This window comes from Luteimonas yindakuii (assembly GCF_004803715.2).
Lineage (GTDB): Bacteria > Pseudomonadota > Gammaproteobacteria > Xanthomonadales > Xanthomonadaceae > Luteimonas > Luteimonas yindakuii.
Window position 1 is genome coordinate 2666820 of sequence record NZ_CP039383.2, and the last position, 115343, is coordinate 2782162.

The 115343-nt window shown below is 69.6% G+C and carries 96 protein-coding genes, 4 pseudogenes and 1 riboswitch (2 of these 101 cut by a window edge); of the genes and pseudogenes, 50 read left to right on the forward strand and 50 right to left on the reverse strand.

Annotated features, from left to right (window positions below):
* From E5843_RS14635 to E5843_RS12450, 9 genes and pseudogenes are all read right to left on the reverse strand, one after another.
* Positions 1–7: the start of an HIT family protein gene (locus E5843_RS14635; RefSeq protein WP_141066044.1), read on the reverse strand. The gene continues 515 nt to the left of window position 1, outside the view; the window shows 7 of its 522 coding nt (coding positions 1–7); it begins with the start codon at positions 5–7; its stop codon lies off the left edge, out of view.
* Between the two features lie 855 nt (positions 8–862).
* Positions 863–1165 carry a putative quinol monooxygenase gene (locus E5843_RS12415; RefSeq protein ID WP_136412808.1) on the reverse strand — a complete coding sequence of 101 codons (303 nt, stop codon included), beginning with the start codon at positions 1163–1165 and terminating at the stop codon, positions 863–865.
* 210 nt (positions 1166–1375) lie between these two features.
* Positions 1376–1696 carry a hypothetical protein gene (locus E5843_RS12420; RefSeq protein ID WP_141066045.1) on the reverse strand — a complete coding sequence of 107 codons (321 nt, stop codon included), beginning with the start codon at positions 1694–1696 and terminating at the stop codon, positions 1376–1378.
* Between the two features lie 42 nt (positions 1697–1738).
* On the reverse strand, positions 1739–2392 hold the full coding sequence (locus E5843_RS12425) for a DUF998 domain-containing protein (protein ID WP_141066046.1): 654 nt from the start codon (positions 2390–2392) through the stop codon (positions 1739–1741).
* Between the two features lie 438 nt (positions 2393–2830).
* Positions 2831–3268: a VOC family protein gene (locus tag E5843_RS12430; RefSeq protein ID WP_136412810.1), complete on the reverse strand. Its 438-nt coding sequence runs from the start codon at positions 3266–3268 to the stop codon at positions 2831–2833.
* 489 nt (positions 3269–3757) lie between these two features.
* Positions 3758–4270: a hypothetical protein gene (locus E5843_RS12435; protein ID WP_136412811.1), complete on the reverse strand. Its 513-nt coding sequence runs from the start codon at positions 4268–4270 to the stop codon at positions 3758–3760.
* 251 nt (positions 4271–4521) lie between these two features.
* Positions 4522–5364: a TSCPD domain-containing protein gene (locus tag E5843_RS12440; protein WP_136412812.1), complete on the reverse strand. Its 843-nt coding sequence runs from the start codon at positions 5362–5364 to the stop codon at positions 4522–4524.
* Between the two features lie 89 nt (positions 5365–5453).
* Positions 5454–6098 (reverse strand): hypothetical protein, encoded by a 645-nt coding sequence (locus E5843_RS12445; RefSeq protein WP_136412813.1) that lies wholly within the window; start codon positions 6096–6098, stop codon positions 5454–5456.
* Between the two features lie 106 nt (positions 6099–6204).
* Positions 6205–8356, reverse strand: a pseudogene (locus E5843_RS12450) (adenosylcobalamin-dependent ribonucleoside-diphosphate reductase).
* A gap of 517 nt (positions 8357–8873) precedes the next feature.
* Here E5843_RS12450 and E5843_RS12455 point away from each other — a divergent pair.
* Entirely contained in the window at positions 8874–11051 is a 2178-nt protein-coding gene (locus E5843_RS12455) for a TonB-dependent receptor (RefSeq protein ID WP_141066047.1), read from the forward strand.
* Between the two features lie 9 nt (positions 11052–11060).
* On the opposite strand, the gene E5843_RS12460 is transcribed toward E5843_RS12455, so the two are convergent.
* On the reverse strand, positions 11061–12974 hold the full coding sequence (locus E5843_RS12460; protein WP_141066048.1) for a winged helix-turn-helix domain-containing protein: 1914 nt from the start codon (positions 12972–12974) through the stop codon (positions 11061–11063).
* A 115-nt stretch (positions 12975–13089) separates the two neighbouring features.
* Between E5843_RS12460 and E5843_RS12465 the strand changes: the two genes are divergently transcribed.
* The 9 genes from E5843_RS12465 to E5843_RS12505 all read left to right on the forward strand — a co-directional run bounded on the left by E5843_RS12465 (position 13090) and on the right by E5843_RS12505 (position 22172).
* Positions 13090–13599, forward strand: a complete 510-nt coding sequence (locus E5843_RS12465) for a hypothetical protein (protein WP_134674238.1) — start codon at positions 13090–13092, stop codon at positions 13597–13599.
* A gap of 78 nt (positions 13600–13677) precedes the next feature.
* Positions 13678–15669, forward strand: a complete 1992-nt coding sequence (locus E5843_RS12470) for an autotransporter domain-containing protein (protein ID WP_136412816.1) — start codon at positions 13678–13680, stop codon at positions 15667–15669.
* 237 nt (positions 15670–15906) lie between these two features.
* Positions 15907–17319, forward strand: a complete 1413-nt coding sequence (locus E5843_RS12475; protein WP_425478395.1) for a Do family serine endopeptidase — start codon at positions 15907–15909, stop codon at positions 17317–17319.
* Between the two features lie 42 nt (positions 17320–17361).
* Complete coding sequence (locus E5843_RS12480; protein ID WP_134674241.1) at positions 17362–17712, forward strand: hypothetical protein; 351 nt, start codon at positions 17362–17364, stop codon at positions 17710–17712.
* A 25-nt stretch (positions 17713–17737) separates the two neighbouring features.
* Positions 17738–18307, forward strand: coding sequence for a phage holin family protein (locus E5843_RS12485; protein ID WP_425480717.1), 570 nt, complete (start codon positions 17738–17740; stop codon positions 18305–18307).
* Positions 18304–18864 carry a protein sip-5 gene (locus tag E5843_RS12490; RefSeq protein ID WP_134674242.1) on the forward strand — a complete coding sequence of 187 codons (561 nt, stop codon included), beginning with the start codon at positions 18304–18306 and terminating at the stop codon, positions 18862–18864. The genes E5843_RS12485 and E5843_RS12490 overlap by 4 nt, the downstream gene beginning before the upstream one ends.
* Positions 18865–18870: 6 nt before the next feature.
* Positions 18871–19962: an AI-2E family transporter gene (locus tag E5843_RS12495; RefSeq protein ID WP_134674243.1), complete on the forward strand. Its 1092-nt coding sequence runs from the start codon at positions 18871–18873 to the stop codon at positions 19960–19962.
* A gap of 69 nt (positions 19963–20031) precedes the next feature.
* The gene (locus E5843_RS12500) at positions 20032–20757 is read left to right on the forward strand and encodes an HAD family hydrolase (protein ID WP_136412817.1); all 726 of its coding nucleotides are present in this window, start codon (positions 20032–20034) and stop codon (positions 20755–20757) included.
* Positions 20758–20795: 38 nt separating this feature from the next.
* Entirely contained in the window at positions 20796–22172 is a 1377-nt protein-coding gene (locus E5843_RS12505; protein ID WP_136412818.1) for a leucyl aminopeptidase family protein, read from the forward strand.
* A 276-nt stretch (positions 22173–22448) separates the two neighbouring features.
* Here the strand turns inward: E5843_RS12505 and E5843_RS12510 are convergent, their stop codons facing one another.
* The 3 genes from E5843_RS12510 to E5843_RS12520 all read right to left on the reverse strand — a co-directional run bounded on the left by E5843_RS12510 (position 22449) and on the right by E5843_RS12520 (position 24488).
* On the reverse strand, positions 22449–23171 hold the full coding sequence (locus tag E5843_RS12510) for a pirin family protein (protein ID WP_166816012.1): 723 nt from the start codon (positions 23169–23171) through the stop codon (positions 22449–22451).
* A 66-nt stretch (positions 23172–23237) separates the two neighbouring features.
* Entirely contained in the window at positions 23238–23837 is a 600-nt protein-coding gene (locus tag E5843_RS12515) for a YceI family protein (protein WP_136412820.1), read from the reverse strand.
* A gap of 66 nt (positions 23838–23903) precedes the next feature.
* Complete coding sequence (locus E5843_RS12520; RefSeq protein WP_136412821.1) at positions 23904–24488, reverse strand: malonic semialdehyde reductase; 585 nt, start codon at positions 24486–24488, stop codon at positions 23904–23906.
* 135 nt (positions 24489–24623) lie between these two features.
* Here E5843_RS12520 and E5843_RS12525 point away from each other — a divergent pair, with 135 nt between their 5' ends.
* Both E5843_RS12525 and btuB read left to right on the forward strand, forming a co-directional pair.
* A complete protein-coding gene (locus tag E5843_RS12525) occupies positions 24624–25577 on the forward strand; it encodes a mitochondrial fission ELM1 family protein (protein ID WP_136413105.1) in 954 nt (317 codons plus the stop codon).
* Between the two features lie 31 nt (positions 25578–25608).
* Positions 25609–25860, forward strand: a riboswitch (cobalamin riboswitch).
* A 167-nt stretch (positions 25861–26027) separates the two neighbouring features.
* On the forward strand, positions 26028–27890 hold the full coding sequence (btuB, locus tag E5843_RS12530) for a TonB-dependent vitamin B12 receptor (RefSeq protein WP_136412822.1): 1863 nt from the start codon (positions 26028–26030) through the stop codon (positions 27888–27890).
* Between the two features lie 143 nt (positions 27891–28033).
* Here the strand turns inward: btuB and E5843_RS12535 are convergent, their stop codons facing one another.
* Positions 28034–28714, reverse strand: a complete 681-nt coding sequence (locus E5843_RS12535; protein WP_244240778.1) for a phosphoglycolate phosphatase — start codon at positions 28712–28714, stop codon at positions 28034–28036.
* A 179-nt stretch (positions 28715–28893) separates the two neighbouring features.
* Here E5843_RS12535 and E5843_RS12540 point away from each other — a divergent pair, with 179 nt between their 5' ends.
* A complete protein-coding gene (locus tag E5843_RS12540) occupies positions 28894–29199 on the forward strand; it encodes a DUF2218 domain-containing protein (RefSeq protein ID WP_166816014.1) in 306 nt (101 codons plus the stop codon).
* A gap of 3 nt (positions 29200–29202) precedes the next feature.
* On the opposite strand, the gene dinB is transcribed toward E5843_RS12540, so the two are convergent.
* A complete protein-coding gene (gene dinB / locus E5843_RS12545) occupies positions 29203–30270 on the reverse strand; it encodes a DNA polymerase IV (RefSeq protein ID WP_141066049.1) in 1068 nt (355 codons plus the stop codon).
* Positions 30271–30485: 215 nt separating this feature from the next.
* Between dinB and E5843_RS14265 the strand changes: the two genes are divergently transcribed.
* Complete coding sequence (locus E5843_RS14265) at positions 30486–30635, forward strand: hypothetical protein (RefSeq protein WP_166432760.1); 150 nt, start codon at positions 30486–30488, stop codon at positions 30633–30635.
* 61 nt (positions 30636–30696) lie between these two features.
* On the opposite strand, the gene E5843_RS12555 is transcribed toward E5843_RS14265, so the two are convergent.
* Complete coding sequence (locus E5843_RS12555; RefSeq protein WP_136412825.1) at positions 30697–33405, reverse strand: bifunctional acetate--CoA ligase family protein/GNAT family N-acetyltransferase; 2709 nt, start codon at positions 33403–33405, stop codon at positions 30697–30699.
* Positions 33406–33661: 256 nt separating this feature from the next.
* Between E5843_RS12555 and E5843_RS12560 the strand changes: the two genes are divergently transcribed.
* Positions 33662–35980, forward strand: coding sequence for a hybrid sensor histidine kinase/response regulator (locus E5843_RS12560; protein ID WP_136412826.1), 2319 nt, complete (start codon positions 33662–33664; stop codon positions 35978–35980).
* Positions 35981–36001: 21 nt separating this feature from the next.
* Here the strand turns inward: E5843_RS12560 and glmS are convergent, their stop codons facing one another.
* On the reverse strand, positions 36002–37831 hold the full coding sequence (gene glmS, locus E5843_RS12565; protein ID WP_136412827.1) for a glutamine--fructose-6-phosphate transaminase (isomerizing): 1830 nt from the start codon (positions 37829–37831) through the stop codon (positions 36002–36004).
* A gap of 124 nt (positions 37832–37955) precedes the next feature.
* Here glmS and E5843_RS12570 point away from each other — a divergent pair, with 124 nt between their 5' ends.
* The gene (locus tag E5843_RS12570; protein WP_244240779.1) at positions 37956–39227 is read left to right on the forward strand and encodes an aspartyl/asparaginyl beta-hydroxylase domain-containing protein; all 1272 of its coding nucleotides are present in this window, start codon (positions 37956–37958) and stop codon (positions 39225–39227) included.
* Here E5843_RS12570 and E5843_RS12575 read toward each other — a convergent pair.
* Positions 39203–40732, reverse strand: coding sequence for a tetratricopeptide repeat-containing sulfotransferase family protein (locus tag E5843_RS12575; RefSeq protein ID WP_141066050.1), 1530 nt, complete (start codon positions 40730–40732; stop codon positions 39203–39205). The two genes, E5843_RS12570 and E5843_RS12575, sit on opposite strands and share 25 nt — an antisense overlap.
* Positions 40733–40802: 70 nt before the next feature.
* Here E5843_RS12575 and E5843_RS14175 point away from each other — a divergent pair, with 70 nt between their 5' ends.
* Both E5843_RS14175 and E5843_RS12580 read left to right on the forward strand, forming a co-directional pair.
* Positions 40803–41279, forward strand: a complete 477-nt coding sequence (locus tag E5843_RS14175) for a hypothetical protein (RefSeq protein ID WP_166816016.1) — start codon at positions 40803–40805, stop codon at positions 41277–41279.
* A 20-nt stretch (positions 41280–41299) separates the two neighbouring features.
* Positions 41300–43129, forward strand: coding sequence for a putative 2OG-Fe(II) oxygenase (locus tag E5843_RS12580; RefSeq protein ID WP_166816018.1), 1830 nt, complete (start codon positions 41300–41302; stop codon positions 43127–43129).
* Between the two features lie 10 nt (positions 43130–43139).
* Here E5843_RS12580 and E5843_RS12585 read toward each other — a convergent pair whose 3' ends face one another.
* Positions 43140–44717 (reverse strand): tetratricopeptide repeat-containing sulfotransferase family protein, encoded by a 1578-nt coding sequence (locus E5843_RS12585; protein WP_244240780.1) that lies wholly within the window; start codon positions 44715–44717, stop codon positions 43140–43142.
* A 142-nt stretch (positions 44718–44859) separates the two neighbouring features.
* On the reverse strand, positions 44860–47724 hold the full coding sequence (locus tag E5843_RS12590) for a TonB-dependent receptor domain-containing protein (protein ID WP_141066052.1): 2865 nt from the start codon (positions 47722–47724) through the stop codon (positions 44860–44862).
* Positions 47725–48047: 323 nt separating this feature from the next.
* Here E5843_RS12590 and E5843_RS12595 point away from each other — a divergent pair, with 323 nt between their 5' ends.
* The 9 genes and pseudogenes from E5843_RS12595 (at position 48048) to E5843_RS12635 (ending at position 58251) form a co-directional block, all read left to right on the forward strand.
* The gene (locus tag E5843_RS12595; protein WP_134674262.1) at positions 48048–49337 is read left to right on the forward strand and encodes an efflux RND transporter periplasmic adaptor subunit; all 1290 of its coding nucleotides are present in this window, start codon (positions 48048–48050) and stop codon (positions 49335–49337) included.
* Between the two features lies 1 nt (position 49338).
* Positions 49339–49566 (forward strand): hypothetical protein, encoded by a 228-nt coding sequence (locus tag E5843_RS12600; RefSeq protein WP_134674263.1) that lies wholly within the window; start codon positions 49339–49341, stop codon positions 49564–49566.
* Positions 49567–49596: 30 nt separating this feature from the next.
* Positions 49597–50314: pseudogene (locus tag E5843_RS12605) on the forward strand (ABC transporter ATP-binding protein).
* A gap of 90 nt (positions 50315–50404) precedes the next feature.
* The gene (locus tag E5843_RS12610) at positions 50405–51712 is read left to right on the forward strand and encodes an ABC transporter permease (protein ID WP_136412834.1); all 1308 of its coding nucleotides are present in this window, start codon (positions 50405–50407) and stop codon (positions 51710–51712) included.
* A 26-nt stretch (positions 51713–51738) separates the two neighbouring features.
* On the forward strand, positions 51739–52968 hold the full coding sequence (locus E5843_RS12615) for an ABC transporter permease (protein ID WP_141066053.1): 1230 nt from the start codon (positions 51739–51741) through the stop codon (positions 52966–52968).
* Positions 52968–54302: an ABC transporter permease gene (locus E5843_RS12620; protein ID WP_136412835.1), complete on the forward strand. Its 1335-nt coding sequence runs from the start codon at positions 52968–52970 to the stop codon at positions 54300–54302. Before E5843_RS12615 ends, E5843_RS12620 begins: the two co-directional genes overlap by 1 nt.
* A gap of 7 nt (positions 54303–54309) precedes the next feature.
* A complete protein-coding gene (locus E5843_RS12625; RefSeq protein ID WP_136412836.1) occupies positions 54310–55551 on the forward strand; it encodes an ABC transporter permease in 1242 nt (413 codons plus the stop codon).
* A 58-nt stretch (positions 55552–55609) separates the two neighbouring features.
* Positions 55610–56944: a sigma-54-dependent transcriptional regulator gene (locus tag E5843_RS12630; RefSeq protein WP_136412837.1), complete on the forward strand. Its 1335-nt coding sequence runs from the start codon at positions 55610–55612 to the stop codon at positions 56942–56944.
* A 20-nt stretch (positions 56945–56964) separates the two neighbouring features.
* Complete coding sequence (locus E5843_RS12635) at positions 56965–58251, forward strand: sensor histidine kinase (RefSeq protein ID WP_136412838.1); 1287 nt, start codon at positions 56965–56967, stop codon at positions 58249–58251.
* A 163-nt stretch (positions 58252–58414) separates the two neighbouring features.
* Here the strand turns inward: E5843_RS12635 and glmU are convergent, their stop codons facing one another.
* On the reverse strand, positions 58415–59782 hold the full coding sequence (gene glmU, locus E5843_RS12640; protein WP_136412839.1) for a bifunctional UDP-N-acetylglucosamine diphosphorylase/glucosamine-1-phosphate N-acetyltransferase GlmU: 1368 nt from the start codon (positions 59780–59782) through the stop codon (positions 58415–58417).
* Between the two features lie 167 nt (positions 59783–59949).
* Here glmU and E5843_RS12645 point away from each other — a divergent pair, with 167 nt between their 5' ends.
* Positions 59950–60261, forward strand: coding sequence for a GtrA family protein (locus E5843_RS12645; protein WP_244240888.1), 312 nt, complete (start codon positions 59950–59952; stop codon positions 60259–60261).
* A gap of 72 nt (positions 60262–60333) precedes the next feature.
* On the opposite strand, the pseudogene E5843_RS14440 reads toward E5843_RS12645, so the two are convergent.
* From E5843_RS14440 to E5843_RS12695, 10 genes and pseudogenes are all read right to left on the reverse strand, one after another.
* Positions 60334–61518 (reverse strand): annotated as a pseudogene (locus tag E5843_RS14440) (DmpA family aminopeptidase); the annotation flags it as partial.
* Positions 61519–61682: 164 nt separating this feature from the next.
* Entirely contained in the window at positions 61683–62108 is a 426-nt protein-coding gene (locus E5843_RS12655; protein ID WP_134674272.1) for a F0F1 ATP synthase subunit epsilon, read from the reverse strand.
* Positions 62109–62138: 30 nt separating this feature from the next.
* A complete protein-coding gene (gene atpD / locus E5843_RS12660) occupies positions 62139–63545 on the reverse strand; it encodes a F0F1 ATP synthase subunit beta (protein WP_134674273.1) in 1407 nt (468 codons plus the stop codon).
* A 147-nt stretch (positions 63546–63692) separates the two neighbouring features.
* Positions 63693–64556 (reverse strand): F0F1 ATP synthase subunit gamma, encoded by an 864-nt coding sequence (gene atpG, locus E5843_RS12665; protein WP_136412840.1) that lies wholly within the window; start codon positions 64554–64556, stop codon positions 63693–63695.
* A gap of 106 nt (positions 64557–64662) precedes the next feature.
* Positions 64663–66213: a F0F1 ATP synthase subunit alpha gene (gene atpA, locus E5843_RS12670; protein ID WP_136412841.1), complete on the reverse strand. Its 1551-nt coding sequence runs from the start codon at positions 66211–66213 to the stop codon at positions 64663–64665.
* A gap of 86 nt (positions 66214–66299) precedes the next feature.
* On the reverse strand, positions 66300–66827 hold the full coding sequence (locus E5843_RS12675; RefSeq protein WP_136412842.1) for a F0F1 ATP synthase subunit delta: 528 nt from the start codon (positions 66825–66827) through the stop codon (positions 66300–66302).
* A 2-nt stretch (positions 66828–66829) separates the two neighbouring features.
* A complete protein-coding gene (locus E5843_RS12680; RefSeq protein ID WP_134674277.1) occupies positions 66830–67300 on the reverse strand; it encodes a F0F1 ATP synthase subunit B in 471 nt (156 codons plus the stop codon).
* A 104-nt stretch (positions 67301–67404) separates the two neighbouring features.
* Positions 67405–67695, reverse strand: coding sequence for a F0F1 ATP synthase subunit C (gene atpE, locus E5843_RS12685; RefSeq protein ID WP_129136848.1), 291 nt, complete (start codon positions 67693–67695; stop codon positions 67405–67407).
* Between the two features lie 73 nt (positions 67696–67768).
* Positions 67769–68587 (reverse strand): F0F1 ATP synthase subunit A, encoded by an 819-nt coding sequence (gene atpB, locus E5843_RS12690; protein WP_134674278.1) that lies wholly within the window; start codon positions 68585–68587, stop codon positions 67769–67771.
* A 37-nt stretch (positions 68588–68624) separates the two neighbouring features.
* The gene (locus tag E5843_RS12695; RefSeq protein WP_136412843.1) at positions 68625–68990 is read right to left on the reverse strand and encodes an ATP synthase subunit I; all 366 of its coding nucleotides are present in this window, start codon (positions 68988–68990) and stop codon (positions 68625–68627) included.
* A gap of 513 nt (positions 68991–69503) precedes the next feature.
* Here E5843_RS12695 and E5843_RS12700 point away from each other — a divergent pair.
* A complete protein-coding gene (locus tag E5843_RS12700) occupies positions 69504–70448 on the forward strand; it encodes a hypothetical protein (RefSeq protein WP_134674280.1) in 945 nt (314 codons plus the stop codon).
* A 179-nt stretch (positions 70449–70627) separates the two neighbouring features.
* Here the strand turns inward: E5843_RS12700 and lpdA are convergent, their stop codons facing one another.
* Complete coding sequence (gene lpdA, locus E5843_RS12705) at positions 70628–72547, reverse strand: dihydrolipoyl dehydrogenase (RefSeq protein ID WP_141066054.1); 1920 nt, start codon at positions 72545–72547, stop codon at positions 70628–70630.
* Positions 72548–72563: 16 nt separating this feature from the next.
* On the reverse strand, positions 72564–74303 hold the full coding sequence (gene aceF / locus E5843_RS12710; RefSeq protein WP_136412844.1) for a dihydrolipoyllysine-residue acetyltransferase: 1740 nt from the start codon (positions 74301–74303) through the stop codon (positions 72564–72566).
* A gap of 266 nt (positions 74304–74569) precedes the next feature.
* Here aceF and E5843_RS12715 point away from each other — a divergent pair, with 266 nt between their 5' ends.
* A complete protein-coding gene (locus E5843_RS12715) occupies positions 74570–75196 on the forward strand; it encodes an OmpW/AlkL family protein (protein WP_136412845.1) in 627 nt (208 codons plus the stop codon).
* Between the two features lie 74 nt (positions 75197–75270).
* Here E5843_RS12715 and E5843_RS12720 read toward each other — a convergent pair whose 3' ends face one another.
* Positions 75271–75831: a DUF1453 domain-containing protein gene (locus E5843_RS12720; RefSeq protein ID WP_136412846.1), complete on the reverse strand. Its 561-nt coding sequence runs from the start codon at positions 75829–75831 to the stop codon at positions 75271–75273.
* Between the two features lie 39 nt (positions 75832–75870).
* Positions 75871–76803, reverse strand: a complete 933-nt coding sequence (locus E5843_RS12725; protein ID WP_425480718.1) for a DMT family transporter — start codon at positions 76801–76803, stop codon at positions 75871–75873.
* 82 nt (positions 76804–76885) lie between these two features.
* Here E5843_RS12725 and E5843_RS12730 point away from each other — a divergent pair, with 82 nt between their 5' ends.
* From E5843_RS12730 to E5843_RS12745, 4 genes are all read left to right on the forward strand, one after another.
* On the forward strand, positions 76886–77494 hold the full coding sequence (locus E5843_RS12730) for a DUF1415 domain-containing protein (RefSeq protein ID WP_141066055.1): 609 nt from the start codon (positions 76886–76888) through the stop codon (positions 77492–77494).
* A gap of 668 nt (positions 77495–78162) precedes the next feature.
* A complete protein-coding gene (locus E5843_RS12735; protein ID WP_134674286.1) occupies positions 78163–79203 on the forward strand; it encodes a cation diffusion facilitator family transporter in 1041 nt (346 codons plus the stop codon).
* The gene (locus E5843_RS12740) at positions 79200–79493 is read left to right on the forward strand and encodes an ArsR/SmtB family transcription factor (RefSeq protein WP_425478399.1); all 294 of its coding nucleotides are present in this window, start codon (positions 79200–79202) and stop codon (positions 79491–79493) included. Before E5843_RS12735 ends, E5843_RS12740 begins: the two co-directional genes overlap by 4 nt.
* A gap of 85 nt (positions 79494–79578) precedes the next feature.
* Positions 79579–80385 carry an SDR family oxidoreductase gene (locus E5843_RS12745; protein WP_134674288.1) on the forward strand — a complete coding sequence of 269 codons (807 nt, stop codon included), beginning with the start codon at positions 79579–79581 and terminating at the stop codon, positions 80383–80385.
* 34 nt (positions 80386–80419) lie between these two features.
* On the opposite strand, the gene E5843_RS12750 is transcribed toward E5843_RS12745, so the two are convergent.
* From E5843_RS12750 to E5843_RS12760, 3 genes are read right to left on the reverse strand one after another with little or no spacing between them, the layout of a single operon-like run.
* Positions 80420–81133, reverse strand: coding sequence for an HAD family hydrolase (locus tag E5843_RS12750; protein ID WP_134674289.1), 714 nt, complete (start codon positions 81131–81133; stop codon positions 80420–80422).
* On the reverse strand, positions 81133–81837 hold the full coding sequence (locus E5843_RS12755) for a pseudouridine synthase (protein WP_134674290.1): 705 nt from the start codon (positions 81835–81837) through the stop codon (positions 81133–81135). Before E5843_RS12755 ends, E5843_RS12750 begins: the two co-directional genes overlap by 1 nt.
* A complete protein-coding gene (locus tag E5843_RS12760; RefSeq protein ID WP_134674746.1) occupies positions 81834–82832 on the reverse strand; it encodes a class I SAM-dependent methyltransferase in 999 nt (332 codons plus the stop codon). The genes E5843_RS12755 and E5843_RS12760 overlap by 4 nt, the downstream gene beginning before the upstream one ends.
* Before the next feature lie 175 nt (positions 82833–83007).
* On the opposite strand from E5843_RS12760, the gene E5843_RS12765 reads away from it, so the two are divergent.
* Positions 83008–83268 carry a hypothetical protein gene (locus E5843_RS12765; protein ID WP_134674291.1) on the forward strand — a complete coding sequence of 87 codons (261 nt, stop codon included), beginning with the start codon at positions 83008–83010 and terminating at the stop codon, positions 83266–83268.
* Between the two features lie 82 nt (positions 83269–83350).
* Here the strand turns inward: E5843_RS12765 and E5843_RS12770 are convergent, their stop codons facing one another.
* Together E5843_RS12770 and E5843_RS12775 are read right to left on the reverse strand one after the other, a co-directional pair.
* Positions 83351–85849 (reverse strand): ABC transporter permease, encoded by a 2499-nt coding sequence (locus E5843_RS12770; RefSeq protein ID WP_141066056.1) that lies wholly within the window; start codon positions 85847–85849, stop codon positions 83351–83353.
* Complete coding sequence (locus tag E5843_RS12775) at positions 85846–86559, reverse strand: ABC transporter ATP-binding protein (RefSeq protein WP_134674293.1); 714 nt, start codon at positions 86557–86559, stop codon at positions 85846–85848. Before E5843_RS12775 ends, E5843_RS12770 begins: the two co-directional genes overlap by 4 nt.
* Before the next feature lie 190 nt (positions 86560–86749).
* On the opposite strand from E5843_RS12775, the gene E5843_RS12780 reads away from it, so the two are divergent.
* From E5843_RS12780 to E5843_RS14445, 7 genes are all read left to right on the forward strand, one after another.
* Positions 86750–87451 carry an arylesterase gene (locus E5843_RS12780; RefSeq protein WP_244240781.1) on the forward strand — a complete coding sequence of 234 codons (702 nt, stop codon included), beginning with the start codon at positions 86750–86752 and terminating at the stop codon, positions 87449–87451.
* Between the two features lie 106 nt (positions 87452–87557).
* Positions 87558–88130: a DUF3016 domain-containing protein gene (locus tag E5843_RS12785; protein ID WP_244240782.1), complete on the forward strand. Its 573-nt coding sequence runs from the start codon at positions 87558–87560 to the stop codon at positions 88128–88130.
* A 6-nt stretch (positions 88131–88136) separates the two neighbouring features.
* Positions 88137–88421: a DUF4031 domain-containing protein gene (locus E5843_RS12790; RefSeq protein ID WP_136412847.1), complete on the forward strand. Its 285-nt coding sequence runs from the start codon at positions 88137–88139 to the stop codon at positions 88419–88421.
* Positions 88422–88665: 244 nt separating this feature from the next.
* Positions 88666–89079 (forward strand): BON domain-containing protein, encoded by a 414-nt coding sequence (locus E5843_RS12795; RefSeq protein WP_136412848.1) that lies wholly within the window; start codon positions 88666–88668, stop codon positions 89077–89079.
* Between the two features lie 209 nt (positions 89080–89288).
* Positions 89289–90008 carry a cytochrome c oxidase subunit II gene (coxB, locus tag E5843_RS12800; RefSeq protein WP_136412849.1) on the forward strand — a complete coding sequence of 240 codons (720 nt, stop codon included), beginning with the start codon at positions 89289–89291 and terminating at the stop codon, positions 90006–90008.
* Complete coding sequence (gene ctaD, locus E5843_RS12805; RefSeq protein ID WP_141066057.1) at positions 90005–92536, forward strand: cytochrome c oxidase subunit I; 2532 nt, start codon at positions 90005–90007, stop codon at positions 92534–92536. Before coxB ends, ctaD begins: the two co-directional genes overlap by 4 nt.
* Positions 92536–93438: a DUF2231 domain-containing protein gene (locus tag E5843_RS14445; RefSeq protein ID WP_244240783.1), complete on the forward strand. Its 903-nt coding sequence runs from the start codon at positions 92536–92538 to the stop codon at positions 93436–93438. Before ctaD ends, E5843_RS14445 begins: the two co-directional genes overlap by 1 nt.
* A gap of 614 nt (positions 93439–94052) precedes the next feature.
* Here the strand turns inward: E5843_RS14445 and E5843_RS12815 are convergent.
* Positions 94053–94517, reverse strand: a complete 465-nt coding sequence (locus tag E5843_RS12815) for a CopD family protein (RefSeq protein ID WP_136412850.1) — start codon at positions 94515–94517, stop codon at positions 94053–94055.
* A 257-nt stretch (positions 94518–94774) separates the two neighbouring features.
* On the opposite strand from E5843_RS12815, the gene E5843_RS12820 reads away from it, so the two are divergent.
* Together E5843_RS12820 and E5843_RS12825 are read left to right on the forward strand one after the other, a co-directional pair.
* A complete protein-coding gene (locus E5843_RS12820) occupies positions 94775–95665 on the forward strand; it encodes a cytochrome c oxidase assembly protein (protein WP_136412851.1) in 891 nt (296 codons plus the stop codon).
* Positions 95666–95818: 153 nt separating this feature from the next.
* On the forward strand, positions 95819–96562 hold the full coding sequence (locus tag E5843_RS12825; protein ID WP_136412852.1) for a hypothetical protein: 744 nt from the start codon (positions 95819–95821) through the stop codon (positions 96560–96562).
* Positions 96563–96639: 77 nt separating this feature from the next.
* Here E5843_RS12825 and E5843_RS12830 read toward each other — a convergent pair whose 3' ends face one another.
* From E5843_RS12830 to E5843_RS12840, 3 genes are all read right to left on the reverse strand, one after another.
* On the reverse strand, positions 96640–97131 hold the full coding sequence (locus E5843_RS12830) for a PepSY domain-containing protein (RefSeq protein WP_166816020.1): 492 nt from the start codon (positions 97129–97131) through the stop codon (positions 96640–96642).
* Between the two features lie 124 nt (positions 97132–97255).
* The gene (locus E5843_RS12835) at positions 97256–98662 is read right to left on the reverse strand and encodes a UdgX family uracil-DNA binding protein (RefSeq protein WP_136413110.1); all 1407 of its coding nucleotides are present in this window, start codon (positions 98660–98662) and stop codon (positions 97256–97258) included.
* 47 nt (positions 98663–98709) lie between these two features.
* Positions 98710–99954, reverse strand: coding sequence for a putative DNA modification/repair radical SAM protein (locus E5843_RS12840; RefSeq protein ID WP_134674302.1), 1245 nt, complete (start codon positions 99952–99954; stop codon positions 98710–98712).
* 259 nt (positions 99955–100213) lie between these two features.
* Here E5843_RS12840 and E5843_RS12845 point away from each other — a divergent pair, with 259 nt between their 5' ends.
* Positions 100214–100411 carry a hypothetical protein gene (locus tag E5843_RS12845; protein WP_134674303.1) on the forward strand — a complete coding sequence of 66 codons (198 nt, stop codon included), beginning with the start codon at positions 100214–100216 and terminating at the stop codon, positions 100409–100411.
* Positions 100412–100495: 84 nt separating this feature from the next.
* Positions 100496–102550 carry a M3 family metallopeptidase gene (locus E5843_RS12850; RefSeq protein ID WP_136412854.1) on the forward strand — a complete coding sequence of 685 codons (2055 nt, stop codon included), beginning with the start codon at positions 100496–100498 and terminating at the stop codon, positions 102548–102550.
* Here E5843_RS12850 and E5843_RS12855 read toward each other — a convergent pair.
* Positions 102547–103518 (reverse strand): helix-turn-helix domain-containing protein, encoded by a 972-nt coding sequence (locus E5843_RS12855; RefSeq protein WP_166816022.1) that lies wholly within the window; start codon positions 103516–103518, stop codon positions 102547–102549. The two genes, E5843_RS12850 and E5843_RS12855, sit on opposite strands and share 4 nt — an antisense overlap.
* Positions 103519–103810: 292 nt before the next feature.
* Between E5843_RS12855 and E5843_RS12860 the strand changes: the two genes are divergently transcribed.
* Complete coding sequence (locus E5843_RS12860; RefSeq protein ID WP_166816023.1) at positions 103811–105634, forward strand: tetratricopeptide repeat-containing sulfotransferase family protein; 1824 nt, start codon at positions 103811–103813, stop codon at positions 105632–105634.
* Here E5843_RS12860 and E5843_RS12865 read toward each other — a convergent pair.
* Together E5843_RS12865 and E5843_RS12870 are read right to left on the reverse strand one after the other, a co-directional pair.
* Complete coding sequence (locus tag E5843_RS12865; RefSeq protein ID WP_244240784.1) at positions 105619–106239, reverse strand: 2OG-Fe(II) oxygenase; 621 nt, start codon at positions 106237–106239, stop codon at positions 105619–105621. The two genes, E5843_RS12860 and E5843_RS12865, sit on opposite strands and share 16 nt — an antisense overlap.
* Positions 106240–106276: 37 nt before the next feature.
* Positions 106277–109216 carry a TonB-dependent receptor domain-containing protein gene (locus tag E5843_RS12870; protein ID WP_141066060.1) on the reverse strand — a complete coding sequence of 980 codons (2940 nt, stop codon included), beginning with the start codon at positions 109214–109216 and terminating at the stop codon, positions 106277–106279.
* Positions 109217–109448: 232 nt separating this feature from the next.
* Between E5843_RS12870 and E5843_RS12875 the strand changes: the two genes are divergently transcribed.
* The gene (locus E5843_RS12875) at positions 109449–109820 is read left to right on the forward strand and encodes an EF-hand domain-containing protein (RefSeq protein ID WP_136412861.1); all 372 of its coding nucleotides are present in this window, start codon (positions 109449–109451) and stop codon (positions 109818–109820) included.
* Between the two features lie 88 nt (positions 109821–109908).
* Here the strand turns inward: E5843_RS12875 and E5843_RS12880 are convergent.
* Positions 109909–110433 (reverse strand): annotated as a pseudogene (locus E5843_RS12880) (DUF2242 domain-containing protein); the annotation flags it as partial.
* Positions 110434–110583: 150 nt separating this feature from the next.
* Between E5843_RS12880 and E5843_RS12885 the strand changes: the two are divergent.
* Positions 110584–111360, forward strand: a complete 777-nt coding sequence (locus E5843_RS12885) for a hypothetical protein (protein ID WP_134674310.1) — start codon at positions 110584–110586, stop codon at positions 111358–111360.
* An 86-nt stretch (positions 111361–111446) separates the two neighbouring features.
* Here E5843_RS12885 and E5843_RS12890 read toward each other — a convergent pair whose 3' ends face one another.
* Both E5843_RS12890 and E5843_RS12895 read right to left on the reverse strand, forming a co-directional pair.
* Positions 111447–112658 carry an MFS transporter gene (locus tag E5843_RS12890; protein ID WP_141066061.1) on the reverse strand — a complete coding sequence of 404 codons (1212 nt, stop codon included), beginning with the start codon at positions 112656–112658 and terminating at the stop codon, positions 111447–111449.
* 124 nt (positions 112659–112782) lie between these two features.
* Positions 112783–114675 (reverse strand): PAS domain-containing hybrid sensor histidine kinase/response regulator, encoded by a 1893-nt coding sequence (locus tag E5843_RS12895; protein ID WP_166816025.1) that lies wholly within the window; start codon positions 114673–114675, stop codon positions 112783–112785.
* A 227-nt stretch (positions 114676–114902) separates the two neighbouring features.
* Here E5843_RS12895 and E5843_RS12900 point away from each other — a divergent pair, with 227 nt between their 5' ends.
* On the forward strand, positions 114903–115343 hold the beginning of the coding sequence (locus tag E5843_RS12900; RefSeq protein WP_208542753.1) for a serine hydrolase domain-containing protein. It continues 801 nt past the right edge of the window; 441 of the gene's 1242 nt are visible here — the first part of the coding sequence; its start codon is at positions 114903–114905; the stop codon falls past the right edge of the window.

Here is a 115343-nt window from a genome sequence, read left to right on the forward strand (position 1 = left end):
CTGCCATGTGATTTGCGCCCCGATGTGGCGTCGGCTTGAACGACTCGTTAGGCCGCCGCACGCCGAGCTTGCGCCCGACCTTGCGATAGAACCCCTGAGCCCGACAGTACAACAAGTCTGGCCGAGCAGCCTGAGACCGGCACTTGTCGGGATCGAAGCCAAAACCAGCAACTCGCGCGACCAAGAACTCTCACATCGTCCTGTCCGAAGCCGACCCGGGAGGTCAATTCTTGCGGAGAGTCGCGCCTGTCCGAAGCCGAAGTGTTGCAGAGCTGACGGCTGTTGCCTGCACCGCGCGTGCGAGGTGCAAACGCTGCGGATAAGCGAAGAGTCATGGATTGCCTGGAGCCCGGCCACAACAGCGCGGGACACAAGGCCTAACACCCAAGTTAAGCCGAGCCGCGAAGCGGCTTCGGCTTGAACGCATTGTTAGGCCGCAGCTTGCGGTATGCCAGCGATGCTAGGAACGCGCCGAGAAGCCAAGCAGCAAGCGTCTTTGCACCGACAGCAAGCAGGCCCGCTGGTGCCATTGCGAGAAGCGTGGTGCCAAAAAAAGACGCTAGGGCCCAGGGAGCATTGGCTCGAAGAATATGCACGGTGATGAGATGAACCGCTAACGCTACCAACGTTGCCCTGCCCCTAGCCCAAGAACGACCAAGACCTCCCAAGCCGCCAATGAAGCCCACGACGGCATTACGAACGCGTTGGTGTATCCGAGCGCGCGTAGCGATAAGAAGTAGGTGGCGATGCCCGACACTGCGCCGGCGAGAATGCTCTTGAGTGGTCCTTGCATGACTCTCTCCCTGGGGCCTAACACTTGAGTTAAGCCGACCCGGGAAGCGGGTTCGGCTTGAACGCATTGTTAGGCGGCTCCAGCGATACCATGTCCGCCCACCGGTGAGGTCTCGATATGCTGGTCAAAGCCCGCAATCAATGGCTTGCCCTGTGCAATGGCAGCTTGGACCGAAGGCAGCGACAACGAGGCCTTGTGGCTAGCTTGGCTGTCCCAGACCTCAGTTATCCAGATCGCGTCAGGGTCCGCAGGGTCTTGTGCGACGACATAACTCAGACACCCAGGCATTCCCGACACACCGTCCAGAAGAATCGAGATCAGTGCGTCGCGCTGACCAGGAACTGCTCTCACCTTTCCGATCAAACCATACATCGTCGTTCCTCCAGATCGAGAAGCGGTCGCGGGCATGGCAAGCGTCGCAATCCCGACCGTTGTAACTGTAAGAAACTGTCGTCTATTGAGCGCCATCATGAGCCGCCTAACACCCAAGTTAGGCCGAGACGCGTAGTAGAGCGAAGCACATGGCAAGCTGTATCTGCCATGTGCTTTGCGGAACGAAGCGGCTTCGGCTTGAACGCATTGTTAGGCGCGCCCCGCCGGTGTGCCAGGCGCGAACTCCTTAACGCCAGCCGCAGCGAGCTGTGCCCGCGCCTCCGGGTCCTCCGCAACAACGCGGCGAAGCGTGTGAAATACGTAGGTGCGGCACAGACCTGGCCAAGCGACAAGCATGTAGAGAGCCCCGGCAACCAGCCAGTCCGGACGGGTCAGGGGCTTCCAGCCGCTGAAGTGTGCGACAGCGGTGTAACCCAGAACACCCAACAGAACCCAGCGGAACCACGCCCAGAAGCGGGTGCCCCACAGTACGTTCTTGAAGTGGCGAATTTCCGAGTCTGTAAGTTTCACTTCACGCCTCCTTGCGGTGCAGTAGTGCGCCTAACACTTGAGTTAAGCCGCGCCGCGAAGCGGCGTCGGCTTGGACGAATTGTTAGGCGGCACCGAGGAGCTGTTGGCCCGCCACAGCGCCCAGCCTACCAGCGCAACCCACAGGAAGAAGCACAAGAAGGTGATGCGCTGACCGATGCTGGCCATGCCAGCGAAGCGCAGAAACCCAGTAGCGATTGACGCGATTACGAGGGCGAGCGACGGCGTTGCTGCCCAATGCCATGAGTTGACCTTCCGGAACAGTGAAGGCAGCCAGAAGCCTGCTACTAAGAACGCGATGTAGCAGCCAAAGCTGCCTACCGAGTGCAGGAGCGTCGTAGTGGATTTGAAGTCCGTCATGTTGGCGGGAAACGCGCCGGACAGTGCCATCAGGAGGCCTGCGGCCACCAATGCCATTGCTGGGGCAGTGGCCGGAAGCCCGCGGCCTACGAACTCGCGCCGGAGCCCGATGCCCAAGAGTGCTATAGCGAGGCCGGGCAGGATGTAACCGAGAACGTTCCAAGCCCAGAGGTTGGGCGCATCCAAGCTGCCCAGCTCACTAATAGCCTGGTCGGTGTGTACGTAGTCCGGCCGCATAGCCGACATTACTAAATAGACGGTCAAGAACCATGCCGGAGTGGCTATTGCGACAAGGCCAATCTTCTTTTGAGACATCATGTGTGGTGCGGTCCCTGTGCCGCCTAACGCCTAAGTTAAGCCGAGACGCGCAGTGGAGCAAAGCACATGGCAAGCTGTACCTGCCATGTGCTTTGCGTAACGAAGCGGCTTCGGCTTGAACGCATTGTTAGGCCGCGGCATGTGAAGTTGGGTCAATGCTTCTCTCCCGAGAACGAGTTCCCCCACGCAGCGAAGAACGGCACGAAGACCCAGTACACGAAAGGGACCACTAGTGCTATTGCGACGCCCTTCCCAATCCAGGGTGCATACTCGGGATAACGCCCAGACAAGAACTCGCTAGCAGTCCCCCCTGCGTAGGAAAGGACCACAGCGACCGCTAGTGCTCTCACGATCTTGAATGCGCGTGCGCGAGTCATTTGAGCGGCCTAACGCCTGAATCAAGCCGCGCCGCGAAGCGGTGTCGGCTTGAATGAATTGTTAGGACCCACTTGCGGCACCCGCATCTGACGGCCCCTTGAGCTCAATCACGTTGCCATCTGGGTCCGGAAAGTACAGCGACAGCCCGTCGCCCTCTGCGCCAAAGTTGATCTCGGCACCACCAAGTGGCGCAACTCCGTGGTTACTCAGATGTGCAACAAGATCGAGCTCGTTGAATGGCTCAATGCGCAAGCACAAGTGATCTACGTTCCTTGCTTCCTTCCCAGGTGCAGCACCACCGCGAGATCCAAGCTTTCCATCCACGCTCACGAGATCAATCATCGAAGCGCCTGCCCGCAGATGGACGAGCCCAAGGTGCTCACGTTGCCTGACAACGTCGCACCCAAGCACGGAGCGATAGAACTCAACGCTTCCGCTCAAGTCACTGACCCGAAGGACCACATGATCGATTCGCTGTACGGAGAATGGATTTTTCATTGACGACTCCGTGAACCTTTTTTGGGGCCTAACACCTAAGTTAAGCCGACCCGCGCAGTGAAGTGGACCAGGTGGCAAGCTTTACCTGCCGCCTGGGCCGCGTAACGAAGCGGGTTCGGCTTGAACGCATTGTTAGGCCGCACCGCGACGCTTCTCCACGAGCGCTAAGCGACCGGTGATCGCGTACCGGCCAAATAGGTAGATCCCGTAGATTGACGCAACTGCCAAGGCCACCGACCACCAATCACTCGGCCCTTCCGAGAAGAGTCGGAGGACAGCTGAGCCCAGTGCAAGGATTCCTCCGAAGGCCAGTAACGCAGATACGATTCTCATCACGGTCCCCGAATCAACGCTCTCATTCTCATGCCTCATGTGAACCCCCGTGCGGCCTAACACCAGAATTAAGCCGTGCCGCGAAGCGGCATCGGCTTGAATGAATTGTTAGGCGCGGCGTTCTGTCGATCCGGCGCTCCCGCCCGTACGCTTGTGTCACTTCAGCCGAACGACTCTCACCGCCACATCCATTCCCTCTACGCGCATCTCATGATGATTTCCGCGTGGGATAAGTAGCACCGCGGGACTGTACTTGTACTTGTACTTATAGCGGCCATCGATCTGCTGCCATATCTGACCGTTCCTGAGCTTGAAGATGGTCTCCCCCTCCCAGCCATTGAACTCACCATCGATTTTTGACTCGACAATTCCGTCATTTGAGAGGCTTGACGCAGATTGGGTCGCAGCTGTTCCAATTGCTTCTACCGACAGCATCTTTCCATCAATCCCTAGCTTGCCCAGGCTAGGGCAGATAATTACCGTCGGGTAGTACTCGTAAAGGTACTCGTACTCGTATTTAACCTCCCACAGAGTTCCATCCGAGAGCTTAAAGACCTCACCATCATTGCCCATAAAGGGACTCGGGCTGATGATCGAGTCCTCATAGCAGCTCTGCGCCGCAACGCTACTCGATGCGAGCAGAGCAGAAATTAGTACGAATCCACGCATCGCGACCCCCTGTCGTATAGCGCCTAACACCTATTCGAAGACAAATCGGGATCTAATCCCCGCGTATAAACCTGAGCCTTCCCCGCTCCGATCCGCACTTCCTGCAACAGAATCAACGCCTTGGGATCGGCACCGGTGTCTAATCCTGGTGCATAACCCCGGGATCGCAAAACACCATCGGTCAAGAAAATGGGGCCGGTCCACTTCTGAACTACGGCCCCATTTATGGCTCCTCATCGTTGCCAGCTAGATCATCCGCACTTCGAGTAGCCACAGTTCAGACACGTCGCACAGCCGTCCATGATCACCACGGCCTTGGTGCTGCACTTGTGGCACATGGTGGCCGTGGGCGGGAAGCTGGCGCCGTCGCCGGTTACGGCGATGTCTTCGGGGTGGTCGCTGGAACCAAAAGCGCCCTCATCCGCCCTGCGGGCACCTTCTCCCGCTGGGGCGGGAGAAGGGTTCAACGCGGCGGGTGCGGTGGGGCTTACGTCAGCGTTTTTTTTTGAGCGGTCTTCGTACTGCTTGCGCTTCTCGGCGATCAGCGCGCGGGCGGCGTCGCTTATTTCGGGGTCGTGGATCATCCCGATCGACTTCAGGTGTTCCTCGACGATCGAGCCGAGTTCGGCCACCAGCGACGGCATGTAGACGCCGCCGGCCTTGAAGTAGCCGCCGCGGGGGTCGAACACGGCCTTCATCTCTTCCACCAGGAAGGTCACGTCGCCGCCCTTGCGGAACACCGCGCTCATGATGCGGGTGAGCGCGACGATCCACTGGAAGTGCTCCATCGACTTCGAGTTGACGAAGATCTCGAACGGGCGGCGCTGCTCGTGCTCGGTGCCGGCGTTGAGCACGATGTCGTTGAGGGTCACGTACATGGCGTGCTCGACCAGCGGCGACTTGATCTTGTAGGTGCTGCCGATCAGCACGTCGGGGCGCTCGATGCGCTCGTGCATCTGGATCACGTCGGCGCTGGGGCGCTCGCTGCTGTCGGCGGTGGCGCTGGCCTGCGCGGCGGCGGCCGCTTCCTTCGCCTTGTCCTCGGGAAGGACGACGGCGTAACCCTTGATTTTCTTTTCGATCCTGACGGCCATGGTTGTTCCCGTATTGCGGTGTTCTGGATTGGATGGAGGCCCTCGCCCTTGCCCCTCTCCGCACGCGCGGGAGGGGCGAGGCGAGGACGCTAGCGGGGCGCCTTGCGGGCGGCCTTCTTCGCGCTCTTCTTTGCAGGCGCGGTGCGCACTGCGGTTTTCTTCGCCACCACCCGCGTGGCGGCCTTCTTCGCGACCTTGCCGGTGGCGGCCTTGCGGGTCGCCACCTTCTTCGTTGCAGCCTTCTTCGCCGCCACCTTCTTCGTGGCGACCCTGCCGGTGGTCTTCGCCACCGCCTTGCCGGTGGCGCGGCCGACCACGCGGCCTTCGGCCTGCCTGGCGGCAGCGGCCGCGGCGTTGCGGGCCACCAGCTTCTTTGCCGCCACTTCGGCGGTCAGCGGCCGCGCGGCGGCACGCTTCGCGGCGCTACCGGCGCCGCTGGCAACGGCCTTCTTCGCCGGGGTGGCGGACTTCACGGTGGCGCCACCCTTGCGCGCGACGCGGGCGCGCCTGATGCCCTCGGCCTCGTCCGCCGCGTTGTCCTTGGCGGCGAGTTTCTGCCTGGCCGATGCGACCTTGCGGCCCACCTTGCTGCCGACCTTCTTCGCGGTGTCCTTGACGCGCTTGACCGCCTGCCGCGCGGTGGTGACCACGCTGCTGCCGACATCCTGGGCCTTGTCGGCCACGGTCTCGGCGGCATCGAGGATCGTCGCGGTCACTCCATTTCCATTGCTCATCGGGGTTTCCTCGTCTGTTGCGCGGACGGTGCCGGCGCGGCGGATTACGGGATTGCCTTCACGTGCTGTCGTGCGGAGCGACCGGCGCGGCGGACCGCGCCATCAATCAGAACTTTCCGTAATAGCCTTCCTTGAGTGCGTCGAACAGGTTGGCGGCGGTGTGGGTCTCGCCGTCGTATTCGATCTGCTCGTTGCCCTTCACCTCCACCACGGAACCGTCCTCGAGCTCGAAGCGGTAGGTGGTGTTCTCCAGGTCCTTTTCCTTCACCAGCACGCCCTGGAAGGCGGCCGGGTTGAAGCGGAACGTGGTGCAGCCCTTGAGGCCCTGCTGGTAGGCATAGGTGTAGATGTCCTTGAAGTCCTCGTACGGGTAATCCGTGGGGACGTTCGCGGTCTTGGAGATCGAGCTGTCCACCCACTTCTGCGCGGCGGCCTGCACGTCCACGTGTTCCTTGGGCGAGATGTCGTCGGCGGAGATGAAGTAGTCGGGCAATTGCGCTTCAGCGTTCTCCGCGAACGGCATCGCATTCGGATTCACCAGCTCGCGGTAGGCCAGCAACTCGAAGGAGAACACGTCCACCTTCTCCTTCGACTTCTTGCCCTCGCGGATCACGTTGCGGCTGTAGTGGTGCGCGAACGACGGCTCGATGCCATTGGAGGCGTTGTTGGCGAGGCTCAAGCTGATGGTGCCGGTGGGGGCGATCGAGCTGTGGTGGGTGAAGCGCGCACCGGTCTCGGCCAGCTGCTCGACGAGCTCCGGCGCAACCGTGGCCACCTGCTGCATGTAGCGGCTGTAGCGCGCGTGCAGCACCTTGCCTTCGATCTCCTGGCCGATCTTCCAGCCGTCGGCCGCCATCTCCGGACGCTTGCGCAGCATTTCCTTCGTAATGGTGAAGCGCTCTTCCATGATCGGCGCCGGGCCCTTTTCCTGCGCCAGCGTCAGGCCGGTTTCCCAGCCGGCGATCGCCATGTCGCGGGCGATGCGCTCGGTGAACTCGCAGCTTTCCTTGGAGCCGTACTTCATCTGCAGCATGGTCACCGTGCTGCCGAGGCCGAGGAAGCCCATGCCGTGGCGGCGCTTGCGCATGATCTCGTTGCGCTGCTCTTCCAGCGGCAGGCCGTTGACCTCGACCACGTTGTCGAGCATGCGGGTGAACACGCGCACGACTTCCTTGTATTCCTCCCAGTCGAAGCGCGCCTGGTCGGTGAACGGATCGCGCACGAACTTGGTGAGGTTGATCGAGCCCAGCAGGCAGGCGCCGTACGGCGGCAACGGCTGCTCGCCACAGGGATTGGTGGCGCGGATGTTCTCGCACCACCAGTTGTTGTTCATCTCGTTGACCTTGTCGATCAGGATGAAGCCCGGCTCGGCGTAGTCGTACGTCGAGACCATGATCATGTCCCACAGGTGGCGGGCACGGACCTTGCCGTACACCTTGCAGGCGACCAGGCCGTCGTCGCGCACGACGTAGCCTTCGGTCTGCGGCCACTCGCGCCAGATCACCTGGTCGGCGTTGGCGAGGTCGACCTCGTGCTCTTCCTTCAGCGACAGCGGGAACACCAGCGGCCAGTCGGCATCGGTGTCCACCGCCTGCATGAAGCCGTCGGTGACCAGCAGCGAGAGGTTGAACTGGCGCAGGCGGCCGTCCTCGCGCTTGGCGCGGATGAAGTCGCGCACGTCGGGATGGCTGACATCGAAGGTGCCCATCTGCGCGCCGCGACGACCACCGGCCGAGGACACGGTGAAGCACATCTTGTCGTAGATATCCATGAAGGACATCGGGCCCGAGGTGTAGGCACCGGCGCCGGCGACGAACGCGCCGCGCGGGCGCAGGGTCGAGAACTCGTAGCCGATGCCGCAGCCGGCCTTGAGCGTCAGCCCGGCCTCGTGGACCTTCTGCAGGATGCCGTCCATCGAATCGCCGATGGTGCCGGACACGGTGCAGTTGATCGTGCTGGTCGCGGGCTTGTGGTCGAGCGCGCCGGCGTTGGAGGTGATGCGGCCGGCCGGGATCGCCCCGCGGCGCAGCGCCCACAGGAAACGCTCGTTCCAGTACTTGCGCTTCTCCGCGTTCGGCTCGGCATCGGCCAGGGGCGCGGGCGACGCGCTGGTAGGTGCCGTCGATGTCGGCATCGACCGGCTCGCCCTGCTTGGTCTTGAGGCGGTACTTCTTGTCCCAGATGTCCGCCGACGCGGGCTGCATCGGGATCTCCATGGCCGTGTCGTTCCTGACCGCCTCGAGGCGCACCGTACTCATGCCTGACCTGTCTCCTGTGGTGGCCGACGGAGTGTTTCCGCCGTCGTGTTTTTTCATGATGGGGTGTCCAGCGCCGGCGCAAGGGCGCGCCGACGGCCGGACCGCGCTGCGTGGTCACGCATCGCGATCGTGTCTGTGGTTTCCGCGTGGCCGAGGGCCGATTACCTGCACTTCCGCCTCCCCGTCAGGCGTTGCATGCCGACCTTGCCGATCCACCAGCACTTGGGATGAGGACTTCACCCGGACCCCAAGATGTAGTGGACAACGCGGCCCAAGCTACGCGTGGCCGGGAGTGAAGTCAACGCCTTGACGGGGTCTCCGACGTGCGGTTTGCGGGGTCCGGAAACGCCCGGATCAAGGGCATCCCCGGCCGGTTGCGGAGCGGCCTGAACAGGCCTCGGGCGCATGCTGGCGCGGTGCGTGGCGGCATCGGTTTCCGGATCGCAGCGACACGGGCGTGGCAGCCGCGGATGGCCTTCCACGGCCGCAGCCGGGTGCATTCCGCGTACAGCCCGGCATGCGCCGCGGAACCCTCGCCTGCGTGCTTGTCGCCTGGCCCGTGGCCGCCGCCCACGCGGCCCCGCCGATCCCGCCCGCCGCCGCGGATCGCGCCATCGCCCCCACCGCGGTCCAGCTCGATCGGGTGCTGGTGACCGCGCGCCGGCGGCCGGAACCGCTGCACGACGTGCCGCAGGCGATCACCGCGATCAGCGGCGACGAACTGGAATCGCGCGGCGCGACCGACATCGCCGCGCTGGACATGGTCACCCCCAACCTGACCATCCATCCCGCGCGCGCCTTCAACGGCAGCGTCACCGCGCACATCCGCGGCATCGGCCAGTTCGACCCGATCTGGGGCGCGGAACCCGGCGTGGGCATCTACATCGACGACGTGCACCTGGCGCGCCCGCAGGGCGCCCTGCTCGACGTGCTGGATGTGGAGCGCGTGGAGGTGCTGCGCGGTCCTCAGGGCACGTTGTACGGGCGCAACACCATCGGCGGCGCGATCAGGCTGGTCACCCGCGAGCCCTCGCCGGCATTCGGTGGAAAGGTCATGCTGACCGCCGGCGATCACGGACGCCGCGACGGCAGGCTGGCACTGGACCTGCCACTGGCCGACACCGTCCGCACGCGCATCGCGCTGGCCGGCTACGACCGCGACGGCTACGGCCGCAACCTGTTCAACGGCGCCGAAACCAGCGCGCGCGATGCCGCGGTCGCCCGCGGGAGCGCGCTGTGGACGCCGCGCGACGACGTCGAGGTGCGCCTGTCCTGGGACCGCTACCGCGACCGCTCCGGCGCACCGGGCGGGCGCCGGCTGGCGGTGCCGCCGCCGCGCGTCGACCCTGACCAGATCCCGCTCGATCCCGGGCGCCACGACGTGCGCAGCGGCGCGCCGGAGCGCCTCGACCTGGACAGCGAGGGTGCCTCGCTGGCGATCGACTGGGCCCTGCACGCGCAGTGGCGACTGCGCTCGATCAGCGCGTGGCGTCACGGCGATTCCCGCGCGGTGCTGGATATGGACAGCCTGCCGCGCACCATCTTCACCCTGCGCCGCGACTTCGACGAGCGACAGCGCTCGCAGGAATTCCAGCTGCACGGCGGTGGTGCGGACTGGCACCTGGTCGCCGGCCTGCACCTGTTCGATGGCACCGAGGCCGGCAGCGGGCGCACCGTGTTCCAGCCCGGGGTTTTCTACGGCGCACGCGGCTCGATCCGCACGCGCAGCGCGGCCGTCTACGCAAGCATCGTCCGCGACCTGGCGCCGGCCTGGCAGCTCGATGCCGGCCTGCGCCATACCGTGGAGCGCAAGACCGCCACCGCCTACAACGGCTACTACCCCGACGACCAGGCAACGGTGCCGTTCCAGCTGTCGGCCGACTTCACCGACCGCGCGACGTTCAACGCCCCGACGCCCCGGCTGGCGTTGTCGTGGCGTGCCAGCGAGCGCACCACGCTGTATGCGCAGGCCAGCCGCGGCTTCAAGGCCGGCAGCTACAACGTGCGCGCCGAAGCCACCAGGTTTCCCGGGTCGGTCCGGCCGATCGACGCCGAGACCGTCAACGCCTACGAAGCGGGTATCAAGGCGGCATGGCTGGACGGCCGACTGGACATGGGCGCGGTGCTGTTCCACAACGACTACCGCGACATCCAGCTGGCGGTGCTGATCCCGGTCGGCGAGTCGAGCTTCCCCGACTACCGCAACGCCGGCCGCGGCACCACCCGCGGCGCGGAGTTCGAGTGGCAGGCACGGATCCATCCGTGGCTGCGCTGGAGCGGCCACCTGGGCTACCTCCACGCGCGCTACGACGAATACATCGACGGCGGCACCGACGTGGCCGACGGCCGCCACTTCCCCAACGCGCCGCGGTGGACCGCCGGCACGTCGCTGGTCGCCAACGTTCCGCTGCGCAACGCCGGCTGGCTGCTCGGGCGCATCGACGGCCGCTACCAGAGCGAGACCCGGCCGACCACCGACCTCGACCCACGGCTGCGCCAGGGGGGCTATGCGCTGTGGAACGCCTCGCTGGCCTGGACCTCGCCGCAGCAGCGCTGGGAGCTGGCGCTGCGCGTGGACAACCTCGCCGACACCGGCTACCGCACCACCGGCTTCGCCTATCCGAACGGCGTGGTCATCGGCTATTACGGTCCGCCGCGGACCTGTTCGATGACGCTGGCGTATTCGTTCCAGTGAGCGGGCGTTCTACGGTGCGTCGGCGCTGGACCCGGGAACGCCGCTGTCGGTAAAGCCCATCCGCTGCACCAGCGCCCGGTAGCGCGGCTCCTCCCGCAGATTGCGCCAGCGCGCCGGCTCGTCGGCCTTGAGGAACACCATCCGCACGTCGCGTTCGCGCCAGGCGCGCTCGAGCAGGTCGAGCGCGGTGGCGGTATCGCCGAGCGCGTTGTGCAGCGTGGCCAGCGTCGAGGCTGGCCAGTAGCCCTCGCGGTCGCGCGCTTCCATCGTGCGCAGGATGCGCAGCGCCAGCTCGCGGTCGCCGGCGCGTGCCGCGACCATGCCGCGGGTCACCAGTGCGTGGCTGCAGTCACCGCACAGCTTGCGTGCGCGTTCGAGATCGGCGATCCCGCGCGCAGGATCGCCCGCGGCGGCACGGCTGGCGCCACGCATCAGTAGCGCCAGCCAGTAGTCCGGGTCGAGTTCCAGCGCGCGGTCCATATAGGCCGCGGCTTCGCCCGGCGGCGCCACGAACCAGCCGCCGATCGCATGGATGACCGGTGACAGCGGATCCAGCGCCATCGCCTCGCGCGCCAGCACGGCCGCCTCGTCGGCGCGGCCGGTATTGCTGAGCAGATGGGCCAGGCCGAAATGCGCGTCGGCCAGGCCGGGGTTGAGCTCGATCGCGCGCCGGAACGCCGCTTCCGCCGCGGCCCAGTCCCAGTCGTACCAGAACGCGATCCATGCGCGTGCCAGGTGCGCTTCCGGCAGGCGCGGATCCAGCGCCAGCGCGCGCTCGGCCAGCGCCCGTGCGCGCGGAAACACCTGCGCCGGGTCGACATCGGCGGTCGCCACCAGCGTGCGCCAGGCCTGCGACATGCCGGCATACGCGCGTGCGCAGCCGGGATCGCGCTCGAGCACGCGGCCGAACTCCTCCAGCGCCTGCCTCGCACGCAGCGCCGACGGCCGGCTGAGGCGGTACTGGCCGGCGATGTAGTGGCGATAGGCCTCGACGTCGTCGCCGTCGCAGGGGCTGCGGTGCGCGGGCGCGGCAACGCTGACCTCGAGCGCGTCGGCCAGCGCGTCGGCGATGCGGTCCTGCAGCACGAAGACGCGGCCGCTGCGCGCATCGAAGCTGCCCGACCAGCGCGTGCTGCCATCGGCCGCCAGCAGCCGCGCATTGACCTTGACCGCGTCGCCACGACGCTGGGCGGTGCCCTCGACCACGTAGTCCACGCCAAGCTGGCGCGCGGCCTCGAGCGGATCCTGCGCCACGCCGGCAAAGCGCTGGCTCGACGACAGCGGCCGCACGCGCAATCCCGGCGAACCGCTGAAGCGGGTGATCAGGGTGTCGGCCATGCCGAGTTCCAGCAGCTCGTCGCGTGTCTCGACGGGCAGCGAGCGGAATGGCAGCACGGCGAGGCTCAGCGGCGGCGCGGACGCGCTTGCAGCTGCAACGGACGACTCGGCGGTTGGCTGCCGTTCGGTCCACCACCAGGCCAGCGCGGTCACCGCCATCAGCAGTGGAATGCCGGCAAGCAGCAGCGGCCGCCATCGGGCCGCGGCCACCGGTGCGACTGCGTGAGCGGGCGGGGTTTCGCCTTCCGCGCCGACCTCGACGTCGGCGACGAAGCGGTAGCCGCGCCCGGGCACGGTGACGATATAGCGGTGGTCCTGGCCATCGGTGCCGAACGCGCGGCGCAGCGCGCCGATGGCCTGGGCGAGGTTGTTCTCCTCCACCACGCGCCCGGCCCAGACCGTGGACAGCAGCTCGTCGCGGCCGACCACGCGCCCGCGGTGTTCGACCAGCACCACCAGCACGTCGAAGGCCTTGGCGGTCAGCACCACGGCGGCGCCATCGCGCTGCAGCTCACGGGTCTGCGTATCGAGCCGGAACGGCCCGAACCGGTAATGGCGCGCGTGGGCGTCCTGCGTCGGCGTCATCGGGGGAGCTGATTCAACAGGTTTCAGCCTGTTTCAGCGGATTCTGCAAGCGTGAACGGCCATCGCGGGCGTTGCATGGCGGCCGGGCAATCCGCCCGCCTGCAAGGAGTCCGCCATGAACCGCCTTCCCGTCCTGACGCTGGCCCTGGGCCTGATCGCCGCCAGCGCACCCGCCCCGGCCAGCGACGCACTGCTGAACCTGCCGGCCAACCGCCTCACCGGCCTGTGGACCACCGACATCTATGTCAGCCCGGCCGCCTGCACCCCCGGCGGGCCGAAGCCGCCACTGGTCGGGCACAACACGATGGTGTTCAACCTCGGCGGCACTCTGGTCGAGAACCCCGAGGTCAGCCCGGCCGGCATCCCCGGCGCGCCGCAGCTGCGCACGTTCGGGCTCGGCAAATGGTCGTACGACATGCGCACCCGCCAGTACCGCGCGCAGGTCCGCTTCGACTGGTACGCCAGCGCCACCGGTGCCTACATGGGCTACCAGGTGATCGAGCGGACGATCCTGCTGAGCAACGACCGCAACACCGCCTACGGCCCGGTGACCGCCACCCGCCACGCCGCCGACGGCAGCGTGATCGCCCGCCTGTGTGGCGAGGGGATCTCGACCCGGCTGTAGCACGCCGCTGCCACCACCTCGCGCCACGGGCGCGGCCACCCCGACGCCCGCTGGCGCAGTCCATTCGAGGACGCCGCCATGTTCGACACCCGCCCCCATCCCGCCACCGTCTGCCTTGCCGCGCTGATGCTGTCCGCCTGCGGCAGTGGTGGCGGCACGGTGCCAAGCCTCCCGCCTGCAGCGCCGCCACCGGCTGCGCCACCTCCACCGCCGGCGGGCGCATTCAACCCCTGTCCAATGCCTGTCACGTCGAACTGCAATGTCACCCTGGCCAGTGGCGAATCGCAGGATCTGCCCGTCACGCAAAGCGGGCACGCCTTGAACCTGCGTGGCGACGGCCAGCTCACTCTGCTTCCCGGCAACTACCGGTTCGACGACGGCGTCCGCATCGAAGGCGGCCTGCTACAGATGAGCTATCGCACGATCCTGCAAGCCAACGTCCGGGTCGAGCCGCAGGGCGTACTGCGCACTTCGAGCGGCAACCAGATCGTGGGTGACGTGGAAAACCACGGTAACGCCGAGGTGTGGGGAACCATCGACGGCGACTTCCTCAACCGTGGGACGGTCGTTCTCGGTGAAATCGTGTCTGGCGATCTCCACAACGACAACCGCCTCGAGGTTTTGGGGGCCACCTACGGCAATGCCCTGCTGATCGGTGGGGACCTTTCCCAGTCGAATGTCGGCGTGTTCGCATTCGCGCTTGCCCCGGCGGGCTGGGATTCTCCGCAACCGCTCCGCGTCGATGGTCGGGCCACTCTCGCGGGCACGCTGGAGCTTCGGGTGCATGACGATGCGTGGGCGCCCTATCCGCTTCCCGCAACGGGCGGGCATCACCTCATCCATGCCAGGGGCGGTGTGTCCGGCAGGTTCGCCGAGTGGACGTCGCCCGGCCTGGCGATCAGCGGCTCGCCGCGTTACGGCGCCAATGATGTGTGGTTCGACCTCGTTCGCATCTCGCTGCCGGCCGCTGCGGCCGCCCAGGGCCTGCAGGGCCGGATCACCCAGGCCAGTGCCGTCAACGTCGAGCGCGCGCTGGCACGCGTCGATGGCTACGCGCTTGCACCGCCCGCATCGCTGGATGACGGCCAGCGGCGGATGCTGGCCTCGGCCGCCTCGGTGCTGTGGTTGCGTGATCCGTCGCGGGCCCGGCGCAGCCTGGACAGCCTTGCCGGCCATGCCCACCCAGCGATGTCCGGCGCGCTGCATCGCCACGCCGCGCACGCTGCGGCCCGGCTCGATGCGCGGCTTGCAGGCCAACGGTTCGAGGCAGGCCCCCGGCACTGGACGCAGGACATCCGCCAGCACGCCGCCGGCCAGCAACTCGAAGGGCTGGCCAGCGGCATCGACCAGTGGCTGTCGCCGCGCCTGCTGGTGGGTGGCAGCGTCAGCAGCGGCCGGATGTCGTTCGATGTCGACGAGCTCGGTGGCCACGGTTCCGGCGATGCACCCGCGGCCGGTGTGCACGCGCACTACCGCGGCCGCGGCTGGCACGCGACCGGCGCGGTCGGCGTCGCGCAGACCCGCCTGCAGCTGCAGCGTCCGATCGAACTCGGTGCGGCAGGCATCCATGTGGTGCGCACACGGCGCGATTTCGTGCACACCCACCTGCATGGCGAACTCGGCCGCGACCTGCCCTTCGCGGGCGGCCAACTGGTGCCGTTCGTCGCGCTCGACCATGGCATCGTGCGCGGCAACGGCTTCGCCGAGCACGGCGACACCGGCTTCGAACTGATGGCCGGCCCATCGCGGCAAGCGCGGCTGACGACAACCGTTGGCGTGCGCTTTGCCCGCGACTGGCGCACGGGCGCCCGCCCGCTGCGGCTGGAACTGGACGCGCGCCATCGCCGCGACCTCGACCGTGAGGACCCGATCCATGCCGCCTTCCGCGGCGCGCCGGACGTCGGGTTCGCGCTGCCGGGCGCGCACGACAGCGCGGACACCACGCTGCGCGTGGGCCTTGCCGGCAGCCTCGGCCGGAACACGCACTGGTGGCTGGACGGCAGCCAGGGCGTGCACGGCGCGCATCGCGACAGCGCGCTCGCGATCGGTCTCCGGCATGCCTTGCGATGAGCCCGTGCGAGCACCCGGAGTGGCCACCTGCCGGTGCGTCCTCACGCACCGGTTACGGTAACTTGGGCACGTTGGCGTCGCAGTCAGGTCAGGGGTGCGGTTGTACCTCCATGCAGCGGGCGCCACACCCGATGTTTCCTGGCCACCCCGTCGTTCCCGCACCGGCCGCCAGCGCGCGGCCGATGCCGGAAGCGACCCATCCCGCACATGCCGATGAAGAGTTCGACCCGAATCCTGATGTCATTGATCGCCGCTGCCGCGTTCGGCGGGATGGCCGCCACGGTGCTGACCGACCTGCCACGGCAGGCGCGTGCGGCCGAGCCGGCCGTGCCCGCGCCGTTGCCTGCGGGCGTGGCGGCCTCCGGCCTGCCGTCGATCGATGGACAGCCGCTGCCGTCGCTGGCGCCGATGCTCGAGCGAGTGATCCCGGCGGTGGTCGGCGTGCACAACACGCGGCGCGTGCAGGTCAGCCCGTTCGGCAACGATCCGTTCTTCCGCCGCATGTTCCCGGAAATGAGCCAGGAGCGGCTCGACCAGTCGCTGGGTTCGGGCGTGGTGGTGGACGCGCAGCGCGGCCTGGTGCTGACCAACCACCACGTGATCGAGGGCGCCGACGAGGTCTCGGTGACGCTGTCCGACGGACGGACGCTGCCGGCCGAGTTCCTCGGTTCCGACCCGGAAACCGACATCGCGCTGATGCGGGTGGAATCCGCCGACCTCACCGCGATCCCGCTGGCCGACAGCAGCACGCTGCGTGTCGGTGATTTCGTCGTCGCCGTGGGCAATCCGTTCGGCTTCAGCCAGACGGTGACCTCGGGCATCGTCTCCGCGGTGGGGCGCAGCAACGTGCCCGGCATCGGCTTCCAGAACTTCATCCAGACCGATGCCTCGATCAACCCGGGCAACTCCGGTGGCGCGCTGGTCAACCTGCGCGGCGAGCTGGTCGGCATCAACACCGCCAGCTTCAACGTGCGCGGCAGCATGGCCGGCAATATCGGCATCGGTTTCGCGATCCCGTCGAATCTTGCCGGCAGCGTGATGCGCCAGCTGGAGAACAGCGGCACCGTGCGCCGCGGCACGCTGGGTGTCGATACGCAGACCGTCGATGCGCGTATCGCCCAGGGGCTGGGCATCGCCGAGGCCCGCGGCGCGGTGGTCACCCGCGTGCACGAGGGCGCGGCCGGTGCGCGCGCCGGGCTGCGCACCGGCGACGTGATCGTCGGTGCCAACGGCCAGCGCGTCGACAATGCCGAGGCGCTGCGCAATATCCAGGGCCTGCAGCCGGTGGATGCGCCGATGACGCTGTCGGTGCTGCGCGACGGCCGCACCGTCGAAATCTCCACCCGCCTCACCGAGCTGCCGCGCGACGGTGCGTCCTACGACCCGCGCCTGGCCGGCGCCACGCTGTCCGACCTTCCCGAAGCACTGCGCCGGCAGACCGACCGCATCAGCGGCGTGCTGGTGGAGCGCGTCGAACCCGGCAGCGCGGCTGCCCGCAACGGCCTGCGTGCCGGCGACCTGATCCGCGCGGCCACCGGTGGCCAGTTCCACGATCTGTCCGGCTTCCGCGCCACCCTCGCCGGCCAGCCCGATGCGCTGGTGCTGCTGGTGGTCCGCGGCGGCCGCCAGTACCAGCTGCGCCTGCAGTAGGTGTTCCGCCCCCACCCTTTCACCCCCCAACGGAGAACCACCATGAGCACCACCCCGACCAATACCCTCAAGCAGGACCTCGGTGACTGCGGCGGCTCGCTGAAGCAGGCCGCCACCGACGCCGGCAGCGCGCTGCGCAACGCCGCCGCCGCCGCCGCGGAGGAGCTCAAGACCGGCCAGGCCAACCTGAAGGCCGACCTGTCCGACGGCGCCTCGGCCGGCATGTCCGCGCTCAGCGGCCTCAACGAGGCCGGCCGCGAGCAGGTCGACGAACTGCTCGACAAGGGCAAGGACCTGGTCGACAGCGCTGCCGACCTGATCCGCGAGCGTCCGCTGGCGTCGTTCGGCGTTGCCTTCGCTGCCGGCTGGCTGATCGCCAAGCTCGGCCGCTGAGTCCGGCCGGCCACGGGGAACACCGGTGAAACCTGAAGACCACGCACCCCAGGGCGATCCCGACGGCGCCGTGCCCGACACGGGCAAGGCGCCGCATCTGGATGAAAGCGTCCGCCGCATCGGCAAGTCCGGTCGTGACACCGCCAGGTCGGCGCTGGATACCGGGCGTGCGCTGCGGCGGCTGATCTCGGCCGACTTCGCGCTTGCACGCAGCGCCACCGGGCGTGCAATGGCCTGGGTGGCCATCGCGGTGGTGTTCGGCGCGTCCGCATGGCTGTTGCTGATGGGCGCGCTGATCGTGCTGCTGCAGCGCATCGACGGGATTTCCTGGCTTGGCTCGTTCTCGATCACCGCGCTGGTCAGCCTGGTGGTGACCGGCGTGGCCGGTTGGCGGGCCTCGGTGTTCTTCGACTACGCGGGCATGCATGCCAGCCGCCGGCAGTTGCAGCGGCTGGGGCTGTTCAGCGAGGACGACGAGGACGACGACCAGTCCTCCGCCGACAAAGGCACCAGGCCGCCGATGCCCTCGGAGGCGGCAGGCCCGCAGGGCGACGGACTGGCCGGCCCGAAGCCGGCCGGGATGGAGGCGCCATGAATTTCGAACAGCTGAAAAAGCGCGTCGAACGCAGCGAACAGGTGGTCGACGGCCGCATGCTGCAGACCCGGCTGTCGTGGAGCGGGCTGCAGACCAACTGGAAGGAAGGCTGGACGCCGCCGCGCATCCTCATCGTCGGTGCGCTGCTGGGCTTTATCAGCGGCAAGGCGCAACCGGCGCGGACGCTGCGGCATGTCGGGCAATACGCCAACCCGAAGATGATGCAGCTGGTGACCTCGGTGGCCGGGCTCGTGGCGTCGGTGCAGTCGACCTTCGCCGCCAGCAAGGCCAAGACCGCCGCGGACACCGCCGACGAAGCCGCGACCACGGCCGACGTGGCGGCGACGACCGCGGATGTCGCGGTGGGCACGGCCACCGGTGCCGCGGTCGGTGGCACCGGCGCCACGCCTGCCGCGCGTGCGGCGGCGGCACGTGCCGCCGCGGAGGCGGCCGCGCTGGAGGCCGGCCGGCCGCGCAGCGACCGCAGCCGGCCCGACCCGCAGTGGGACCGCCAGCCATCGCCGGCCGAGGCCGCCACCGACCTGTCCGAACGCTAGCCGGGCATGGTTGCCAGCATCGAGGCTACCGACGGCGAACTGCCGCCTCCGCCCGCGCCACGTCCCCGTGCGCCGGCATCGATGGTGGTGCTGGCGACACTGGCGGTACTTGCCGCCGCCTGGGCGGCGCAGGGGTTGATCCTGCCGATCCTGCTGGCGATGTTCTTCGCCATGGTCGGCAATCCGATCCTGCGCGGGCTGCGACGGCTGTACGTACCGCGCTTCGTCGGCGCGCTGGTGGTGCTGCTGGGTGGCCTGGCGGCGACCGGCATGCTGGCGTGGCAACTGGCGGGCCCGGTGCGCGGCTGGATCGAGGAGGCACCGCGCCAGCTGCGCTCGCTGACCCCGCGCCTGCAGCAGATGGCCAAGCCGGTGCAGTCGGCCAGTGCGGCCGCGGAATCGATCGCGAAGGTGGCCGATGTCGGCCCGAAGCAGCGCGTGCAACTGGTCGAGATCAAGAGCGGCGGCACGCTGCAGTGGCTGGCGGCCACGCCGCGCATGCTGGCGTCGGTGCTGGCGGTGGTGCTGCTGACGTTCTTCTTCATGGTGTACGGCGAGCGCCTGCAGCGGCATGCGATCGCGATCCTGCCCGACCGCCAGCGCAAGAAGCTCACGGTCGACATCATGACCTCGATCGAGCACGAGGTATCGCGCTACATCCTCACCATCAGCATCATCAACACGCTGCTCGGCATGGCGCTGGCCGGCTGCCTGTGGGCGCTGGGCGTGCGCGGTCCCGAGGCGCTGATGTGGGGCACGATCGTGGCGCTGCTGAACTTCGCGCCCTATGTCGGCGCCTTCATCGGCGTGTTCCTGATGCTGCTGATGGGCTTCGTCAACTTCGACACCATCGGCGCGTCGCTGTTGCCGGCGGCGGTCTACCTCGGCCTGCACACCCTCGAGGGGCAGCTGATCACCCCGATCGTGCTGGGCCGGCGGATGGCGCTGTCGCCGCTGATCCTGATCATCGCGCTAATGGTGTTCGGCTTCCTGTTCGGCATCATCGGCCTGCTGCTCGCGGTGCCGCTGCTGGTCTGCGCGAAGATCGCGCTGGTGCGGGTGGAAGGCATGGACCGCTGGGCGCGCCTGCTGGAATAACACCGCCCGGGACGGTGCGTGCCGCTCCGCACGGGTGCCGGTCAGCGGCACCGGCCTACAATGGCCGCCATGGCTTTCGCTGTCCGCGCCATCACCCTCGACCTCGACGACACCGTGTGGCCGTTTGCCCCGATCGGCGAGCGCATCGAACGCGTGCTCGACGACTGGCTGCGCACGCACAGCCCGGAAACAGCGCAACGCTGGCCGCCCGATGCGATGCGCGCGATGCGCGAACGCGTGTGGCGCAACAATCCGCAGCTGGCGCACGACCTGTCCGCGCTGCGGCGGATGACGCTTGAGATCGCGCTGCGCGACAGCGGCGCCGACATGGCCCTGCTGGAGCCGGCGTACGAGGCCTTCTACACCGCGCGCAACGAGGTCGAACACTATCCCGACAGCCTCGATGCGCTCGCGCGCATCAGCGCGCGCGTGCCGGTGGCGGCGCTGACCAACGGCAATGCCGACCTCACCCGCATCGGCATCGATGCGCACTTCGTGTTCCAGCTCGGCTCGCGCGAGCACGGCAAGGCCAAGCCGTCGCCATGCATCTTCCACGCCGCCTGCGCACGGCTGGACTGCGCGCATGGGGAAGTGCTGCACGTGGGCGACCATGTCGATGCCGACGTCGCCGGCGCGTTCCGTGCCGGCCTGCGCACCTGCTGGATCAACCGCGACGGCCGCCGCTGGACCAACCGCCAGCTGCGGCCCGACCTCGAATTCGACAGCCTCGCCGGCCTCGCCGACTGGCTGGAGACCCACGACATCCGCGCCCCCGCCATGGCCGGGCCGGGCTGAGCCCGATACCCCGCACGCTGCTGTTCCCAGGAGTCCGCATGACATCGACCACCCCCGCCCTGCCCGCCGGCCTGATCGCCGCCGCCGATGCCGCACGGCCGCGCCCGCTGCATGTGGTGCAACGGGCGGATGTCGACAGCTGGCGCGGCGGCCAGGATGCGCGCACGCAGGCCTGGCTCGACGGCCACGGCTTCGATGGCAGCGGCTGGATCGCGCTGCCCGGCGACGACGGCCTGGCCGGCGCGCTGTGGGTGGTGGCCGACGCTCACGATCCCTACGCCTGGGCGCAGGCGCCGGCGGTGCTGCCGCCGGGCGACTGGCGCGTGGAAGGCGCTGACGACGCGCGCAGTGCCTGCGTGCTCGGCTGGGGTCTCGGCGCGTACCGCTACACCCGTTACTGCAGTGGCGGCCGTGCGCCCGCGCGGCTGGTGCTGGAAGGCCGGCACGCCACGACGCTGGACCTCATCGCCGCATGCAACCGCGTGCGCGACCTGGTCAACACGCCGACCGAGGACATGGGCCCGGAGCAGCTGGAGCAGGTGGCACGCGACATTGCGACCACGCACGGTGCGGGCTTCGACAGCATCGCCGGCGACGAGCTGCTGGCGCGGAACTTCCCGGCGATCCACGCCGTCGGCCGCGCCTCCCACCGCGCGCCGCGCCTGTTGCAGCTGACCTGGGGCGATGCCGCGCATCCGCAGCTGGTGCTGGTCGGCAAGGGCGTGTGCTTCGACACCGGCGGCCTCGACATCAAGCCGGCCGACGGCATGCGCAACATGAAGAAGGACATGGGCGGCGCCGCGCATGCGCTGGCCATGGCCGAGCTGATCATGGCGCGCGCGCTGCCGGTGCGGCTGACGCTGCTGATCCCGGCGGTGGAGAACGCGATCGGTCCGAATGCGCTGCGTCCGGGCGAGGTGATCGCCACCCGCAAGGGCCTCAGCGTGGAGATCGACAACACCGACGCCGAAGGCCGCCTGGTGCTGTGCGATGCACTGGCGCTGGCCGGCGAGCAGTCGCCGGACCTGATCATCGACTTCGCCACCCTCACCGGCGCCGCGCGCATCGCCCTCGGCCCCGACCTGCCGGCGCTGTACAGCAACGACGACGACGTGGCCGGCGCGTGGCTGGAGCAGGGCCTCGCCCACCACGACCCGGTGTGGCGGATGCCGCTGTGGCGGCCCTACCTGCGCTATCTCCACAGCCGCATCGCCGACATGGCGAATGCCGGTTCGCGCATGGCCGGCTCGGTCACCGCGGCGCTGTATCTCGAGCGCTTCGTGCCGGAAGGCCAGCCGTGGGCGCACCTCGACGTCTATTCCTGGAACGACGGGGACCGCCCCGGCAAGCCCGCCGGCGGCGAAGCGCAGGGCCTGCGCGCGGCCTGGGCGATGCTGGAAGCGCGCTACCGCTGAGGCGTACGGGTGCGGCCGGGCGACGCGCGGCGGTACACCACAGCCGTGCACCGGCGGGATGCCCTCATCCGCTCCTGCGGGGCACCCCCGACCAGAAGCGCCTCGGGGGCAGGCTCTTCTCCCGCCTGCGGGAGACAACGCGGCAGGAGTGCCGCGTTGCACGGCGAAGCCGCCCGTAGGGCGAGCGCCATGGATGGCGCGAGTGCACGTGGCGCGAAGCGCCGGATGAGGGCAGCTTTGCCGGCAGTGCAGTGGTCGGCCCGACCGCCGACTGCATCAGCCCGGCAGTTCCACCCGCAGAAGTTCCGCCGGCCGTTGCGACGCGAAGATCGTTGCATGCGGATCGTCCTCGCGATCCCACGCCAGCGCATCGCCCGCTTCCAGCGCCTGCTCGCCGATCTTGACGTTGCCGTAGAGCACCTGCAGCCACACCCGGCGCCCGGGTCGCACACCAACCGCTAATCCCTCACCCGGCCGCACCCGCGCCACCGAGACCTGCGCGTCCAGACGCAGCGGTAGCGCGCCGTCGGTGGTGTCGCCCGCATCGGCATCGCCGGCGGCCAGCATCTGCCAACGCCCGTCGCGGGCAGTGCCGTCGAACCATCCCTCCAGCCGCCGCGGCGCGGTGTTGAGCACCGCCGGCTGCAGCCACAGGCGCACGAGGTCGACCGGATGTTCCGCGGACGGATTGCGCTCGACCTGCTCGATCCCGTGGCCTGCATCGAGCAGCTGCACGCAGCCGCCGGGGACTTCGCCGGAGGCGTCGCCATCGGACCATGCCAGCACGCCACAACGCACCCAGGTCAGGACCTGCATGTTGGCCCGTCGCTGCGGCGGCAGCGCCGTGTCCGCAGCGATGCATTCCTCGGTCAGCACGCGCAGTGCGCCGAAGCCCATGCGCTTGCGATCGACAAAGCCCGCGGACGAGAAGCTGTGCACGCTGTCGATGCCGGCCTGCTGCAGGCGACCGCGGGTCTGAGCGGGAAACAACACGGGCATGGGGACCTCCGCAAACGACGACGCCCCCGGATCCGGGGGCGTCGCCATGTTACCGCTGCTGCGGTATCAGTCGGCCGCGGCGCTGGCCTCGGTGGTGATGTGCAGTTCGATCTCGTCAGCCACGTTCGGCACGTACATGCCGAGGCCGAAGTCGCTGCGCTTGATGGTCGCCTTCGCGTCGAAGCCGGCGGTCGGCTTCTTGCTCATCGGATGCGCGCCGATGGTGTTGATGGTGGTGTCGAGCACGACCTCGCGGGTGATGTCCTTGATGGTGAGGTCGCCGGTGACCTTCAGCTTTCCGTCGCCTGCGGCTTCCACCGAGGTGCTGCGGAAGGTGGCCTGCGGAAACTTCTCGGCGTCGAAGAAATCGTCGCTGCGCAGGTGGTCGTTGAACGCGGACACGTTGGACTCCAGACCCGACAGCGGCAGGGTGACCTCGACGCTGGAAGCGGACACGTTGTCGGCGTCGTGGACGATCCTGCCCTCGGCATCGCCGAACAGGATCACCGGGTTGGAGAAGCCGAAGTGGCTCCACTTCGCGACCACGGTGGTGTGGGCGGGATCCATGGTGTAGGTGACCGGTGCGGCGAAGGCGGCACCGGCGGTCAATGCCAGCGCGGCAACCAGCGCACTGCGTTGCAGGAACCTGCGGGAAGGCATGTGCATGACGGAACTCCTTGTGGCGGTTGAGTGCTTGCGCCGGATCGGTCGATCCGGCCGGCATGGACCGGATCAGGCGATCCGGCAGGCCTCGTCGAACGACAGCCGCGGCGAACGGCCGAAGATGCTGGCCCGATCGCCATGGCCGAGGTTGATGAGGATGTTGCTGCGGATGCTGGTACCGGCGAAGAACAGCTCGTCGACCATCGCGGCGTCGAAGCCGGTCATCGGGCCGGTGTCGAGGCCGAGCGCGCGCGCGGCGAGGATCAGGTAGCCCGCCTGCAGGGTGCCGTTGCGCAGTGCGTGGTCGCGCCGGTTCTCCTGCGGGCCGTCGAACCAGCTCTTCGCATCGGTGTGCGGGAACAGGTAGGGCAGCTTCTCGTGGAAGTCGAGGTCATGGCCGACGATCACCACCACCGGCGCCGACATGGTCTTTTCACGGTTGCCTTCCGACAGCGCCGGCGCAAGCTTCTGCTTGGCTTCCTCGGAGCGCACGAACACGAAGCGTGCCGGACACTGGTTGGCACTGGTCGGCCCCCACTTCACCAGCTCGTACAGCCGCTGCAGCGTGGCGTCGTCGATCTCGCCGCTGAAGCGGTTGTAGGTGCGTGCAGTGCGGAAGAGCTGGTCCAGGGCAGTCGCGTCGAGCGGCTTCATCGTGCGTGGGTCCTTTGCGGCGGTGCCGCGCGTATGAACAGGCCCGCAGTGTAGAGTCCCGGCGCCCGGGCCGCAGGTCGTGCTCCGCAACGAAAGGTCGTGCCAGTGGAACGAAACACGCAGTTGCAGGGCGATATGCAACCAGCACGGGTGTGGACGCTGAGCGACGGCCACGCCGGCAACCTGCGGCAGGCGGCGGCGCTCGCCGGTGCGCTCGGTCTCGAGGCGCATGACTGGCAACTGGATGCCCGCATGCCGTGGCGCCTGGCGGCGCCGCGTGCCCTGCCGGGTGCGCGAGGAGCATTCGGGGCGACGTTCGCGCATGCGCTGGCGCAGCCACCGCGGCTTGCGATCGGTTGCGGAAGGCAGGGCGCTCTGGCCACCCGCCTCGCCGGCGCGGCCGGTGCACGCACGGTGCAGATCCTCGATCCACGGATCGATCCGCACCATTGGGATCTCGTGGTCGCGCCCGGACACGACGGCCTGCGCGGCGACAACGTGCTCACCCTGCTGGGCAGCCTGCATCCTGTCGACGACGCATGGCTGGCCGCCGCGCATGCGTCCCACCCGGCGCTGGCCGCGCTACCCGGCCCGCGCACCGCGCTGCTCCTGGGCGGGCCCAGCCGGCATGTGGAATTCGACCTGGCCGCGTTCGAGCGGCTGGCGGCGACGCTGCTGCCACGCATCACCGCCGAGGGTGGCAGCCTGCTGGCCACGGTGTCGCGGCGCACACCACTCGACGTCCTCACCGCCCTGCGCGCACGCGCCGCCGACCTGCCCGGCATGTGCTGGACCGGGCCCGGTGATGGCGCCAATCCGTATGCCGGCCTGCTGGCCTGGGCCGACCGCATCGTCTGCAGCGCGGACTCGGTGAACATGCTGTCGGAAGCCGGCGCCACCCGGGTGCCGGTGTTCGTCGCCGAGCCGGAACGCGTGCGCGGGCGGCCGCGGCGGTTCATCGATGCGTTGCTGGCGCGCGGACGCGTGCGGGCGCTGGATGCGGCGCTGGCGCCGTTCGACGTCGAGCCGCTGCGCGAGACCGCGCGCATCGCCGCCCTGGTGCGCGAGCGCCTCGACCTGCGCGATTGAGCGGCCACCGCCGGCGGGCGATCGCGTGGCGTACAATCGCCGCGCTTCAGGTGACCCGGCATTGGCCGGGTTGAACACGCCAGTGTTCAACGGGAAGCCGGTGACGCACGCGGATCATTCCGCGGCCATTCCGGCGCTGCCCCCGCAACGGTAAGCGAGTCGAGGCGTCGCATCCGCCACTGTGGTTACCGCGCAAGCGGCCCATGGGAAGGCGCGGCGCCGGGGCCGGTCCACGACCGGTCCACTCGCGAGCCCGGAGACCGGCCTGGAGCGGGCCCCGGCCCGAGCGGTTTGCCGATGCGGTGGGCATCGAGGCTGCGCGATGCGCCCGTGCGCATCCGTGCCTCGTGCGTTCTCCTCTGTGTGCATCCGTGCGGGTCGATCGCGGCAGCCGCATCCAGCGCCTGCCTCCACTCGACACGCGTGCGAGGGTGCACGCGAGGAGTTTCCATGCACGTCCGACCATTGTTCCTGGCCATCGCGGCCGCCCTGCCACTGCTGCCGCACGCAGCCCACGCCGTCACTGCCGCCGTCGACCTCGACGAAGTGGTGGTCACCGGCACCCGCACGCCGATCCGCCTCGTCGACAGCATCGCCCCGGTGCAGGTGATCAACCGCGACGACATCGAACGCAGCCAGGCCAGCTCGCTGCCGGACCTGCTGCGCGGGCGCGCCGGCATCGACCTGGTCAACCAGGGCGGCCCCGGCAAGCTCACCACGATCTCCATGCGCGGCACCGAATCCGACCATGTGCTGGTGCTGGTGGACGGCGTGCGCATGGGGACCGCGACTGCCGGCCTGGTGATGTTCCAGGACCTGCCGCTGGAGCAGATCGATCGCATCGAGATCGTGCGCGGCCCGCGTTCGAGCCTGTACGGCTCGGAGGCGCTGGGCGGGGTGATCCAGATCTTCACCCGTCGCGACCAGGGTGCCGCCACGCCGCGCTTCAGCGCCGGCTTCGGCAGCCACAACCTGCGCCAGGCCAGTGCCGGCATCGGCGCCGGTGGCGAACGCGGCTGGTATGGCGTGGACGTTGCCTGGCAGCGCACCGACGGCATCGATGCCTGCCGCGGTTCGGCGACGCTGTTCGCCGGCTGCTTCGCCGACGAGCCCGACCGCGACGGCTACCGCAACCGCTCGCTCAACCTGCGCGGCGGGATCGACCTCGGCCGCGACCTCGCGCTGGAAGCCAGCCTGCTGCGCGCGGCGTCCGAGAACGAGTACGACGGCACCGTGTTCGGCGGCAACGAGTCCGAGAACCTGCAGCAGGCCATGGGTTCGAAGCTCACCTGGACGGTCTCGCCGCGGCTGCTCCTGACCGCACAGGCCGGACGCTCGTACGACAGGTCGGACAACTACTTCGTCGACGACGCCACCCCGCGCAGATTGCTGAGCGAGTTCGACACCCGCCGCGACACCGCCTCGCTGCAGGCCGATGTCGACCTCGCCGCGGGCCGCATGCTGTCGGTCGGCGTGGACTGGCAGGACGATCGGGTCGACAGCACCACCGACTACGACGTGGCCACGCGCGACAACCTCGGCGTGTTCGCCGGTTTCCACGGCACGTTCGGCACGCATCGCCTGCAGGCCAGCGTGCGCCATGACGACAACCAGCAGTACGGCACCCACACCACCGGCAGCCTCGGCTGGGGCCTGGCGCTTGGCCACGGGCTGCGGCTGACCGCCGGCTACGCAACGGGCTTCCGCGCGCCCAGTTTCAACGAGCTGTACTTCCCGATCTCCGGCAACCCGGCGCTGGGGCCGGAAACGTCGAAGAGCCTCAACGCCGGCATCGCCCAGGCCGGCGACGGTTGGCACTGGGCGCTGGATGCCTACCAGAACGAGGTCGACGATCTGATCGGCTACGACAGCGGCTTCAACCTGATCCAGGCCGATACTGCGCGTATCCGCGGGGCCGAACTCACGGCCGGCGTGGACCTGGCGGGCTGGGACGTCGGCGTGCAGCTGAGCCATGTCGACCCGCGCAACCGCAGCGAGGGACCCAACCGCGACAACCTGCTCACCCGCCGCGCACGCAACAGCGGCCGGGTCGACGTGGACCGTGAATTCGGGGCGTTCCGTCTCGGTGCCACTCTCAACGGCGCCGGCCACCGCTACGACGATGCCGCCAACCGGGTGCGGCTGGGCGGCTTCGCCACCACCGACCTGCGCGTGGAATACGCGTTTGCTCCCGCGTGGCGCGTGCAGGCGCGGCTGGCCAACGTGTTCGACCGCCGCTACGAGACCATCCGCTGGTACAACCAGCCCGGCCGCGAGTTCGTGGTGACCCTGCGCTACGCGCCGGTGCGCTGACGCGCGGCCCCCGTCGCCCTCACCCCTGCCCCGACAGGGGCGGGTGAGGGCGCTCTTCGCGTGAGGCTTTCTTCGCACGGCAGGCCCAACCCGGAGCGGCCAGTGGCTTTGTCCGGGCTGCTGGCTCACTGCCGACCGAAGCGTCACTCCAGCCCGAGCAGTTCCCCGAAGCGGTCGATCACCGCAAGCGCCCCCGCCGCATGCAGGTCGAAACTGCGCGGGTAGCCGTAGCTGACCAGCACCACCGGCATGCCGGCCGCGCGCGCGGCGGCGAAGTCGGTTTCGGAGTCGCCAACCATCAGGCAACGCGCGGGTTCCACATCCAGCTGCGCGGCCAGGTGCAGCAGCGGGCGCGGGTCCGGCTTGCGCCAGGCCAGGCTGTCGCCACCGACGACACCCTCGAAATAGCCATCGATGCCCATCGCCGCCAGCAGCGGCGGCACGAAGCGCGACGGCTTGTTGGTGCAAACCGCCATCCGCACGCCGCGGTCGCGCAATGTCTGCAGGGTGTCGACGACGCCGTCATACAGCCGCGGATCCAGCAGCAGGCAGGCCTCGTAATGGACCATGAAGCGTGCGTACACGGCATCGGCCTCGAGGGTGCTGCCGGCATCGCGCAGCGCGCTGGTGATCAGCTGGTGCGCGCCTTCGCCGATCCAGCCGAGGATGCGCGCCTCCGGCACGCGCGGCAGGCCGAGCTCGACCAGCATGCGGTTGACCGCTTCGGCGATGTCCGACGCACTGTCGACAAGGGTGCCGTCGAGGTCGAACAGGACGGCGGAGAACGGAAACGTCATGGCGGTCTGCAGCTGCGGGCGGGCCATTCTCGCATCCGCACGCAGCGACGTCCGCGCACCGCGAGGCGGCATCGGGTGCACGACGCGCCACGCCGATGTCGCGCGGCTGCGTTGCCGGCGCGGCGGAACACAGCTTCGTGTGCGGCGGCGTCCGCCTGCGCCGCCAGCGCGCTATGGTGCTGACCCTGCAGTACCGGAGCCGACGCATGTCCCCGATCACCACCACCGCCGTCATCGCATCGCCGGATCCCGCGCGCCTGTTGCGTACGCTGTGCAACCACTGGCGGCACAAGTTCGAGATCCACCGCGACCATGACGGCCACGCGCACATACCGTTCACCGCCGACGGCGGCGCGGATTTCGATGTCGACGGCGATGGCCTGCGCATCCGCCTGCAGCATGCCGATGCCGACGAGCGCGCGCGCCTGCAGCGGGTGATCGAGAACCACCTGCGCCGCTTCGACCGCGACGAGTCGCTCGCCTTCGACTGGTCGCCGGCGACCGGCGCCTGAGCTTCAGGCGACGCCGAACAGCTCGCGCTGGCCGGGCAGCTCCTCGCGCTCGCGAAAGCCCGACAGGCCCACGCCCACCAGCCGGTAACGCGTTTCCGCCGGCAGGTCGACGCGACCGCGCAGCGCGCTCGCGATGGCCGCCAGCTCCTGTGCCGAGCGCGGCGGCGTATCCGGCGTGAGGCTGCGGGTGAGGATGCGGAACTGCGCGGTCTTGAGCTTGAGCACCACGGTGCGGCCCACCCGTTCGGTGCGCGTGGTCGCGGTCCAGGTCTTGTCGGCGAGTTCGTGGATGCGCGGTGCCAGCGCATCGAGTGGCAGGTCCTCGGCGAAGGTATCTTCCGACGAGATCGACTGCACCGGCTGGTCGGGTTCCACCGGGCGCTCGTCGATGCCATGCGCGCGCTCGTGCAGGCGTCGGCCCCAGGCACCGAAGCGGCGCACCAGTTGTTCCAGCGGGACCATGCGCAGGTCGCCCACCGTGGCGACGCCGAGTTCGGCGAGCCTGCCCTGCATCACTTTGCCGACGCCGGGAATGCGCCCCACCGGCAGGTCGGTGAGGAAGGCGGTGACCTGTGACGGCCGCACCACGAACAGGCCGTCGGGCTTGTTCCAGTCCGATGCGATCTTGGCGATGAACTTGTTCGGTGCCACCCCGGCCGATGCAGTCAGCGCGGTTTCCTCGCGGATCTGCGCGCGGATGCGCTCCGCGGTCGCGGTGGCGCTGGGCGCGGCGATCTTCGGCGCGGTGACGTCGAGATAGGCCTCGTCCAGGGACAGCGGTTCGACCAGGTCGGTGTGCTGGTGGAAGATCGCCCGCACCTGCTTCGACACCGCCTTGTAGCGGCTGAAATCCGGTGGCACGAATACCGCATCGGGGCACAACCGCTCCGCCCGCAGCGCGGGCATCGCCGAGCGCACGCCGTAGCGGCGCGCCTCGTAGGAGGCCGCGCAGACGACCGAGCGCATCCCGCGCCAGGCCACCACCACCGGGCGACTGCGCAATGTCGGGTCGTCGCGCTGCTCGACCGAGGCGTAGAAGGCATCCATGTCGATGTGGAGGATCTTGCGCACGTGGCCATTATCCGCCGCGCGTCCGCGACATGCGCCGCAATGCCGCGTTCGCCACGGGTGACCTGCGTTGACCTGCCGCTGACGCGCGCAGGGCGAGGATCGACCGGTACCGGACCTGCGCTGCACCACGGCGATCCGGATCGCGTCGCGGGGGTCCCCCGGCGCATCGACCCACCCAACGCGGCCAGCCCCGGGCGCCGCCGGAGACCACCACCATGAGCCACCACACCCCACAGCCGCGCCCCGACGCCGACGAGCAGCAGCGCCAGGACCACGCCGACGAGAACCAGGACGAGGCGCTGGAGGAAACCTTCCCGGCCAGCGACCCGGTGTCGCCATTCGTGCCGGCCAAGGTGCCGGAGTAACGGTCAGCGGGAACGCGGCGGTGGTGGCCGGAAACCGGCTGCCACCGCCGCGGATATGACCTCAGCTGCCGGGTGGCAGCGGGCCGATCGGCAGCACCACGCGCACCAGGGTGGTGTCATCGGGATCGGGCCTGACCTGGAAGCCGAGCTGGCGGCACATCGCGATCATGGTGCGGTTCTCGCGCAGCACCTGGCCCTCGACCACGCGCAGCCCCAGCCAGTGCGCGTAGTCGATCATCAGCCGCATCAGCCGCCAGCCGATGCCCTGGCCCTTGAGGTCGGAACGCACCAGGATGCCGTATTCGCCGCGGTCGAAATCGGCATCCGCCAGCAGCCGCACCGCACCCAGCATCTCGTCGGTCTCCGGCTCGATCATCACCAGCGCGATCGCGCGGGCGTAGTCGAGCTGGGTCAGCCGGGCGATGAACTCATGGCTGAAATGGCGCACCGCGCTGAAGAAGCGCAGGCGCAGGTCCTCGCTGGTCACGTGGGTGAAGAACGCGCGGAACAGCGCCTCGTCCTCCGGCCGCACCGGTCGCACGAACACCTCGCGGCCGTCGGCGAGCGCGATGGTGCGCTCCCATTCCTTCGGATACGGCCGCACCGCGAAGCGCGGATGCCCGGGCCCCTTGTGCAGCGGCACCGTCGGCGCGATGCGCACGCGCGCATCCACCGCCACCACGCCATCGCGATCGGCCAGCAACGGGTTGATGTCGAGCTCGCCCACCTGCGGCAGGTCGGCGGCCAGCTGCGCCAGCTTCACCAGCACCAGGGCGACCGCATCGGTATCGGCGGCAGGCACGTCGCGATAGGCCTTGAGGATGCGCGAGACGCGGGTGCGGCCGATCAGCTCGTGGGCGAGGCGCAGGTCGAGCGGCGGCAGCGCCAGTGACTTGTCGTCGATCACCTCGACCGCGGTGCCGCCGCGACCGAACACGATCACCGGACCGAAGGTCGCATCGTCGGCGATGCCGCAGATCAGCTCGCGCGCCTTCTGCCGCACCACCATCGGCTGCACCGTAACGCCGTCGATACGGGCGTCCGGACGCGCCTCGCGCGCACGTTGCAGGATGCCGGCGGCCGCGTCGCGCACCGCCTCGGCACTGACCAGGCCGAGGCGCACGCCATCGACGTCGGACTTGTGCTGGATGTCGGGCGACAGGATCTTCACCACCACCGCCTGGCCCCGCGCCAGCAGCGCTTCCGCGGCGTTGGCGGCGGCCTCGGCATCGGCGGCGTACACCACCGGAGTGATCGGGATGTCGTAGGCGGCGAACAGCCGCGCCACCTGCAGCGGATCCAGCCATTCGCTGCCGGCCGCCACCGCCTCGGCGATGACGGCCTGTGCCGCGGCGGTGTCGGGCGCGAAATCCTCCGGCAGGCTGGGCGGGGTTTCCTTCAGCGCGTCCTGCGCTTCCTGATTGCGCACCAGGTACATGAAGCCGCGTACCGCTTCCGCCTCGGTGGCGTAGGTGGGGACGTTGGCGGCATCCAGCGTGTCGATGGCGTCCTGCTCCTTGCCCAGCCACACCGCGAACACCGGCTTTTCGGCCGCCCGGCCACGACGACGACCGAGCACGTCGACCACCGCATCCGCAGCCTCGGAAGCCGATGACAACGCGGTCGGCACGTTCATCGTCAGCACCGCGTCGGTGCCGGGGTCGGCCAGCATCGCTTCCAGCGCCGCGGTGTAACGGGCGCCGTCGGCGTCGCCGACGATGTCGACCGGATTGGCGCGCGACCAGGTGCCCGGCAACACGTCATCGAGGCGGGCGATGGTCTGCTCCGACAGCGTCGCCACGGTGCCGCCGAGGTCCGACAGCGTGTCCACCGCCAGCACGCCGACACCGCCACCGTTGGTCAGCACGCCCAAGCGCCGGCCCGGCGTGCCGCGCACGTGGCGCAGCGTCTCCGCGGCGGCGAACAGTTCGTCGAGCGAATGCACGCGCAGCAGCCCGGCGCGGCGGAACGCGGCGTCGTAGACCGCATCGGAACCGGCGAGTGCACCGGTGTGGGTCGCGGCAGCACGCGCACCGGCAGCGTGGCGGCCGGACTTCACCACCACCACCGGCTTCGCGCGTGCGGCGGCGCGTGCCGCGGACATGAACTTGCGCGCATTCCGGATCGATTCGACGTACAGCAGGATCGCGCGGGTGCGCTGGTCGAGCGCGAAATGGTCGAGCAGGTCGCCGAAATCGACATCGAGTGCATCGCCCATCGACACCACGGCGGAGAACCCCACCGAACGCGCCAGCCCCCACTCGACCATGCCCACCGCGATCGCGCCGGACTGCGACACCAGCGCGAGGTCGCCGGCTGCGGCCGGGTGCGCGGCGAAGCTTGCGTTGAGGCGCGCGTGCGGCGACATCACGCCGAGGCAGTTGGGGCCGATCACGCGCAGCCCGGATGGGCGGGCGGCATGGGCCAGTTCCTCGGCGAGCGACCCGGGTCCCTGCCCGAGCCCGGCGGTGATCACCACCGCCGCCCTCACTCCGGCCGCGGCAGCGTCCGCGACCACGCGCGGCACCATCGCCGCCGGTGTTGTCACCACCACCAGTTCGGGTACCCAGCCGAGGGCACCGATGCTTGCGGCGGTCGCGATGCCGTCGATCTCGCCGTGGCGCGGGTTGACCACGCCGAGCGGACCGGGGAAGCCCGCTTCGCGCAGGTTGCGCAGCACGATGCGCCCGACCGAGCGCTCGCGCGGGCTGGCGCCGACGACGGCAACCGATTGGGGGGAAAAGACGGAACCCAGTCCGTAAGTGCTCATGCAGGTCCGTTGGTGATGGCCCGGGCCGACGATACACCGCCGCGCCGTGCGCATTGAACGCGCACCGGCGGCGCGATGCCGCGCACGCTGCACGCTTGCATCGCCTTCGTCCGGTGGGCCGGAGCCGGAGGCATGGATGCGCGACCCCGGGATCCTGCTCGACGCGCTGCGCGGCGCAAGCCGGTTCGACGCCAGGCGTGAGCAGCTCCGCACGCGCGCTCGCGTACCCTGACCGCCCCCGGATACCGCGCACGCCATGGCTCCGCACGATCTGCTCCGCGCCTTCGACGCCCTGCCCGGCCATCTCGCCGTGCTGCGCGCGGTTCCCGGCTTCCCGGTGGTCGCGATGAGCCGGACCCTGCAGGCGATGTCGACGGCGCCCGCGCAAGTGCTTGGACGGCCGTTGTTCGAGCTGTTTCCGGAAGCACCACAGGCACCGGGCAGCGCCGCCATCCTGCAGGCCGCGTTCGAGCACGTGATCAGGACCCGCCGGCCGGAACGCCATGAGCAGCGCTTCGACCTTGCCGACCCCGCGTCCGGGCGGTTCGAGGAGCGCTACTGGTCGATGGTCAACACGCCGATCCTCGATGACGCCGGCGCGGTCGAATACATCCTCCACCAGGCCGAGGACGCCGCGACCGAGCGCCGCCACGGCTCGATGGCCATCCTCGATGCGATGACCGAAGGGGTGTTCACCCTCGACCGGCAGTGGCGTTTCGGTTACGTGAATCCCGAGGCGCATCGCATCCTCCGCGCGGAACCCGGCTCGCTGGCGGGCGCGGTGATCTGGAAGCGCTTCCCCGGCTCCGGGAACTCGGCCTTCAGCGAGCACTACCGGCAGACGATGCACGGACGGGTCGCCACGCGGTTCACGGCGTTCTATCCCGGACTGGAAGGCTGGTACGAAGTCACCGTCTACCCGGCACCGGAAGGCATCTCGGTGTACTTTCGCGACGTCACCGCGCGCGTGCTCGCCGAACAGGACCGCGAGCGGCTGGCGGCGGAGTCGAAACACCAGCGCCGCATCTACGAGACCGCGCTCGACAACACGCCGGACTTCGTCTACGTCTTCGGCACCGACCACCGGGCGATCTACGCCAACCAGGCGCTGCTCAGGGTCTGGGGTGTCGACGACGTGCGCGGCAAGACCTGGCTCGACCTGGGGTACGAGCCGTGGCATGCGGATATGCACGACCGCGAGCTCGCCGAGGTGATCGCGACGCGGGCGCCGATCCGCGGGGAGATCCCGTTCACCGGCACCAATGGCCGGCGCATCTACGACTACATCTTCGCGCCGGTGTTCGACGCCGCCGGCGACATCGTGGCGGTCGCCGGCACCACCCGCGACATCACCGAACGCCAGGCTGCCGAACGGATCATCCGCGAGCATGCACAGCGCCTCGCCGAAGCCGACCGCGCCAAGGACGATTTCCTCGCCACGTTGTCGCACGAACTGCGCAACCCGCTGGCGCCGATCCGCTACGGGCTGGAAATCCTGCGCGCGAGCACCGAGCCGGGCGGGCAGCAGGCGCGCATCCACTCGATGATGGAACGGCAGGTCGACCACCTGGTGCGCCTGGTCGACGACCTCATGGAGGTGTCGCGGATCACCCGCGGCAAGGTGTCGCTGCAGGTCGAGCCGGTCACGCTCGCCGACGTCGTGGACAGCGCGGTCGAGGCCTCGCGGCCGGCGATCGAGGCCGGGCAACACGGACTGACCCTCGACCTGCCCGCCACGCCGGTGGTCGTGCACGGTGACCGCGTGCGACTGGCGCAGATCCTCGGCAACCTCCTCAACAACGCCGCGCGGTATTCCGCGCCCGGCGGCCACGTCGTGCTGCGTGCGCGTGTGGCCGACGGCGCCGTGATCCTGTCGGTCGAGGATTCCGGGGTAGGCATGGAAGCGGAGGAAATTCCGCGGCTGTTCGAGATGTTCAGCCGTGGCGAGCGCACGCGTGCTTCCCACCAGGGCGGGCTCGGCATCGGCCTGGCACTTGCGCGCCGCTTGGCCGTGCTGCATGGCGGCTCGCTCGACGCCGTCAGCGACGGTCCGGGCAAGGGCAGCACCTTCACCTTGCGGCTGCCCCTGCATGGCACGGACGCGGCGCCGTCATCCTGGTCCGACGACATCGATACGACGCGCCTGCTGCTGCGCGTGCTGGTGGCGGATGACGAAGCGGATGTCGGCGGCAGCCTCGCCGAAGCGTTGCGGCTGTCCGGGGCGGAGGTCCATCTCGTCGACAACGGCAGCGACGCGCTGCGCGAGTTCGACCGCATCGAACCGGACGTCGCGATCCTCGACATCGGCATGCCGCATGTCACCGGTTACGACGTCGCCCGCACGCTGCGCGAGCGCGGCGTGCGCACGCCGCTCATCGCGCTGACCGGCTGGGGCCAGGCCGAGGACCGCGAGCGCGCGTTCGCCGCCGGCTTCGACCACCACCTGGTGAAGCCGGTGGCGATGCCGATGCTGGTCGACCTGCTGGCCTCGATCGAGCACGCGACGCGTGCCACCGGCGTCGCGCAGGCCGCACCGGAGCCGGCGGCGACCCTCGTCCACGACACGCCCGGGTGACCGCGGCCGGGCGCGCCGCGCCTACTCGACGGTGACGCTCTTGGCGAGGTTGCGCGGCTTGTCGACGTCGGTGCCGCGCGCCAGCGCGGTGTGGTACGCCAGCAGCTGCACCGGGATGGTGTGCACGATCGGGCTCAGCACGCCGACGTGGCGCGGGGTGCGGATCACGTGCACGCCTTCGCTGGGGCCGAAGTTGCTGTCGGCATCGGTGAACACGAACAGCTCGCCACCGCGTGCGCGCACTTCCTGCATGTTCGACTTCACCTTCTCCAGCAGGCCGTCCTTGGGCGCGATCACCACCACCGGCATGTCCGCATCCACCAGCGCCAGCGGCCCGTGCTTGAGCTCGCCGGCCGGATAGGCCTCGGCGTGGATGTAGGAGATTTCCTTGATCTTCAATGCGCCCTCGAGCGCGATCGGGTAATGCACGCCGCGGCCGAGGAACAGCGCGTTGTCCTTCAGCGCGAAGCGCTCGGCCCAGCCGATGATCTGCGGCTCCAGGTTCAGCGCGTGCTGCACGCTGCCCGGCAGGTGGCGCAATGATTCGATATAGCCCGCCTCGTCTTCCGCCGACAGCTGGCCGTTGAGCTTCGCCAGCGTCACCGCCAGTGCGAACAGGCCGACCAGCTGGGTGGTGAACGCCTTGGTCGAGGCCACGCCGATCTCGGCACCGGCGCGGGTATAGAACACCAGCCGGCTGGCGCGCGGGATCGCGCTTTCGGGCACGTTGCAGATCGACAGCGTGCGCTCGTGGCCGAGCGACTTCGCGTACTTCAGCGCTTCCATGGTGTCGAGCGTTTCGCCCGACTGCGAGATGGTGACGATGAGGTGCTTCGGATTCGCCACCGCCTTGCGGTAACGGTATTCGCTGGCGATCTCGACGCTGCATGGCAGCCCGGCGATGGCCTCGATCCAGTAACGCGCCACCGAGCCGGCGTAGTAGCTGGTGCCGCAGGCGAGGATCTGCACGCCTTCGACACCGGCGAACACGTCGGCGGCATCGGCGCCGAACAGGGTCGGCTCGAACGCGGCGGCGTCGATGATCGCCTCCATGGTGTCGGCGACCGCGCGCGGCTGCTCGTGGATCTCCTTCTGCATGAAGTGGCGGTGCGGCCCGAGCTCCAGCGAGGCCAGCGACACGTCGGACAGATGCTCGTCGCGCTGCACCGGCGCGCCGTCGCCGTCGAAGACCGCGACGCCATCGCGGGTGACGCGCGCGGTATCGCCCTCCTCGAGGAACAGCACCCGCCGGGTGGCCTGGATGATCGCCGACACGTCGGAGGCGATGAAGTTCTCTCCGTCGCCCAGGCCCACCAGCAGCGGGCAGCCCATGCGCGCGCAGACCATGGTGTCGGGCGCGTCGCGGCTGATCACCGCCAGTGCATAGGCGCCGTCGAGCTCGCGGGTGGCCGCCTGCACCGCCGCCAGCAGCTCCAGGCCCTGTCCCAGGTGATGGTGGATCAGGTGCGCGATGACCTCGGTGTCGGTCTGCGATTCGAAGCTGTAGCCCAGCGCCGTCAGCCGCTCCCGCTGTTCTTCGTGGTTCTCGATGATGCCGTTGTGCACCAGCGCGACGCCGTGGCTGACGTGCGGATGGGCATTGGATTCGGTGACGCCGCCATGGGTGGCCCAGCGCGTGTGGCCGATGCCGAGCGTGGCGCTGAAGCCCTCGGCCTCCGCGGCACCGGCCATTTCGGCCACGCGGCCGGTGCGGCGCACGCGACGCATCTGCCCTTCGGTCAGCACCGCGATGCCGGCGGAATCGTAGCCGCGGTATTCCAGCCGCTTCAGGCCCTCGACGAGGACCGGCACGACATCACGAGCGGCGATGGCACCGACGATTCCACACATGGAGAGGCTCCGGACAGGGGTCGCCCATTGTAGGACAGCGCCGCTCCGGGACTGCTGCACGATGGCTGTCCATTCCGTGCCGTGCATGCCTAGAATCGGGCGCACGCCACGGCCGGGGAGCCATGTGAGCGAACAACTGCAAGCCCTGATCGCCGCCGCCGGCAGCGCGGCCAATGCCCGCCGCTGGCAGGAGGCCGAGCGCCTGTGGTCGCAGGTGCGCACGCTCGACCCGGGCAACGTGCAGGCGCTTTTCAGCCTTGGCGTGCATGCCCACCAGCGCGGCGACGCGCGCGGCGCACTGGAACTGCTGGAGGCCGCCCGCGCGGCCGCGCCGCGGGATCCGATGCTGGTGCTGACCCTCGCCGTGGTCCATCGCGACCTCGGCGACACCGCGCAGGAGTGGGCGTCGATCCATGCCGCGCTGGCGCTGGACGCCTATTTCCTGCCGGCGCTGCTGGCCAAGGCGGAGTTCCTCGAACGCGAGCACCGGGCCCGCGCCGCGGCCGCGGTGTTCCGCGATGCGCTGAAGGTCGCGCCGCCGGAGCCGCAATGGCCGCCGGCGCTGCGTCGTCGCCTGGCCCACGCCCGCGATGCGATCGCGCGCGACACCGCCGAGCTCGAGGCCTTCCTCGCCCATGCGGTGGCGGGGCCACGGCAGGCGGTGGCCCCTGCCGCCGGCGGGCGGTGGGACGAAGCGGTGTCGATCCTCGCCGGGCGCACGCGGCCGTACCCGTCCGAGTGCAACCAGCTGCACGTGCCGCGGCTGCCCGCGCAGCCGTTCCATGATCGCGACCTGTTCCCATGGATCCCCGCGCTCGAGGCCCGTACCGACGCAATCCGCGCCGAGCTCGAAGCGCTGGTGGCCGGGCACGCCGACAGTTTCGAGCCCTATATCGCCTTCCGTGCCGACCAGCCGGTCAACCAGTGGCAGGCGTTGAACCACTCGCGCGACTGGAGCTCCTTCCACCTGTGGGCACACGGCGAACCGGTGGCGGAGAACATCGCACGGTGCCCGGCCACGGCGGAGGCGCTGGCCGCGGTGGATGCAGTGTCGATCGCCGGCCTGTGCCCGAACGCGATGTTCTCCGCACTCGCGCCGCACACGCATATCCCGCCGCATACCGGCGAGACCAATGCCCGGCTGGTGGCGCACCTGCCGCTGGTGGTGCCGCCGGACTGCAGCTTCCGCGTCGGCTACGACCGCCGCGGCTGGACGCCGGGCGAGGTGTTCGTGTTCGACGACACCATCGAACACGAGGCGCGCAACGACAGCGACCAGCTGCGCGTGGTGCTGATCTTCGATGTATGGAATCCGCTGCTGTCGCTGGAGGAACGGGCGATGGTGGAAACGCTCGCGCGCGCGATGCGCGATTACCGCAGCGCCGGCGACGCCTGATCGGTCGCATCGTCCGGCAGCTCCATGCCGGCTGCGCGCAACATGGCCTCCAGCGGACGCAGCTGATCCCGGTAGCGGCGCCAACGCCCCGACGCATCGGCATACAGCGGCTTGCGGACCTGCCACGCACTGGCGGTCTTGACCGTGTTGTCGAGCTCGTGGAACTGCAGGCACTCCGCATGCCAGGGCAGGCCCAGCCGGGCGAGCAGTACGCGCAGCACAGGCTCCGGCGCGGCGATGAATGCGTCGTAATCGAACTCCAGCACATCGTCCGGATACAGCGCCCGCCAGTGCGCGACCAGCTCACGCTGTCGCAGCACGTGGTGGCCGATCGACTGAAGGTCGGCGGCCCAGGGAAAGGCGCGCGGATTGAGGTGCTGCATCAGCACCGACAGCGCGATATCGCGTGGGTCGCGCACGGTGTGGATGATCCTGGCCTGCGGGAACAGCTGCTTGGCCAGGCCGACCAGCAGCACGTTGTCCGGCCGCTTGTCCGTCACCATCCTGCATGCGGCAGTCCGCGGCGGCAGGCGCGCCATCAGCGCACGGTGGTAGCCGGCGGCAAGCGCATCGCGGCGATCGTCATCCAGGTCCGCGATGGCGGCGGGGAACGGCGCCAACGCGGTTGCCGCCATGCGCGGCAGCAGGTCGAGCTCGCCGGCGGCGGCGATGTCGGGATGGGCAGCGAGGACCTGTTCGAGCAGGGTCGAGCCGGAGCGGAACATGCCGCAGATGAACACCGGTGCCGGCTGCGGTTGCACCGGGCGATGTGGCGCGGGCCGCGGGAATGCGTCGATCAACAGGCGCGTGCGCGCCTCCGCGGCGTGCGGGTCGTAAACGGGATGACCGGCATGCGCCAGCACCTTGCCCGCACCGAAGGCGGCGAAAGCCGCGGTGGCGTCGCCCAGCGCATCCAGCGCGCGCCCGCGGGCGAAGCACAGGTTGGCGCGCAGCGCAGCGGGCACGCGCACGTCTTCCGCCGCGCGCCGCAGCCGCTCCAGCAACGGATCCCCTGCATTGACCGGCGGCTGCAGCGACGCCAACCGCGCCAGCGCTTCGGCCGCGGCGGCATCGCCATCGCCGCGATCGAGCAACTGCAGGTAGGCGGCGATCGCCTCGTCGCGCCGGCCACGCTCCTCGCACAGGTTGCCGAGGTTGAGCAATGCATGCGGATGCGCCGGCGACAGTTCCAGCGCGCGTCGCAGTTCGGCCTCGGCCGCATCGTCGCGACGCAGGTGGTCGGCGTGGATCGCCGCACGGTTGACATGCGCCATCGCCGGATCCGCCACACCGTATCGCAGTGACTGCCCGTAGGCCTCGATCGCCGCCTCGAACTCGCCGACATGGCGCAGCGCATAGCCGAGGTTGAACCAGCCATCGGCATCTGCCGGCTCTTGCTCCAGCAGGCGACGGCATGCCGCGATCGCCGCCGGCCAGTCGCGCGCGGCCAGTCGTTCGTGTGCATGGCGGCGTAGTGCCGCCACGCCGGTGTCTCCTTCCCGCATGTGCGCTCCCCACCCCGCGCCGACGCATACTCTATGACAGCGCCACACCGACCACGCCGGAGATCGCGCAATGCCGAGTCGTTCCGTCCGCCTGTTGCCGTTGCTGCTTGCATGCGCATGGCCTGTCGTCGCACCCGCCCAGGACACCGCCGATACCGGCCACGTCTGTGCGTCCACGGTGGAACCCGCGCAGCGGCTGGCCTGCTACGACCGGGCCTTCCCGCCGCCGCCCGCGGTGCAGCAGGCCGCCGCTGCACGCGCGGTCGATGCCTTCGGACTGCCGCGTGCCGCCACGCCGATGCGCAATCCGCAGCAGTCCGCGGAGGACGCCGATCCGACCGCGATCGACGCGCGCGTCAGCGGCGTCGACCACGCGGGTGGCCGCCGGACGGTCACCCTCGACAACGGCCAGCGCTGGTCGGTGGAGGGTGGCGTCGCCGGACCGTTGGTGGCGGGGGATGTGGTGACGATCCGCAAGGGCGCGCTTGGCAGCCATCTGCTGCGCACCCCCGGCGGCGTCAGCCTGCGCGCGCGGCGCGTGCGCTAGGCATGGCGTCGCCTGTCGCCATGCGGGCCCTGACCCGCGCGCAGGCGCAGCGCTTCCTCGAGGCACAACGGCTGTTGCAACAGGGCGATGTCGCAGGTGCCAGCCGGATCGCACGCACGCTCGCGGCCGAGGTACCGGACGCCGCCGACGCACAGCAGCTGTTGGCGATGTGTCTCGCCGGCCAGGGCGATGCCGCCGGTGCGCAGGCGGCGTTCGCACGCGCACTGGCGCTGGCACCTCACAGCGAAGTGGTCGCGCTCAATTACTGTGCATGGCTGCGCCGCGGCGGCCGCGCGCGCGAGGCGCTGCACGTTATCGATTCCGCACCGGCGACCGCGCAGACGCGGCTGCAGGCGGGATCGATCCGTCTACAGCTTGGCGAGGCGGAGGCCGCCCGCACGGCGTTCTCGCAGGCGCTCGACCTGCAGCCGGAGCTGGTGCAGGCCTGGCACGGGCTGGCCAGCGCACTGCAGGCCCAGGGCGAGCTCAAAGCAGCCGACGATGCATTGCAGCGCGCGATCGCACTGGCGCCGGGCTATGCGCCGGCGTGGGTCAATCGTGGCGCGGTGCTGCGCATGCTCGGCCGCCTCGACGCCGCGACGGACTGCCTGCACCAGGCGCAGGCACTCGGGCAGGACACACCGGAGGTGCGCAATGCACTGCTCGGGCTGCTGCAGGACCGCGGCCAGCCGGCGCAGGCGCTGGCGGCTGCACGCGAGCTGGTGGCCACGGCGCCGGACTTCGTGCCCGCGCACGAATCGCTCGGCCACCTGCTGTGGGAACACGGCGATGTGCTGGCGCCCGGCGAGGATCCCTTCGCAGGCTTCCGCAGTGCCGCGGCTGCACGGCGCGGCCATCTGCCGCTGCAGTTCGCCTACGCACGCGCATTGCTGGAAGCCGGCCACGCACAGGCCGCCCTGGACTGGCTGCAGCCGCTGCGAGCCGGCGTCGACGAGCCCGCGCTCGACTGGCTGCTGGCCGACGCTCTCGACCGACTCGGCCGGCTGGCCGAGGCCGGGGCGCTGTATGCCCGGGTCGCCCGTCGCCTCGGCGACCACCATGCCGGGTTCCTCAATGCGCGTGCCCGCCACGCCTTTCGCAGTGGCGATCTGGCGCTCGCACGCGATTGCGCCGAGCGCGCGGTGCGCCGCGATCCCCGCAACCAGGAAGCCTGGAGCCTGCTCGGCACCGCGTGGCGGCTGGCGGGTGATCCGCGCGAGGAATGGCTGTTCGGTTACGAGCATCTGGTTGGCGTGGTCGACATCGACACCCCGCCCGGGTACGACAGCCTCGCCGCGTTCCTGCAGGCGCTTGATGCGCGGCTGGCGCGCCTGCACCTCGCCTCGCGCGAGCCGCGGGCGCAGAGCGTGCGCGGTGGCACGCAGACGCCGGGTCGGCTGTTCGGCCGCGACGACCCGCTGATCGGTGCCGCGGAACAGGTGTTGCGCGATGCCGTCGAACGCTGGCTTGCAGGCCTGCCGCACGACGCGGACCACCCGTTCCTGTCGCGGCTGCGCCGCAGCGTGCGCTTCGTCGGCTCATGGTCGGTGCGGCTGCGCGACGCCGGACACCATGCGAACCATATCCACGACGAGGGTTGGCTCAGTTCCGCGTTCTACGTGGCGTTGCCGCCGACGGTGCGCGAGGCCTCCAGTGACGGCCATGCCGGCTGGCTGCAGCTCGGACAACCGATGGACAGCCTCGGCCTCGACCTGCCGCCGCGCCGACTGATCCAGCCGCAAGCCGGCCGGCTGGCGCTGTTTCCGTCCTATGTCTGGCACGGCACCCTGCCGTTCGCCGACCCGCAGCCTCGGGTCACCATCGCCTTCGACATGCAGCCGACAGGCTGAGGCAACGCGATCAGTCCACGCGGATCCCGCCGCTGGCCAGGCGCTCGACCAGCGGCGCGAGGCGATGCAGGTGCCGCCGCGAGCTGCCCACCGAACGTGCATGCACCGGCTCGCGCACCTGCGCCGCGCTCGCGGTGGTGAACGTGGCTGCGGCCGGTGCCGTGCCATACGCGGCGTCCGGATCCCACGGCAGGCCGCACCACTCGAGCACGCGCCGGGCCTGCCCGTCGGGATCGGCCACCACGTCCTCGTAGCGCACGTCGAGGATCGCGCCGGGCATCACCGCATGCCAGTGCGCCATCGTCTGCCGGTACGCAAGGTAGTAGCGCGCGAGCTCGTCGAGATCGTAGGAACAGTGGTAGGCGTTGAAGAACAGCGTCTTGTAGACCGCGTAGCAGCTGTCGAGCGGGTCGCGCTCGAGATGGATGATCCGCGCATTCGGCAGTGCCCTGCGGATCAACCCGCAGTACATGTAGTTGACCGGCAGCTTGTCGATGAAGCGCGGCGCGTCGGCCGCTTCCGCCACGCCACGCGTGTACTCGCGGCCAAGCGCCCCGAAGTCGATCCGCAGCGATGCCTCGGCCGCGGACAGCTCCGGATGCCTCACCTGTACTGCGCGCGTGTGCGTCGCGATCAGCTGGCCCAGATCCAGTGGCTCGCCAGCCGACTTCACCTGTCCGCCCTGCACCAGGATGCGCTCGACCAGGGTGGTGCCGGTGCGCGGCATGCCGACGATGAAGATCGGTCCCGGTTGGTCCGGATCCGCTGGCGGAGCCTGCGTCGTTTCCGCGCTGTAGGCGGCACGGATGGCGGCCTGCGCATCGCACTCGGCCTGGATGTCGTACTGCAGCGTCTGCCGTTGCAGGCGTGCGCCGGTGTCCAGCGCGTCGAAAGCGTCGGCATGCTCGCCGAGGTCTTCGAGTTCCTTGGCCAGCGCATACCACGCCGCGGCCGTCCACTCCGGCCGGCCAAGCCCGGCCGCGATGCGGCCACGCAATGCGTCGACGTGGTTGCGCTCCACAGTCTGCCGCCGCAGCGTGCTGCGCAGGTACAGCGCGTGCCCGGCCTGCGGCGCCAGTGCCAGCATCCGGTCGAGATGGGTTTCGGCCTCGTCGAAGTCGCCGGTGAAGAACTGCGCGACCGCGAGGTCGTACAGCAGGCCGGGTTGCGCGCCCAGCAGTACCAGCGCCTGCCGGTACGGGGCGATCGCGTCACCGGGACGGTTGCAGTTGGTGATGATGCTGGCGGCCTGCCACAGGCTGCGGCCATCGCCGCGCGCCTGTGCGGAGGTGACAACTTCGGTCGCCAGCGCGCGCGCATCGTGACGGTGGCGCAGATGCAGGTAGAGGCCGGCCAGCTTGATACGCAGCGCATCGTCGCCACCGCTGGCGGCAATCGCCCGCAGCATCGGCTCGACCGCATCTTCGAACGCGCCGCGGGCGACGGCGACTTCGCCGACGAAGACCAGCGCGTGCACGTCGTCGGGCAAAGCAAGCTGCAGTTCGGCGGCCAACCGCGCAGCGTCGTCGATGCGCCCCTGGCGCAGCAGCTCGTAGCCCTGCTCCACGCGTGTGCGCGTGTGTTCCATCACTGTCATCGAACCCGCCTCCCCGCGGTTGTCGTGCCATCGAGTCTAGCCGCAAGGACTGCGTGTGTAGCCGGGGAAGCGTGCAAAAAAAAGCGGCGGGCCGAAGCCCGCCGCCCTGGTCGAACATCGTGACGTGCAGCGTTTAGAAATCGAACGCGAGGCTGGTGAACAGGTAACGGCCGGCCTGGTCGTAGCCACCCAGCGAGTTGGCGTTGGTCGGCGCCAGGCCGCCACCCACCATCGGCGGCTCCTTGTCGGCGATGTTGTTCACGCCAAGCGTCCAGGTGATGTTGTCGCTGACCTGCAGCGAGCCCGAGAGGTCGAAGTAGTTGAACGCCTTCAACTTGCCGGGGCCGCTCAGGAAGTAGTCGCCGCTGAGGTCGGTGCCATCGATGTCGCGGTAGTCCATCTCGCCGATATAGCGCCAGCGCATGCCGATGGTGAAGCGGTCCAGGGCATAGCGGACGTTGGCGATGTGCCGCCACTCGGGTGTTGCGCAGACGGCGTTGACCAGGCCGTCGCAGGCGTAGTCAGCGGAGCTGTCCCCCGGCACCGGCTGGAACGAACGCTCGAGGATGTGACTGCCGACGAACGAGGTGCTGACCCGGCCGGGACCCGCCTGGAAGCTGTACGAACCGGTCAGGTCGATGCCGCGGTACTTGCGGCTGCCGAAGTTGCCGTTGGTGTTGATCACCAGGCCCGAGCTGTTCGGATCGCTGCCGCGGAACAGGTCACCCGTATTGGCATTGCGGCGGATCAGGTCGCACATCGCGTCCTGGCCGTTGGCGCAGAGGTTGATGATCGTGCGCGCACCGATGGTGCCGATCACGTTCTCGAGCTCGATGTCGTAGTAGTCGACGCTGAGCTCGAGGTTCTCGATCGGACTTGCGGCGAAGCCCACGGTCCAGGTGCTGGCGATTTCCGGATCCAGGCTCGGGTTGCCGCCGATGAACTGGTTGTTCTGCCCGGCGGGGTTGGCGGCCACGTTCCCGTACTGGGCCGCCGACACGCCCGTGCGTGCGCACTCGGCTGCGGTGAACTCCGGGGTCGGGCCGGCACACGGGTCGTCACCCACCCACAGCGCGATCTGCTGGTCGGCGAACAGCTCGCCCACGTTGGCACCACGGATGGCGCGGTTGAAGCCGGCGCGAAAGCGGTACTGGTTGTCCATGAAGCCGGCGCCCAGGCCGACCTTCCAGGTGTTGACGTTGCCCGAGGTGCTGTAGTCGGTGTAGCGGTAGCCGAGCTGCAGGTCGACGCTGTTGAAGCCACCCCGATCCGACAGCAGCGGCACGTTGGCCTCCGCAAACACCTCGTCGACGTCGTAGCCGCCGGTGAGGTTCGTGGTCGGACCACCCAGGCCGGTGAAGTTGCCGGTCTGCATGTTGGCGTCGGCGGTGCGGGTGAAGCGCTCGTCGCGCTTCTCGAAACCGATGACCGCACTGACCGGGTTGTTGGCACCGGGGATGCCGAAGCCGAGGTCACCGGTGGCGTAGGCGTTGAACACCTTCATGTCGGTGGTGTAGTTGACGATGCCCACGCCCTGCAGCGCTTCGGCCTGTTCCGGCGTCACGCTGTCGGTCCAGACCTCGTACGGCACGCAGCCATCGAACGCACCGGAGGGGCAGCCCAGCAGCGCATCGCGCACGCGGGTGGTGATGAAGTCGTTGCGGTTCTGCTCCTTCACCGAGGTGCGCGCGTACTGCAGCGAGGCATCCCAGGTCCAGCCCGAACTGAACAACGCACCGGTGGCGCCGGCGGCGATGCTGTAGTTGGTCGATTCGTTGTCGGTGATGCGCGGGCCGCCCTCGACGTTGCGCTTGGCCACGTAGACGGTGAATTCGTCATCGGTGATGCCGACGTCGGCGCACATGGTGCCGATGACGTCGGTGGCACAGTTGACGGTGATGTCGGTGAAGAACGCACCCGACGGCGCGATCTGCGTGCCGCTGCGGCGGTTGACGAACATCGTCTCCAGATACGGCTGGAAGTATTCGTTGATTTCGTACTTGACGCTGCTGCCGGCGGTGAAGCGGGTATCAGGGCGCTGGTAGTAGTTGATGGGTGCGTAGTTGTAGACGTTGGGGCCATCGGGCAGGAACCAGCCCGATGCCGACGGCGCAACGTAGGTGTACAGGCCGGAGCCCGGCGCCACAATGTAGAAGTTCGCCGGATCCGCGGTAGGCGAACCGCCGCACGCGGTACCGGCGCCGTTGAGGGCGCAGGCGGAGTAATCGCGCTGGCCCTGCAGCAGAGCGTTGCCCTTGCGCCACGTCGCCCAGGCCATCGCATGGCCGCCGTCGCCGAATGCGCCGCCGATGGCGACGTCGACGTTGCGCGTGGTGCCATCCAGGCCCGAGCCGCCGGTCGGGTAGTCGAAGCCCGCATCGTCCATCAGGCCCTGGATGTAGCCGTTGTCGTTGTCGTGCTGGTAGCCGGAATAGCCGACATTGACGCTGACGCCCTCGAACTCGTCATCGAGGATGAAGTTCACCACGCCGGCGATGGCATCCGAGCCGTACACGGCCGAGGCGCCACCGGTCAGCACGTCGACGCGCTGCAGCAGCCGGGCCGGGACGATGCTGATGTCCGCGGTCTCGAGCAGGCCCTTCGGAATGCGGCGGCCGTTGACCAGGGCCAGCGTGCGGTTGGGCCCCATGCCGCGCAGGTCGACGGTGGCGTAGCCGGTGGAACCGTTGTTGATGAAGTTGTCGAAATCGAGCGCGAGCTGCGGGTACTGGTTGACCAGGTCCTCGACGGTGGTGGCGCCGGAGTACTGGAACTCCTCGCGCGAGATTTCCGCCACCGGGCTCGAGGCCGTCATGGTCTGGCTGCGGATGCGGGTACCGGTGACGGTGATGCCGTCCAGGGTGGTGGCGCTGGGTGCTGCGTCCTGCGACGCCCCCTGGCCCTGTGCGAATGCAGTGCCGGTGCCGGCAATGCCCACTGCGCTGGCTGCGAGCGCGAACACGATCGCCTCCCGCAGCTTGTTGGTCTTCAAACTCATCTCTCTCTCCGAAGTGATAAGGACCTGCCGCGACTGCTGTTCGACTTCCCCCTGTACCAATCCGGCATATCCAACCGCCTGAATCGGCAAAGTGAACCGATACTAAGCGGACTTGAAGTTGAAATAAACATATGTTTAACGGGCGTTGATCACGTCCCAAGTGCCATGTGAACGGGGCCCTGGCACCGCGGTCCGCGGACACCCGGACGTCCGCCCAGGGCGAACGGACAACGTCTCCGGGCCATAAATCCTTTTAGTTTCAGCAGCTTGGCCGTTGGCACGGGATCTGCTTCACCGGAGGCAACCACTGCTCCGGTCCGCACATGTCCCGTCCCACGCCCATCCGCGACACCTCCGCCCAGGACGCACCCCGTCAGGCCAGGGGCCAGGTGCCGGTCCTGCGCCGCTGGCTCTGGCCCGCCGTTGGCGGGGTCGCGGTGCTCGCCGTGGCCGGGTGGGTGGTGGCGGCCTGGAGCGATGGCGCACGCTCCTACGACGCGTCGCGCCTGCGCATCGCCGAGGTCACCCGCGGCGACCTGGTGCGCGACCTCAGCGCCGAAGGCCGGGTGATCGCCGCCAACAGCCCCACCCTGTACGCGATCGCCGCCGGCACGGTGACCCTCAAGGTGGTCGCCGGTGACCGCGTCGAGGCCGGCCAGGTGCTGGCGGAGATCGACAGCCCGGAACTGCGCAGCCGGCTGGTGCAGGAGGAGTCGACGCTGGCCAGCCTGCAGGCCGAGGCCGACCGCGCCACCCTCGATGCGCGCATCGCGCGCGCCGAGGCGCGCAAGCTGCTCGACCAGGCACAGATCGACCGCACCGCCGCCGAGCGCGACCTGCAGCGCTACCAGCGCGCGTTCGATGCCGGGGTCGTGGCCCAGGTCGAACTGGCGAAGGCCGAGGACACCCTGAAGAAGACCGACATCGGCCTGGCCTCGGCGCGCGAGGATGCCGGCCTGCAGGGCCAGGGCGCGGGCCTGGATGCACGCAACCGGCATCTGCTGGCCGATCGCCAGCGCGCGGTGGTCGGCGAGGCGCGCCGCCAGGTGGAGGCGCTCACTTTGCGCGCGCCGTTCGACGGCCAGGTCGGCCAGGTCCAGGTCGCCCAGCACACCAATGTCGCCGCCAATGCGCCGGTGCTGGGCGTGGTCGACCTGTCGGTGTTCGAAGTGGAGATCCGGGTGCCGGAAAGCTTCGCCCGCGACCTCGCGATCGGCATCCCCGCCGAGATCCGCTCCGGCAGCGAGATCTATGCGGCGGAAGTCTCGGCGGTGTCGCCGGAAGTGGTGAATGGCGAGGTGTCGGCGCGCGTGCGCTTCAGCGACGGACAGCCGCCGGGCCTGCGCCAGAACCAGCGCCTGACCGCACGCATCGTGCTCGACACCCGCCCCGACGTGGTGATGGTCGAGCGCGGCCCGTTCCTCGACCAGCTCGGTGGCCGCCATGCCTATGTCGTGCAGGGCGGTGCCGCGGTGCGACGCCCGATCCAGGCCGGCGTCAGCAGCCTGGGTGCGGTCGAGATCGTGTCCGGCCTGGAACCCGGCGAACGCGTCGTGGTCGCCGGCAGCGAACTGTTCGACAACGCCGAACGCATCCGTCTATCCGGAGAGTGACATGAGCGCATACGCCCCCGACCTGCCGCAGTCCCCGACCGCCTCCTTCCCGTTCGCCGTGCGCTGGAACCCGTGCCAGCTGGCCGAAGCGGTGCCGCCGCGCCTGCACCAGCTCGACCTGCTGGCCGGCATCGACGGCCTCGCGCACCACCCGCGCACCCTGCGCGAGGGCACGCGCCGCTACGCACCGGCGCCGCTCGCACCCACCGCCTTCCGCATCCACGCCTGACCGGCCGTCCGCCCCTTCCGGAGTGTTCCCATGCTGCACATGCAAGCCGTATCCAAGGTCTACCGCACCGAGCTCGTCGAGACCCATGCCCTGCGCGCGCTCGACCTGCACGTGCGCGAAGGCGAGTTCGTCGCGGTGACCGGGCCATCGGGCTCCGGCAAGACCACCTTCCTCAACATCGCCGGCCTGCTGGAGAGCTTCACCGGTGGCGAGTACCACCTCGACGGCGTCGACGTGAAGGGGCTCAACGACAACGCGCGCTCGCGCCTGCGCAACGAGAAGATCGGCTTCATCTTCCAGGGCTTCAACCTGATCCCCGACCTCAACCTGTTCGACAACGTCGACGTGCCGCTGCGCTACCGCGGCATGTCCGCGTCGGAGCGCAGGCTGCGCATCGAGGATGCGCTGGGCATGGTCGGGCTGGGCTCGCGGATGAAGCACTACCCGGCGGAATTGTCGGGCGGCCAGCAGCAGCGCGTGGCGATCGCGCGTGCGCTGGCCGGCAGCCCGCGGCTGCTGCTGGCCGACGAACCCACCGGCAACCTCGACTCGCAGATGGCGCGCAGCGTGATGGAACTGATGGAGGACATCCACCAGCAGGGCACCACCATCGTGATGGTCACCCACGACCCGGAACTTGGCCGCGCGCGCGCAGCGCAACGTGCACATCGTCGATGGCATGGCCACCGACCTCGTCACCGAACCGGGCCTGGTGCGGCGCGAACCCGCCGTAGCCAACGCGATGTAGCCGCGGCCCCCGGGCCGCGAACAACCCGATCCATTCCACCAGGCCGCAACACGCCCAGCAGGCGCTGCGACCGTCCACGGGACCTCCACCATGTTCGGCTACTACTTCAACCTCGCGCTGCGCAGCTTCCGCCGCAACCGCGCGCTGACCGCGCTGATGGTGCTGGCGATCGCGCTGGGCATCGGCGCCAGCGTGACCACGCTGACCGTGTTCCGCGTGCTGTCCGGCGACCCGATCCCGCAGAAGAGCGACCAGCTGTACTACGTGCGCATGGACCCGGCGACGATGGACGGGTTCACACCCGGCGAGGATCCGGACGAGCAGATGACCCGGTTCGACGCGGAGGCCTTGCTGCGCGAGGCCCGCGGCGACCGCCAGGCGCTGATGTCCGCCGGCTCGGTGGCGGTGGAGCCCGACGCCGAAGGCCTGGCGCCGTTCGTGCTGCAGGCGCGCTACACCTCGGCGGACTTCTTCGCGATGTTCGATACGCCGTTCCGCCATGGCAGTGGCTGGCAACGCGGCGACGACGAGTCGCGCGCGCGGGTGGCGGTGATCTCGCGGGCGATGGCCGAGCGGCTGTTCGGCGACACCGATCCCACCGGTCGCAGCCTGCGCATGGGTCGCACCGATTTCCGCGTCGTCGGCGTGCTCGACCACTGGCGGCCGACGCCGCGCTTCTACGACATGAGCTCCGGCGAGTTCACCGAGAGCGAAGACGTGTACCTGCCGTTCTCGACCTCACGCGACCTGCGCCTCCCCACCCAGGGCAACATGAACTGCTGGGCCGAGCCCACCGGCGAGGAGGGCTCCACCGGCCCCGATGCCCCCTGCACCTGGATGCAGTACTGGGTGGAACTCGACACTCCCGCCAAGGCCGCCACGTACCGCGCCTACCTCGACAACTACACCTCGCAGCAGCGCGCGGCGGGTCGCTTCGAACGTCCCGACAACAACGCGCTGACCCCGGTGATGGCATGGCTGGAAGAACGCGAGGTGGTGCCCTCCGACGTCCGCCTGCAGGTGTGGCTGGCGTTCGGGTTCCTCGCCGTGTGCCTGCTCAACACGGTCGGCCTGCTGCTGGCCAAGTTCATGCGTCGCGGCGGCGAGATCGGCGTGCGCCGTGCGCTGGGCGCCAGCCGCCGCTCGATCTTCATGCAATGCCTGGTCGAAGCGGGCACGGTCGGGCTGGCCGGCGGCGCGCTCGGCATGCTGCTGGCGCTGCTCGGCCTGTGGGCCGTGCGCAGGCAACCGGCCGACTACGCCGAGCTGGCACGCATGGACCCGACCATGCTGCTGGTGACCTTTGCGATGGCCATCGCCGCCAGCCTGCTGGCAGGCGTGCTGCCGGCCTGGCGCGCGATGCAGGTGACGCCCGCCATCCAGCTCAAATCCCAGTAACGCTCCGCACGCCAAGGGACTCCGCCATGGAACTCCGTCCGATCCTCTCCACCCTGTCGCGGCACAAGACCGCCGCCGCGCTGATCGTGTTCGAGATCGCGCTGTCCTGCGCGATCGTCTGCAACGCGCTGTTCCTGATCGCCGGCCGGCTCGAGCGCATCGACCGTCCGACCGGCGCCGACGAGCAGCACGTGGTCACCGTGCAGGCACGCGGCCTGGCCAGGGACGAGAACGCGAACGCGCTGACGCAGACCGACCTCGCCGCGCTGCGTGCGATCCCCGGCGTGGCCAACGCCACGATCAGCGTGCAGATGCCGTTCGGCAATTCGAACTGGAACAGCAGCGTGCGCATGACCGCCGAGCAGCGCGGTGAAACCATGAGCGTGTCCAACTACATCGCCGACGAGCATTTGATCGACACGCTGGGCCTGAAGCTGGTGGCGGGGCGCAACTTCACCCGCGACGAGGTCGGCGACTTCGGCCGCATGCGCACCGAAGGCAAGGTGCACTTCCCGGCGGTGATCCTCGGCCAAGCCACCGCCGACCGGCTGTTCCCCGCCGGGGATGCACTGGGCAAGGGACTCTACATCTGGGGCGAGGAACCGAGCCGGGTGATCGGCATCGTCGAACGCCTGGCGAAGCCGAACGACTTCGGTTCGGCGGCGAGCTACGAGGAGTCGGTGATCCTGCCCGGGCAGGTGCCGTACTCCAGTGGCGCCTACCTGGTGCGCGTGCAGGATCCGTCGCAGCGGCAGGCGGTGCTGGAGCAGGCGCAGAAGGCGCTGCTGGCGCAGGGCCCGACCCGCATCGTCGATGCCGAGCAGGCGCGCACGCTGGAGAGCATGCGCGACCGCTACTACCGCCAGGACCGCGCGATGGCGTGGATGCTGGTGGCGGTGATCGTGGCGCTGCTGGTGGTGACCGCGCTGGGCATCGTCGGCCTGGCCAGTTTCTGGGTGCAGCAGCGCAGCCGGCAGATCGGCATCCGCCGTGCGCTGGGCGCCACCCGCGGGCAGATCCTGCGCTACTTCCAGACCGAGAATTTCCTGCTGGCGACCATCGGCATCGCCATCGGCATGCTGCTGGCCTACGCGCTCAACCAGTTGCTGATGCAGCGCTACGAACTGCCGCGGTTGCCGCTGTTCTACCTGCCGATCGGCGCCGTGGCGCTGTGGCTGCTGGGCCAGATTGCCGTGTACGGCCCCGCACGGCGCGCCGCCCTCGTGCCGCCGGCCGTCGCCACGCGCGGCGCCTGATGGCCGCGCGCTACGCGGTCGAGCTCGGTCTGCGCGGGTTGCTGCGCCATCCGCGCACGATGGTGCTCACCGTGGTCCTGCTCGGCCTCGGCCTGGCCGCGGTGATGAGCATGCTGACCCTGCTGGCGATGTTGTCGGCCGATCCACTGCCCGGCATCAGCGGGCGCCTGCACCTGGCCTGGGTGGACTCGCGCGCCGCACCCACCAGTGCCTCGGCGGCCGAGCCCGATGCGGATGCGCCGCCGTTCCTGTGGAAGCTCGCCGACGCGCAGGCCCTGATGGCGCTGCAGCCGGCCGTGCGGCAGGCCGCGCTGGTGTCGACGCCGGTCACCGTACAGCCGGACGATGCGGACACCAGCAACACCGCCACCGCGGTGCTGGCGCTGGGGCCGATGCCGTCGATGTTCGGTGTGCCGCTGCAGCGCGGCCGCTACTGGACCGCGGCCGAGGAACAGGACCGGGTGCCGGTAGCGGTGATCGGAGATGCCACCGCACGCGCCTTGTTCGGCGAGGCGGACGCGGTGGGCCGCGACCTGCGCATCGGCAGCACGATGTTCCGCGTGATCGGCGTGGTGGGGCCGTGGGCCCCACGGCCGCGCTTCCATTTCCTGCAGGCCGGCCAGGCCGTATGGAGCGAACGCTCGGAATCGCTGTTCGTGCCGCTGCACGCCGCGCTGGATGCCGGCGTCGCGCCGGTGGCCACGCGCGACTGCGATGGCCGCGGCGTCGGTGGCTTCGGCTTCGACACCATCGACCTCGACGCCTGTCGCTGGCTGGCGCTGTGGGCGGAGCTGCCCGATGCGGCCACGCGCGACGCCTATGCCGACGCACTGGCCGGCTATGCGCGATCGCGCCATGCCGCCGGCGTGTTCGAGCGCCCCGCGGCCAGCCGGCTCGACAGCGTGCCGGCGTGGCTGGCCGCCAACCGCGTGGTTCCCGACACCGTGCGGCTGTACCTGTGGCTCGCCGTGGGCCTGCTGGCGCTGTGCATGGTCAACGTCGCCGGCCTGCTGGCCGCACGGTTCCTGCGTCGCGGCAGCGAGCTCGGTGTGCGTCGCGTGCTGGGTGCGCCGCGGCGGTCGGTGCTGTTGCAGTGCCTGGTCGAGGCGGTCGCGGCCGGCACCCTGGGTGGCGTGCTGGCATGGCCGCTGACCCTGTTCGGGCTGTGGGTCATCCGCTTGCAGGACCACGGGTATACCGACCTCGCCCGATTCGAGCCGGGGCTGTTCGCGCTGCTGCTGGCGCTGGCCATCGGCACCGGCCTGCTGGTCGGCCTGGTGCCCGCATTACGCGCGGCACGGATCGAACCCGTGCTGCAGATCAAGAGTCCCTGAGGTGGGCATGCGACTTCCCCTGCGCCCGATCGTCTCGGCCCTGCGCCGCCGCCCGCTGATGCCGTGGCTGGTCGCCATCCAGGTGGCCGTGGCGGTGGCGATCCTCGCCAATGCGGTGTTCCTGCTGCAGCGGCAGGTCACGCCGCTGCTGGCCGATGACGGCATCGCCCGCGACCGCCTGCTGCTGGTGGACCAGATGGTCGCCCGCCAGGGCAGCTGGAACGGCGCCCAGATCGATGCGGTCACCGCGCTGATCCGCGGCATTGCCGGCGTCGAGGCCGCCGCGCCCGCGCTGGGTCTGCCGATGAAGCAGTCGATGACCTTCACCCTGGCGCTGCGTGGCCCGGGTGGCGAGAGCGTGGTCTCGAGCGGTTTCGCCGGCGAAGGCCTGCGCGAGGCGCTCGGCCCGCAACTCGTGCAGGGCCGCGACTTCGAACCCGGCGAGGGCTTCCGCATCGACCTCGCCGCGGGCGGCATCGACATCCCGTCCGGCACGCCGGTCATCCTGACCGAAGCGCTGGCGCGGCTGTGGTTCCCCGATGGCGACGCGCTGGGTGGGCGGCTGGAACAGACCGACGGCGGACGCGACCTGGTGGTGGTGGGCGTGGTCCGCCGGTTGCTGCGCTACCAGCTCGACGAGCTCGACGACGGCCGTGCGCAGCATTCGATCCTGCTGCCGGCGCGGATCGTCTCGGTGCCGGTGCTCAACTACGCGGTGCGGGTCGATCCGCAACGCCGCGATGCGGTTGCCGGCGACCTCGCGAAGGCACTGGAAGGCGAGTACGGCGCGCTGATGCTGGCGGGAGTGACGGTACGCGTGGACAGTTACGAGGCATTGCGCGATGCCGCGTTCCGCCCGCGACGCGCGGCGGCGTGGCTGTTCGGCACCGTGATCGCGGTGATCCTGGCGGTGACCGGGATCGGCATCGGCGGCCTGTCCGCGTACTGGGTGGAGACGCGGCTGCGGCCGATCGGCATCCGCCGTGCGCTCGGTGCCAGCCGCGGCGACATCATCCGCCACTGCCTCGCGGAGAACGCACTGGTGGTCGGCGCTGGCCTGGTGCCCGGGCTGGTGGCCGCGTATGCGATAAACCAGTGGCTGATGCAGGCCCATGCGATGGCCCGCCTGCCGCTGGCCTACCTGCCGCTGGCCGCGGCGCTGCTGTGGCTGCTCGGCCTGTACGCCGCTGCCGGCCCGGCGCGTCGTGCGGCCCGCGTGCCGCCGGCCATCGCCACCCGCAGCGCCTGAGCGCAGGCCACCGCGCATGCCGATAAGCTCTGACGTCCCTTCGCCGACCGCCTCCGCGATGTCCACCGTCCTGATCATCGACGACAACCCGGCCGTGGCGATCGCGCTCGACGTGCTGTTCTCGCTGCACGACATCCGCACCGTGCATGCCGATTCGCCGGAAGCGGGGCTGGCGGTGCTCGACACCGACGCGATCGACCTGGTGATCCAGGACATGAACTTCCGCGCCGACACCACGTCCGGCGACGAGGGCGTGGCGCTGTTCGCGCAGATCCACGCGCGCTATCCGCAACTGCCGGTGGTGCTGCTGACCGCGTGGACGCACCTGGAATCGGCGGTGGAACTGATCAGGGCCGGCGCCGCCGATTACGTCGCCAAGCCCTGGGACGACCACAAGCTGGTCACCACCGTCGGCAACCTGCTGGAACTGTCGGCCAGCCGCCGCGAGCTGGGGCGGCGGCGCGCGCGCGAGCAGCGCGAGCGGCACGCGCTCGAACAGGGCCACGACCTCTGCGGCGTGGTCTGGGCCGATGCCGCCACCGAACGCGTGCTCACGCTGGCGGTGCAGGTGGCACGCTCGGAACTGCCCGTGCTGGTCAGCGGGCCCAACGGCGTCGGCAAGGAGAAGATCGCGCAGATCATCCACGCCAACTCGGCGGTGCGTGACGGTCCGTTCGTCGCGCTCAACTGCGGCGCGCTGCCGGCGGAGCTGATCGAGGCGGAACTGTTCGGCGCCGATGCCGGTGCCTACACCGGTGCCAACCGCGCCCGCGAAGGCAAGTTCGAGGCTGCCGATGGCGGCACGCTGTTCCTCGACGAGATCGGCAACCTGCCGCTGGCGGGGCAGATGAAGCTGCTGCGGGTGCTGGAAACCGGGCGCTTCGAGCGTCTGGGTTCCAACCGCGAACGACAGGTGCGCGTGCGCGTGGTCAGCGCGACCAATGCCGACCTGCCGGCGCTGATCGCGAACGGCCACTTCCGCGAAGACCTCTACTACCGCCTCAACGCGATCGAGCTGAAGCTGCCGCCGCTGACGGAGCGGCCGGACGACATCCTGCCGCTGGCGCAGCACTTCCTGCCACCGGGCAAGCGCCTGCAACGCGACGCCGAGCAGGTGCTGCTGCGACACCGCTGGCCGGGCAATGTGCGCGAGCTGCGCAACGTGGTGCAGCGTGCGGCGCTGCTGTCGGCGGGCAACGCCATCGGCGCCGCCGCGCTGGGCCTGCCCGACACCGCGCCCGCTGCGGGCAGCGCGGTCGACCCGGATCGCAGGCAGATCGAGGCGGCGATCAGCCGCGCCGGCGGCGTGCTCGCCCAGGCGGCGGCCGAACTCGGGCTGTCGCGGCAGGCGCTGTACCGGCGCATGGACAAGCTCGGCCTGCGACCCGACTGATGCATCCGCTGCGGCTGCCGATGAGCGTCCGCCTGACCGCAGTGGCGGCGTTGTTCGCCATCGCCACCGCACTGCTCGGCAGCTGGCTGACCCGCTGGCTGCTGCCGTGGGCGGCGGTGCTCGTGGCGGCCGGTGCGCTGCTGCCGCTGCTGGTCTGGCGGGTGCGGCGCCTGCTCGATCCCGTGCGCGCGCTGTTCCGCGCGCTGGCCGGCGCGGTCACCGCCTATCGCGACGGCGACTACAGCTTCGGCATCCGCTGGGACGGCCGCGGCGAACTGGCCGAACTGGTCGAAGCGCACAACCGCTTGGGCGACGTGCTGCGCGAGCAGCGCAACTCCCTGGTCCAGCGCGAACTGCTGCTCGACACCATGGTGCAGAACACGCCGGTGGCGATGGTGCTGCTCGACGGCGTGCGCCGCGTGGTGTTCGGCAACCTCGCCGCACGCAAGCTGCTGGGTGGGGGCAGGCGGCTGGAAGGCCAGGACTTCGATGCCGTCATCGACGAAGCCCCGGTCGCGCTGCGCGAGGCGCTGGCACGTGGCGGCGATGGCATGTTCAGTGTCGGCGACGACGACGACCAGGAAGACATCTACCACCTGTCGCGGCGCCTGTTCCGCCTCAACGGCCGCCGCCACGAACTCGTGCTGCTGCGCCTGCTCACCGCGGAACTGCGCCGGCAGGAAGTGCAGACCTGGAAGAAGGTGATCCGGGTGATCAGCCACGAGCTCAACAACTCGCTGGCGCCGATCGCGTCCCTCGCCCACTCCGGCGCGGAGCTGTTGCGTCGCGGCCAGGTCGAACGCGTGCCGGCCGCGCTGGCGACGATCGAGGAGCGGGCCCGGCACCTGGAAGGTTTCATCCGCGACTACGCGCGCTTCGCCAAGCTGCCGGCGCCGCGCCTGGACACCGTGGAGTGGGAGCGTTTCATCGAGCGCCTGCGCGACCAGGTGGCCTTCGGCTTCGACGGCAACCGCGACGGCAGCGCGCGCTTCGATACCGCGCAGATGGAGCAATGCCTGATCAACCTTCTGCGCAACGCGCACGAGTCCGGCTCATCGGCCCAGGACGTGCGGCTGGCGGTGCGCCGGCTGCCCGACGCCTGGCGCATCGAGGTGCTCGACCGCGGCAGCGGCATGAACGACGCGGTGCTGGCGAACGCGCTGCTGCCGTTCTATTCCACCAAGCGCAACGGCACCGGCCTCGGCCTCGCCCTGGCCCGCGAGATCTGCGAGGCGCACGGCGGCCGCATCGCGCTGCAGAACCGCGACGGCGGCGGCCTCGCCGTCAGCCTCACGCTGCCCCAGTAGAGAAACGCGGCCTTTGGCCGCTTCCACCGTCCCTCTCCCGCCTGCGGGAGAGGGGGGACCACCTGCAAAGCAGGTGGTGGGGTGAGGGGAAACACTTGCGAGTGGTCCTCATCCGCCCCTGCGGGGCACCTTCTCCCCAGACGGGAGAAGGGTCAGCCACCTACTACTTCTTCGGCCGTACCCACCCTTCGATCACGGTCTGCCGCGCACGCGCGACTGCGAGCTTCTCATCGGGCACGTCGACCGTGATCACCGAACCGGCCGCCGTGGTGGCGCCGGCGCCGATGCGGACCGGCGCCACCAGCGAGGCATTGGAGCCGACGAACGCGCCATCGCCGATCACGGTGCGGTGCTTGTTCACGCCGTCGTAGTTGCAGGTGATGGTGCCGGCACCGATGTTCGCGCCGGCGCCGATCTCCGCATCGCCGAGATAGGTGAGGTGGTTGGCCTTGCTCGCCACGCCGACGGTGGTGTTCTTGGTCTCGACGAAGTTGCCGATATGCGCACCATCGGCAAGCACGGTGCCGGGCCGCAGGCGCGCGAACGGCCCGATGGTGGCGGCGCCCTCTGCGCGCACGCCGTCGAGGTCGCAGTGCGCGCGCACCGCGGTGCCGCCGCCCAGCGCCACGTCCTTCAAGCGGCAGAACGGGCCGATGCGCACGCCATCGCCCAGCTCGACGCGACCTTCCAGGATCACGTCGACATCGAATTCCACATCCGCGCCGACCACCACCTCGCCGCGGATGTCCACGCGTGCCGGATCGGCGAAACGTGCGCCCTGCCCGCACAGCACACGCACCGCCCGTTGCTGGAATGCACGTTCGAGCTGTGCCAGCTGCCAGGGATCGTTCGCGCCTTCGGCCTCCACCGGGTCGTCGACCATCACGATGTCGGCGGCGGCGAATTCGTCGGCCGCCATCGCGAAGATGTCGGTGAGGTAGTACTCGCCCTGCGCGTTGTCGTTGGACAGCGCGCCCAGCCAGCGTTTCAGCGCGGTGGCCTCGGCGGCGACGATGCCGGTGTTGACCAGGCGGATGCGGCGCTGCTCCTCGTCGGCGTCCTTGTGCTCGACGATGGCCGCCACGTGGCCCTCGGAATCGCGCACCACGCGACCGTAACCACGCGGGTCGTCGAGCTCGGCCACCAGTACCGCCAGCCGCGCGCTGCGCTCGCCGGTCAACAGGCGCTGCAGCGTGGCGGCGGTGATCAGCGGCACGTCGCCGTACAGCACCACCACCTCGGCGCCATCGGGCACCTCGCCCAGCGCCTGCTGCACCGCATGGCCGGTGCCCAGACGCTCGCGCTGCTCGGCCCACAGCAGGTCGTCCTGGTCGCCGAAGGCCGCGCGTACCTGGTCGCCACCGTGCCCGTAGACGACATGGATCGCCGCCGGCGCAAGCTCGCGCGCGGTGGCGATCACGTGCGCCAGCATCGGCTGCCCGGCGATCTTCTGCAGCACCTTCGGCAGCGCCGAGCGCATGCGCTTGCCTTCACCGGCTGCGAGGATGACGACGTGGAGTGGAGCGGTCATGGAATCGCCTGTGGACGGGATCGCGGCATTCTAACGGGCGCCGCTGGTAGCATTCGCGCCGTGCCGTCCGGGCACGGTCACCAACGGGTCCTGCGTTGAGCATCGTCCGCCAGTCGCGCAGCTACCTGATGATCGGCGGCCTGCAATGGGCGCTGGACTGGGCGGTCATGGTCGCGCTCAGCCACGCCGGCCTGCCGGTGCGCCAGGCCAATGTGATCGGCCGCATCTGCGGTGCGCTCTGCGGCTTCTGGATGAACGGTCGCTTCACCTTCGCCTGCGAGGACACCACCGTGGGCCGCATCCAGCTGCAGCGCTTCCTGGTGATGTGGATCGCCACCACCGTGGTCAGCACCTGGGCCATCGGGCATATCGACGACTACCTCGGGCTGAAGTGGGCCTGGCTGGCCAAACCGCTGGTGGAGATCGCGCTCGGGGTGATCGGCTTCGTCATCTCGCGCCACTGGATCTACAAGCGCTGACGCCCCGCCGGCATCGCGCAGCAGCGGCAGCAGGCGTTCCAGCGGCAGCGCCGGCACGTCGCCTCGATGGCCCCGCATCCCGTGGGCGCGGAACATCGAGTTGAGGGTGGCCTCCTCGGTGGCTTCGGCCACCGCGACGAACAGCGGGCTCATCGCCTCGTTGCCGAGCGTGGCGGCGCCCACGGTCGCCTGGCCGCGGATGCGGCGCATCGCCGGCGCGGTGGAAAATGCGATCACGTAGTCGCCCGAACCGTTCGACATCGAGGCACCGGTGCGGGCCAGGCCGACGATCGCGCGCCGTGCGAGGCGTTCGAGCTGGCGCGCATCGAGCGGTGCGTCGGTGGCGACCACGATCATGATGCTGCCGTCGCCAGCTGCCGGCGGCGCGTCCACCGTCGCCTCTCCCCTGCGTGGCCACCAGTGCGCCGGATCCGGCAACCGTGGCCCGACCCGCACGCCGGCGACGGTGAGGGTGCCGCCGTAATTGCTCTGCACCAGCACGCCGACCACATGCGTGTTGCCGGTGCCGGCGACCACGCGCGAACTGGTGCCGATGCCGCCCTTCCAGCCGAAGGCGATCGTGCCGGTACCGGCGCCGATCGCCCCTTCCTCGACGTTGGTGGTCGAAGCCCCTGCGAGCGCGGCCTGCACATGCGCCGCCTGCAGCGGGCGTGCGCGGATGTCGTTGAGATAGCCGTCGTTGGTCTCGCCGACCACCGGGTTGAGTGAGCGGACCTCCTCCATGCCCGGTCGCGCCAGCTGCCAATCGACGAGCGCGTTGGCGGCGGTCCACACGCCCAGTGTGCCGGTCAGCAGGATCGGCGTCTCCAGTTCGCCGAGCTCGCGCACCTGGCTGATGCCCAACAGCTTGCCGTAGCCGTTGGCGACGTGGATCGCCGCCGGCACGCGCTCGGCATACGGGTCGCCCGGGTGCGGCAGGATCGCGGTGACACCGGTGCGCACGCCCTCGCCCTCGACCACGGTGGCGTGGCCGACGGCGACGCCCGCAACGTCGATGATCGCGTTGCGCGGCCCCGTGGGCAGGGCACCGATGACGAGGCCGAGGTCACGCGCGCGCGGGCGCTCCGGAGTCGCAGCCGTGGGCCCTGCGGCGAGCACCGGACCAGCGGCGGCCATCAGCAACGCGCACACGGCAGCGGCGCAGGCGTAATTCTTCATGTCGGGCTCCCACGGGACTGTCGCGACCGTAGGCCGGACCGGGCGGCCGGGCAAGCGCACGTTGCGCATTCCACACATTGCGCCCCGCCGCTGCGTGCGGGAGCGTGCGCCGGGGGAATACTCCCGCCGTGCCGGTCGACAGCACCGAGTGGAACCCGCGCGGGAATGCGCCGCCACAAACGGAAAAAGCCGCCCGCAGGCGGCTTTCCCGATACGCCCGGGCAGGCGCCCGGAGCGGATCCTCAGTGCTTGAGGTTCTTGCGCAGGCGCTCCAGCGCCTGCAGCTGCGCGGTGACCTCGGCGAGCTTCTGCTGCGCTTCGGCGATTTCCATCGCCTCGCCGCGGCCGGCGAGCACGCGCTCGGCTTCTTCCTTCGCCTTCTTCACCGCCGCCTCGTCGATCTCGTCGGCGCGTACCGCGGTATCGGCGAGGATCGTGACCACCTGCGGCTGCACTTCGAGCAGGCCACCGGAGATCGCGAAGTCGAGCTTCTCGCCGTTGGCCTGGGTGATCACGACCTTGCCCGGCTTCAGGCGGGTGATCAGCGGCGCGTGGCGCGGCGCGATGCCGAGCTCGCCCATCTCCCCGGTCGCCACGATCAGGGTGGCCTCGCCGTGGAAGATCTCCGCCTCGGCGCTGACGATGTCGCAACGGATGGTCGTGGTCATGGGCTAATGCTCTTCTTCAGGACGCGTGGATCAGGCCTTCTCGGTCATCTTCTTGGCCTTCTCGACGGCCTCGTCGATGCTGCCGACCATGTAGAACGCCTGCTCCGGCAGGTGGTCGTACTCGCCGTCCACGATGCCCTTGAAGCCGCGGATGGTTTCCTTCAGCGGCACGTACTTGCCCGGCGAGCCGGTGAAGACTTCCGCCACGTGGAAGGGCTGCGAGAAGAAGCGCTCGATCTTGCGCGCGCGCGACACGGCCTGCTTGTCCTCTTCCGACAGCTCGTCCATGCCAAGGATCGCGATGATGTCCTTGAGCTCCTTGTACTTCTGCAGCGTCGACTGCACGCGGCGCGCGGTGTCGTAGTGCTCGCTGCCGATCACGTTCGGGTCCAGCTGGCGGCTGGTGGAGTCGAGCGGATCGACCGCCGGGTAGATACCCAGCGAGGCGATGTTTCGCGACAGCACGACGGTGGCGTCGAGATGGGCGAAGGTGGTCGCCGGCGACGGGTCGGTCAGGTCGTCCGCGGGCACGTACACGGCTTGGATCGAGGTGATCGAACCGGACTTGGTCGAGGTGATGCGCTCCTGCAGCACGCCCATTTCCTCGGCCAGCGTGGGCTGGTAGCCCACCGCCGACGGCATGCGGCCGAGCAGCGCCGACACTTCGGTACCGGCCAGGGTGTAGCGGTAGATGTTGTCGACGAACAGCAGCACGTCCTTGCCCTTGCCGGACTCGTCCTTCTCGTCGCGGAAGTACTCGGCCATGGTCAGGCCGGTCAGCGCGACGCGCAGGCGGTTGCCCGGCGGCTCGTTCATCTGGCCGTAGACCATCGCCACCTTGTCGAGGACGTTGGAGTCCTTCATCTCGTGGTAGAAGTCGTTGCCCTCGCGGGTACGCTCGCCCACGCCGGCGAACACCGACAGGCCTTCGTGCGCCTTGGCGATGTTGTTGATGAGTTCCATCATGTTGACGGTCTTGCCGACGCCCGCGCCGCCGAACAGGCCGACCTTGCCGCCCTTGGCGAACGGACACATCAGGTCGATGACCTTGATGCCGGTTTCCAGCAGCTCGGTGGACGAAGACTGGTCCTCGTACGACGGCGCCGCACGGTGGATTTCCCAGTGCGCGGTGGCGTCGACCGGGCCGGCCTCGTCGATCGGGCGGCCCAGCACGTCCATGATGCGGCCCAGCGTGCCGGCGCCGACCGGCACCACGATGCCGGTGCCGGTGTTGGTGGCGACGAGGTTGCGCTTCAGGCCATCGGTCGAGCCGAGCGCAATGGCGCGCACGATGCCGTCGCCGAGCTGCTGCTGGACTTCCAGCGTGATCTCGGTGCCGTCGACCTTCAGTGCGTCGTACACCTTCGGCACTTCGTTGCGCGGGAATTCCACGTCGACGACGGCGCCGATGATCTGAACGATCTTGCCCTGACTCATGTTGTCGCTCCGGTTAACTTTGTTCTGTTTGGAAGGCTCGCGCCGTCCGGATAGGTTTCGTGATTGGTGATTCGCAGTTCGTGATTCGGAAAGGCGCGGCTCGCTGCTCCTCGAATCACGAATCACGAATCACGAATTACGCCGTCGTCATACGGCGGCGGCGCCGCCCACGATCTCGGAGATTTCCTGGGTGATCGCAGCCTGGCGTGCCTTGTTGTAGACCAGGTTCAGCGTCTCGATCAGCTTGTTCGCGTTGTCGCTCGCGGCCTTCATCGCCACCATGCGCGCGGCATGCTCGGACGCCACGTTCTCCATCACCGCCTGGTACACCAGCGATTCGATGTAGCGCATCAGCACGTGCTCGAGCACCGACTCGGCGTCCGGCTCGTAGATGTAGTCCCAGTCGTGCTTGACGATGGTCTCGTCCGACGCCGGCAGCGGCAGCAGCTGGTCGAACGCCGCGCGCTGGGTCATCGTGTTGACGAAGTCGTTGTAGGCCAGGAACACGCGGTCCAGCGAACCCTCGGTGTAGCCATCGAGCATGACCTTGATCACGCCGATCAGCTGCTCGACTTCCGGGTTGTCACCCAGGTGGGTGACGCTGGCCAGCATGCGCACCTTGAGGCGGCGGAAGAACACCGTCGCCTTCTGGCCGATGGTGACCACGTCGACCTCGACGCCCTTCTCCTGCCACTGGCGCATTTCCACCAGCAGCTTGCGGAACAGGTTGTTGTTGAGGCCGCCGGCCAGGCCGCGGTCGGACGAGACGATGATGTAGCCCACCCGCTTCGGCGCCGGGCGCTCGATGAGGTAGGGGTGCTGGAACTCCGAATTCGCCTGCGCCAGGTGGCCGATCAACTGCTTCATCGCCCGTGCGTACGGGCGCGATGCCTTCATCCGGTCCTGCGCCTTGCGGATCTTGGAGGCCGAGACCATTTCCAGCGCACGCGTCACCTTGCGGGTGTTCTGCACGCTCTTGATCTTGGTCTTGATTTCTCTGCCGCCAGCCATTGCTCGCTCCGCTGCGGTGATCCGGTCGGGGAAGCCCGGTTGCCCGGAACGCTTCCCCTCGCCTCACCTGTGTCGAATCACCAAACCATCAGACAAGCCAACCGGTTCAGAACGAACCGGTCTGCTTGAAGTCCGCGATGCCCTTCTTGAACGCCGCTTCGATCTCGTCGTTCCACGCACCCGAGCCGTTGATCTTCTCGATCAGCGCGCCCTCGGTGTTGTCGAAGTGGGCGTGCAGGCCCGCCTCGAACGCGAGGATCCTGTTGACCGGCACGTCGTCGAGGAAGCCTTCGTTGACGGCGTAGATCGACAGCGCCTGGTGCGCGATCGACATCGGCAGGTACTGCTTCTGCTTCATCAGCTCGGTGACGCGCTGGCCGCGCTCGAGCTGCCTGCGGGTGGCGTCATCGAGGTCGGAGGCGAACTGCGCGAACGCCGCCAGCTCGCGGTACTGCGCCAGCGCGATGCGGATGCCGCCCGACAGCTTCTTGATGATCTTGGTCTGTGCCGCACCACCGACGCGCGACACCGAGATGCCGGCGTTCACGGCCGGGCGGATGCCGGCGTTGAAGAGGTCGGTCTCGAGGAAGATCTGGCCGTCGGTGATCGAGATCACGTTGGTCGGCACGAACGCCGAGACGTCGCCGGCCTGGGTCTCGATGATCGGCAGCGCGGTGAGCGAGCCGGTCTGGCCCTTCACTTCGCCGTTGGTGAACTTCTCGACGTAGTCCTCGGACACGCGCGCGGCGCGCTCGAGCAGGCGGCTGTGCAGGTAGAACACGTCACCCGGATAGGCTTCGCGGCCCGGCGGGCGGCGCAGCAGCAGCGAGATCTGGCGGTAGGCCACGGCCTGCTTGGACAGGTCGTCGTACACGATCAGCGCGTCCTGGCCGCGGTCCATGAAGTACTCGCCCATGGTGCAGCCGGAGTAGGCGCTGATGTACTGCATCGCCGCCGACTCGGACGCGGTGGCGGCGACCACGATCGTGTGCGCCAGCGCGCCGTTCTCTTCCAGCTTGCGCACGATGTTGGCGACCGTCGAGGCCTTCTGGCCGATCGCCACGTACACGCACTTGATGCCCGTGCCCTTCTGGTTGATCACCGCGTCGATGGCCATCGCGGTCTTGCCGGTCTGGCGGTCGCCGATGATCAGCTCGCGCTGGCCGCGGCCGATCGGGATCATGGCGTCGACGGACTTGTAGCCGGTCTGCACAGGCTGGTCGACCGACTTGCGCCAGATCACGCCCGGGGCGACGCGCTCGACCGGCGCGCTCAGCGACGCGGTGATCGGGCCCTTGCCGTCGATCGGCTCGCCGAGTGCGTTGACCACGCGGCCCAGCAGCTCCGGACCGACCGGCACTTCGAGGATGCGGCCGGTGGTCTTGGCCACGTCGCCCTCGCGCAGGTGCTCGTAGTCACCCAGCACCACGGCGCCGACCGAGTCGCGCTCGAGGTTGAGGGCGAGCGCGAACGTGTCGTTCGGCAGCTCGATCATTTCGCCCTGCATCACGTCGGCCAGGCCGTAGATGCGCACGATGCCGTCGGACACGGAGGTGACCGTGCCTTCGTTGCGCGCCTCGGCGGCCAGCTTGACCTTCTCGATGCGGCTCTTGATCAGTTCGCTGATTTCAGAGGGGTTGAGCTGGGTGCTTGCCATTTCCGGTTCCTCGGCGCGCCGGATTCGACGACGCGCGGTAGATGAAACTGTGGTGGGCGCGGCCGCGTGTAGGCGTCCGCTCCTGTTTACTGGCTCAGCGCCGACTGCAGGCGTGCGAGCTTGCCGCGCAGGGAGCCGTCGATGACGACATCGCCGGCGCTGATCACCGCGCCACCGATCAATGCGTCGTCGACCGCGACCTCCAGCTGCACCTCGCGCCCGAAACGACGCGCAAGCGCCGTGCGGATCGCGTCGAGCTCGGCCACCGGCAACTCCGTCGCCGACGTCACCGTCGCGCGCACCACCTGTTCGGCGTCCGCGCGCAGGTCCTCGTAGAGGCCGGCGATCTCGGGCAGCAGCGCAAGGCGGCTGTTGCGGGCGAGCAGTGCGAGGAAATCGCGGAAGCCTTCCTGCGCACCCTCGGGTGCCAGCAGTGCCACCGCGTCCTCACGGGCCAGCCCGGGATGGCCGAGCAGCGGCTGCGCCTGCGGATCCACCGCCACGCGCGCGGCGAACGCGAGCGCGTCCGACCAGGCCGCGAGCGCACCGGCGTCGCGGGCGAGGCCGAATGCGGCGCGCGCATAGGGACGTGCGAGGGTGATCTCCTGGCTCACGCTCAGATCTCCGCGGCCAGTTCGTCGAGCAGGGCCTTGTGGGCGTTGGCGTCGATCTCGCGGCGCAGGAGCTTCTCGGCGCCGGTGACCGCCAGCATCGACACATGGCGACGCAGGTCCTCGCGGGCACGGTTGGCCGATGCCTCGATCTCCGCGTCGACCATCGCCTTGTGGCGCGCGGCCTCGGCCTGCGCCTCGGTGCGTGCCTGCTCCACGATCTGGTTGGCGCGCTGGTGGGCCTGGTCGATGATCTCGTTGGCCTTGGTGCGCGCCGTCTTGAGCTCGTCGTTGACCTGTTCCTGCGCCTGCGCCAGCGCACGCTGGCTGTTGTCGGCGGCGGCGAGGCCTTCGGCGATCTTCTGCTGGCGCTCCTCGATGGCCTTGAGCAACGGCGGCCAGACGAAGGTCGCGATCAGCCAGATCAGGCCGGCAAAGGCCAGTGCCTGGGCGATCAGGGTCAGATTGATGTTCATGGGTGTGCCACTGCCTGTCGTGATGGTCCGGGCATGCCGGGCATGCCAGCTGTCATCCGGGAAGCGGGCGGCCGATCACGGCTGCCCGCTTCCGCGCGGCTGGATCAGCCGCCCAGCTGGGCGGCGACCGGGCCGATGAACGGCGAGGCGAACGCGAACAGCAGGCCGACGGCGACCGAGATGATGAACGCGGCGTCGATCAGGCCGGCGGTGATGAACATGCGGACCTGCAGGACCGGGATCAGCTCCGGCTGGCGCGCGGCCGACTCGAGGAACTTGCCGGCCATGATGGCCAGACCCAGACCTGCGCCCAGCGCGGCCAGGCCGATCATGATGCCGATGGCCAGAGCGGTCGAAGCCTGGATCTGGGCGAACGAGGTCAGAGCGATTTCCATGGTTTTCTCCGGAACGGATGTTGCGAGGGTTGGATGTTGAGGGTGTAGCGGGAAACGGGACGCGTGCCTGCCGTCAGTGGGCGTCCTCGGCGAGGCTGAGGTAGACGATCGACAGCATCATGAAGATGAAGGCCTGCAGCGGGATCACCAGGATGTGGAAGATCATCCAGCCGAGGCCGAACACCGTGCCGCCGAGCAGACCCAGCAGGCCTGCACCGCCGAGGACCCAGATCAGCAGGAACACGATCTCGCCACCGAACATGTTGCCGAACAGTCGCATCGCCAGCGAAATGGGCTTGGACACCCACTCGACGATGTTGAGGATGAGGTTGAACGGCATCATCCACTTGCCGAACGGCGCGGTCAGGAATTCCTTGGTGAAGCCGCCCAGGCCCTTCGAGCGCAGGGCGAAGAACAGCATCAGGAAGAACACGCTGATCGACAGGCCGAGCGTCGCGTTGACGTCGGCGGTCGGCACCGGCTTCCAGTAGTTCACGCCCAGCCAGCCCAGCGGCACGGCGAAGAAATCCGCCGGGATGAACTTCAGCATGTTCATCAGCAGGATCCAGAAGAACAGGGTGATCGCGATCGGCGTCACCAGCTTGCTGGACCCGTGGTAGGTATCGCGCGCCTGGCGGTCGACGAACTCGAGCAGGATCTCGACGAACGCCTGCCACTTGCCCGGCACGCCCGCGGTGGCCTTGCGGGTGGCGATCCAGAACAGGAAGGTGACGATCAGGCCCATCGTGACCGAGGTCAGGATGGTGTCGAGGTTGATCGACCAGAAGCCATCGGTCGCGGTCGACCCACGCACGCCGCCATCCTCGCTGTAGACGAGGTTCTGGAGATGGTGCTGGATGTAGCTGGTGGGGGTTTCCGCCTCGCCGGCCATGTGCCTGTCCGCCTCTGACTGTCTGTACGTGTTCGAATCAACGACTGGCCATGGCCAGCATCTGTGTCACCAGTGCCACGATCACGCCGACGCCGACCGCGACGGGGGGCAGACCGCCCACACCCACCGCCAGCACCAGCACCGCCAGCACGACCGCCCACTTCGCCAGCGCGCCGACCAGGACGCGCGCGAGCGCGCCACCTGCCGGTGCAGCTCCGCCACCCAGCGCGATCGCACTGTGCAGCCAGCCACCCACCGCGACCGAACCGCCCCCCGCCAGCGCTGCCAGCGCCCAATGCCAATCCTTGACCAGGAAAGCCAGCGCGGTCAGCGCCACCGCGACCGCCTGCCAGGCGAGTGCGCGCTGCGCCAGCCGCCGACCCGCAGCGAAGGAAGTCAACACATGGGGGTCCTGTGACGATGGACGATCCCGGGCCGATGAAACCGCCCGGCGAAGCCGCAGAAGTATAACAGTCGCCGGCTTTGCGGGACAACCGGCGGAGGTCCCGCAGCAGCGGGCGCGTACGCCGGGCGGCGGGCGTCCGGGCACCCCGCGCCGGGCCACGCGCATTCACAAAATTCTTTCCGGTTTCCGGGAACTCCGTGTCGAACATGCAGTCCGACCTCCTGCGCGGTCTGCCTCTTCCTCGTCGATCCAGCAGACCCCATCGAAGCCCCGGCCCGTCCGGGGCTTCTCCTTTTCCGGCACCGGCGCCTCGTCACGGCATCGAACGTCGCTGCCGCATGCGCGCTGCCGCGTCGGCCGCCCGGGCCCCTCATCCGTTGCTCCGAAGCCTCCATACGCCACCGTCTTCACGGAAGGAAGACCCGCAGGGCGGGGACACTGCGCCCCCCGCGTCGCCGCCCCCCCCTTTTCGCGGCGCGCGTCCGTCTTCCACGCATAACGAGAACCAGGATGCCCGCACCCACCCCACGCCTGCTTGCCATCTCCCTGCTCGCCACCGTCGTGGGCGTTGCCGCCGCTCCGGCGCACGCCCAGGACTCCGAACGCAGCGACCGCCTCACCCTGCGCCTGAGCGCGTTCAATCCCGAGGCGCAGCTGCGCTTCACCGGTGACGGCGTCGCCACCAACGGCACCGACACCGAGGACTTCTTCGCATCGGAGACCTTCGACGTCGGGAGCAAGTGGCGTCCGCGCGGCGCGTTCGACTTCCGGATGAGCGACCGCCAGTCGCTGGTCGGCAACTACTACGACTACGAGCGCACCAATGCCTGGGGCTTCGACGGCGACTGGCTGAACCCGGGTGGCCTGCTGGAAGGAATCGACCTGCCCGACGACATTCCCACCGACCCGGTGCAGGTGCCGGCGGTCGACCTGTCCGGCAAGGTCAAGTTCTCGCTTGCCAGCCTCAACTACGAGTACTCGGTCGTGTCCACCGAGGCCTTCGAATGGGGCCTGGGGCTGGGCGTCACCTATGCCCAGCTGGAAGCCCGTGCCAACGGCAGCTGGACGGCGACCGACGAGATCGACGCCGGCGATGCCGAGTACCAGTGGAAGAAGTCCGGCTGGTCGCCGGGCCTGCATACGCGCTTGACCTGGCGGCCGACGGACCAATGGCGGGTCGGCGTGGAAGGCCAGTACCTCGACACCGAGTGGGGCGATTTCCTCGACGAGCGCGGCCACTTCGAACGCGCCGGCCTGGTGGTCGAATACCTGATCAACGACCGTATCGGCGTACATGTCGGCTACGACTGGTTCCGGCTGAAGCTCAAGGACGACTACAGCGCGCGCTTCGAAGGCGCTGCGGACATGGACATCGACCCCGTGGATGTCAACGGACAGCTTGGCGGCCAGCTCAAGGTGCACGGCCCGATGGCCGGCGTGACGTTCCGCTTCTGACCGCAGCAGTGATGGCGAAGGCCCCGGCACATGCCGGGGCTTTCGCGTTCTACGGATCCGTCGCCGAGCTGCACGTCGTGCGCGTTCGACCGCCTGCAGCCGAATCACACACCCTCTCCCGCATGCGGGAGTGGGTGCCTCGCAGCGGCGGGTGAGAGCCGCCCTGGGCGACCAGCCGCCTACTTGCGCTTGGGCAGGTACAGGTCGGTGATGGTGCCGTCGTAGACCTCGGCGGCCATGGCCACCGACTCGCTCAGCGTCGGATGCGGATGGATGGTGTGGGCGATGTCGGCGACTTCCGCGCCCATCTCGATCGCCAGTGCAGCTTCGGCGATCAGCTCGCCGGCGTGCACGCCGACAATACCGGCGCCGAGGATGCGGTGGGTCGCCTCGTCGAACACCAGCTTGGTGAAGCCCTCCGTGCGATCGAGGCCGATCGCGCGGCCGCTGGCGGCCCACGGGAACCTGCCGACACCGACCTTCAGGCCCTTGGCCCTGGCCTCGTTCTCGGTGACCCCGACCCAGGCGATTTCCGGATCGGTGTAGGCCACCGATGGGATCACCCGCGCGACCCACTCCCGGCTCTTATCGGGATCTCCTTCGCCCGCCGCGACTTCCGCCGCCAGCTTGCCCTCGTGCGTCGCCTTGTGGGCCAGCATCGGCTGGCCGACGAGATCGCCGATGGCGAAGATATGCGGCACGTTGGTGCGCATCTGCCGATCGACCTCGATAAAGCCGCGCCCGGTAACGTCGATCCCGGCCTTGTCCGCACCGATCCTGCCGCCGTTCGGGCTGCGCCCGACCGCCACCAGCACGCGGTCGAACGCGTTGGCGTCCGGCATGTTCTCGCCATCGAAGGTCACCTCGATCGCCTGCTCGCCGGCCTTCGCCTCGACCACCTTCGTCTTCAGGTGCACCGACACGCCCTGCTTCTTCAGGCGGTCGGCCAGCGGCTTGACCAGGTCGCGATCCGCGCCGGGCATCAGCTGGTCGGCAAGCTCCACCACCGTCACCTCGGCGCCCAGCGCGCGGTACACCGTGGCCATTTCCAGTCCGATGATGCCGCCGCCCACCACCAGCAGCCGCTGCGGCACTTCGGCCAGTTCCAGCGCGCCGGTGGAATCCATGATCCGCGGGTCGTCCCACGGGAAGCCCGGCAACTTCAGCGCCTGCGAACCGGCAGCGATGATGCATTGCTCGAAGCGGATGAGCTGCGTGTTGCCGTCGGCGCCGGCAACTTCGATCTCGTTCGCCGACACGAAGCTGCCGGTGCCGGCCACCACACGCACCTTGCGCTGCTTCGCCATGCCGGCCAGGCCCTTGGTGAGCTGGCCGACCACCTTGTCCTTGTAGCCACGCAACCTGCCGAGCGTGATCGTCGGCTTGCCGAAGTCGACGCCATACACGCTGGCGTGCTGTGCCTGGTCGATGACATCGGCCGCGTGCAGCAGCGCCTTGGACGGAATGCAGCCGACGTTGAGGCAGACGCCGCCGAGGTTGTCGTAGCGCTCGACCAGCACGGTGTCGAGGCCGAGGTCGGCGGCGCGGAAGGCGGCGGTGTAGCCACCGGGGCCGGAGCCCAGCACGAGGAGGCGGCATTCGACATCGGCCTTGCGGCCGCTGGCCGGTGCCGCGGTCGAGGGTTGCGATGGCGCACGCCGGGATTCCGCATCGGCCGACTGCGCCGTGCTGCCGTAACCCTTGGCCGTGGCGCCGCTTCTGCCCTCACCCGACGCACTGCGTGCGTCGACCTCTCCCGCAGGCGGGAGAGGTGTGTCACCAGCACCATCACGCGTGTTATGACCACCACCCGCAACGGCACCAGCGTCCGCTTCGGCGCCGTTACCTGCACCCGCATCGTCCGCTTCGATCACCGCGACCACGCTGCCCTCCGACAGCGTGTCGCCGACCGCGACCTTCAGTTCGCGTACCACGCCCGCCACCGACGACGGCACTTCCATGGTCGCCTTGTCCGACTCCAGCGTGACCAGGCCCTGGTCCTTCGCCACGGTGTCGCCGACGGCGACCAGCACCTCGATCACCGGCACATCGGCCTGGCCGCCGATGTCGGGCACCTTCACTTCCTGGGGATTTGCCATCACAGGTCTCCGCGCGTCACAGCAGGACGCGGCGCATGTCACCCAGCAGCTGGGCGAGATACGCGGTGAAGCGCGCGGCGGCGGCGCCGTCGATCACGCGGTGGTCGTAGGACAGCGACAGCGGCAGCACCAGCCGCGGCTTGAACTTCTCGCCGTTCCAGACCGGCTTCATCGCCGCCCTCGACACGCCGAGGATCGCCACCTCCGGCGCATTGACGATCGGAGTGAACGCGGTACCGCCGATGCCGCCGAGCGAGCTGATCGAGAAGCAGCCACCTTGCATGTCGGCCGGGCCCAGCTTGCCGTCGCGCGCCTTCTTCGCCAGTGCCGATGTTTCCTGCGCGATCTCGATCACGCCCTTGCGGTCGACATCGCGCACCACCGGCACCACCAGCCCGTTGGGCGTGTCGGCGGCGAAGCCGACGTTGAAGTACTTCTTGAGGGTCAGCGTTTCACCCGATGCATCGAGCGAGGCGTTGAACTCCGGGAAGGTCTTCAGCGCCGAGGCGCTGGCCTTGATCAGGAATGCGAGCATGGTCAGCTTGATGCCGGCCTTCTCGTTCTCCCTGTTGAGCTGGACGCGCAGTGCTTCCAGCTCGGTGATGTCGGCATCGTCGTGCTGGGTGACGTGCGGGATCATTGCCCAGTTGCGCGCGAGGTTGGCGCCGGAGATCCTGCGGATCCGCGACAGCGGCTGCTCTTCGACTTCGCCGAACTTCGAGAAGTCGATCTTCGGCCACGGCAGCAGGTCGAGCCCGCCACCGCCACTGCCCGCCTTGCCGGCCGACGTCGATGCACCCCCGGCGAGCGCGCCCTTCACGAACTTCTGCACGTCCTCGCGGGTGATGCGGCTACCGCGTGCGCTGCCGCCGACCTGCGACAGCTCGACGCCGAGTTCGCGCGCGAACAGGCGCACCGCCGGGCTGGCGTACGGCACCTTCTCGGGCAGCACGGCGTCGGCGTCGAAACGCACCGGCGCGGCGGACTTGCCCGCCGGGCGGTGTTCCATCGAGGCCCGTGCGATGTTGTCCGGGCGCGTGCCGGGCGAAGCCGGTTCCACCGGCGGGTCGTCGGTATGCGCCTGCGCCTGGCCCTGCGGCTGCGCCGGCAGCTTGCTTCCGGTGCTGGGCTGCTGCGCCGCGGCCTCGCCCTCGATCCGTGCGACAACGCTGCCGGCCGACACCGTGTCGCCGACCTTGACGGTCAGTTCGACCACGGTGCCCGCGAACGGCGCCGGCACTTCCATCGTCGCCTTGTCGGATTCAAGCGTGACCAGGCCCTGGTCCTTGTCGACGCGATCGCCCACCGCCACCAGCACTTCGATCACCGGCACGTCTTCCTGGCCGCCGATGTCGGGCACCGGCGCGTCCTGGACGCCGGCGGACGGCGCGGGCGTTTCCGCAGCGCCGGATGCCGACGCAGCCGGCTTCGACGCAGCCGGCTTCGACGCGGCCTTCGGTGCATCGGCCTTCGGCGCGGCAGCGGACGCGGCGGCAGCCGGGGCGTCATCGGCGGCGTCGGGCTCGATCATCGCCACCACCGTGTCCTGCGAGACCTTGTCGCCCTCCTTGACCCGGAATTCGCGCACGGTGCCCGCAAACGGCGCCGGCACTTCCATCGTGGCCTTGTCGGATTCCAGCGTCAGCAGGCCCTGGTCCTTTTCCACGCGGTCACCGACCGACACCAGCACTTCGATGACGGGCACGTCGTCATAGCCGCCGATATCCGGCACACGTGCTTCTTTGAGGTCGGCCATGCGGCGCTCCGCGCAAACGTAGGGGGGTGGCTATTGTGTCCCCCCGCGCAGCCCCCGCCAACCGCGGGTCCCGCGCGCGCGGCGTACACACACGTATGGCCTGAAAGCGCAACGGCCGGGCGACGACGCGCCGGCCAAAAACGCTGAAGCACCTGTGAAGGCTTTCCCGATCGATTCACGAACTGCAGGGGGATGTTCATTCGCCTGTCGATAGGGTGGCCGCGCCCTCTCCCCGGGGCACCACAACAAGATCGAGGAGATCCCCCATGACCATTTTCCGCACCCTGACCCTTGCGTCCGCACTGGCTCTGGCCACCACCCCCGTCCTTGCACAGGAGGGCGGTGACACCGCTTCCGGCAAGCGCTTCTCGGTGGTCGGCGGCGTCACCCTGATGGAACCGCATTCCGATCCCGCCACCGGTCTCGACATCGACGGCGGTCCCGCGCCGACCCTGAGCGCCACCTGGCACGTCACCGACAACTGGGGCGTCGAGCTCTGGGGCGCCGCCGACAAGTTCAACCACCGCGTGCGCGGCCCGGAAGGCAAGATCGGCACCATCGAGCAGCAGCCGATCGCGCTCAGCGGCCAGTACCACTTCGGCGAGGCCGACAACACCTTCCGTCCGTTCGTGGGCCTGGGCGTGTACGAGTCCAACATCAGCAACGAGGACATCGCCGGTGGTGGCGACCACATCGGCCTGACCACCCCGCGCGGTGCCATCGGCACCGTGGGCGTGGACCTCAACATCACCCCGACCTGGTTCGCCCGCGCCGATGCGCGTTACCTGCGCGCACGTTCCGATGCACGCGTGGGCAGCACCGGCGAGACCGTGGCCGGCGACCTCAAGCTGGATCCGTGGACCGTCGGCGTGGGTATCGGCGCGCGCTTCTGACCGCGCGCTTCCGACCACCCGTTCACGACAATCGATGCAGCACCGGGCGGACCCTTCGGGGTCCGTCCGTCGTTTCAGCGCCTGATCGACGGCCCGCGCCGTGCGCTGGAGTGGCGCAGGCGCCAGCGCAGGCCCCAGGCGTAGCCCAGCGATTGGCCGAGTACCAGCCCGCCCAGCGCGAACAGCGTGGCCCGCGCGGCGCGCCAGGCCTCGAGCGGGATCGCGCCGTTCCAGGCCTGCCAACCCTGCCAGAGCGTCCACACCACTTTCGCGGTCACCAGCAGTGACAGGCCCAGCGCGATCCAGCGCTCCGGCGTGTACCAGCGCAGGCCGTCGGGTGACCGGCTCACGCGCGTCATCGCAACCCGCACCGCCCCCAACGCGATGCCGGCCAGCGCACCACCCGCCGCCCATGCGGTGGCCGCGGGCGCCCACCACTGCTGCGCCAGCCAGGCACCGAAAAGCAGCATCGGCAGGGCCGGCAGCAGCAACCAGGCCTGCAATGCGAGTTGCCAGTCGCGCACCGGCCGCAGCACCGGGCCACGGCGGTAGCGCCACCACAAGGACAGCGGCCACGCCGCCACCACCAGCACCGGCAGCAGCAGGATCGCGAGCGGGGTCAGCAGCCAGGGCATCGCGGCCGGTCTCTGCTGGCGGTCATCAGAATGGTGGGCTCAAGGCGGGGTGTCCGCGGGACCGGAGGCCAGGTGATCCTGGGCGCGGATGCGTTCACGCCGCAGCAGGTACAGGCCGCTGGCGATGATGACCGCCGCGCCCATCCAGGTCATGCCGTCTGGCAATACGCCCCACACCGCGAGGTCCAGCAGCACCACCCACACCAGCCCGGTGTACTCCAGCGGCGCCAGCTGCGAGGCCTCGCCGAGTCGGAAGGCATGGGTCATCGCCACCTGCCCCAGTGCGCCGCTCACCCCGACCACAAGGATCGGCAGCACGTCGCGCAGCGCGATCGGCTGCCAGTCCGGCAGCGCCAGTGCACCGGCGCCGACCGCGATCATCGCCAGGAACCAGAACACCATCGACTGCACGCTGTCGCGCTGGGCCAGCATGCGCACGGTGATCGCCGCCCCCGCATAGCAGGCGGCCGCCAGCACCAGGACCAGCCCGGCGCCGGTGGCCAAGCCATCGGCGGTGGGGCGGAGCACCACCAGCACGCCGAGCAGGCCGACCACGATCGCCGCCCAGCGCCGCGGCCCGACCTTCTCGCCCAGCAGCGGCACCGCCAGCGCGCTGACGATCAGCGGCGACACGAACACGATCGAATACGCCGTGGTCATCGGCATCCGCGCGAGGCCATAGACGAAGCCCCACATCATCAGCACGCCGAGCGCGCCGCGCAGCAGGTGCAGGCGCCAGTGCACGTGCAGCAGCCCGCGCAGCGCGCCGCTCCAGACCACCCAGGCGAACACCAGCGGCAGCGCGGCCGCACCCCGCAGCGCGGCCACCTGCAGCGGCGGATAGTCGTCCGACAGCCACTTCATCCCGCCATCCATCAGCGCGAACAGCGCCACGGCCAGCAGCATCCACAGCGTCGCGCGGGTGGGATCGAACTGCGGCGCGGTGGCGTTCGATGCGGAAGCGGCAGGCATGCGGGCGGCGGCGTGGGCGGGCCAGCTTAGCGCCGGCCTGCGCGCGTGCGCTATCGTGCGCCGCCCGCACGAGCCCACCGCCATGTCCGACGCAGCGCTGCCCGCCGACCCGGTCGCCATCACCCGCCGCTGGCTGGAGCGTGCGGTCATCGGCCTCAACCTGTGCCCGTTCGCGAAGGCGGTGGTGGTCAAGGACCAGGTGCGCTTCGTGGTCAGCGCGGCCACCACCGAGGAGGCGCTGCTGGAGGATCTCGCCGCCGAACTGGTGCACCTGCGCGACACCCCGGCCGAGCTCACCGATACCACCCTGCTGATCCATCCGCAGGTGCTCGGCGACTTTCTCGACTACAACGATTTCCTCGGCATCGCCGAGGGACTGGTGGCCGAACTCGACCTCGAGGGCGTGCTGCAGGTGGCGAGCTTCCATCCGCACTATCGCTTCGACGGCACCGCCGACGACGACATCGCCAATTACACCAACCGCTCGCCGTTTCCGACCCTGCACCTGCTGCGCGAGGACAGCGTCAGCCGCGCGGTCGATGCCTATCCGGATCCCGACGTGATCGTCGAGCGCAACGTGCGCACCCTCGACCGGCTCGGCCACGACGGTTGGCGGCGCTTGTTCGCAGACGCCACATCCGACGCGCCGCTCTCCACCCCTCTCCCGCACGCGGGAGAGGGGCAGGGGTGAGGGCAGGCACCACCGCTGCGCACACGCCGAATCAAACCCGGTTTCTTCCTGATCGAGGGGAGCTCGTCAGCATTCCGGGTGGCCCGCCACGGCCACAGGGGGATGCCCAGCCGGATATCTCCGCGTCCTGCTCCCACATCCGGCCGCCGGCCATCCATGGCCGGCTCTGGACATCCCCCTGCGGCCGCGGCGCGCTCCGACCTGTCGGCGCGTCTGGGAGAAGGTCAACGACGAAGGACGTCACGCCGTGATGGCAGTCGACGACTTCAGCTGCGCCGCTGTTGACTTCCATGCGGACTGCCGAACGCGCGAACGTGGTCGGCTGCAGGCGACGCAGCAGGAACCGCTGTTGATCCCGTCACCGGAGCCTGCGGACGCCTGAGCCCGTCGCGTGCACCGGGGGGTGTGCGGACAGCCGGCCATGGATGGCCGGCGGCCGGCCGTGGTAGCTGGACGCGGACTCCGGCCGGGGGAGCACACCCCCCGGTGCGCGCGGCGGGCAGCGCGGATCACAACGAAGCACTCCCGGGAACATTGCAGCCACGCCATCGCCTGTCAGTACTCGGCCAGTGATCTTCACTTCGCCCGCAGCAGCCATGCCGCCCCTCCGCGTTGAAACATAAACATATGTAGATATCATCGCTACGACCATCCCAGTACCGCCGGCCATGACCCCCGACCCCCACCACCAGCATCGACCCCACCCCGCCGCGGCCTCGCCCTGCGGCGATGGGCACGGTCACGGGCATGGCGACGATCACCACTCCGCCGGCCACGCGCACGTCGGCCATGACCACGGCCATGCGCACGCAGTGTCGGCACGCAACGAGAAGGTGGTCCTGACCGCGCTGGTGCTGACGGCGACGTTCATGGTGGTCGAGGTGATCGGCGGAGTGATCTCCGGCTCGCTGGCCCTGATCGCCGATGCCGGCCACATGCTCACCGATGCCGCCGCGCTGGGGCTGGCCTGGGCGGGTTTCCGCATCGGCCGCCGCGCCTCGGATGCACGCCGCACCTTCGGCTACATGCGGCTGGAGGTGCTCGCCGGCCTGGTCAATGCGCTGACCCTGTTCGCGCTGGTGGCGTGGATCCTGTGGGAGGCATTGCAGCGCCTGCGCGACCCGGGCGAGGTGCTGGCGGGCCCGATGCTGGTGGTGGCGGTGGCCGGGCTGCTGGTGAACCTGGCGGTGTTCGCGATCCTGCATCGCGGCGACCGCGACCACGTCAACATCCGCGGCGCGATGCTGCACGTGCTGGGCGACCTGCTCGGCTCGGTCGCCGCCATCATCGCCGCGCTGGTGATCCACGCCACCGGCTGGATGGCGATCGACCCGATCCTGTCGGCGCTGGTCTGCCTGCTGATCCTGCGCAGCGCGTGGTCGCTGCTGCGCGGTGCGTTCCACATCCTGATGGAGGGCGCGCCACCGGATATCGACGTGCATGCATTGCGCGACCACCTGCTCAGCGCCGTGCCGGGCGTCACCGAAGTGCAGCATGTGCATGTGTGGTCGATCACCTCCGGGCGCGTACTCGCCACGCTTGAGCTCGGTCTCGACGGCGGCGTCCATCCCGGCACCACGGTGGCTACCGTCAAGCGCGAACTGGCCGAACGCTTCGGCATCGGCCACGCCACGGTGGAGGTGCTGTGCGAACCACGCGGCGGCTGCGCGCTGGAGCGCACGCCGGCATCGACGGGATGCGGGCATTGATCAGCGCTGACGACCGCATCGACACCATCGCCGCCACCTACCGGCTGCTCGGCGATCCCACCCGCCTGCGCGTGCTGCTGGCCTGCCTCGACGGCCCGATCGCCGTCGGTGACATCGCCACACGCACCGGCGCCTCGCAGCCGCTGGTCAGCCACCACCTGCGGCTGCTGCGCGGCGCACGCCTGGTGCGCGGCGAACGCCGCCAGCGGCAGGTGTTCTACAGCACCGCGGATGCGCATATCCGCGACATGCTCATCGACATGCTCGAACACGTGGCGGAGCCGCAGTAGTCCACCCGCGTGCATGCCCGGCCTCCACGGCCGCTTCGCCAGCACGCCGCCACGCTGCAGCCATCGCCGCTCTGCGAGCACGTCCATGTCGATCGTTCCCGCTTCGCTTCCCTGGCTTCCACGCCCCCTGGCGGGGCGCGTGGTACTCGTTACCGGTGGTGCGCAGGGCATCGGCCGCGCGATCGCGCAGGCGGTGCTCGGCGCCGGCGGCCGCGTGGCCATCGGCGACCTCGATGCCGATGCAGGACGCGCCTGCCTCGCCGAATGGAACGCCGGCGACCACGCACTGTTCCGTCGCGTCGATGTCATGCGCGAACGCAGCGTGGCGGCGTTCGTCGAGGCCGCGCTGGCACGCTTCGGCCGCATCGACGGCGTGGTCAACAACGCCGGCGTGGTCGATCCGGTAGTGCCACCGCTGCCGGAGCTCGACTTCGCGGAGTGGAACCGGCGCCTGTCCAGCCTGCATGGTGCGTTCCTGTGCATTAGACATGCACTGCCCGCACTCGCGCGCAGCGAAGGCGGCGGTGCGGTCGTCAACATCGCCTCGACCCGCGCGCACCAGTCCGAGCCGCATGGCGAAGCCTATGCCGCGGCCAAGGGCGGACTGGTCGCCTTCACCCATGCGCTGGCGATCAGCGCCGGGCCACGGGTGCGGGTGAACTGCATCAGCCCGGGCTGGATTGCCACCGAAGCGTGGCAGGCACCGTCACGGCGGCGGCGGCCGAAACTGTCGCGCGGCGACCATGCGCAACATCCGGCCGGTCGCGTCGGGACGCCAGAAGACATCGCGACACTCGCGGTGTACCTGCTCGCCCCGGCGCTGTCGGGCTTCACCACCGGCCAGGAGTTCATCGTCGACGGCGGGATGTCGCGGAAGATGCAGTACGCCTGAGCGGTGCGTCGGGAAGACCGGCGCACCACCGGGGTCACTTGCGCGCTGCCGTGGAAGACGTGCGCGGCAGTGTCCGCAGCAGCGGCTCGAGCAACGCCTGCGCATGGGCGAGTGAATCGACGATGCGGTGGCCGAGCGCGCGCACGTCGTCGTCCGGCGCCAGCAGGTCGGGGACCTGCACCGGCGTCATGCCGGCCGCGAGTGCGGCGCGCACGCCGGTCGGCGAATCCTCCAGCACCAGGCAGTGCGCGGGATCCACGCCCAGTTGCCGTGCCGCCAGCAGATAGACATCCGGTGCCGGCTTGGGACGCGCAACGTCGCTGCTGGTGCACACCGCATCGAACCGCCACAGCAGGTCCGCCGCCGCGAGCTTGCGCAGCGCCAGCGGCCGCCAGGTGGACGTGGCCACCGCGCGCGGGATGCCATGCGCGGCCAGCAACTCGAGCAGGGCGACGATGCCCGGCCGGTGCGCGATGCCGGCTTCGGCGACCGCGATGTACAGCGCATGCCCGCGCGCCAGTACCGCCTGCGCGGCAGCGTCACCGATCAGGGCACCAAACTGCCGACGACACACCTCGTCCGAATGGCCGATCAGGCCCAGCCACCAGTCGTGGTCGATCCGCATGCCGTGTTCGGTGGCCGCGGTGCGCAGCGCATCGAGGATCGCGCGCTCGCTGTCGAGCATCAGCCCGTCCATGTCGAAGATCACGGCCGCCGGCAGGAACGGCAGCGGTGCGACCGGACTCATCACGACGTCGCGAACAGCGCCTGCACGTCGTCGGCTGTGAGCGCGCGCCAGTGGCCCTCGTCGAGTCCGTCGAGCGCAAGGCCACCGACGCGTTCGCGACGCAACGCGACCACGTGGTTGCCGACCGCGGCGAACATCCGTCGCACCTGGTGGTAGCGGCCTTCGTGCAGGACCAGCCGCGCCTGTCGCGGACCGAGCACGTCGAGTTCGGCAGGCAGCAGCGGCTTGTCGTCGGATTCCAGCAGCAACGTGCCGCTGGCGAACAGCTGCACTTCGTCGCCACGCAGGTCGGCGTCGAGGGTGGCGACATAGACCTTGGGCAGCGCCGACTTCGGCGAGATGATCCGGTGCAGCAGTGCGCCGTCATCGGTCATCAGCAGCAGGCCGGAAGTGTCGCGATCGAGACGCCCGACCGGTGACAGTACCGGGTTGCGCAGGCGGAAGCGCGGCGGCAGCAGGTCGTAGATCACCCGACCCGGGTCCCTGGTCGAGCAGGTGTAGCCGACCGGCTTGTGCAGCATCAACGCCAGGCCCTGCGGCGGATCCAGCGGCTCGCCATCGACGAACACCGCGCCTGGATCGACCACGTCATCGGCGTACAGCACGTCGCCGGCGGCATCGGTCACCCGGCCCTGGCGGCACAGCAGCATCGCCTGCTTGCGGCTGCCGTAGCCGAGGTTGGCGAGCAGGCGCAGCAGCTTCATGCGCGGCGCCTCGCGGTGATCACCTTGAACGCACCGCGCCCGGCCACGCTACGCACGTCGGTGAAGCCTTCCGCCAGCACCTGCTCGTACGGCAGTTGCCGGTTGGCGACCAGCCACAGTTCGCCACGTGGCCGCAGCGCCTGCGCCGCGGCGCGGACAAAGGCCTGGCCGAGTTCGGGGCGCGGCTCGCGCTGCTGCGCATGGAACGGCGGATTGCTGACGATGGCGTCGTAACGCCGCGGCAGGCCCGTGGTCACGTCGTGCCAGTGGAAGTCGAGCGTGGCGCGTGCCGCATGCGGTGCAAGGTTGCGCTCGGCCAGCGCCAGCGCGCGTGCGTCGGCTTCGTACAGATCCACCGTGCGCACGCCGGGACACTGGCGCAGCAGTGCATCGGCAATCACGCCGGCGCCGGCCCCGAGGTCGGCGACATCGCCGGCCAGGGTCGAGGGCAGGTGTTCGATCAGCAATGCGGTGGCGGCGTCGATGCGGTCCCAGGCGAACACGCCCGGCCGGCTCCACCAGCCCGGCGCGACTTCGCGCACCGCGTCGCCCTGGCGCCACTGCGCCGCCAACGCGGCATCACCGCCGCCACCGGCACGCGCCCAGAACACCCGGCATTTGTGCTTGGAAAGCGACGCCACCGGCCCGGCGATGCGGGCGAAATCGGCTTCGGCCGACTTCGCGCCCTCGTCGTTGGCCACACTGACCACCACGGTGGCGCCGTCGTCGGCCAGCGCAAGCGCCTGCGCGTACAGGGCGCGCGCCTCGTCGCGCTGGCGCGGCGGCAGCAGCAGCACCAGCGGCCAGCGCCGGCCGGCGTCGGCGTCCAGCGAAACCGCGAAACCGGCACGCTCCAGCGCCTGCGCCTGCGGGCGGAAGGTCTGCACGCAGGCCAGCTGCGGCCACTGCGAGGCATGCAGGGCAACCCCCGCACGCGCACCCAGGAACAGCGCATCCGGCACGCGCGCGATGCGTCCTTCGTTGAACGGCAGCATCAACGCATCGAGGGCGGAATCACTGGGCACACGGACACCGGGCAGGACGGAACAGACCGTGCATTCTACGCGGCGGCGTCTCGTGGCTCCGCGTCAACGCCGCAGGGCGCATCGTTTTCATCGTTCGGCAACGTCGGCGGCGGCACCCTGCAGGCATCCCCCAAGGAGACAGTCCATGCGCGCTCTTTTCGTTGGCGGCACGGTCGACAACAGCGAACTCGACATCGAGGGCGATACCCCGCCGACCCACTACCCGCCCGATACCGGCACAGGCACGCCGCGTTACCGGCTGCGCCGGATCGGTCGCCACGCCGACACCATCGCGTACGTGGTCTACGGCGCACCGGAACTGCCCGACGAGGAGGTGCAGCGCGTGGCCGAAGAGCGTGCCTATGCGCGCCGGTTCGAGGCGGAGGAATCAGCCGCGGCGGACTGAGCCGCAGACACGACGCGGAGTCAGCGCATCCCCGGATGCGCTTCGCGCCTACCCGGGCGACACGGCAGACCGCTCCCCGCGCTCAGCCCTGCAGCTCGCGCAGCGTCAGCGCCGGTGGCGCATCGAGCACGCGGCGGGTGGCGACCAGTCCCGCGACCAGCGTCACCGCCATGCCGAGCGCGCCGCCGACCGCGGCCATCGCCCAGTTGGGCTGCCACGGCAGGTCGAACACGCGGGTGGCGACCACGCCCGACAGCACCGACGCGGCGATCGCCGCCACCAGCCCGGACAGCAGGCCGATCGCGGCGAACTCCGATGCCTGCGCGGAGCGCAGCTGGCGCCGGCTGGCACCGAGCACGCGCATCACCCCGCCTTCGAGCAGGCGCTCGTCCTGGCTGGCGCTGACCGCCGCCAGCAGCACCAGCACGCCGGCCACCATCGAGAACCAGAACACCGCCTGCACCACCACCGAGACCTGGTCGGCGGTGGTGCGCACCTGCGCCAGCACCGCGTCGATGTCGATCACCGACAGGTTGGGGAAGGCGCCGACGAGATCCGCGGTGAAGCGCACGTCGTCGGCCGGCACGCTGACCGCGGTGATATGGCTGGCCGGGAAGCCGTCGAGCGTGCCCGGGGATGCCAGCACGAAGAAGTTCGGACGGAAGCTTTCCCAGTCGATGGTGCGCAGGCTGGTGATCGGCGCCTCGACGGTGCGACCGGCGATATCGAAGGTGATGCGGTCGCCCACCTGCCAGCCGAGCTGGCGGGCGAAGTTCTCCTCCACCGAGAACTCCGGCGCGGTCGCGTCCGCCGCCCAGATACGACCGTCGACCACGCGGTTGTCATCGCGCAGCGCCGCCACCGTCGACAGGTTGAACTCGCGCTCGGCACGCCGCCGGGTCTGGCCGTCCTCGTCGGCATAGGTCTGCGTGGTGACCGCTTCGCCGTTGCGCGCGATGAAGCGTGCGCGGACCATCGGGAACAGCTCCGGTGCATCCAGCCCGCGCTCGGCCATGAACGCACGCACGGGATCGAGCTGCGGCGGCTGCACGTTGACGATGAAACGGTTGGGCGCGGTTTCCGACAGCTGCAGCTGCCAGCGGTCGAGCAGGTCGGTGCGCACGAAGGTCAGCAGCAGCAGCGCCATCAGCCCGAGCCCGAGCGCGGAGACCTGCGCGATGCTGGTGCCGGCGCGCCGGCTTACGTTCGCCAGGCCGTAGCGCAGGCCGCCACGCAGGCGCCCGCGCAGGCGGCGCACGACGACGATCAGCGCCCAGGCGATCAGCGCCAGTACCGCCAGCGTGGCGGCGATGCCGGCCAGCATCGCGCCGGCCAGGTCCGCCGAGCCGGCCTTCCACCACAGCAGCGCGCCGAGGCCGGCGAAGCCGGTCACGGCCACCACCAGCGCGGTCGGCTCCACCGGGTCGAGGTCGCGACGGATCACCCGCAGCGCCGGCACCCGGCGCAGGGCGAGCACCGGCGGCGCGCCGAACGCCAGCAGCACCACCAGTCCCACGCCTAGGCCCTGCAGCGCCGGCAACACGGTGGCGGCCGGCAGGTCGAGTTCGAGCTCGCGCGCGATCCAGCCACCGACGAACCACTGCAGCGCGAACGCAAGCGCAATGCCGATCGCGCTCGCCAGCACGCCCAGCAGCACCAGCTCGCCGACATGGATGCCGACCAGCGTGCGCTGGCTGGCGCCGAGGCAGCGCATCACCGCCGCGCCCGACAGGTGCCGCTCGCTGTGCCGGCGCGCGGCCATTGCCACTGCCACCGCGGCCAGGACCACCGACACCAGCGCGGCGAGGCCGAGGAAGCGGCCGGCACGGTCGAGGCCGGAGCGCACTTCCGGGCGCGCGTCCTGGATCGTCTCCAGGCGCTGGCCACGGCCGAGGGTGTCGCGCACGCCGTCGGCGAAGCCTTCCACCGCCGCGGTGTCGCCCGCCACCACCAGCCGGTAACGGATGCGGCTGCCCTCCTGCACCAGGCCGGTGGCGGGCAGGTCGGCGAGGTTGAGGAACACCTTGGGCGCGACGTTGAAGTAGTCGATCGAGGCGTCCGGCTCCTGCGCCACCAGGGCCGCGAGGCGGAAGCTCGCCTCCCCCAGCACCACGGTGTCGCCGACGCGCGCATCGAGGGTGTCGGCACCGGCGCGGCTCAGCCACACACTCCCGGGTTCGGGGATGCCGGCGGCATCGCGCTCGGCACCGCCGGCCGCGTCGACGAGGCGGAACGCGCCGCGCAACGGGTAGCCCTCGCCGATCGCGCTGAGGTCACCCAGGCGCAGGTCGTCGCCGACCCGGATCATGCTGTCGAGCGCGACCGTTGCGGTCTGCCGCAGGCCGGCGGCGCGCGCGGCCTCGCGCACGCTGTCGTCGATCGGCGCATCCGAGCGCAGGATCGCGTCGCCGCCGAGCAGGCGGTTGGCCTGCTGCGCGAGCGCGCGTTCGGCGCGGTCGGTGACGAAGCCGACCGCGGTCACCGCCAGCACCGCCAGCACCAGTGCGGCCAGCATGATGCGGACCTCGCCGGCGGCGAGATCGCGCCTGAACTGGATCCACGCGAGGCGTGCGGTCCTCATGCCACCAGCCGCCCGCCGTCGATGCGCAGCACGCGCCGGCAACGGCTGGCGAGATGGTCATCGTGCGTCACCAGCACCAGCGTGGTGCCGGTGTCGTGGTTCATCGCGAACAGCAGGTCGATCACCGCCTGGCCGGTGCGGGTATCGAGGTTGCCGGTGGGTTCGTCGGCAAACAGCACCGAAGGCCGGGTCACGAACGCGCGCGCCAGCGCGACGCGCTGCTGCTCGCCGCCCGACAGCTGCCGCGGATAGTGTTGCAGGCGCTCGCCCAGCCCCACGCGCGTCAGCTCCGCTTCGGCCGGGCCACGCGCGTCGGCGTCGCCACGCAGCTCCAGCGGCAGCATCACGTTCTCCAGCGCGGTCAGCGACGGCAGCAGCTGGAAGTTCTGGAACACGAAGCCGACCTTGTCGGCGCGCACGCGGGCGCGGCCATCCTCGTCGAGCCGCGAGAGCTCGGTGCCGTCGAGTTCCACCGTGCCCGAGGACGGCACGTCAAGTCCCGCCAGCAGCGACAGCAGCGTGCTCTTGCCGGAGCCGGAGGCGCCGACCACGGCCACGCTGTCGCCGCGTGCGATCTCGAAATCGATTCCGTCGAGGATGACCAGTTCACCCGAGGCCAGGGCGACGCGTTTGCCCAGGCCCTGCACGCGCAGCACGGGTTCGCCAGTGGCGGTCGATGACGGGATGGCGGACGGCGACGAATCGGGCATGCGGGATCCTGTTGCGGGCGCGGCGCGCCTGCACGGCGCCGGCATCGACATGGGGGCGTCGAGTGTACGGGCCGGCCCGCACGGTCGTGCATGTGCCACATGGGATGGAGCGGGCCGCGCCGCGCCGTCCACGCGCGGTTGTGCGCGCCGGGCCTAAGCTGTGCGGGCCCTGCCGAATGGAACCATCCGCATGCCCCCTCGCCTGTCGCCTGCCGCCCTCATGCGTGCTCCGTGGCTGCTCGTCGCCTGGCTGCTGCTGGCCCTGTTGCCGACCCAGGCAATCGCACAGGACGCCGCGGCGACCGTTCCACCGCCGCCGACGCGCACGCTGCTGGTGATGGGCGACTCGCTGTCGGCCGGCTACGGCATGGCCGCGAACGAGGGCTGGGTGGGCCTGCTGGCGGACCGCCTGCGCGGCAGCCATCCCGGCTGGACCGTGGTCAACGCCAGCATCAGCGGCGAGACCTCCGCGGGCGGTTCCGCGCGCATCGTCGACGAGGTGGTGCGCCACCGCCCGGGCGTGGTGGTGATCGCGCTCGGTGCCAACGACGGCCTGCGCGGCCTGCCGCTGCGCGAGATGCGCCGCAACCTCGCGCGGATGATCGGTGCCGCACAGTTCGTCGGCGCCGACGTGCTGCTGGTCGGCATGCGCATGCCACCCAACCTCGGTGCCGACTACACCCGCGGCTTCGAGGCCGTGTACCGCGACCTGGCGAAGCTGTTCGACGTCGAGCTGGTGCCATTCCTGCTGGAGCCGGTGGCGATGGACCGCGGCAGTTTCCAGCCCGACAACCTGCATCCCACCGCGCGTGTGCAGCCGGCGCTGCGCGACCATGTGTGGGCGTCGCTGGCGCCGATGGTCGGGCGTGCCGAGGCGTCGATGCACGACTGAACATGGCGACAACTGCACGCATCGGATCCGCTACGCGGCACCGTGATCGCTTGAACGTCACCTGCCGCGCTCGCACACTGCATCGACACACCGCTGGAGCGTCGCGATGAACCTGTCCGCCTTTCCGCGCACCGCGGCCACCGCCCTCGCGATGTCGTTCACCCTGCTGCTCTCCGCCTGTGCCGGCACCCCCGTACGCGACGTGACCGCTGCCGACGCCCCGCGCGCATTGCCGGAAACCTCCGGCGTGTCGGTGTCGTGGAGCGACCCTGCCAATTTCTCCGACCTGCGTCGCAGCTCCAACCGCTGGGAATCGAAGCGCGGCGACTGGGTCAACGATCTCGCGTCGCACCTGCAGCAGTCCGTCACGCGGGCGCTGCCGGCCGGCGAGCGCGCGGCGATCACCATTACCGACATCCGCCGTGCCGGCGATTACGAGCCGTGGAACGGCCCGCAGATGAACGACGTCCGCATCATGCGCGACATCTACTGGCCGCAGATCACCCTGCAGCTGCGCCGCACCGATGCGACCGGACGCGAACTCGAGGGTGGCGAGCGCGTGCTGCGCGATCCGGCGTATCTCACCTCCGGCGTGCGTTCTCCGCGTGGCAACGAGGCGCTGTACTACGAGAAGCGCATGGTCGACGACTGGGTGCGCCGCGAGTTCGGGGCACGCTGAGCGCGGATGGCGGTCTACGTCGACGATGCGGTCACGCTGTGGCGCGGGCGTCGCTGGGCCCATCTGATGGCCGACACCCTCGACGAGTTGCATGCGTTCGCGGCCGAACTGGGCATTCCGCGCCATGCCTTCCAGAACCGCACCAGCGGCGCGCACTACGACGTGCCGGCGGACCTGCGCGAACGCGCACTGGCGCTGGGCGCGGTACCGATCTCGCGGCACCGCGACCGCGAACAGGTACGCGCGGTGATCGCCAATGCACGCGCGCAGGGGCGTGGCGAAGCGGATTAGCCCATCCGCGCCGCGCCTTGCGCGTGTCTGCCTTCGAGCGCGTTTTGCCGGACACACGCGGAACGTGGCCATCCCGGCCCGGCCCAAGCCGGAGCGGACGCGCGAGTTCCACCACTCATGCGAGGTTGGGCAGGATGAAGGCCGTAAGCGTTTCCCGTTCATCCGCACGCCCATCCGGTCACGTCTCTTGAACGTACGTGGCGAAACACTCGCCCCACACCTTCGCAACACGAGAGGTACCGCCATGAACCGTTTCCGCACTTCGCAAACCGCGCTCGCCCTGGCCCTGTCGGCCGGCCTCGTGTTCGCCGCTGGCACCGCGCTGGCCGACGACACACGCGCGCAGACCACGGACCGCCTGGCCAAAGCCGATTCCGACCAGCCGGTCAACGACACCTGGATCACCACCAAGGTGAAGTCGAGCCTGCTGGCCGACAGCGATGTCGCCGGCATGGACATCCGCGTGGTCACCAACAACGGCGTCGTCGGCCTGTCGGGCAATGTCGAAAGCCAGGCCCAGGCCGACCGCGCGAAGCAGATCGCGCAGGACATCGAAGGCGTATCGCGCGTCGATGATTCCGGCCTGACCGTAGGCAGCACCGATGCCAACCGCGGCAGCGACGAGAACGCGCGCGACAACACCCGCGACCGCAACTGAGTGCATCGACGCGGCGTGCCTGACGCCGCACGCGACAGAAAACGCGGCGCCTTCGGGCGTCGCGTTTTTTTGCGGCGCCTCAACCGGACGCATACAGATTGGCCGTCGCGCGCGCTGGAAGCGCATTCACGCGACCTGCCCACAGCGGTCGCTAGCGTGTGCACCGCGTCGAGCATGGCGCGGGGACTGTTCGAGGACCACGGACCACGATGCGGCGCCATCACCGCTCCTTCCTGATCGCCTGCGGGACGCTGGCGCTGCTGGCCGCCTGCGTGCGTGGCCCGCAGTCCACGCTCGATCCCGCCGGTCCCGCCGCGCATGGCATCGCGCAGACCTGGTGGCTGATGTTCTGGCTGTTCGCCGCCATCTGGCTGATGGTGATGGTGATGGTGTGCTGGGCACTGTTCCGTGGCCGCAACACGCGTGCACTGGGCAGGCCGACGCGGCTGATCGTGGCCGGTGGCCTGCTGATGCCGACTACCGTGCTGGTCGGCCTGCTGGCCTGGGGCACCGCCACCAGCAGCCGCGTCACCGGTCTTGGCGAGACGCAGCAGCATGTGATCGACGTGGTCGGCCGGCAGTGGGAATGGGAATTCCAGTACCGCGACGACGAAGGCCGCGTGCGCGCCACCAGCGACGTGGTCCTGCATCTGCCACGCGGCGAGATGGTGGAGTTCAACATCACCAGCGAGGACGTGGTCCACAGCTTCTGGATCCCGCGGCTGGGCGGCAAGATGGATGCGGTGCCCGGGCGCATCAACACGCTGCGCCTGCGCGTGGATGACGACGGCGGCCGTCCGCTGCGCGGCCAGTGCGCGGAGTTCTGCGGCCTCGAGCACACCCACATGATCTTCGCCGTGCAGGTGATGGAGCCCGACGCCTGGCGCGCATGGCGCGACGGCGGCGGCACGGCCGGGACGGCACGATGACCACCGCGCACGGCCCCGGACGCATCGACGAGGTCGAGAACCGCCGTCGGCTCGATGCGCTCGCGCAGATCTGGGGCACCGGCCGCGGCATCGTCGCCCAGCTGACCGCGGTCAACCACAGCACCGTGGCGATGCGCTTCATCGTCACCGGCCTGGCCTTCCTGCTGATCGGCGGGATGCTGTCGATGTTCATCCGCCTGCAGCTGGCGTGGTTCGGCATGGAGGTGCTGGACCCGCGACGCTACGCGCAGTTCGTGACCATGCACGGCACCACGATGATGTTCCTGTTCGCGGTGCCGATCATGGAAGGCTTCGCGATGTACCTGGTGCCGAAGATGCTCGGCGCGCGCGACCTGCCGTTCCCGCGGATGTCGGCGTTCGGCTGGTGGTGCTACCTGTTCGGCGGCCTGTTCCTGTACGCCAGCTTCCTGTTCGATGCCGCACCCGACGGCGGCTGGTTCATGTACGTGCCACTGACCGATGCAACCTACTCGCCCGGGCTGGGCGCGGACTTCTGGTTGATCGGGGTGACGTTTGCCGAGATCGCCGCGGTGACCGCCGCGGTCGAGCTCATCGTCGCGATCCTGATCACCCGTGCGCCGGGCATGGGCATCCAGCGCATGCCGCTGTTCTGCTGGGCGATCCTGGTGATGGCCTTCATGATCGCGTTCGGCTTCCCGCCACTGATCCTCGCCAGCATCCTGCTGGAGATCCAGCGCGCGTTCGATTTCGCCTTCTTCGATGTGCCGCGCGGTGGCGACCCGCTGCTGTGGCAGCACCTGTTCTGGCTGTTCGGCCATCCCGAGGTCTACATCATCTTCCTGCCGGCCTCGGGCGTGGTGTCGATGCTGGTGGCCACCTTCGCGCGGCGGCCGATGGTCGGCTACACCTGGATCGTGCTGGCCTATGTCGGCACCGGCTTCCTCAGCTTCGGGTTGTGGGTGCACCACATGTACACGGTGGGCATCCCGCTGCTGGCACTCGCCTTCTTCAGCGCGGCGAGCATGGCGGTGGCGATCCCGATGGGCATCCAGGTGTTCGCCTGGATCGCCACCCTGTGGGCGGGGCGGCCGCAGTTCCGGCTGCCGATGCTGCACCTGTTCGGGTTCTTCTTCGTGTTCGTGCTCGGCGGGCTGACCGGGGTGATGCTGGCCTTCGTGCCGTTCGACTGGCAGGCGCACGACACCCATTTCGTGGTCGCGCACCTGCACTACGTGCTGATCGGCGGGTTGATGTTCCCGATGTTCGCCGGGCTGTACTACTGGCTGCCGATGGCGAGCGGGCGGATGCCGTCGGAGAGCATCGGCCGCACCGCGTTCTGGATGGTGTTCATCGGCTTCAACCTCGCGTTCCTGCCGATGCACCTGACCGGCCTGCTCGGGCTGCCGCGCCGCGTCTACACCTACCCCGCCGACCTCAACGTCGAATGGCTCAACCTGCTGTCGACGGCGGCCGGCTTCGTGCTGGCGGTGGGCATGCTGGCGATCCTGATCGATCTCGGGCTGTCGTTCCGCCTCGGTCGCCGCGCCGCGCAGCGCAATCCGTGGGAAGCGGGCACGCTGGAGTGGGCGCTGGCATGGCCGGTACCGCACTACAACTTCGCCTCGGTGCCCGTGGTCGATGACCGCTACCCGGTGTGGTCCCGCCCCGCCCTTGCCGACGAGAGCGCACGCGCCGACGGCCTGCTCGGCGATCCACGCGATGGCCGCCGCGAGCTGCTCGGCACCGGCGTGCTCGGCGCCGAGCCCGAACAGGTCATCCGCGTCTCGCACTCGACCTGGTGGCCGCTGCTGGCGGCGCTCAACATCGCCGCGCTGCTGGCCTGCTTCATCGCCAAGGTCTACTGGGGTGCCGCACTGCTCGTGTTGCCGCTGCTGGCGATGTTCGCCGGCTGGCTGTGGACCACCGGCGACCGCCACGCCCCGGCCACCGTGGATATCGGCGATGGCCGCCTGCTGCCCACGCAGTACAGCGCGCGCAATGCGCCGGGCTGGTGGGCACTGGTGATCACCCTGCTGATAGACGGCTCGCTGTTCGCTTCGCTGGTGTTCGCCTATTTCTACCTGTGGCTGGACACGGCGGCGTGGCCACCGCCGGGCATCGCGATTGGCTGGCTCGCCCTGCCGCTCACTGCGCTTGCGTTGCTGCTGCTGCAGGGCGTGGCGACGTGGTGGGCGGGCCGCGCGCTGCGGCGTGGTGCCATCGGTGGCACTGCGATCGCGCTGCTGGCTGCGGCTGGCCTGGGCGCGGCCTTCATCGGCGTGGAAGCCTGGGCACTGGCCGGACCGGTGGGCGTCCCGCAGGCGCATGCCTATGCCTCGGTGGTGTGGACGCTGGCCGGCTTCCACATGCTGCACGTGGCGATCGCGGCACTGATGTCGGTGTTCATCGCCGCACGCGCACGCGCGGGCTACGTGACCGCCGTGCGCACGCTGGAGCCGCGGGTCGTGGTCGGGTTCTGGCGCTACACGGTCGGCATCGGACTGATCGCCTGGGTGGTGATCCACGTGTTTCCGAGGGTGATCTGATGCAGGCGCTGTCGCCGCACCGGTTGACCGGCATCGCCGCGCCGTGGGCGGTGTGGGCGCTGCATTTCGTCACCGTCTACAGCCTGCAGGGCGTGGTCTGCGCGGAGGACGTGCTGCGGTGGGAGCTTGCCGGTGCCGAAGCCGCCACGTGGATCCTGGTTGCGATCGGCACCGTCGCCGTGGCTGCCACCGTGTGGCTGGGGCTGCGTGGGCTGCGCGCTTGGCGCCACGCACGGCGCGACGTGCAGCCGGATGTCGCGACGCGCCGCGAACGCTTCTCGACGGCGGTCGTCGCCCTGTCCGGGCTGCTGGCCACCATCGCGATCACCTTCACCACGAATTCCCGTCCTCATGCTGCCGCCCTGTGCCTGATGCGCAAGACCCTCGAACAACCCAAGCCCCGCACCACCACCCACTCGGTGCGCAGCCGGGTGGCGATCGCCAAGCATCCGCTGCACCCGATGCTGGTGGTCTACCCGGTCGCCCTGCTGAGCCTGGTATTCCCGGCCGACCTGCTGTCGCTGTGGTTCGACACCGTGTTCTGGTCGCAGACCGCGTTCTGGATGAACGCCGTGGGCCTGGCGATCGGCGTGGTCGCGGGCATTGCCGGCACCGCCGACATGTTCCTGATCCGCGTGGTGCGCCGGCACGTCTCGGCATGGAACCACTTCATCGTCGCGGTGATGGTGCTGGCGATGGCCGGGCTGGGCGTCTGGCTGCGCGCGCCGGATCCCGCTGCCGCGGTATGGCCGTGGGGCCTGCTGCAGTCGGGCGTGCTGTTGCTGCTGGTAATGATCGCCGGCTGGCTCGGCGGCACGCTGAGCTTCCGCCATGGCATCGGCGTCTACGGCGAAGGCAATCCGCACGAGCACGAAGCCGACGACAAGCCGCCGGCGGAGTGAGTCCGCGGCCGTTGATCCGGATGTCTGCGCGACGGCGCGCAACCTGATGGGCGGAATGAGCGTCTGATGTTCTCCGGATCGGCGGCGTTCCTGTCGAACCAGAGCAGCGGTTTCAGCTGGAACCGGGAAAGGGGGTTTGGCTGGCACCGATCGAGCAGGTGTTCACCAGGGTGACGTGAGCGTCCTCCGCATGGGCGGCGGTTGGCTGGCACCGGGCCAGCCCGCCACGGCCACAGGGGGATGCCCAGCCGGATATCTCCGCGTCCAGCTACCACATCCGGCCGCCGACCATCCATGGCCGGCTCTGGACATCCCCCTGCGTCCGCGGCGGGCCCCGAGCTGGCGTCGCGTCTGGGCGAGGATCAACAGCGAAGGCAGCCGGGTGGTCTTGGCACGCGCCGCCGGCTGCAACCGCTCGGATTTCGGTGCCGAAGCCTGCGGACGCACGAGCCCGTCGCGTGCACCGGGGGGTGTGCGGACAGCCGGCCATGGATGGCCGGCGGCCGGCCGTGGCAGCTGGACGCGGACTCCGGCCGGGGGAGCACACCCCCCGGTGCGCGTGACGGGCAGCGCGGACACATCGAGGAGCCACCCAGGGCGCATGAACCCGCTCGTCAATCCTCGCGGTCGACTCCATGCACCGGCGGTGGCGGCAGGTCGCCGATGGTGCGTGGCTTGGCGCCGGTGATGGCGGCGATCGCCAGCAGCAACACCAGTGGCACCGCGCCCAGCGCACGGAAGAACCACGCGCCGTGGCGGTCGTTGCCCTTGCCGAGCTGGTAGAGCAGCAGGCCGAAATACAGATGGAACAGCACCGCCACCGCGACCACGGCGAGCTTCATCACCAGCCAGGCGCCCTCCGGCCGCCATGCGATCAGCACCAGCCCGAGGGTGATGGTGACGATCGCGGCGGGCGTCGCGATGCCGAAGAACAGCGTGTTGGCGACCGGGTTGAAGTACGCGGCCTCGCCATCGGCTTCCTTGCGCTGGAAGGCCACGAACAGCCGCGGCAGGAAGAACAGGCCGGTGAACCAGACCGCCATCGCCGCGATGTGGAAGAACTTGAGCCAGAAGTACATGGGGTCTCCGCAAAGCGCATGCTTGATGGGCGAACGTGCTCGTCGTGCCCTCATCCGGCCCTTCGGGCAATCCCGCATGCGGGAGAAGGGTCGGCGGAAGACAGCGAGCCGCGTCGTGCGACAGCCGGGTGACACCGCGCCATCGCGACCCTAGACGAGCACGCGCGGGCATCGCGTGTACGGGGTATCTACATGCCTGCGGCCACTGGCTTGTTACGGTGTCGCCCATGCGTCGACTCCGACCTTCGATGACCGCCATGGCCGTTGCTGCCACGGCGCCCCTGTGGCCATGGGCTGCCTTTGCCCACGACGGCCACCCGCATCCACCCACGCTGGCGCAGGCGTGGACGCTGTCGCCGATGGTGCTGGTGCCGTTCGTGCTGCTGGCGGCGCTGTATGCGCTTGGGCTGCTGCGGCTGTGGCGGCAGGCCGGCATCGGCCGCGGCGTCAGGATCGCCGACGTCGCGGGGTTCTGGGCCGGCATGCTGGCACTGGCGCTGGCGGCGATCTGGCCGCTGGACGCCTACGGCGCCTGGTCGCTGGCCGCGCACATGGCCCAGCACATGTTGCTGCTCGCGCTGGTACCGCCGCTGCTGCTGGCCGGCAAGCCGTTCGCGGTGGCCGCGTACGCGCTGCCCAGGCGCTGGTCGTCGGCATTGCACGCCGGCCTGCATGCGCCACTGACCAGGGTATCCACCTGGCTGGTACCGGCGGCCGTCGCCCACAGCGCGGTGATGTGGGCCTGGCATCTGCCCGGTGCGCTCGAGGCGGTACTGGCCAGCGAGCCGCTGCACCACCTGATGCACCTGTCGTTCCTGCTCGCCGGCATGTGGTTCTGGGCGGCGGCATGGCGACGCCTGCGCGATCCCGGCAGCGGCGCCGGTGGCGGCGTGGTCGCGCTGCTGGCGGTGATGATGCAGATGGGGTTCCTCGGCGCGCTGCTGGCGTTCTCGCAACGCGCGCTGTACCCCGTTTACGCGTTGCGCGCGCCCGAAGTCGGCCTGTCCGCGCTGGCCGACCAGCAGCTGGCCGGGATCCTGATGTGGGTGCCCAGCTGCATTCCCTATCTCGCCGGCGGCCTGTGGCTGCTGTGGCAGGGCCTGGGCCGGAACGAACGGCGCAACCGGACGCGGGAAACGGGGCCGTAAGCCGGCCGGCGTGGCGGCCGGGCGGAGCGTAGGGGAGCGTAGCGGCGCGTAGCGGCGCCGCCGGTTGGAACGGACGGGATGCGGCGGGCGGGCTTTCACCACATGATTGCCTTTCGAACCCGACCATGCGGGCTCCGCCCCGAAGGAACGACCATGCGCCTGCTCGTGCTGATCGCCGCCCTCGCCATGCCGGTAGTGGCATGGTTTTCCGTCCAGGGCGTGTTCGGCCCCGACCAGTCGGAAATCTCCTCGCGCTATCCGTTGCTGGTGCAGCCGGCCGGGTATGCGTTCTCGATCTGGAGCCTGATCTTCCTGCTCGACGTCGGCTATGCGCTGCGCCAGGCCACCGGGCCGCGCAAGCGTGACCGGCTCTTGGCACGGATCGCCCCGGCCACGGCGCTGGGCTTCGCCTGCACGGCCGTGTGGATGCCGGTGTACTCGCGGGAATGGCTGTGGCTCTGCGTGCTGCTGATCCTGGTCGCGCTGGGCACGCTGTTGTGGGCCGCATGGACGGCGCACCGCGGCAAGGCCGACCTGTGGACGCGCACCGCGCTCGGGATGCATGCCGGCTGGCTGTCGATCGCGGCGGTGCTCAACCTGGCGCAGGCACTGCTCGGCGCCGGCGTGCTTCCCGCCGACAACCAGCTGGGCTGGAGCTTCGGGCTGCTCGCGCTTGCCATACTGCTGGCATTCGCTGCCAATGCGGCGCTGCGCGGCGCCTACAGCTACGCGGCGGCGGCGGCGTGGGGTTTCCTCGGCGTCACCGTGGCACTGGCCCGCGGCAGCGAGGCGCCCGTGCTGGGCTGGACCGCACTGGCGCTGGCGATTGCGCTGCTGGTGCAGACCGCATGGCTGCGCCGGCGCCGCCGCGGACGCGGATCCGGCTTCAGCCGCTGACAGGTATCGCGTTCGCCTGCGCACACGAAAATGCCCGGCACGTGCCGGGCATCGTCGTTCCGGTCGGCCGACCTGCGTCAGTCGATGCGTTCGTGCAGCACCCGGCCATCGGTGGGGGCGATGCGCAGGTTCAACTTCTGGCCCTCGGCGTTGCGTGCCTCGGCTTTCCAGATGCCGTCGTCGAATTCGACATCGTCGATGTGCTGGTAGCCGCCGGCGGTGAGGCTGGCGCGCACCTCGTTCTCGGAGATGCGTGCAGGCGCGTTGTCGGGGAAGACGTCGCCGGTGGCGGGATCGAGATACACATCGTTCTTGTTGCCGTCGGCGCTGTCGACATCGGCGCTCCACAGGCCGTGTTCGAACTCGAGGTCGCGCACATTGCGGAAACCCTCGCCCTCGAGCGCCGCGCGCGCCTGGGCCTCGGTCATCGTGGTCTGGTGGGCGCCGTGGTGGCTGGTGTCGGCCTGCATCGCGCCGGCAGTGTCGGCGCGCTGCGCGGAGGCGGTTCCGGCCGCGGACAGTGCCAGCGCCAGCAGCGCGACGCGGACGTGGGAATGACGATGCTTCATGGCTTCGGCTCCGTATCGGGTGTGTCCGGAGTGTCCGCGCGAGCGGCGCAATCCGCGGTGAAACCCGCCAATGTCGCTGCGGCGGCCGCGCCCTGCGTTCACCGCCGTCCAGGGCAGGTGACGATCAGCCGACGTGGTCGACCAGCAACCGCAGGTCGTCGACGAATCCCGCATAGGCCAGGTCGCGCGACGCCGCATCACCCTGGCGCAGCACCCAGGCCGGATGCACGGTGGCCAGGCCACGTGCGCCCTCCAGCGCGTGCCAGCGGCCGCGCCCCTCCATCAACCGGAAGCCGCCGCCGAACACCGCCTGCGCGGCGGTCGCGCCCAGGCACACCACGACCTCCGGCTGCAGCGCGGCCAGTTCCTGCTGCAGCCACGGCCGGCAGGCACGCACATGCGAGACCTCCGGGTTGCGGTGCAGGCGGCGCTTGCCGCGCGGCTCGAAACGGAAGTGCTTGACCGCGTTGGTCAGCCACAGGCGCTCGCGTGCGATGCCGAGCTCGGCCAGTGCGCGATCGAGCAGGCGCCCGGCGGGGCCGACAAACGGGCGCCCGCTGAGGTCCTCCTCGTCGCCGGGCTGTTCGCCGACCACCACCACCCGCGCATCGTGCGGACCTTCGCCGAACACGGTGCGCGTGGCCGGTTCCCACAGCGGACAGCGGCGGCACGCGGCGGCCGCCTCGCGCAACGCGTCCAGGCCCTGCACCGTCGATGCCGGCTCGGGCGCCGGTGCGGGAATGCGTCGACGCGGCAACTCCGGCGCACGTTCCGCCATCGCCTGCACGCGCGGCCCCGCCTCGCGCAGCAGGGTCGGCAACAGCGCCGCCTCGGGCAGGCCCTTCCAGTATTTCTGCGGCATCTCCGAACGCATCATCGTCGGGTTGAGCCGCGCCGGATTGAAGATGTGCGCGTAATAGGTGCGCCACAGCGCTTCCTGCGCATCGTCGGAAGGCGCATCGCCACGCGTCGCGCCCGGGCCGTAGACGAGCGCCTCGCCCGCCCAGGCCACGCTGCGGTACGGGGTGAGGATGGCCCAGTGCATGCCGGCGAAGCGGCGGGCGAAGAACGGCGCCACCCGGTCGAGAATGCGATGTGCCGGTTCGAACCAGGCGATGTAATGGTCGTCCTGCCCCGGCACCTCGCGGAAGCGCACGAACGCCTTCATCTTGTGGCTGTCGCGGCGCACCGCCTTTTCCAGCATGCGCACGCGCTGCACATCGGGATCGCTGGCGCGTTCGAGCAGCCGAGGCTCACCGGACGCCATCCGCCACAGCAGCCGGTACAGCAGGGCGAAGCGCTGCGGATCGGTGTGGCAGGCGACCGTCGACACCAACGCGGGGAAGTCGGCATCCACCCGCGGCGGCGGCCGCGTCGCCGGCAAGGCCTGCAACGAAGGCCCTGCCACCAGCATCGCCTGCGGATCGCCGTCCCAGACCAGGTGCTCCGGAGCGAGGCCGGCGCACCATGCCTGGCGTGCCAAGGTGCGCCAGGCATCGCCATCCCAGGGCGGATCGACGACTGCCTGCACCGCCCCCGCCGTCGGCGCGGCAGAGGCGTCGCCGAACAGATCCGCGCTCACGCGAACAGGTCCGCCTGCTGCGGCGGTGGCGCCAGCTGCGCGCGCAGTCGTGCGGGATTGTCGAGCCCCCCGCGCGGCACATGGTCGGGCAGCAGCAGGAACGGCAGCGTCTTGCGCAATGGCACCCGCAGCCGCGCGAGATCGTCCACCCGCAACGCACCCTGCCGGCGCGACGCGACGATGCGGTCGACATTGCGGGTGCCGAGCCCCGGCACCCGCAGCAACAATTCGCGCGAGGCACGGTTGATGTCCACCGGAAACTGCTCCGGATGGCGCAGCGCCCAGGCGAGCTTGGGGTCGATGTCGAGGTCGAGCATGCCGCCGGCATCCGCCGGCGCGATGTCGTCGACGCCGAAGCCATAGAAACGCAGCAGCCAGTCGGCCTGGTAGAGGCGGTGTTCGCGCACCAGCGGCGGCGCCTTCGACGGCAGGCGGATCGAGGCGTCGGGGATCGGCGAGAACGCCGAGTAGTAGACGCGTCGCAGGCGGTAGTTGCCGTAGAGGTTGTCGCTGGTGTGCAGGATGCTGCGGTCGTTGGCGCCATCGGCGCCGACGATCATCTGCGTGCTCTGCCCCGCCGGTGCGAAACGTGGCGGCTTCGCGCGCCCCGCGCCACGATCACGGCGCTGCTCGCGGTTCTCCTCGATGCGCCAGCGCAGCTCGCCCATCGCCGCGCGGATACCGGGCAGCTTCTTCTCCGGAGCCAGCTCGGCAAGCCCGGCCTCGGTCGGCAGTTCGACGTTGATGCTCAGGCGGTCGGCGTAGCGCCCGGCCGCGGCCAGCAGCTCGGGTGCGGCGTCGGGAATCGTCTTGAGGTGGATGTAGCCGGCGAAGCGATGGTCCTCGCGCAGGCTGCGCGCCACCTCCACCAGCTGCTCCATCGTGTAGTCGCTGGAGCGGATGATGCCGCTGGAGAGGAACAGGCCCTCGATGTAGTTGCGCTTGTAGAAATCCAGGGTGAGCTTCACCACCTCGTCGGTGTTGAAGCGCGCGCGGCGCACGTTGCTGCTGACGCGGTTGACGCAATAGGCGCAGTCGTAGATGCAGAAATTGGTGAGCAGGATCTTCAGCAGCGAGACGCAGCGGCCGTCCGGCGTGTACGAATGGCAGATCCCCATGCCTTCGGTGCTGCCGATCCCGCCGGTGCCGAGCGAATGGCGCTTCGATGCGCCGCTCGACGCGCAGGACGCGTCGTACTTGGCCGCATCGGCCAGGATCGCAAGCTTGTCGACGGTCTCCACCACGCAAGCGTGGCGGGTCGATGTCTCAATCCGTGAGACAAGGCATTGGAGCGGTTCATCCGACTGAACAGCACCGCCTCGCAAACCGCTGATTCCATGCGGTTTTTCACGCCGCCCTACAGGGACGCCGACTACGTTGGGACACGCGCCGCGCCCGACCGTCTCCGTGGATCACGGCCAGTCCCGCGCAGCGCGACCAGATTCCCCGGCGAGCCGATGGTTGCACCATCGTGCCGATGCCTGAAACAGAGGTTGTCCCATGTCCCGCCCCGAACTCGATCGTCGCCTGACCGATCTCCGCCAACGCCTGCCGCAGATGCGCCAGCAGAATCCGCACGACAGCGATTTCTGGGCCGCGTTCTCGCACGAGACCCGCTCCCTGTCGCGCGACACGTTGTCCGCCGAGGACACCAGCTGGCTGCAGAACCGTATCGTCTCGATCCTCGCGACCCCCTGAGCGCGCGCGGCGGCATCGCCGCCCGGCGCCGCCTTGCGGCCGGTCCTGCTGGAATCCGACCGGTCGCGCCCCCACCATCCGGGGATGACCAACCCCCTCCTCGACTTCTCCGCACTGCCGCGCTTCGATGCGATCCGGCCCGATCATGTCGTGCCCGCGATCGATACCCTGCTGGCCGAGGCCGCGGCCGCGCTCACCCGTGCCACCACGGCGGCCGCCGTCAGCTGGGACGACCTCGTCGAACCCCTGCACGACGCCACCGAACGCCTCGGCCGCGCCTGGAACCAGGTCGGCCATCTCAATGCGGTGGTCAACACGCCCGCTCTACGCGAGGCCTACAACGCCGCGTTGCCGAAGGTGACGCAGTTCCACAGCGCGTTGCGACAGGACCCGGCGCTGTACCAGCGCTTCAGGGCGCTGGCCGCGGCACCCGAAGCCGCTGGCTGGAGCGTCGCGCGCCGGCGCGTCGTCGACAACGCGCTGCGCGATTTCCGCCTCGGTGGTGCCGAACTCGAACCCCACGCACGCGCGCGCTTCGCGCAGATCCAGCAGGAACTGGCGGCGCTGTCGGCGAAGTTTTCCGAGCACGTGCTCGACGCCACCGATGCGTGGTCCTGGACCACCACCGACGAGGCCGAACTCGTCGGCCTGCCCGCCGACGTGCTCGCGCAGTGCCGTGCGGATGCGCGGGACGCGGGCGAGGACGGCTGGCGCCTGAACCTGAAGATGCCGTGCTATCTGCCGGTGCAGGCCTACGCCGACAACCGTGCACTGCGCGAGCGGCTGTACCGCGCCCATGGCGTCCTCGCCTCCGACGCCGGTCCTTCCGAGCTCGACAACGGCCCGCTGATCGACCGCATCCTGGCGCTGCGTGCGGAGCAGGCCCGACTGCTCGGGCACGCCGACTACGCCGAGCTGTCGCTGACCACCCGCATGGCGCGCAGCGCCGACGAGGTGCTGGCGTTCCTGCGTGACCTCGCCGGCCGCGCGCTGCCGCATGCGCGCCGCGACCGGGTCGAACTCGAAACCTTTGCGCGCGACACGCTCGGCCTCGACGCGCTGCAGCCGTGGGATCTGGCGTGGGCATCGCAGAAGCTGCGCGAGGCGCGTTACAGCTATTCCGGGCAGGAGGTGAAGCGTTACTTCACCGGGCCGCGCGTGCTGGCCGGCCTGTTCGATGTGATCCACAGCCTGTACGGTCTGCGCGTCGAGGAGGACAGCGCTCCGGTGTGGCACGCCGACGTGCGCTTCTACCGGCTGGTGGATGGCGACGGCCGCCCGGTCGGGCAGTTCTACCTCGACCTCCATGCACGCGAGGGCAAGCGTGGCGGTGCGTGGATGGACGACTGCCGCAACCGCCGCGATCGCGCCGACGGCTCGACGCAGACCCCGATCGTGTACCTGGTCTGCAACTTCGGCCGTGGTGTCGACGGCGCGCCCGCGACCTTCAGCCACGACGAGGTCGTGACCCTGTTCCACGAGATGGGCCACGGCCTGCACCAGCTGCTGACGGAGGTCGGCGAGCTTCCAGTGGCCGGCATCAACGGCGTGGAGTGGGACGCGGTGGAACTGCCCAGCCAGTTCATGGAGAACTTCTGCTGGGAATGGCCGCGGGTGGAAGCGATGACCGCGCATGTCGACAGCGGCGCGCCACTGCCGCGCGACCTGTTCCAACGCATGCTGGCGGCGCGCAACTTCCAGAGCGGCATGCAGACCGTGCGCCAGCTGGAGTTCGCGCTGTTCGACATGGAACTGCACGTGGGCGATCCACCGGCCGACGTGCTGGCGCTGCTCGAACGCATCCGCGACGAGGTCGCGGTGAACCGGCCGCCGTCGTGGCACCGGTTCCCGCACCAGTTCGCGCATATCTTCGCTGGCGGCTATGCGGCCGGGTACTACAGCTACAAATGGGCCGAGGTACTCAGCGCCGATGCCTACGCCGCGTTCGAGGAACAACCCGATGCGGTGGCCGCAACCGGCGCGCGCTTCCGTGCCGAGATCTTGGCCCGTGGCGGCAGCCGCCCGGCGCTGGAGAACTTCCGCGCCTTCCGTGGCCGTGACCCCAGGATCGATGCCCTGCTGCGGCACGGCGGGATGGCGCCCGAGGCCTCCGCCGCAGGCGCGGGATCACCGGCCTAGGCCTCCGGCAGCAACTCACCCCGTGGCAGCCACCCCTGGGCGATCGCCATCGATCCGCCGCCCTCCAGCATCACGGATGACGGGCTGGCGGTCATGCGGTCCGTTGCAGAGCCCGGGGCAGGCAGGCCATCGCGCCGCGCGCTGGTCGCGGTGCAGCCGAAGGCCTGCTTGAACGCACGGCAGAACGCGCTCTCGCTCTCGAAGCCCAGCGTCTCGGCGATCTCGCACACCGGCATCGACGTCCCGCACACCAGCTCCCGGGCGCGCTGGCAGCGCAGGCGCGCGGCGTACTCGTTGGGTGTCTCGCCGAACACGTTGCGGTAGAGGCGGACCAGGTGGCAGGGCGAGTAGCTGGCGCTCGCCGCAAGCCGGCCAAGCGCCATGTGGTCCTCGAGGTGGCAGCGGATCAGGTGCTGCACGCGCAGCAGCCGCAGCAGGGTCTGTTGCCTGCGCAGCCGCGTGCGGCCGCTGCAGCGTTGCAGGTGCGTGTGCAGGTCCTGCTGGTGTTCGAAGATCGCGTGACGCAGGTCGGCGACGATCCCTGCAACGGTGGCCGGATCCTGCGCCTCCGCGCGCCTGCCGCTGCGTGCGAGCCGAACCAGCGGCCGCATGACCGCACGCGGGCACGCGGCCTCCCAGGGCAGCATGTCGGTCACCGGCGCGCGCGTGCCGGGATGCCATGCGGTGGCCGGCCCGGTCAGCATCAGCCACCAGCCATGGCCATGGCTGGCACAGCGCAGCGATCCTTCGAGCCATAGCTGGTAGCGGCCCCGCGACAACGGCCAGTCCGTGTCCTGGCTCCGCAGCTCCAGGCAACCCGACAGCACCACGCACAGGCTGATCCAGCCGGCAGGCACCTGCATCCGGTTGCCCCGGCCGCGGCCCCGCACCAGGTTGAGACACTCGCTGTCGAGGGTGGCCGGTGCCAGCGACTGGGATCCGTGCAGCAGATGGTGCTGGACTCGCACGCGAGCGTCCTCCCGGATCATCCGGCAGCTGTCGGCAGGTTCCGCCCGTGGCCGCGGCCCGGGCAGTGCAGGAAGTACCGCCTGCGAAAACGTTCTCCGCGATCGTTGACGGACAGCTGTTGACCGGAGATGAACGCATCCGCCGACGGCGCGGCGCGGCGCGAGCACGTTGGCTCGATCACGCACCACCGACCGCGCACGCAACCGGATGCACGCCGCCGGCATGGTTGTACGCGTGCAGGTGCAGGCGGATAGTCCGCTGCGGACCCGCCACGAGCCTCCGGAGTGCCCGATGCGCCCTGACAGTCCAGCGGAGCTGGAGACCGCCGAGCAGTTGTTGCGGCAGGGCGATGCGCAGGCGGCGCTGCGACACGCATCGGCAGCACGCGCGGACGGCACGCACGAACCGGGCTGGATGCGCTTGCGGGCGCTGGCGCTGGCCGCCAGCGGTCGTGCGGAGGAGGCGCGCGCGCTGTTCGCCGCCTACGCGCAACAGCGGCCGCAGGAGGCGGACGCTTGGGTGAACCTCGGCAATGCGTGCCTCGACTGCACGGACGGCGAGGGCGCCCTGCAGGCGTTCATGCGCGCCGGTGCCGCCGGGGCGCAGGGCGTGCCGTACCTGCTCGGGCACGGTCTGGCGCTGATGGCGCAGGGCCGGTTTGGCGACGCGCTCGCCTGGCTGCAGCGCGCGCAGTCCGAAGAGCCGGATGCCGCCGACGTCCGCCTGGCCCACGGCCAATGCCTGGCCGAGCTGGAGCGTTACGACGACCTGGCCGCCTGCGTGGCTGCGATCGATGCGGCAGGCCTGTCGTTCGAGCAACGCACGGTGCTGGCCTGGCTGCTGGCGCATGCCGGACACGAAGGTGCCGCACAGGCGCTGTTCGCCGAACTGCTGGCCGAACGGCCCGGGGCCTCGGCGCCACGGGTGCGGCTGGCGTTGCTGCTGGAACGCCTGAACCGCGTGCAGGAGGCGGAGGCGCTGCTCGCGGTAGTCGGTGAAGTGGATACCGCCATGGCATCGATGGCGGCGTTGGCGACGGCACGCATGGCGCGCCGTCGCGGAGAACCCGGCGAGGCCGTCCTCGTCCTCGCACCGGCCGCCGACCGCGAGGGCGATCCCGCGATGGCCGCGCAGTTGTGGTTCGAGCTCGCCGCATGCCACGACCGCCAGCAGCACGCCGATGCCGCGATTCAGGCGCTGGCCCGGGCCCATGCCCACGCGCGCCGCGCGCTGCGCCAGCGGCACCCGGATCTGGAACAGTCACAGGTGCTGGGCTGGCTGCGGCAGCGTCTGCACCGTCCGCTGCCGGCGCCGTACCCGCCGCGCACCGGCGATCCGCCTGACCCGGTGTTCCTCGTCGGCTTTCCGCGCTCGGGCACCACGCTGCTGGAACAGATGCTGGGACAGCACCCGGCGCTGCAGGTGCTCGACGAGCGCCCTGCACTCGAACGCGTGATCGAGGTGATGCGCCGCGCTCCAGGCTGGCGCGACGACGACCTCGATGGCGCGCTGGCACGGCTGGACGCCGGGCAACACCGCGCGCTGCGCGCCCACTACCGCGACGAGGTGGCGCGCCACCTGCCGCCGGGCGGACGGCTGGTCGACAAGTACCCGCTGTACCTGACGCGCGCGAGCTACATCCAGTGGCTGTTCCCACGCAGCGACTGGCTGCTGCTGCTGCGCCATCCCTGCGACTGCGTGCTGAGCTGCCATTTCCAGGCCTTCGGCCTCAACGGCGGTGCGCTCGCCTTCGATTCGCTCGAATCCACCGCACGCACCTACGCCGCGGTGATGGGCCACTGGGAGAAACAGCGCGTGCTCGCCGGCCCGCGCGTGCACACGCTGCGCTACGAGGATCTCGCCGCTGCACCCGGCGACACCGTGGCCGCGTTGATGGCATTCCTGTCGCTGGTGCCACAGCCCGGGCAGCATGCGTTCCACGCGTCGGTGGTCGAACGCGGACAGCGCATCCGCACGCCCAGCTACGCGCAGGTGGCCGAGCCGGTGCATGTGCGTGCGGTCGGGCGCTGGCAGCGCTACCGCGCGCATTTCAGCCCGGGCACGCTCGAGCTGCTGGCGCCCTTCGTCGAACGCTACGGCTACACGCTGGACTGAGTGCCCGGCGCCGCCGCCGGGCCTGTCTGCACGAAGCGCAGGTAGGTGGACAGGATGTACTTGTCCTGGCGTGGCGACGGCTCTCCCTGGTGCGCGTACAGCCAGTACGGCGGGAACATCAGCAGCCGCCCCGCCTTCGGCGCCACGCCGGTCTGCAGGCCGGGAAACCACGTCCGGCCGCCTTCCTCGACATCGTTGAGGTACCACAGGAACACCAGGTAGCGGTCGCAGACCTCGTTGATCGAGTCGAAATGGGTCTGGAACTTCTCCTGCCCGCCGGCGCGGTAACGCTTGAGGATCAGCGGACTGAGCAGCGGGCTGTCCGGCACCGGGATCGGAAGTCGCACGTCGGCGTTGTAGCGCTGCAGCTGGCGGCTGACCAGCTGGCGGAACCAGGCGAGGAACGGCGCGTCCGACAGCCGGCTGACATCGAGCTCGGTCCACGCGCTGTCATCCAGGCCGGGGCGCACGCCGCGCCCGTTGACCTGCTGGAAGCGGGCCAGCGCATCGAAGGAGTCGATGAGCTTGCGGCACATCGCCGGTTCCAGCCCGTCGTCGTAGACGCGGATGTAGTGCGCGAGTTCCGCATCGCACGTCCCCGCCACGGCGGTGGCCGCGGCGGGGAGCGATGCGGCCCCGTACTCAGAAACGGGCTGTCCAGCGCATCCAGTAGAACCGGCCGATGGCATCGTAGGTCCGCATGTCGGTGGAGGCATTGAAGCCAGAATAGATCAGCGGCGGCTGCCTGTCGGTGAGGTTGCGGATGCCGACCTGGATCGAGCTGTTGTTGAGCTCGGCGAAGCGGTAACCGATCTGCAGGTCGGTCTGGGTGAACGACGGCACCCGCCGCCTCGCCACGTAGCCCGGGTCGGTGACATCGGCGACATCCGGCGCCTCGTAGACGTGGTGCACGTAGCGCGTGGTGAGGCTGGCGCTGAAGTCGCCCAGCGTCCAGCTGATGTCGTTGAGCGCGCGCCAGCGGGCCATGTTGCCGAAGCCGGACGACGCGTTGTCGACGAACGTGCCGGCCAGGCCGACGCTACCGGGAATGCCCGGGAACGCACCGACGTTGCTGCTGGGATCGCCCGACAACAGCTGCACCTCGTACTCGGCCAGGTAGGTGGTGTCGAGGTTCCAGCGGAAGCTGCCCCAGTCGGTTTCCGGGAACAGGTAGCGCAGTCCCAGGTCGACGCCGGACGTCTCCAGGCTGCCGAAGTTGCCGATGAGGTTGGTCATCTGCGCCACGTCGCCGGCATCGTCGCGGATGAAGGTGTCGCAGAAGCGCCCGAAGTTGAAACACTGGTTGAGCATCACGTTCTCGGGCAGGTTGACGATGAACTCGTCCAGCTTCACCCGCCAGAAATCCGCCGTGAGCGAGAAGCCCTCGAACCAGCCCGGGCTGTACACGAACCCGTAGGTGAGCACGTCGCCCTGCTCCGGCAGCAGGTTCGGGTTGGCGACCTGGAACGAGGTGACCTGGTTGTTGCTCTGCCGGAACGAGCCATCGGTCGGCACCCCGGCGCACGCACGCGGATCGGCGGTGGCCTGGCCGGTGTAGCCGTTGCACGGGTCGGTGTACGTGTTGGCGCTGGGTACGGTCGGTGCGAACAGGTCACCGATGGTCGGCGCACGGAAGGCGTCGGCGAACGTCGCGCGCACCAGCAGGTCGGCGAACGGCTTCCACTCCAGGCCGATCTTGGAGTTGGTGGTGTCGCCGAAGTTGGAGTAGTCGGAGTACCGCGTGCCGAGCGAGACGCTCAGCCGTTCGGCGAACGGCACGTCTTCCAGCAACGGGATCAGCGCTTCGGCGTAGAGCTCGCTGACGTCGAACTTGCCGTTGATGTCGCCGAACGTACAGGCCTCCTGGGTGATCAGGCACACCGTTTCGCCCGGCGGGATGATGGTCAGGAAGTCGCTGCTGGAACTCGCCGCCTCCCTGCGGTGTTCGACACCCACCGCCAGCGACACGACGCCGGCGGGGATCTCGAACAGGTCGCCGGTGACGTTGGCATTGAACACCTCGAGGTCGTTCTCGTTGGTGTTGTGGATGGTCGGGTTGATGAGCTCCAGCGCCGCGAGCTGCGCCTGTCCCGCCGGGGTGGTCGGATCCGGCGGCGGGCCCATGAAGTTCACCGGCAGGCAGCCGGCGATCGCGGTGGCGGGGTTGCCCGGCGTGCGCACGCAGATCGGGTTGCCGGTGGCGGGGTCGATCATCGACGGGCCCAGCGCATCGGTCAGGCCCGGGCTGTACAGGTAGCCGCGCACCGTCGACGACTGCGGCGTGCGGCCGTAGCCATAGGAGGCGTCCCAACTCCAGCTGCTGCCGCCGAAGTTGCCGCGAAGCCCGCCGGTGATCTGGTAGGTCTCGGTCTCGAAGCGCGTCGTGCGGGTGGGGATGAAGTCGCGCAGGCGCAGGCGGGCGTCGGCGATGTCGACGCCGAAGGGGTTGTAGAGGCTGTCGCCGCTGATCGGCACGTTGTCCACCGCCGCACGGCCGTCGAACGGCAGCGGCGCGATGAAGAACGAGGATTCGGTGCGCAGCCAGGAGCCGAGCAGGAACGCCTCGATGTTGTCGCTGACCTGGTAGTTGCCGCTCAGGAACAGCGCGGTGCGTTCCTGCGGGGTCAGGTTGAGGTTGCCGTCGGCCTGGAAGTTGTAGGTGTCGTTGACCGGATCGAAACAGCGGAAGTCGGTGGGCGCGGTGCCGGGGCGGCCGTCGATGCGGGTCAGCACGACGTTGGCGCCGGCCCCGCAGTTCGGATCGGCGAGGTTGACTCCGGTCGCCGAGGCGCGCGGCACCACATAGCGGCCGGTGAGGATGCGGCTGGTGCCGCCGATGCCGTGCTCGCCGGCGTACAGCTGGTAGGGCTGGCTGGAATACGCGCGGTCGGCGGCGCTGACCTGGTCTTCCTTGTCGTAGCTGGCGCCGAGCATCAACCGCGCGCGGTCGCTGACCATGCCGAACACGCCGTCGAACCGCTGCGTGTCGGCGTCGCCGCGCGACGAGTTGCCGTAGAAGACGCTGGCTTCCAGGCCCTCGAAATCCTTGCGCAGGATGAAGTTCACCACGCCGCCGATGGCATCCGAACCGTAGATGGCCGAGGCGCCGTCCTTGAGCACCTCCACGCGTTCGATCAACGCCATCGGGATGGAGTTGATGTCGACCGCGCCATTGGCATTGGTGACGGTGCCGATCCAGCGCCGCCCGTCGACCAGCACCAGCGAGCGGTTCACGCCGAGGCCGCGCAGGTCGACCGTGGCCGCGCCCGCACCGCCGCCGTTGTTGACCTGCGGATTGGTGGCGGCGCCGGAGATCGCCGGCGTGCGCTGCAGGAAGTCGCCGACGGTGACCGCACCGGACGACTCGATCGACTGCCGGTCGATGGTGAACACAGGGCTCGAGGTCTCCATGTCCGCACGGCGGATGCGCGTGCCGGTGACCTCGATGCGATCAAGGGTAGTGGGCTGGTTGGACTGCCCGCTGGCCTGGGCGAAAACGGCACCGGGCGCGACGACGGCGACGACGGCGGAGATCGGCAGCAGTGCGCGCCGGATGGCTTGATGGAGGGGCTTGATGGTCACGGACGCACTCTTCACGGGAAGGGTGCGGAGAAATTACGAAACGTTAACGGCCCCACGTATGCGGATAGCGCCCGAAATGATGTGCCGCGATGAACATTCCAGCGACCGCCCGCGTCCGATGCCCGGGTGCCGCGCCCGGGGACTGAACAGGTATTGACGTCGACGCGCCTAGAATCCGGTCGTTGCCACGCGTCCGTCCGTCGCCCCGCCAACCCAACGAGGAAGCCCCGCCATGACCATGTCCCGCCTTGCCCTCGCCGTCCTTGCCCTGCTGCCGCTCGCCCTTGCCGCGCAGACCCGGACACAACCGTTGCCACAGGACGGGCACGCGCCGGCTCCGGCCAGTGCACAGGGCTCGCAGACGGGCATCACCACCTTCGGCAACCCCGGCGAACAGCAGGTGATCGTGCGTTCCTACGAGCCCGACGCGGTGCTGCGCAACCAGTACCGCATCGTCTTCGATGCCCTCGACACCAATGGCGACGAGTACCTGGACCGCGCTGAAGCCGCCGCCCATCCGACCCTGGCGGCCGAATTCGGCGGCGTCGACACCGATACCGACGGGCGCCTCAGCAAAGAGGAACTGCGTGGCTGGATCCAGTGACCCGGCGGGAGGGTGACCGGGCGGCGGCGCGACGCGCACGCCGTCTGCACGCTGCCTAGCGCTCGTCCTCGACCTCGCGCACATGCGCGGGCAGGTAATGGCCGAGGCGTTCGAAGAACCGGCTGTAGAACTCCGCATCCTGCACCGTACTGCTGGCCACCCGCACCAGCGAGTCCTCGGTGCTGCCGATCGGCAGCGACACCGAGCCCAGCGCGCTCACGCCGAGGCTTGCCGAGTTGGCACTGCGGCGCAACGCGTAGCGGTCCTGCAATGCGCTGACGAACACCAGCGCGTGGCCGTCCTGCGGCACGCACGACACCCGTACCGCGAGTTGCAGGTGCGAATCGGACTCGGGCTGGAAATTCTTGCTCGCCTCCACCGACGCCGCCTCCGCGCGTCCCACCGCGTAGCCCTGCCCGAGCAATGCGCGGCGCGCGGCCTCGCAGGCCACGTCGGGTCGGGTGGCGAAGGTGCGCGAGTACATGTCGTCGAACGCAAAGGTCTCGCCGAGCAGCGCGGGCCGCGCCTTGCCGGCCTGGCCACCGCCACAGGCGGCGAGCAACGAAGCGACGAGACAGGCGAACAGGACGACGCGGGGCAGGGAAGCGGGCATGGGCAGGTGATCCGGAACGACCGCATAGCTTAGGGCGGTGCATGCCCGCCCGTTGGTGAATGGCTGGATGCGGCACCGCCAACCGGCTGCACGTCGCCTGCACGTCGCGCTGCACGACAGTGGCGGCATCGACCCCTGCGGAGAATCCACATGAGCGACAAGCACACGCCCCGCCAGCCCGACGCCAACCGCGATCCGATCTCCGGCGCCGCCGGCGCACATCCCGGCGGCGTGGCCGCAGGCGGCACCCTGGGCGCCGTGGCCGGCGCCGCGGTGGGCAGCCTGTTCGGCCCGATCGGCACCCTGGTCGGCGGTGCGATCGGCACCCTGGGTGGCGCCGCCGGCGGCAAGGCCGTCGCAGAACGCGTGGACCCGACCGTGGAAGTGGAGTACTGGCGCGACAGTGCGCCCGCCCGCGACTACTACCGCGCCGATGCCGACTACGAGCGTGACTACGCGCCCGCCTACCGCTACGGCACCGAGTCGCGCAACGCCGACATCCGCGCGTTCGACGAGGCGGAGCCGGAACTGCGCGACCGCTGGGAAACCGCGCGCGGCGCCTCGATGCTGTCGTGGAACGACGCCCGGCCCGCGGTCGCCGACGCCTGGCAGCGCACCGACCAGACCTGGCGCACCTACGAGGATCTCGACGCCCATTACGGCGAGACCTACAACCGTGCCGATTACTACAGCGGCGAACACGATTACGACGACTACCGCCCGGCGTACCGGTACGGCACGCGTGCGCGCGCCAGGGACCGCGACGCACGCTGGGACGAGGCCACCGAAGCACGGCTCGAACGCGACTGGGAACATGAGCGCGGCGGCTCGCGCCTGTCCTGGCAGCAGGCCAGGCACGCGGTGCGCGATGCCTGGCATCGCGTCGAACGCGCCCTGCCCGGCGACGCCGACCGCGACGGGCGCTGATCGTTCGACCGCCGCGTCGAGGATGACCGTGGCCCGGACAGGACCGCGCCGCACCCGCGACAACGGCTGCGAGCCGCCGGCGCCGATCAGCCGGTGATGGCGGCCTCGCGCAGGCGCCGGGCGTCGCGGCGTGCCCACGCGTACAGCAGCAACCCGGCCACCGCGGTGGCGGCGCCGACGTAGCCGGTCGAGGTCCAGCCCCAGCCGGCATTGATCGCCAGTCCGCCGAGCCACGGGCCCAGTGCGTTGGCGGTATTGAACGCGGAATGGTTGGAAGCCGCGGCCAGCGTCTGCGCGCCGCCGGCCACGTCCATCAGGTGTGCCTGCAGCACCGTTGCCAATGCGCCCATGCTGCCCACGGCGACCACCGCCAGCAGGATCGACCACGCCGAACGCGTCGCCAGCGGGAACAGCAGCAGCACCACCAGCGACCACACCAGCACGATGCCGGCGGCGCGGAAGCGGTAGCGGTCGGAGAGCCAGCCGCCGACCAGGTTGCCGACGATGGCGCCGATGCCGAACGCGACCAGCCCCAGCGGCACGTGGCGCGGCGCAATGCCCGTCACCTCGATCATCGTCGGTGCGAGGTAGCTGAAGACGCAGAACATGCCGGCGAAGCCGATCGCGCCGATCGCCAGCGCCAGCCACACCTGCGAGCGGTTGAAGTCGCGCAGTTCGCGGCGGATGTCGTGCCGGGGTTCGTGCGGATCGGGCGGCAGCAGCCAGGCCACCAGCACCATGGTCAGCACCGCGAGTACAGCCACCAGCGCGAACGCCCAGCGCCAGTCGGCCACCTGCGCCAGCCATGCCGCCAGCGGATTGCCGACCAGCAGCGCCACCGACAGGCCCAGCATCACCCGCGCCATCGCCGTGCCGCGGCGCCCGGGCGGGCTGATCGACGCCGCCACCAGCGCCGCCACGCCGAAATAGGCGCCGTGCGGCAGGCCGGCCAGGAAGCGCATCGCGATCAACGACAGGTAACCGGGCGCCAGCGCACTGGCGAGGTTGCCGAGCACGTACAGCGCCATCGTCGCCAGCAGTAGCGCGCGTCGCGACAGACGCGCACCGAGCACGGCCAGCAGCGGTGCGCCGACCACCACGCCCAGCGCATAGGCGCTGATCGAATGGCCGAGCTGCGGTTCGCTGACGCCGAGGTCGGCGACCATGTCCGGCATCATCCCCATCGGCGCGAACTCGCTGGTGCCGATGGCGAAGCCGCCGATGGCAAGCGCGAACAGCACCCAGCCCTGCTGGCGCGGGCTGAGCGGGTGATGATGGAGGACGGGCGGCGGGGTCATCGGTTCTGCGTCGGGAAGCCGCATATTGTGCGACGCAGCATCCGGCCTGCCTACCCGCGCGCCGCTTCGCGGCAGTCGGGGTTCAGGCCACCGAAGCCATCGCCGGCCCGCCGAGTCAGCCGGGTCAGCCGGTCACGGGATCCGCGCCCGCCGCCTGCCCGACCAGTGCCCGATGCGCGTCCTGCAGCAGCGAACGCAGCAGCGCGATGTCCGGCGGCTTGGTCATGTGGTGGTCGAAGCCGGCGGCTTCGGTGCCGGCACGGTCGCGCGCCTGTCCCCAGCCGGTGATCGCGATCAGGCGCATGCCCGCCCCACCCGGCACCGCGCGCAGCCGTTGCGCCACCTCCAGCCCGCTCAGTTCCGGCATGCCGAGGTCGAGCAGCGCGACGTGCGGCATGTGCATCTGCGCCATCGTGAGTGCGGCGTGGCCGTCGTGGACGACGATGGTCTCGGCACCGAATGCGCTCAGCCACTCGCCCATGCTTTCGGCGGCATCGCGGTTGTCATCGGCCACCAGCACGCGCAGTCCGCCGAACGGCTTGGCCGCGTTGTCCTCGACCCGCGACGGCGTTTCGCCACCCGGCGTCTGCAACGGCAGCCGCACCACGAATTCGGCGCCCTGCCCGGCGCCGTCGCTGCGCGCGCTCACGTTGCCGCCGTGCATCTGCACCAGGCTGCGCACCAGGGCCAGGCCGATGCCCAGGCCGCGGGTATCGGCGCTGCGCTGGCGGTCGACCTGGGTGAACAGGTCGAAGATGCTCTGCAGGTGCTCGCGCGCGATGCCCATGCCCTCGTCGCACACGGAGACCACCGCCTCGCCGCCCTCGGCCTTCGCCGTCACCCGGATGGTGGTGTCCTCGCGGCTGTAGCGCGCGGCGTTGTTGAGCAGGTTGACGAACACCTGCCCCAGCCGCACGGGATCGGCACGCAGCCACAACGGATCCGCCGGCAGGTCGACCTGCAGCGTTTGGCGGTTCTGGTCCAGCGTCGGCTGCACGCTCTCGGCGGCATTGCGCAGCACCGAGCCCAGCGGAATGTCCACCGCGCGCAGTTCGATGCGGCCGCGGGTGATCCGCGACACCTCGGTGAGGTCGTCGACGAGATGGGTGAGCTGGTCCACCTGCCGCATCAGGATGTCCAGCATGCGGGCGCCGGTTTCCGGATCCTGGTTGAGCTTGAGCACGTACAGCGAGGTGCGGATCGGCGCCAGCGGATTGCGCAGTTCATGGGCCAGGGTGGCGAGGAACTCGTCCTTGCGCTGGTCGGCCTCGCGCAACGCCTGCTGCTGGCGACGACGCGCGGTGATGTCGGTGAACAGCAGGGCCACCAGGCGCTCAGCCGGATCGCCGATGCGGAAGGCATAGACCTCGAACCAGCGGTCCATAGCGTCCGAGCCCGCTTCGAAGCGCTCCGGTTCACCGGTGACCGCGATGCGGCCGTAGATCTCGAACCAGTGCGGCTCGAGGTCGGGCAGCATCTCGCGCGCGGTGTGTCCCACCGGGTCGACCAGCCCGGTGTGGCGCGAGAACGCCGGGTTGACCTCGAGGAAGCGGTAGTCGCGCGGCTGCGTCCTGTCGTCGAACAGCATCTGCACGATGCAGAAGCCCTCCTCGATCGAGTCGAACAGCGCGCGGTACTTGTCCTCCGAGCGGCGCCGGTCGTCGATGTCGATGACCGAGCCGGCAAAGCCGGCGAAGCTGCCGTCGGCGGCATGCCGCGGGTTGGCCGCATCCAGCATCCAGCGGTAGCGCCCATCCCGGCAGCGCACCCGGTAGTCGATCGTGAACGGCTTCACCAGGCGCTGGGCACGGGCGAGCCGGGTACGCGCGATGGGCAGGTCGTCGGGATGCAGGGCGTCGAGCCATCCGAAGCCGAGCGACTCCGCTTCGCTCTGCCCGGTCATCTCGTGCCAGCCGCGCGACATGAAGGTGCAGTGGCCGTCGGCATCGGTCACCCACAGGATTGCCGGCGCGGTATCGGCGAGCCTGCGGAATTCGAGGGGTTCGTTGGGGCTCATACCGGGTCCGTGGGGCCGAAGGCACCTGGGCCGCGAACGCTGCGCGTTGGCATGTCCAGGCATTGGCAGGACGGCCAATGTAGCCGACCCCGTGTGGAGCGGCGAGCACGCCGCCGGTGCGCTTTCCTCGCGCGAGGGCGCCGGCGAACCGCTGCTGGCGGCGCGCAGGCGACGCCGGTGGACGGCACCTGCGCTATACATCCCCTGCTCCCGCTTCGAGGAATTGCATGCGCACCCACCGCCTGATGCCGTCGAGCCTGCTGGTGCTGGCCCTGGCGTCCACCACACTGCACGCCGCCGAACCGGTGGCGACGGTGCGGATCGCCTTCGACCGCGCGCACGTCACCGATGTGCAGGCGACCGGCCACGCGGACCTGCAGGGCGCGCGTGCGGTCACCGCCGATGATCCGGTGCGGATCGCCTCGATCTCCAAGCTGGTGGTCGCGCTGGGGGTGATGCGCCTGGTCGAGACGGGTGCGCTGGATCTCGACGCCGACGTGTCCGCATTGCTGGGCTGGCGCCTGCGCCACCCGGTGTATCCGGACGTGCCGATCACCCTGCGCCTACTGCTGTCGCACCAGGCCGGGCTGACCGACGACGCCGGCTACTGGCAGGTGCCGCTGGATGGCGCGCTGCGCGAGCTGCTGGCCGATCCGCGCGCCTGGGAT

What these genes read in the sequence shown, in the direction of transcription:
- E5843_RS14265 (WP_166432760.1), top strand. Translation starts at nt 30,486, where the DNA reads ATGAGCCACCACACCCCACAGCCGCGCCCCGACGCCGACGAGCAGCAG.
- E5843_RS12700 (WP_134674280.1), top strand. Translation starts at nt 69,504, where the DNA reads ATGCCCGCACCCACCCCACGCCTGCTTGCCATCTCCCTGCTCGCCACC.
- atpE (WP_129136848.1), bottom strand. Translation starts at nt 67,695, where the DNA reads ATGGAAATCGCTCTGACCTCGTTCGCCCAGATCCAGGCTTCGACCGCT.
- atpA (WP_136412841.1), bottom strand. Translation starts at nt 66,213, where the DNA reads ATGGCAAGCACCCAGCTCAACCCCTCTGAAATCAGCGAACTGATCAAG.
- E5843_RS12750 (WP_134674289.1), bottom strand. Translation starts at nt 81,133, where the DNA reads ATGAGTCCGGTCGCACCGCTGCCGTTCCTGCCGGCGGCCGTGATCTTC.
- E5843_RS12725 (WP_425480718.1), bottom strand. Translation starts at nt 76,803, where the DNA reads ATGCCTGCCGCTTCCGCATCGAACGCCACCGCGCCGCAGTTCGATCCC.
- E5843_RS12775 (WP_134674293.1), bottom strand. Translation starts at nt 86,559, where the DNA reads ATGCCCGATTCGTCGCCGTCCGCCATCCCGTCATCGACCGCCACTGGC.
- E5843_RS12680 (WP_134674277.1), bottom strand. Translation starts at nt 67,300, where the DNA reads ATGAACATCAATCTGACCCTGATCGCCCAGGCACTGGCCTTTGCCGGC.
- E5843_RS12520 (WP_136412821.1), bottom strand. Translation starts at nt 24,488, where the DNA reads ATGAAGCCGCTCGACGCGACTGCCCTGGACCAGCTCTTCCGCACTGCA.
- E5843_RS12415 (WP_136412808.1), bottom strand. Translation starts at nt 1,165, where the DNA reads ATGTATGGTTTGATCGGAAAGGTGAGAGCAGTTCCTGGTCAGCGCGAC.
- E5843_RS12510 (WP_166816012.1), bottom strand. Translation starts at nt 23,171, where the DNA reads ATGCCCGTGTTGTTTCCCGCTCAGACCCGCGGTCGCCTGCAGCAGGCC.
- E5843_RS12655 (WP_134674272.1), bottom strand. Translation starts at nt 62,108, where the DNA reads ATGACCACGACCATCCGTTGCGACATCGTCAGCGCCGAGGCGGAGATC.
- E5843_RS12885 (WP_134674310.1), top strand. Translation starts at nt 110,584, where the DNA reads ATGAGCGACAAGCACACGCCCCGCCAGCCCGACGCCAACCGCGATCCG.
- E5843_RS12765 (WP_134674291.1), top strand. Translation starts at nt 83,008, where the DNA reads ATGCGCGCTCTTTTCGTTGGCGGCACGGTCGACAACAGCGAACTCGAC.
- coxB (WP_136412849.1), top strand. Translation starts at nt 89,289, where the DNA reads ATGCGGCGCCATCACCGCTCCTTCCTGATCGCCTGCGGGACGCTGGCG.
- aceF (WP_136412844.1), bottom strand. Translation starts at nt 74,303, where the DNA reads ATGGCCGACCTCAAAGAAGCACGTGTGCCGGATATCGGCGGCTATGAC.
- E5843_RS12760 (WP_134674746.1), bottom strand. Translation starts at nt 82,832, where the DNA reads ATGCTGCCGTTCAACGAAGGACGCATCGCGCGCGTGCCGGATGCGCTG.
- E5843_RS12535 (WP_244240778.1), bottom strand. Translation starts at nt 28,714, where the DNA reads ATGGCCCGCCCGCAGCTGCAGACCGCCATGACGTTTCCGTTCTCCGCC.
- E5843_RS12735 (WP_134674286.1), top strand. Translation starts at nt 78,163, where the DNA reads ATGACCCCCGACCCCCACCACCAGCATCGACCCCACCCCGCCGCGGCC.
- btuB (WP_136412822.1), top strand. Translation starts at nt 26,028, where the DNA reads ATGCACGTCCGACCATTGTTCCTGGCCATCGCGGCCGCCCTGCCACTG.
- E5843_RS12540 (WP_166816014.1), top strand. Translation starts at nt 28,894, where the DNA reads ATGTCCCCGATCACCACCACCGCCGTCATCGCATCGCCGGATCCCGCG.
- E5843_RS12515 (WP_136412820.1), bottom strand. Translation starts at nt 23,837, where the DNA reads ATGCACATGCCTTCCCGCAGGTTCCTGCAACGCAGTGCGCTGGTTGCC.
- E5843_RS12825 (WP_136412852.1), top strand. Translation starts at nt 95,819, where the DNA reads ATGCGCCTGCTCGTGCTGATCGCCGCCCTCGCCATGCCGGTAGTGGCA.
- E5843_RS12845 (WP_134674303.1), top strand. Translation starts at nt 100,214, where the DNA reads ATGTCCCGCCCCGAACTCGATCGTCGCCTGACCGATCTCCGCCAACGC.
- E5843_RS12755 (WP_134674290.1), bottom strand. Translation starts at nt 81,837, where the DNA reads ATGAAGCTGCTGCGCCTGCTCGCCAACCTCGGCTACGGCAGCCGCAAG.
- E5843_RS12480 (WP_134674241.1), top strand. Translation starts at nt 17,362, where the DNA reads ATGAGCACCACCCCGACCAATACCCTCAAGCAGGACCTCGGTGACTGC.
- E5843_RS12785 (WP_244240782.1), top strand. Translation starts at nt 87,558, where the DNA reads ATGAACCTGTCCGCCTTTCCGCGCACCGCGGCCACCGCCCTCGCGATG.
- atpG (WP_136412840.1), bottom strand. Translation starts at nt 64,556, where the DNA reads ATGGCTGGCGGCAGAGAAATCAAGACCAAGATCAAGAGCGTGCAGAAC.
- E5843_RS12875 (WP_136412861.1), top strand. Translation starts at nt 109,449, where the DNA reads ATGACCATGTCCCGCCTTGCCCTCGCCGTCCTTGCCCTGCTGCCGCTC.
- E5843_RS14445 (WP_244240783.1), top strand. Translation starts at nt 92,536, where the DNA reads ATGCAGGCGCTGTCGCCGCACCGGTTGACCGGCATCGCCGCGCCGTGG.
- E5843_RS12470 (WP_136412816.1), top strand. Translation starts at nt 13,678, where the DNA reads ATGTTCGACACCCGCCCCCATCCCGCCACCGTCTGCCTTGCCGCGCTG.
- E5843_RS12830 (WP_166816020.1), bottom strand. Translation starts at nt 97,131, where the DNA reads ATGAAGCATCGTCATTCCCACGTCCGCGTCGCGCTGCTGGCGCTGGCA.
- E5843_RS12860 (WP_166816023.1), top strand. Translation starts at nt 103,811, where the DNA reads ATGCGCCCTGACAGTCCAGCGGAGCTGGAGACCGCCGAGCAGTTGTTG.
- E5843_RS12555 (WP_136412825.1), bottom strand. Translation starts at nt 33,405, where the DNA reads ATGAGCACTTACGGACTGGGTTCCGTCTTTTCCCCCCAATCGGTTGCC.
- E5843_RS12895 (WP_166816025.1), bottom strand. Translation starts at nt 114,675, where the DNA reads ATGAGCCCCAACGAACCCCTCGAATTCCGCAGGCTCGCCGATACCGCG.
- E5843_RS12820 (WP_136412851.1), top strand. Translation starts at nt 94,775, where the DNA reads ATGGCCGTTGCTGCCACGGCGCCCCTGTGGCCATGGGCTGCCTTTGCC.
- E5843_RS12465 (WP_134674238.1), top strand. Translation starts at nt 13,090, where the DNA reads ATGAACCGCCTTCCCGTCCTGACGCTGGCCCTGGGCCTGATCGCCGCC.
- E5843_RS12790 (WP_136412847.1), top strand. Translation starts at nt 88,137, where the DNA reads ATGGCGGTCTACGTCGACGATGCGGTCACGCTGTGGCGCGGGCGTCGC.
- E5843_RS12890 (WP_141066061.1), bottom strand. Translation starts at nt 112,658, where the DNA reads ATGACCCCGCCGCCCGTCCTCCATCATCACCCGCTCAGCCCGCGCCAG.
- E5843_RS12715 (WP_136412845.1), top strand. Translation starts at nt 74,570, where the DNA reads ATGACCATTTTCCGCACCCTGACCCTTGCGTCCGCACTGGCTCTGGCC.
- E5843_RS12585 (WP_244240780.1), bottom strand. Translation starts at nt 44,717, where the DNA reads ATGGAACACACGCGCACACGCGTGGAGCAGGGCTACGAGCTGCTGCGC.
- E5843_RS12430 (WP_136412810.1), bottom strand. Translation starts at nt 3,268, where the DNA reads ATGAAAAATCCATTCTCCGTACAGCGAATCGATCATGTGGTCCTTCGG.
- E5843_RS12620 (WP_136412835.1), top strand. Translation starts at nt 52,968, where the DNA reads ATGGCCGCGCGCTACGCGGTCGAGCTCGGTCTGCGCGGGTTGCTGCGC.
- glmU (WP_136412839.1), bottom strand. Translation starts at nt 59,782, where the DNA reads ATGACCGCTCCACTCCACGTCGTCATCCTCGCAGCCGGTGAAGGCAAG.
- E5843_RS12500 (WP_136412817.1), top strand. Translation starts at nt 20,032, where the DNA reads ATGGCTTTCGCTGTCCGCGCCATCACCCTCGACCTCGACGACACCGTG.
- glmS (WP_136412827.1), bottom strand. Translation starts at nt 37,831, where the DNA reads ATGTGTGGAATCGTCGGTGCCATCGCCGCTCGTGATGTCGTGCCGGTC.
- lpdA (WP_141066054.1), bottom strand. Translation starts at nt 72,547, where the DNA reads ATGGCAAATCCCCAGGAAGTGAAGGTGCCCGACATCGGCGGCCAGGCC.
- atpB (WP_134674278.1), bottom strand. Translation starts at nt 68,587, where the DNA reads ATGGCCGGCGAGGCGGAAACCCCCACCAGCTACATCCAGCACCATCTC.
- E5843_RS12815 (WP_136412850.1), bottom strand. Translation starts at nt 94,517, where the DNA reads ATGTACTTCTGGCTCAAGTTCTTCCACATCGCGGCGATGGCGGTCTGG.
- E5843_RS12745 (WP_134674288.1), top strand. Translation starts at nt 79,579, where the DNA reads ATGTCGATCGTTCCCGCTTCGCTTCCCTGGCTTCCACGCCCCCTGGCG.
- E5843_RS12770 (WP_141066056.1), bottom strand. Translation starts at nt 85,849, where the DNA reads ATGAGGACCGCACGCCTCGCGTGGATCCAGTTCAGGCGCGATCTCGCC.
- E5843_RS12455 (WP_141066047.1), top strand. Translation starts at nt 8,874, where the DNA reads ATGCGCCGCGGAACCCTCGCCTGCGTGCTTGTCGCCTGGCCCGTGGCC.
- E5843_RS12615 (WP_141066053.1), top strand. Translation starts at nt 51,739, where the DNA reads ATGGAACTCCGTCCGATCCTCTCCACCCTGTCGCGGCACAAGACCGCC.
- E5843_RS12635 (WP_136412838.1), top strand. Translation starts at nt 56,965, where the DNA reads ATGAGCGTCCGCCTGACCGCAGTGGCGGCGTTGTTCGCCATCGCCACC.
- E5843_RS12780 (WP_244240781.1), top strand. Translation starts at nt 86,750, where the DNA reads ATGCCCCCTCGCCTGTCGCCTGCCGCCCTCATGCGTGCTCCGTGGCTG.
- E5843_RS12475 (WP_425478395.1), top strand. Translation starts at nt 15,907, where the DNA reads ATGTCATTGATCGCCGCTGCCGCGTTCGGCGGGATGGCCGCCACGGTG.
- E5843_RS12525 (WP_136413105.1), top strand. Translation starts at nt 24,624, where the DNA reads ATGCAACCAGCACGGGTGTGGACGCTGAGCGACGGCCACGCCGGCAAC.
- E5843_RS12595 (WP_134674262.1), top strand. Translation starts at nt 48,048, where the DNA reads ATGTCCCGTCCCACGCCCATCCGCGACACCTCCGCCCAGGACGCACCC.
- E5843_RS12575 (WP_141066050.1), bottom strand. Translation starts at nt 40,732, where the DNA reads ATGCGGGAAGGAGACACCGGCGTGGCGGCACTACGCCGCCATGCACAC.
- E5843_RS12440 (WP_136412812.1), bottom strand. Translation starts at nt 5,364, where the DNA reads ATGGCCGTCAGGATCGAAAAGAAAATCAAGGGTTACGCCGTCGTCCTT.
- E5843_RS12580 (WP_166816018.1), top strand. Translation starts at nt 41,300, where the DNA reads ATGCGGGCCCTGACCCGCGCGCAGGCGCAGCGCTTCCTCGAGGCACAA.
- E5843_RS12460 (WP_141066048.1), bottom strand. Translation starts at nt 12,974, where the DNA reads ATGACGCCGACGCAGGACGCCCACGCGCGCCATTACCGGTTCGGGCCG.
- E5843_RS12625 (WP_136412836.1), top strand. Translation starts at nt 54,310, where the DNA reads ATGCGACTTCCCCTGCGCCCGATCGTCTCGGCCCTGCGCCGCCGCCCG.
- E5843_RS12425 (WP_141066046.1), bottom strand. Translation starts at nt 2,392, where the DNA reads ATGATGTCTCAAAAGAAGATTGGCCTTGTCGCAATAGCCACTCCGGCA.
- E5843_RS12490 (WP_134674242.1), top strand. Translation starts at nt 18,304, where the DNA reads ATGAATTTCGAACAGCTGAAAAAGCGCGTCGAACGCAGCGAACAGGTG.
- atpD (WP_134674273.1), bottom strand. Translation starts at nt 63,545, where the DNA reads ATGAGTCAGGGCAAGATCGTTCAGATCATCGGCGCCGTCGTCGACGTG.
- E5843_RS12560 (WP_136412826.1), top strand. Translation starts at nt 33,662, where the DNA reads ATGGCTCCGCACGATCTGCTCCGCGCCTTCGACGCCCTGCCCGGCCAT.
- E5843_RS12495 (WP_134674243.1), top strand. Translation starts at nt 18,871, where the DNA reads ATGGTTGCCAGCATCGAGGCTACCGACGGCGAACTGCCGCCTCCGCCC.
- E5843_RS12590 (WP_141066052.1), bottom strand. Translation starts at nt 47,724, where the DNA reads ATGAGTTTGAAGACCAACAAGCTGCGGGAGGCGATCGTGTTCGCGCTC.
- E5843_RS12850 (WP_136412854.1), top strand. Translation starts at nt 100,496, where the DNA reads ATGACCAACCCCCTCCTCGACTTCTCCGCACTGCCGCGCTTCGATGCG.
- E5843_RS14175 (WP_166816016.1), top strand. Translation starts at nt 40,803, where the DNA reads ATGCCGAGTCGTTCCGTCCGCCTGTTGCCGTTGCTGCTTGCATGCGCA.
- ctaD (WP_141066057.1), top strand. Translation starts at nt 90,005, where the DNA reads ATGACCACCGCGCACGGCCCCGGACGCATCGACGAGGTCGAGAACCGC.
- E5843_RS12720 (WP_136412846.1), bottom strand. Translation starts at nt 75,831, where the DNA reads ATGCCCTGGCTGCTGACCCCGCTCGCGATCCTGCTGCTGCCGGTGCTG.
- E5843_RS12445 (WP_136412813.1), bottom strand. Translation starts at nt 6,098, where the DNA reads ATGAGCAATGGAAATGGAGTGACCGCGACGATCCTCGATGCCGCCGAG.
- E5843_RS12435 (WP_136412811.1), bottom strand. Translation starts at nt 4,270, where the DNA reads ATGCGTGGATTCGTACTAATTTCTGCTCTGCTCGCATCGAGTAGCGTT.
- E5843_RS12600 (WP_134674263.1), top strand. Translation starts at nt 49,339, where the DNA reads ATGAGCGCATACGCCCCCGACCTGCCGCAGTCCCCGACCGCCTCCTTC.
- E5843_RS12645 (WP_244240888.1), top strand. Translation starts at nt 59,950, where the DNA reads ATGGTCGCGCTCAGCCACGCCGGCCTGCCGGTGCGCCAGGCCAATGTG.
- E5843_RS12610 (WP_136412834.1), top strand. Translation starts at nt 50,405, where the DNA reads ATGTTCGGCTACTACTTCAACCTCGCGCTGCGCAGCTTCCGCCGCAAC.
- E5843_RS12630 (WP_136412837.1), top strand. Translation starts at nt 55,610, where the DNA reads ATGTCCACCGTCCTGATCATCGACGACAACCCGGCCGTGGCGATCGCG.
- E5843_RS12730 (WP_141066055.1), top strand. Translation starts at nt 76,886, where the DNA reads ATGTCCGACGCAGCGCTGCCCGCCGACCCGGTCGCCATCACCCGCCGC.
- E5843_RS12795 (WP_136412848.1), top strand. Translation starts at nt 88,666, where the DNA reads ATGAACCGTTTCCGCACTTCGCAAACCGCGCTCGCCCTGGCCCTGTCG.
- E5843_RS12505 (WP_136412818.1), top strand. Translation starts at nt 20,796, where the DNA reads ATGACATCGACCACCCCCGCCCTGCCCGCCGGCCTGATCGCCGCCGCC.